The following is a 114,037-nucleotide window of genomic DNA, read 5'->3' as shown; positions in this document are numbered from 1 at the left end:
CGCTGCTCGCCGTCAGCGATCTCCAGGCGGAACCCAAGGGCCTGCTGCGCCTGACCTGCGCGGTGGCCTACGGCGAGCGGTTCGTGGTCCCGCTGGTCAACGATTTTTTGGAGCGCCACCCGCAGCTCCGCGTCGAGATCGAGCTGACCAACCGCCGGCTGGATCTGGTGCATGAGGGGGTGGACCTCGCGGTGCGGCTGGGGCGGCTGATGGATTCCAGCCTCGTCGCCACGCGGATCGCGCCGCGGGTCATGCATCTGTGCGCCGCCCCGTCCTATCTGGAGCGCCGCGGAACGCCGCGCCGGCTTGCCGACCTCGCCGAGCACGACTGCCTGACCGGCACGGCGGACGGCTGGACCTTCGACGCGGGGTCGCTGGAGGATGGCGGGCCCGAGTGGCTGTTCCGGCCGCAGGGGCGCTGGCGCTGCAACAGCGGCACGGCGGTGCTGGACGCCGCGCTGCGCGGCTTCGGTCTGTGCCAGCTGCCCGACTACTATGTGGTGGAGCATCTGACGGCGGGCCGGCTGGTCTCCCTATTGGAAGCCCACCGCCCGCCCAACACCGCCGTCTGGGCCGTCTACCCGCCGCAGCGCCACCTGTCGCCCAAGGTCCGGCTGCTGATCCAGCATCTGAAGGAAGGGCTGGCCCGGCGGCCGGAGTATCGTTGACCGCTCAGCAGTCGGTCGTTCAGCAAGCGGTCGGACGCGGCGTGCGCTCGACCTCCAAGCCGAAGAACGGGCGCAGGGCGGTGCCCAGGTAATTGCCGGCCAGCGCCGCGACGATCCACACCCAGCCGTGCAGGCTGCCCGAGGCGATGCCGCTGAAATAGGCGCCGATGTTGCAGCCATAGGCGAGGCGCGAGCCGTAGCCGAGCAGAAGCCCGCCGACCACCGCCGCCACCAGCGACCGCAGCGGCAGCTTCCACACCGGGGCGAACTTGCCGGCCAGACCGGCGGCGAGCAGCGCGCCCAGGATGATGCCGAAATCCATCACCGAGGTGACGTCGGCCAGCACGCTGTCCTGCAACGCCCTGGCCTGGGCCGGCGCCTGCCAGAAGGGCCAGGAGGCGACGTCCACGCCGAGCGCGGCCAGCCCCTTGCTGCCCCACAGCGCGAAGGCCGAGGTGATGCCCCACGGACGCCCGGCCAGCGCCAGCGTCGCGAAGTTCAGCACGGCCAGGGCGACCGCGCCCCAGACCAGCGGCCATGGACCGCGCAGGAAGCGCCGCAGCCCTTCGGTCCTGGCTGGAGCGCCTTCGATCAGGCGCCCGTGGCGCCGCTTCTCCAGCGCGAGGGTGCCGGCGTAGACCGCGGCGAAGATGGCGAGGTTGACCGCCAGCGCCACCGGCCAGCCCCAGGCCGCGACGACCGACACCGGGGCGGCGGTCCATTGCGCCTGCCACCAGGGCAGGTGATAGGCCCCCAGCACCGAGCCGACGATGAAGAAGGCGAGCGTCACGACCATCCGCGTGCTGCCGCCGCCCACCGTGAACAGCGTGCCCGAGGCGCAGCCGCCGCCGAGTTGCATGCCGATCCCGAACAGGAAGGCGCCGGCCACCACCGACAGGCCGACCGGCGACACCAGCCCCTTCACCGGCGTGCCGAACAGTGTGCCCGCCGCCAGCACCGGGAAGAACAGCGCGCAGGCCACGGCGAGCATGACCATCTGCGCCCGCAGCCCCGCCCCGCGCCGGTCCGCGATGAAGACGCGGAAGGCGGAGGTGAAGCCGAACAGCGCGTGGTAGAGCACGAGGCCCATGGCGCCGCCCACCAGATAAAGCGCCGCCTGCCGCCCCGACACGGCGTCGCCGATCCACAGGCCGCCGCCCACCAGGGCGAGCAGAGCCACGGCGACCACCCGCCAGTCGATCCCCGGCAGCAGCGTGGTCGAACCCGCCGCCCGGCCCAGAGTCGTGTCCGTCATTCCGACACTCCAAAACAACAAAAATAAAACGTTGATAAAGGCGATTGCCTGATTGAACGCAGTAGATAATGGGATGCTTTCCACAGGAAAGGCCGTTCTGCGCATCCCTGTCCTGCGCGGGACAATCCGTCAGCCATCGGGGAACAGGCGACGGGCCAGCCGACCGAGCGTCAGGCTCTGCACGATGATGGTGAAGGCGACCACAGCGTAGCAGGCGACCAGCAGCAGGTCGCGGTGCGGGTTGCCGGGCAGCGACAGCACCAGCGCCACCGCGATGCCGCCGCGCACCCCGCCCCAGGTCAGAATGGCGGTGGCCGCCGCCTTGCGCTGGCTGCGCAGATGGATGGCGACCACGGGCAGAACGCTCGCCAGCCGGGCCACCAGCGCCAGCAGAGGCGCCAGGAAGGCCGCGACCATCACCGGCGCCTGCCAGGACAGCACCAGCGCGGCCTCCAGCCCGACGAGCATGAACAGGATGGCGTTCAGGATCGCGTCGACCATCGCCCAGAAGGCCTTCATGATGAAGCCCGTCCGCTCCGACGAGACGTGGTGCTTGGCGGTGTTCCCGATCAGCAGCCCCGCCACCACGACCGCGATGGGGCCGGACAGGCCGAGCCGCTGGGCGAGGCTGTAGGTCGCCGCCGCCAGGGCCAGCGAGACCGACAGCTCCACCGCCGGGTCGTCCGCCCGGCTCTTCGCCCAGAAGGCGATCGAGCCGGTCGCCAGCCCCAGCAGGACGCCGCCGCCAGCCTCCTTCACGATGTCCCAGGCGACGCCCAGCACCGTCACATCGGTGTCGGTCCCGGTGGCCAGCCCGAGCAGGAGGGCGAACAGCACCACCCCCATGCCGTCGTTGAACAGGCTCTCCCCAGCGATGGCGGTGCGCAGCCCTTCCGGCAGCGGCGCCTTGCGCAGCACGGCCAGCACCGCCACCGGGTCGGTCGGTGCCAGCGCCGCCCCCAGCACCAGACACCAGATCAGCGGCACCGGCTGGCCCATGGCGTCGAAGACCAGCCACATGCCGGTGCCCATGACGGCGGTCGAGACCACGACGCCCAGCGTCGCCAGCAGCGCCACCGCCCAGCGCCGCCGCCACAGCGTTCCGCTGTCCTGCTCCACCGCCCCGGCGAACAGCAGGAAGGCCAGCACCCCTTCCAGCAGCGCTTCGGGCAGGTGGGCGCTGGTCACCAGACGCTCCTCCCAGGCGCGGATGTCGATGGCCGGCACCAGCGTCCCGACCACCGCCGTCGCGAAGGCGAAGCCGAAGGCCAACAGGAACACCCCCGCCGTCGCCGGCAGGCCGAGCAGCCCGCGGCTGGCGAAGCTGAACAGCGCCGCCAGGGTCAGCAGGAGGGACAGCAACTCGAAGGTGCCCATGAGAGTCCGTTGAACATCCGTCGGCAAAGGGACAAGCCATGCCAACAGGATGCCGGCCGCGATCCTCTCGCGCTCAGCCCTCCGGACCGTCCAGCCCCTCCAGAGTGGCCGGGGCGAAGGCGGCCCGCCAACCCTCCTTGTGTCGGATGTCGCCGAAGGCGGGCAGAACCCGCTCCGCCCCCGTCGCGGCCACCAGCGCCGTCAACTGGCGCAGCGTCGGATGGACGTTCCAGCGCAGGTACCGCGCGCGCCCCGCGTCGACCAGGGTCCGCGACGGCGTGCCCTCGGCAAGGTAGCCGGTGAAGACGATCTCCGGTCCACTTGACTCCGCCCCGCCCAGCCCGGCCCAGCGCTCCACCAGCTCCGCGGCGGTGCCGCTGGTGGCGTTGGGACCGGCGGCGAAGGTCACGTCGCGCGGATCGCCCGGCGCCTTGGCGCGGTCGAGCAGCCGGCGCAGGCGCTCCTCCGCGCCGGGACGCAGGGCGGTGTCGGCCTCCGCCAGCAGATGGGCGATGGCGGCGCGGTGGGCGTCGTCGATGGCCGGGACGACGCCATGGTCCAGCGCCCACAGGGCCATCTCCGGCCCGCGCCCGTCCGCCGCCACCGGGAACAGCGCGCCGCCCGCGTGCAGGAAGGGCTCCAGCGCGGCCAGCCGCTCCGCCTGCGGGGTGTCGTCCAGCCCGTAGGAGGCGTCGAGGATCACCCGCCGCGCCGGGGGCGGCGGGTCGAAGGGGAACAGGGCCGATTCGTCGGAATGGTCGCCCATGTAGAGAATCCCGCCGTCCTCCGTGCCCAGGTGGATCCACACGCCGCCCGGCGCGTGGCCGGACCGCCCGGTGGTCACCGGCACGCCCTGGATCTCCACCGTTCCGCGGACCGGCAGCGGCAGGGCCGAGACGGTCGGCGGCAGGAGGCGGGCGGCCAGCGGCGTGGCGTAGACCGGCGGGCTGCCGACCCGATGGCGCAGGCCCAGGGCGCCGGCATGGTCGCCGTGGGTGTGGGTGACCAGGATGGCGTCCACCCGCCCCGCCCCGCTCAGCGGCGGCAGGCGCCCGGCGTCTGGCCCTTCGCCGAGGTCGAGCAGCAGCCGCGCCCCGCCGACCATCGCCAGGAAGCAGGCCGGCCCCTTGTTGCCCAGACCCGACAGGGCGCGCAGCCGGACCTTCCGTCCACCCCCCGTCATCGCCCCCGTCATAGCAGCGTCACTTGACATCGCGCCCCCGTTCCGCACTGTGCCTATCCCTCGCCGCCTTCCTGAATAGCGCGACTTCCGGTGCCATGACCACTCAGACGCCCGCTCTCCTGATCGACGACGCCTCCCGCCATTATGCCGGGACGCCCGCGCCCGCGGTGGACGGCGTGACCATCGATGTGGCGGCGGGGGAGTTCCTCGCCCTGCTCGGCCCGTCGGGCTGCGGGAAAAGCACGCTGCTGCGCATGGTCGCCGGCTTCGAGCGGCTGGACGGCGGGCGCATCACGGTCGGCGGGCGCACCCTGTCCGGCCCCGCCACCCACGTCCCGCCGGAGGAGCGGCGGATCGGCCTCGTCTTCCAGTCCTACGCGCTGTGGCCGCACATGACGGTGGCCGGCAACGTCGCTTATCCTCTGGAGACCGCCCGCGTTCCCCGCGCGGAGCGGGAGCAGCGGGTGCGCGCCGCGCTCGACACGGTGGGGCTTTCGGGCTTCGACGCGCGCCACCCCGCCGAGCTGTCCGGCGGCCAGCGCCAGCGCGTGGCCCTGGCCCGCTGCCTCGTGATGAGCCCGGAGCTGGTGCTGCTGGACGAGCCGCTCGCCAACCTCGACGTCCATCTGCGCGCGGCGATGGAGGAGGAGTTCGCCGACTTCCACGCCAAGACCGGCGCCACCATGGTCTACGTCACCCACGATCAGGCCGAGGCCATGGCGCTGGCGACGCGCATCGCTGTGCTCGACCGCGGGCGGCTGGCCCAGGTGGCGGCACCCCGCACGCTCTACCGGGAACCGGCGACGCGCATGGTCGCCGGCTTCGTCGGCCAGGGCGCGGTGGTGGACGGCGTGGTGACGGGTCCGGTCGCGGACGGCCGGGCGCGGGTGCGCCTGTTCGGAGCGGAGGCGCTGGTCCGTTGCCGCGCCGACCAGCCGGAGGGGCCGGCGCTGGTCTGCCTGCGGCCCGAGGATCTGGAGCCGGCGGCGGACGGCCCCATCACCGCGACCGTGGTGCGCGCCGCCTACAAGGGCGGCTTCGTCCTGGTGGAGGCCGAACCGCAGGCCGCGCCGGGGGTGCGCCTGCTGCTGCGGGTGTCCGGCGACGCGCAGGTCGCGCCGGGGGAGGCGCTGCGCCTCGCTGTTCGCGACGGATGGGTGGTGCCGGAGGGGGCGTGAGGGAGTTCGGGAACCGGGCCCCCACCCAACCCTCCCCCGCTCCCGCAGGGGAGGGCTTTATCTCCTCCCCCTGCAAAGCGGGGGGAGGTCGGGAGGGGGGGCCGTCTCAGCAACGTCTCACCCCCGCCAGGGAATGATCCCCGCCGGCAGCCGCCGCCCCAGCCAGCCGACCGCCAGCAGCACCGCCACGACCACGGCAATCGTCACCACGCTGAGCGCGGCGGCCAGCGTCGGGCTGCCGCCCTCCTCCAGCGCGTAGACGACGACGCCCAGCGTCTCCCGTCCCTGCGACCACAGCAGGATCGACACGGTCAGCTCGTTGAAGGCGGTCAGGAACACCAGCACTCCGCCCGCCGCCGCCGCGGGCGCCACCAGCGGTGCCACGATGGTGCGCAGGCGGCGCAGCGGCCCGGCGCCGCAGGCGCGCGCCGCTTCCTCCATCGCCGGGTCCAGCGCGGCGCAGGCGGCCTGGGCCGGGCGCAGGGCCAGCGACAGGAAGCGCGCCAGATAGGCCGCCAGGATGATCCCCAGCGTGCCGTAGAGGCTGACACCCAGCAGCGGCAGCGGCTTCAGGAAGACCAGGATGCAGCCGATGGCCAGCACCACGCCGGGCACCGCGTGCGGCAGCTCGATCAGCACGCCGACGGCGCGGACCAGCCGCCCGCCCTTCCCAGGACCGGCCATGGCGTGGGCCAGCGGGATCGCCAGCAGGGTCAGCAGCAGCGCCGCCGCCGCCGACAGCACGAAGGAGTTGGTGAAGGCCCGGCCCACCTGATCGAGCCCCAGCACCGTCGCGTAATGGCCCAGCGTCGCCGTCTCCGGCCCCAGCGGCAGGCCGTAGACGCGGATCAGGCTGGTCGAGGCCAGCGCCGCCAGCGGCGCCGCTAGGATCAGCGCCACCACGGCCCAGCAGAGGATTTCCAGCGGGCGCCGCGCCCGGCCCAGCCGCAGAACCGCCGCGGGCGCCGAGCCGCCGATCACCCGCGCGTCCACCCGCGCCTGGAGCACCATCTGCGCGGCGATGCCGACGCAGGCGATGGCGCCGATCAGCACGGCCAGCACCGCGACCTCCGGCAGGACGGACGGGCCGAAGCCGGCCAGCCGCCGGTAGATCAGGGTCGGCAGCACCGGAATCCCCGCCGGAATGCCGAGCAGCGCCGGAACCCCGAAATTGCCCAGCGCGGCGACGAAGGACAGGGCCAGCCCGGCGGCCAGCCCCGGCAGGCTGAGCGGCAGGACGATGGTGCGCAGCACCCGCCCGCGCCGGGCGCCCGCCGCCTGCGCCGCCTCGACCAGATCGCGCGGCACGGCACGCAAGGCGGCGCGCAGGGCCAGGAAGACCAGCGGCGCGTGCTCGATCCCCATCACCAGGATCATCCCGGCGGAGGAATAGACCGGGTTCGGCGTGCCCGGCGCCGGGGCGAGGCCCAGCGGCTTCAGCAGCGGGCTTCCCGACCCGGCGAGGTGGATCCAGGACAAGGCCACGATCTGTGGCGGGATCATCAGCGGCAGAATCAGGCAGAAGGCCAGCGCCGTCTTGCCCCTCAGGTCGGTCATGCCGCAAAGCAGCGCGAAGGGCACGCCGAGCGCCGCCGCCACGACCGTGGCCCCCGCCGCGATGGCGACGCTGTTCCCGGTGGCGCGCCACGTCATCTTGGACGTCAGGACGCGGGTCATCGCCGTCAGGTCGCCCGCCGCCATCGGCCCGGCGACCTCCCACACCAGCCGCAGGATCGGCAGCAGGACGATCAGCCCGGCCAGCGCGAACAGCAGCGGCGCCCCGGAAACGGAAAAACGACCGGCGGCGTGGAAAGGCCGCCGGTCGCTGAAAGTGGCAAGACTCATTCTTAGCCGCCGAACAGGTCGGCGAAGTCCTTCTTGTTGGCCTCGTCGTCCTTCAGCGCCTTGGCCGGGTCATAGGGCATCAGCGAAATGAAGGAGGTGTCCGGGAAGCCGGCCGGCGGCGCCACCCCCGGCAGCGCCGGCAGGAAGCCCTGGCGGGAGGCCAGCTCCTGCCCCTCCTTGCTCAGAAGGAAGGCGATGAAGGCCTTGGCAGCGTCGGGATTCTTGCTGGTGTTCAGGATGGCGACCGGCTCGGTCACCGCGCTGACGCCCTCCTTGGGGAAGACGAAGGCGACGGGGGCGCCCTTGGCCTGCTCGCGGATCGGCAGGTAATCGACGATGACGCCGTACAGCTTCTCGCCGCTGGCCACCGACTTCAGGATGCCGCCGTTGCCCTTGGCCGCGGTGGCGCCGTTGGCCTGGAGCTTCTCGTAGAAGGCCATGCCAAGGTCCGGCTGCTCCTTCACGGCCGCCATGTGGATGGCGGCGGCGCCGGAATAGAGGGGGCTGGGCATCACGGTGGTGCCCTTGGCCTCCGGCTTCAGCAGGTCGAGCCAGGAGGAGGGTTTCATCGGCGCCGCCGTGTTGTAGGCGATGCCGGTGGTGATCAGCTTGGTGGCGAACCAAGTGCCGTCCGGATCGTGGGTGCCGGGGCGGTAGCCCTGGACCGGCGCGTCCTTGTAGGCCAGCAGCCGCTTTTCCGCCTTCAGCGACTCCATGGTCACGGCGTCGGCGATCAGCAGCAGGTCGGCCTGCGGGCTGCCCGCGGCGATCTCGGCGCGCAGCTTGTTCATCAGCTCGGTCGTGCCGCTGCGGACCCATTCGACCTCGACGCCGGGGTTCTTCGCCTTGAAGGCGTCCACCGTCTGCTTCGCGTCGGCTTCGAGCTGCGAGGTGTACACCACCAGCTTGCCGGCCGGCTTGCCGGTGGTGGTCTGGGCGGCGGCCTGGGCGGGCAAGGCCAGCAGAAGCGCGCCGGCGGCGGCGGCGATGGTCGTCCTGATGGCCGCGAACGCCGCGGCGAGGTGTGTGCGCTTGGCCTTCATGTCTCCCGTTTCCCTCTCTGGTCGTCTCCGCCGGTCCGGAGCCCCGTCTGGAATGCCCCGGTATGCGAACGAAGGCCCTTGTTTACGCCAGAACCATGACAGCTGCGTGACGGCGGCCGTTCCGGACGGTGCTCAGCGTCATACCCGATTGAGACGGCTCAGGGAAAGGGGACGGCCTGCGGATGAGGGGGCGGCGGCCTCCGTTTCCTCTTTGCCGAGGCCCAGCGCGTTGCGGGTGGCTTCCAGCCGGTCGGCCGAGCGCGCCACCGCGGTGGCGCTCGTGCGCAGGCAGTACAGGCTGCGCACCATGCTGTCCACCGCGGCACCGCGGAGCTGGGCGGCGCGGGCGGCGGGGACGTCCTCGTCGCCGGGCACGGCGCGCAGGGGCGCCGGTTTGGTCACCAGCAGGGTGGAGACTTCCAGCCGCATGGCGTTGTCGCGGACCGCATGGACGCGGTGGACCAGCTCGGCCAGCGAGATGTCGCGGCACAGGCCACGGCACCACAGGGCACCGGTTTCCGACCGCATGCAGAATCCGCAGCCCTTTTCCTGGTGCCACAAGCGCTTCGCGGTGTGTACCGGCATGCTCCACCTCATTGCCCGACTCCAGAAGAGCGCCGGAGGGGCGCGCGAAGCAAAGCGTCTTTGGCGATACCGCTCTGTGGGGAGGCATCAACGCCCCTCCTTCGAACGGAGTCGCGCGAAGGGCTTGGAAGACAAGCCGTTCGGCAGCACCCTTACGAACACACCCAAGCGACAGGAGCGCGGACGTGACCAGCGAAGCCCCCGACCGGCCCACCCTTCAGATCGAGTATTGCCGCCAGTGCCGCTGGATGCTGCGCGCCGCCTGGATGGCGCAGGAGCTTCTGACCACCTTCGAGGAGGAACTGGGCGGCGTCACGCTGATGCCCGGCACGGGGGGCATCTTCGAGGTGCGGCACGGCGCGGCGGTGGTCTGGTCGCGCAAGGAGGAGGGCCGCTTCCCCGACATCACCGAACTGAAGCAACGGGTGCGCGACCACATCGCCCCGGACAAACCCCTGGGCCACGCCGACCGCAAGCGGCCGGCGGACCCGTGAGAAGCGCTTAAAGCGGATTGCAATCCGCTTTGGACCGCGACGGCGGTCCCGGTCGCACATGCGGCCGAAGCCCGCCGGCAAGTGAGGCGATGTGTGTCTAAAGCGAACGGAAGTTCGCTTTAAAGCGGATTGCAATCCGCTTTGGACCGCGCCGGCGGTCCCGGTCGCACATGCGACCGGAGCCCGCCGGCGAATGAGGCGATATGAGTCTAAAGCGAACGGAAGTTCGCTTTAGCGGACGGCCTTCACGTCGGTGACGGCCACCGTCTGCTTGGGCGGCGCGGAACCGAAGCCCTGCTCCAGCAGTTCGGCGACCTCGCGGTCGCGGGAGGCGGCGGTGGTGCCGCCCAGCACGACGGCGACCAGACGCTGGCCGTTGCGGCTGGCGCTGCCGGCGAGGTTGAAGCCGCTGAGGTTGATGAAGCCCGTCTTGATGCCGTCGTAGCCTTCGACCCGGCCGAGCAGCCGGTTGTGGCCGGGGACCACCGTGCCGTTCCAGTCGAAGCGCGTGCGCGAGAAGTAGGCGTATTCCCGCGCCGGGCGGGACACGATGGCGCGCGACAGGCGGGCCATGTCGCGGGCGGTGGTGCGCTGCTCCTTGTGCGGCAGGCCGGAGGCGTTGCGGAAGGTGGTGCTGGTCATGCCCAGCGCCTGCGCCTTCGCGGTCATCATCTCGGCGAACTGCTCCTCGCTGCCGCCCAGCGCTTCGGCGAGCACGACGGCGACGTCGTTGGCCGACTTCACGGTCAGGGCGAGGATCGCGTCCTCCACCCGGATGGTCGAGCCGACGGCGAGGTTCAGGCGCGACGGCTTCTGGTTGGTGGCGTGGCGCGACACCGGCAGTTCCTGGTCCAGCCGCAGCGTGCCCCGCTCCAGCGCCTCGAAGGTCAGGAGCAGGGTCATCATCTTGGTCAGCGACGCCGGGTAGGTCAGCGTGTCGGCGTTCTCCGAATCGAGCACGCGGCCCGACTGCGCGTCCATCAGCACATAGGCGTGGACCGGGCGGAAGACGGCGGCACCCGCCACGGTGCCGGCGGCGGCCCCGGCGGCGACGCGTCCGGCGCGGCGCGCCTTGCCCGTGCGGTGCGCGGCGGCCTTGCGGACGGCGGCCTTGTGGGTGGCCGACTTGTGGACGGCGGCCTTGTGCACGGTCCGCACGGCGGCGGGCTTCGCCGCCGTCTTGGACGCTGCGGCCTTCTGGGGCGCAGCCTTGGCGGCCGTCTTGGCGGTGGGCTTGGGCGCCTGCTTGTGCACCGTCTCCTGGGCCGCCTTGGCGAGGGCGTCCGCAGGGTTGACGGCGACAGGCGTGGCGACGGCCAGGGACAGAAGCAGCGGCAGGACGAAACCGTACGGCGAACGCGGCATGATGGCGACCGGATGGAGAGATGGTCGCCTCCTGTACCCTGAAAGCGGTTAACAAAAAATGTGTCGAATCTCTGCCGCCTTGTGTGATTTTGCGGTCCCGGCGCGAGCGGCGCCATTTACCATTCGATCACACACGGCTTCGCCATTGCCTGTGTCGCAGCGGCAACTCTGCTGTGCACATTGTGGCACAGAAGCATCATCCGGCGCGATGTCACTTGTGCCTTGCCGCCGCGGGCGTCAGATGTCTTATGCCGAAAGGGCGCTGGTTCCCGCGTGTCGTCCGTGCGACCTCACGTATGGACAGAGCCTTTCGTTAGCCGTCTGTTCATCGCCGCGTGGGATGCTTCGATTATGCTGACGACCATTCGCACCTGCGCCCGGCCCGCCCTCGGAGCGAGGGTCGCCGCGTGCCTGCTGGCCGGGCTGCTCGCCCTGCCCGCGCAGGCCGCGCCGTCCACCGCTTCGGGCACCTCCACGGGCCGGGATGTCGTGGGAACCTGGATCGCGCGGATCGACCAGCGCGCCGCCGAACTGGAGGCCATGCCCCGCGTGCAGCAAACGCGCGTCGGTTATGGCTCCGTCCTGAAGAAGGGCGACGGCGGCATGGTCGATGTGGTGGCGCCCGGCCCCATGCGCCCGTCCGACGTGCCGGAGGGCACCGCCCCCGCCGCCGGAACGGTGCCGACGGTCGTCGTGACTCCCCCCGCCGAACCGATCCCGCAGGCCGACCCGTCGGCGACGCCCGGCAACGCGCTCGGCGGGACGGCGACGCCCGGAACGGTGGTGGAGGTGCTGCCCCCGCCCCCGGCCCTGACCATCCAGGTGCGGGCGCGCACCGCCGACCGCGTCGGCCGCCTGTCCACCCGGCTGATCGAGCTGGGCTTCCTGAACCAGGAGCAGTGGACGGAGACCTTTGACGACAACCTTGAGACCGCCGTCCGCGCCTTCCAGCTCTCCGAAGGGCTGATGCAGGACGGCAAGGTCGGCGAGGTCACGCGCCAGGCGCTCGACCGCACGCCCAAGGAGGCCGCCAAGCTGATGCGCGGCGCCACCGCGTCGATGCGCGCCTTCCAGGCGTCGGTTCCGGACACGGTGATCCTGGTCAACCTGCCCAGCCAGACCGTGTCCTACATCGAGCGCGGCAAGCTGAACTTCACCATGCGCGCCGTGGTCGGCCGCCCGTCGCGCCAGACCCCGCTGCTCCAGGACCGCGTCACCAGCGTGACGATCAACCCGACCTGGACCGTGCCGCCGACCGTTCTGGTCGAGGACAAGCTGCCGGTGCTGCGCAAGAAGGGGAACACCGGCATCAAGGACGCCGTCGTCTATCTGGACGGGGTCGAGGTGGTGCCGGAAAGCATCAACTGGTGGCAGGTCACGCCGGAGCGCATCCGCATCGTCCAGAAGCCCGGCGACGACAACGCCCTCGGCCGCTTCCGCTTCAACCTGACCAACGGCGACGGCATCTTCCTGCACGGCACCAACGACCCGCGGCTGTTCGAGCGCGACCTGCGCGCCGCCAGCTCCGGCTGCGTGCGGCTGGCCGACGCCCGGATGGTGGCGGAAACCCTGCTGCGCCCCGCCAAGCTCGACTCCGCGGCGATCGAGCGGCAGCTGGACAGCGGCAAGACCAAGACGATCTCCCTGCCCAACGCCGTGCCGGTCCGCTTCGTCTACTGGACCTCCACGGTGGAGGCGGACGGCACCGTGCGGGTGCATCCGGGCATCTACGACGACGTGCCGACCAGCTCCTCCGCTCCGTCGGCCAGCCAGGCGCCCGCCGCCGCCGGCACCGTCTCGGCCCCGCGCCGGGTGGAGCCGAAGCCCGTCCGTCCGACCCCGGCTGCCGCCCCGCAGCCGGCCCCGGCGCCCGCCCAGTCCTCCTCCACGACCACCCCGGCCCGCGCCGCCGACACGCGCAACGGGGCCGAGGCCGTCCGCACGGCGATGTGACGCCCCGCGCAGGAGTCAGGCTTTGCCGAACGTGGAAAAGGCGCCGCCTCGACGGCGCCTTTTTCGTGCCCATCTTTACTTATGGCGGCGCCCCGTCCCGCGCCGCGGCGGAGGTGCCCGATGAACCCCTTCCCGGCTTCGGCGCGGCTGTGCGCCCTGCTCCTGCCCGTGCTTCTGATGACTCCGGCCCCCGTGTCCGCCGGCGGCTGGCATGGAGGAAATTTCTTCGGCTTCAGCATTTCACTGCCGCTGGCTTTCGGCTTTCCGCCACCCCTCTATGCGCCGCCGCCGCCCGTGGTCTATGTGCCGGTCCCACAGCCGGTTCCGGCGGCGCCCTTGGCCACCCAAACCTCCCCCACCTATCTGGGCCCCGGGGGCCGCTCCTGCCGCGATTTCCAGATGCCCGGCCTGGTCGGCGGCCGCCCCGCAACGCTGGTCGGAACCGCCTGCCTGGACCCGGACGGCCAGTGGCGGGTGATCGGTTGAGGCGGGGGCCGATGCGGGCAACTCTATCCGCAATATCGGGATATCCCCAGAAGCTGTGGGTAACTCTGTGAGCGAATCCGGGAGCAACCTGTGAGCATGGCCGTGAATCCGCGGCCCCGACCAAATTGCCTAATTTTCAGGCACCCCTGAGGGCGCGGAAGTGCCCGGCTTTTGTGGGTTTTAACGGTTCCAAACGAGTCGGGAAAAACAAAAAAGCAACATTTGCAGAGTCAAGGACGCCGTTCAGCCGAATGTGCATAACTCGGGCTAATCCGGACCATTGGCCTCTCCCACCGTTTCGACCGGAACGCCGGGGACGCGCCAAACCTCACACGCACAGCCGTGCCAGCAGTTCGGCCAGCCGGCTCCGTTCATCCGCGGACAGGCGCCCGGTCAGTTCGGCCTCCGCCCGCGCGATGGCCGGCCCTGCCGTCTCGACCACCCGCCGCCCGCTGTCGGCCAGGCTGACGAGGTTGCGGCGGCGGTCCAGGCTGTCGGGGTTGCGCAGGAGATAACCGCGGGCGATCAGCCGCACCACCACCCCCTGCATGGTGGCGGGGTCCATCGCGATGCTGCGGCCCAGGTCGATCTGCGACATCGGCCCGTGCTGGTGAAGCGCGGCCAACGCCGCCCACTGCGGCGCCGTCAGGTTGAAGTTGGTCAACGCATCGCTCAGCATGGCCGTGGCGCGCTGGTGAACGCGCCGGATGCGACTGTGAATGGATTCGGCGGGCACGGTGCAAAGGGTGACGTCGCAGCCTTCCCTTCCGTCGGCGGAACCGTTGCCGGCCATTTCGGTCCGGAGAGCCATGAACGCGGCGGCCTCGTGTCAATGAAAGACACTTTGGCCTTTAACACCGATCTGTGTCGGTTGTGTTTCAGGAGCGGCTTACGACGTTACCGTTCTGAAACATGACGAATGCCGAGGTCACTCCGCCGCCTGATGAAGCGATGACGCGATCCCGTCGGGGGGCTCCCGCCGCTCCAGATCGATGAGTTCGACCATTCTGCGCTCCACGGCGACCAGATACTCGCGCGTTTCAAGTCCGCGGCACTCCCGGCTGTGCCGGCGCAGCAGGATGATGGCTCGGTAGGAGGGGCTGTGGCTCCACGGCATGGTCGGCTCGCGCGGAAAGACGGTGGCGGGGGCGCCCATTACAATCGAGAAATATTACCGGAATGCGAGCGACGCCATGAAAATGATTCGTTGTGACCGGGACCCTGGATTGCTCGGATCGGTTACGTCGGCCGCGCTTGCGATGCATGGTGCGGACGCTCGACGGCCGGCGGGAATGGCTTTGGGAGAAGCGGCGCCTGCGGTCACGACCGAAGCGTCGATGGTCGAGGCCGCCTTATCCGATCCGGCGGTGGCGCGCCGTGGTCGGCTGGCCGGTGAGAACCGCCCCGGCGCCGAAGCAAAATGGAGTTATCCGGGCCGTTAATCGTTGCATCTGCGCCCCTATGTGGCATGAACGCCCCGTGGAGTTTGAAGAACACCCACCGCAGACGGCCCGGTTCCGGCTGCCACCCGCGACGATTCGGCCTGTCCGGACGCGAGGGTGGCCGTCCTCCTTCATCAGATTTCCTTGGCGATGCCTCATTATCTGCGTCTGTTTCTTTTGATTGTGGCCGCCGTGGTGCCGCTCGCGGCGCTCCAGTTCATGACGCAGCATAGCCTGCGGCAGGATCGGGTGAGCGAGGTGCGCAACGACACCCTGCGCCTCCTCGACCTTCTGGACGCCGAGCAACAGCGCATCGCCGCGGAGGCGCGGCAGGTGCTGGCCACGATCGTCGAATCCGGCGTGCCGCAGGCCGGGTCGCCGTCCTGTCAGCAGACCATGGACCGGCTGCGCGCCCGCTACCCCGCCTATCTGTCGGTGGAGGTGGCCGACCGGCAGGGCCGCGTGTGGTGCGCGACCGACCCGGTCTCGCTGGGCATCGATCTCGGCGGCATCCGCACCTTCCAGAGCGCGCTGGCCACCGGCGCCCTGACGACCGGCGAGTACGGCCTGCGCGACCCCAACCTGCGCCCCATCCTGCCCTTCCGGCTGGCCTATCCGGCCCCGGACGGCACGCCGGGCGCCCCTCCGGGCGGCGTGGTCACGGTGCTTCTCGACGCCCGTTGGCTGGAGGAGAATCTGGGTCATCGCCCCTTGCCGCCGGGGATGGAGATGGTGATCGCCGACCGCCAGGGCCACGTGGTGGCGCGCCTGCCGGAGGCGCCCGATGCCATCGGGCAGCCCCTGCCCACCGCCATGCTCCAGGCCATGCGCGCGGCGCGGGGGGCACGGTCGGTGGCCGTCTTCGACTCCGGCGGAGCGGAGCGGATGGTGGCCTCCGCCCCCTTGGACACCGGCACCAGCGAATCGATGATCGCCATCGGGATCGACCGTGACGCGGCCCTGCGCCCGGTCCACGACGCCATGGCCTTTTCACTGGCGCTGTTCGGCGGGGTGCTTCTGCTCACCTGCCTGGGGGCGGCCTGGGGCATGCGGCAGTTCCTGCGCGTGCGGGAACGCATGCTGGAGACGGTGGTCGAAAAGGCGTCGGTCCTGGAGAGCACGACGGACGCCGTGGCCGAACTCGACCGGTCCTGGCGGGTGGTCTTCGTCAACGAACGGGCGCGGGCCCTGCTGCCCGATTCCGGAAGCGTCGTGGGCCGGAACGGACGTCAAGCCTTCGCGGAACTGATGGCCGGCGAGTCCGGGCGCACCCTTCAACAAGCCATGGAACATCGCGAGGCGGTGGAGTTCGAGACGCAAGGGCCGCGCAGCGGCGTCTGGTTCGCCGTCCGCGCCTTCCCATCGCGCAAGGGCCTTGCCCTCTATTTCCGGGACGCGACGGAGCGCCGGCGCCTGGAGGACGAGCGCACGCTCCTGACCCGGCAACTGGAGGCGGAGCGCCGTCTGCTGACGGCCATCCTGGATCATCTGCCCTCCGGGCTGCTGGTGGCCGAGGCGCCGTCCGGCCGGATCGTCAAGGTCAACGACACGGCGCTCCGCCTGCTCGGCGGTCCGCCGCCGCCCGTCGCCGGCTGCGGCTGCGACGGCGCGGGGGCCTGCAACGTCGGCGCCTGCTTCGGCGACGGACGCTGCCCGCTGTCCCGCGCCCTGCGGCACGGCGAGACGGTGGAGCAGGAGGACATGCCCTACACCCGGCCCGACGGCACCACCATGACCCTGGCGGTCAGCGCCATCCCGGTCCGCGGCGTCGATGGCCGGATGACCCTGGCGATCTGCACGCTGCGCGACGTCGGGGAGCGCAAGGCGATGGAACTGGCGCTCCAGCGCGCCAAGGACGAGGCCGACGAGGCCAACCGCGCCAAATCGAAGTTCCTCGCCGCGGCCAGCCATGACCTGCGCCAGCCGATGCAGTCCATGTTCCTGTTCACCGGCATCCTGCACCGGTTCATCCATGACGAGCAGGGGCAGCGCAGCCTGGAAATGCTGGAGCGCGGCCTGGACACGCTGAAGGGGCTGCTGGACAGCCTGCTGGACGTGTCGCGGCTGGACGCCGGGGCGGTCGATCCGCGCGTGGAGCCATTCCCCCTGAACAGCCTGCTGGACGAGATCGCCGCCTCCTATGCACCGATCCTGGAAAGCAAGAAACTGGCCTTCCGCATCGTGCAGGACCGGGCGGCAACGGTGCTCAGCGACCGTGTGCTGCTGGGCCGCATGGTGCGCAACCTGCTGGAGAACGCCGTCAAGTACACGGAGCGCGGTGCGGTGCAGATCGCCGTCCATGTGCAGGGGGGCCGGACAAAGGGCGATGGAGCACGGGGCGACAAAGCACGGGGCGATGGAGCACAGGGTGGCCAGGTGCGGATCGAGGTCAGCGACACCGGGATCGGCATCCCGCCCGACCAGCTGACCCGGATCTTCGCGGAGTTCCACCAGCTCAACAACCCGGAGCGCGACCGGGCGCGCGGTCTCGGTCTCGGCCTCGCCATCGTGCAGCGGCTGTCGGCGATCCTCGATCACCCCGTGGAGGTGAAATCACAGCCGGACCGCGGCTCCGTCTTCGCCATCACCGTTCCGCTGGCGGAGGCGGAGGCGCCGCCGGCGCCGGCGCCGCTGATCCCGTCCGCCTTCACCGGCGGGAGCGAGGCGCCGCGCGCCCTGCTGGTGGACGACGACGCCATCGTCCTGCTGGGGCTGCGCGACATGTTCCGCGAATGGGGCTACGAGGTCCTGATCGCCGGTTCCACCGACGAGGCCGTGACGAAGGTCCAGGCGGACGGGCGCATGCCCGATGTGATGCTGGTCGATTACCGCCTGCGCGAAGGACGTGTCGGAACGGAGGCGGTGAGGCGCGTCCGCGCCATGGCCGGCCGGGACGTTCCGGCCATGATCCTGACCGGGGAAGCCGGCCCGGAATGCGAGACGGACGCCGCGGCGCACGGGCTGGAGGTGGTCCGCAAACCGGTGACGCCGCGCCAGCTCCGGCGCGTTCTGGAGCGGGCCATGGCGAAACAGGCGAAGACCGCGGAAGCCATGACCGGCGCTGAGGACGAGCGTTTCCCTCTGTAGGGGGAGTGCCGCCCCCGGACCAGAAAGCGGCCCGCCGTCCTGACGAACGGCGGGCTCTTGAGGTGCAAAACAGGGAGGCACACGCCCTTGGGGCAAGATGAAGATAGCAACCGCGCCCTCCCCGCGCGAAAGGGTGAAGGGCGTAGCGTCCGGCGTGTCCGGAGTGCGCCGAAGGAGTGAGCGCCCACCCCGAAAAAATGGCGGCTTCGAAAGATTCCGCTTGAGCGCCGGCGGCGACGCGGCTATATCAGCGCTCCCGCGTCGCCCCAAGAGACGCGGGACAAAGAGCAGACGATGCGCTTGTGGCGGAATTGGTAGACGCGCTAGGTTCAGGTCCTAGTGGCTGAAAGGCCGTGGGGGTTCGAGTCCCTCCAAGCGCACCAACACTTCTTGTGTTGGTCTGATCATAAGTGGGGCCATAGCTCAGCTGGGAGAGCGCTACAATGGCATTGTAGAGGTCAGGAGTTCGATCCTCCTTGGCTCCACCATCATGAAGCCGGCAACCTCGACGGGTTGCCGGCTTTTCCTTTTTATCCCGACGCCAGGGCCGATCGCGACGCGACAGCCCGCAAATCCGCTCACCTCACGGGGGCTTGAGGCGGAAAGACTGCGGTCCGCGCAGGACCCGGCCATCGTCGGCGGGGTCGGTCATTTTCCAGGGGTCGGGCGGATGGAGTCGCGTTGGGCGGAACCCTCGGCCACCCCTCCGCCCGGGTTTCACGCCTGCCCGACGCTGTGGCCGGCACCCCGCCCGCGGCGACCGCGCACGACGGGCGGCTCGACCACCCCGGCATCCTCGCCGACGGCCGGGTCGCCGGCACCGTCGCTCTGGTCAGCGCAGCGTTCGGCCAGTTCCCGGATCGCCCCGCGAATCTCGGGATCGCGGATGTTCTGGAAGTAGCGGGCGAGCATCAGCGCCTCGCGGGAGCGCAGGGTGCCCTCCGACTCTTCCGTCTGCGGGCTGGCGATGCCGGCCTCCTGGGCGGCGTGACGCTCCTCCAGCCCCTCGAAGAAGACGGAAACCGGGACCCGGAAAAATTGCGCCAGCTTGAACAGCCGGCTGGCCGAAACCCGGTTGAATCCACGCTCGTACTTCTGAAGCTGCTGAAAGGTCAGCCCCAGAGCCGACGCGACATCGCTCTGACTCAGGCCGGCGAGCATGCGCAATTCGCGCAGGCGCTGGCCAACAAACACATCGACCTCGTTGAGGCCTTCCTTTTTCTCGCGTCCACGTCTTTTCACGGCATTCCCCCATCGACGACAGTGACAAAGCCCTATGTCGCGCGAAGCAACATTCGGTTTTGCGTTTGAAAGATTCCCACGTGCTTGTGCCACGATCTTTTTGGTATCGGACAAGCGACCATTGCAACTCAGCTATGTCGTCGGCGCCGCAAAGTCAACCACCGCTGCGATATTTACTACCTACGTCCCAACAGACCCTAGAATTAGAATGGGTATGTGCGCGCACATCATTCTTTCTTTAGAGGTAATTTTTAATTGCTTGCCGCACAAACGATCGCATCGTCGCGCTTTTACGGAGAGCCGCCGGCCCGCTCCTCGCTCACTGATCGGCAAAGGAGCGTTGCCGGCGCGCACCGGTAGGCACATTTTGCCGGGCACTGGGCAATTTCTGCCCACGAATTAACGCTCTCTTCATCAAGACAGCCCAGCATGCGCGCTTAAGGCAGGGACCGGCGCGGTTTTTGCAAATTCTTTTTCTGCGTCTGCGAAATCAAGAACTTCCCGGAAATCCACCGGGGCATCCGATCGGGGACTGGCGCGTGAACAACCTTCTGCAGACCTTGCGCAACCTGGGTCCCGCGCGCCTGGCCGCTATCGGCGGCGTCGGCCTGCTCCTGATCGGATTCTTCGTCTATCTGATGACGCGCCTCTCCTCCCCGGAGATGGAGCTTCTCTACGCCGAACTCCAGCCCACCGAGGCCGCGGCCATCGCCAAGAAGCTGGAGGAGGCGAAGGTCCCCTTCACGGTGGACAAGACCGGCACGAAGATCATGGTCGCCGCCGAACAGGTGGGGCCGACCCGCATGCGGATGGCCGCCGCCGGCCTGCCGTCGGGCGGCTCGATCGGCTACGAGCTGTTCGACAAGGGCGAAGGCTTCGGCGCCACCAGCTTCATGCAGAACATCAACCATCTGCGCGCCCTGGAAGGCGAGATGGCGCGCACGGTGCAGACGCTGAACGGGGTGCAGAGCGCCCGCGTCCATCTGGTGCTGCCCAAGCGCGAGCTGTTCGCGCGCCAGCAGAACCCGGCGACGGCCAGCATCTTCATAAAGCTGCGCCCCGGCGCCCAGCTGTCGCGCGAGAACATCCAGGCGATCCAGCACCTGATCGCCGCCTCCGTGCCGAACCTCGACCCCAGTCGCATCTCCATCGTCGACGACAAGGGCACCCTGCTCGCCCGCGGCACCGGCAACGACAGCGCGGACGCCATGCTGGCCTCGGCGGAGGAGAAGAAGGTCGCCTACGAGAGCCGCGTCGCCCGCATCATCGAGGATCTGCTGGGCCGCACCGTCGGCTACGGCAAGGTGCGGGCGGAGGTGTCGGCCGATCTCGACTTCGACCGCATCACCACGCAATCCGAAATCTTCGATCCGGAAAGCCAGGTCGTCCGCTCCACCCAGACGGTGACGGAGGCGAACGAGAGCCACGACCGCGACCCGCTGTCGCCGGTCACCGTGGACCAGAATCTGCCGACCGCGCAGTCGGGCAACAACGCCGGGCCGATCTCGCAGAACAAGCAGAACCGCAGCGAAGAGACGATCAACTACGAGATCAGCCGGACCACCAAGAACCACGTCCGCGAGTCCGGGCAGGTGCGCCGCCTGTCGGTCGCCGTGCTGGTCGACGGCACCTACAGCCTGCCCAGGGACGGCAACCCGGCGGCCTACCAGCCGCGGTCGGAGCAGGAGCTGGAGAGCATCAAGGCGCTCGTCCGCTCCGCCGTCGGCCTCGACGCCGTGCGCGGCGACACGCTGGAAGTCATCAACATGCGCTTCTGGTCGCCGGAAGACGACGTCCAGAAGCCGGAGGAGCTGTTCCTCGGCATGACCAAGGACGACCTGTTCCGCATCGCGGAGATGGTCGTGCTGGGCATCGTCGCCGTGCTGATCATCCTGCTGGTCATCCGTCCGCTGATCACCCGCGCCTTCGAGAAGGCCGACCAGCAGGAGGAGGACGACATGGACCGCCTGCTGGCCGACCAGAGCGGCATGCCCGCCGCCCTGGCCGCGCCGACCGGCGCGCTGGCCCAGGACCTCGCCCTGGAGGCCGCCCAGGCCGACGAGGAGCTGGAGCAGATGATCGACATCAACCGCGTCGAAGGCCGCGTCCGCGCCTCCTCGCTGCGCAAGGTGGGCGAGATCGTGGAGAAGCATCCGGAGGAAGCGGTGTCGATCCTGCGCAACTGGCTGTATCAGGAGAGCTGACGCCATGAGCTCGGTCCGCAAATTCCTGTTCGACGAGTCCTTCGACGTGGACGCGCCGCCGCGCCGCCAGCTCCAGGCCGACGACGACTATTTCGACAACATCCCCCTGCCGGAACCGGAGCCCGAACCGGAGCCGGAGCTGCCGCCCGAACCGCCGCCGCCGGTGTTCGGCGAGGCCGATCTCGCCGCCGCCCGCGCCGCCGGCTTCGCGGAGGGCGAGACCGCCGGCAAGTCGACGGGCTACGGCAAGGGTTTCGTCGACGGCAACAACGCCGGCCGCAAGGACGGCTACGAACAGGCCCGCGTCGAGATCGAGGCGACGGTGCAGGCGCGGATCGCCAACGCGCTGGAAACCGTCGGCAACGGCGTGCAGCATCTTCTGAACGAGCATTACGCCACCAGCGCCCAGCGGGCCGACCAGCCCGTGCACATCGCGCTGGCCATCGTCCGCAAGCTGATGCCGGAACTGGCGCGGCGCGGCGGGCTGATGGAGGTGGAAGGGCTGGTGCGCTCCTGCCTGACCGACCTGATCGACGAGCCGCGCCTGGTGGTGCGCGTCGCCGACGACATGGTGGACGCGGTGCGCGAGCATCTGGATCAGGTGATCGCCTCCCGCGGCTTCGGCGCCAAGCTGATGGTGGTGGGCGATTCCGGGCTCGCGCCGGGAAGCTGCCGGATCGAGTGGGCCGAGGGCGGGGTGGAGCGCGACACCGCCGGCCTGCTCGCCCAGATCGAACGGCGGATGGCCGGCCTGCTGGAAGCGCCGCCGGGGTGACATCCCCGCGGGTTGGACGGCGGACAGGGTTTTTTTAAGGTTCCAAGGGCTTCTGGAGACTTCGATGGCCAAGGACAGCTTCTCCCTCGACGAGTTGGACGGCGGCGGCCGCAGCGACATTGCGGAGTATGAGACCGGCCTGGGTCCAGCCAAGGATCTGGAAGCGGTCTATGACATCCCCGTCCAGATCTCCGCCGTGCTCGGCAAATCGACCATGCAGGTCAGCCAGCTGCTCAAGCTCGGGCGCGGCGCGGTGGTGGAGCTGGACCGCAAGGTCGGCGAGGCCATCGACATCTACGTGAACAACCGCTTGGTCGCCCGCGGCGAGGTCGTGGTCGTGGAAGACCGGCTGGGCATCACCATGACCGAAATCATCAAGTCGGACCGCGGATGAGCCTCACACGAGACAGCGCTGAACCGTCCCGCCGGGGTGGGCGTTCGGCCCGGCCGCGCGGCGGGGTGGACATGGCGACGCTGGTCGGTCTGGCCGCCGCCGCCGTGGTCATCTTCGTCGCCATGGCGTCGGGCGGCAGTCTGCGCGCCTTCGTCGACCCGCCGTCGCTCATCATCGTGCTGGGCGGCACGCTGGCGGTCACCACCGCCTCCTTCTCGCTGTCCGACGTGGCCATCGCGTGGCGCGACGCCGGGGCGGTGCTGATCCACCGCACCAGCGACCCGCGCGGCGTGGCCCGGCAGGTGCTCCTGCTCGCCGAGGCGGCGCGGCGCGCGCCGGAGACGCTGCGCAACGTCCTGCCGGAGCTGAAGCACGAGTCGTTCCTGCACCGCTCGGTCACGCTGGTGGCCGAGGGGCTGCCGCCCGACGACATCGAGCGGATGCTGATCGGCGAGGTCGAGGCGTCGGGCGCCGGCAAGGTCAAGAGCGCGGGCGTGCTGCGCCGCGCGTCGGAGGTGGCGCCGGCCATGGGGCTGATCGGCACGCTGGTCGGCCTCGTCCAGATGCTGGGCAGCCTGAACGACCCGTCGAGCATCGGCCCGGCCATGGCGCTGGCCCTGCTGACCACCTTCTACGGGGCGGTGCTCGGCAACGTCGCGCTGGCCCCGCTGGCCGCCAAGGTGGAGCGGACGGCGGAAGAGGACGCGCTCGTCAAGACTCTCTACACCATCGGCGCGGTATCCATCGCGCGACAGGAAAATCCGCGGCGTCTGGAGATGCTCCTGAACGCCGTTCTTCCGCCTGGAAAGCGGATTCAGTACTTCGATCGGGACTCCGACCGGGGTTCTCCGAGGGGAGCGTAAGATGCGTCTGCTGATCGTTGGAACGTTGGAAGGGTACATCACCGCCGCTGGCAAGATCGCCATGCAGCGCGGGGCGAAGGTGTCCCACACCGACAGCATCGAGGGCGCCCTGAACGCCCTGCGCGCGGCGGCGGGGGCGGACCTCGTGATGATCGACGTCAAACTCGACATCGCGACCTTCATCGAGAGCCTGAAGGCGGAACGGATCACCATTCCCGTGGTGGCCTGCGGCATCGGCACCGACGCGGCGGCGGCGGTGAAGGCGATCCGCGCCGGCGCCAAGGAATACATCCCCCTGCCCCCCGACGCGGAGCTGATCGCCGCCGTGCTTGAGGCGGTGGCGGAGGAAAGCCACGCCATCGTCTGCCAGGACCCGGCCATGCTGGCGACCCTGCGGCTGGCGGACCAGGTGGCGCCCAGCGACGCCTCCGTCCTGATCACCGGCGAGAGCGGCACCGGCAAGGAGCTGATGGCCCGCTACATCCACCGCAAGAGCCGGCGCTCCGACGCGCCCTTCGTCGCGGTGAACTGCGCGGCCATCCCGGAAAACCTTCTGGAATCGGAGCTGTTCGGCCATGAGAAGGGCGCCTTCACCGGCGCCGTCGCCCGCCGGCTCGGCCGCTTCGAGGAGGCCAACGGCGGCACCCTGCTGCTCGACGAGCTGTCGGAGATGCACCCGCGGCTCCAGGCCAAGCTGCTGCGCGCCATCCAGGAGAAGGAGATCGACCGCATCGGCTCGTCCCAGCCGGTGAAGGTCAACGTCCGCCTGATCGCCACCTCCAACCGCAACCTGGAAAACGAAGTCCGCGCCGGCAACTTCCGCGAGGACCTCTATTTCCGGCTGAACGTCTTCAGCGTCGCCATCCCGTCCCTGCGCGAACGGCCGGCCGATATCCCGATGATCGCCGACCATTTCCTGAAGAAATACGCGCAGGCCAACGGGCTGGGCGAGAAGCGGCTGTCGGACGACGCGCTCATGATGCTGCGCGCCCACCACTGGCGCGGCAACGTGCGCGAGCTGGAAAACACCATGCACCGCGCCGTCCTGCTCTCCAAATCGGAGACGGTCGGGCCGGACTCGATCATGCTGACCAGCCAGATGCTCGCCCCGGAAGGGTCGGCGCAGGCGTCGATCCCGACCAACTCGCCGGTCGCCAACCCCTTCGCCGGGCCGGGCGGCACGGTGCCGCAGGCGCCGCGCGGCTATGGGCAGCCGGCGCCCGGCTACCCGACCTCCTACGCGCCGCCTCCGGGTCACGCCGCGGGGGCCGCGGCCTACGGCAACGCCGGAGCGTCGTCCTATGGCAACGCCGGAGCGGCGGCGCCCGGCGCCCCCGCCGTCCAGGGTCTCGTCGGCCGCACGGTGGCGGAGGTCGAGCGCGACCTGATCATCGGCACGCTGTCGCACTGCCTGGGCAACCGCACCCACGCGGCGAACATCCTGGGCATCTCGATCCGGACGCTGCGCAACAAGCTGAAGCAGTACAGCGAGGAAGGCGTGCCGGTGCCGCCGCCGGGTGCCGAGGAACGGGCGGCCTACTGATCCGCTGATCGGGGGAAAGGCGGAGGAGCGGCGGCATGGCACTGACCGAACACAATCCGGGGGCGCGAGCGGGCGGCGGCGGCAACATGACCGCGCTGACCGACATGGTGGCCGTCGCCAAGGGGGCGCTGAAGCGCGGCGACATCGTGATGGCGGCCGGCATCATGCTGATCGTCGTCGGGCTGATCCTGCCGCTGCCACCGATGCTGCTCGACATGATGCTCGGGCTGAACGTCACCATCTCGGTCCTGATCCTGATGGTGGTGCTGTTCATCGAGAAGCCGCTGGAGCTGTCGGCCTACCCGACGATCCTGCTCATCACCACGCTGCTGCGCCTGTCTCTGAACATGGCCTCCACACGCCTGATCCTGACGCAGGGTCATGAAGGCACGGCGGCGGCGGGCCATGTGATCGAGGCCTTCGCCGGCTTCGTCATGGGCGGCGACTTCATCATCGGCGTGATCGTCTACGCGATCCTGACGATCGTGAACTTCAAGGTCATCACCGCCGGTTCGGGCCGCATCGCCGAAGTGGCGGCGCGCTTCACCCTGGACGCCATGCCCGGCAAGCAGATGGCCATCGACGCCGACCTGTCCGCCGGCATGATCGACGAGACCACCGCCCGCGCCAAGCGCAAGGAACTGGAGGACGAAAGCGCCTTCTTCGGCTCCATGGACGGTGCGTCGAAGTTCGTGAAGGGCGACGCCGTCGCCGGCCTGATGATCATGTTCATCAACATCATCGGCGGCGTGTCGCTGGCGGTCCTGCGCTACGACATGCCGATCATGCAGGCGCTGGACACCTTCACCAAGCTGACCATCGGCGACGGCCTCGTCTCGCAGATCCCGGCGCTGGTCATCTCCATCTCCGCCGGCTTCCTGGTGTCGAAGGCCGGCACCGGCGGGTCCACCGACAAGGCGGTGGTCGGCCAGCTCACCAACCACGTCAGCGCGCTCGGCCTGTCGGCGGGCGCCATCGGCCTGCTCGCCCTGATGCCGGGCATGCCGATGCTGCCCTTCCTGCCGGTGGTCGCCGCCGTCGGGGCCGCCGCCTGGTATTTGCCGAAGCTGCGCGCCAAGAAGGAGGCGGAGGAGGCGGAGGCCGCCGCCGCCGAGGCCGCGGGCATGGGCGGGCCGGGCGGCGGGGCCGCCCCGGTGGCCGACGAGCCGATCGCCACGGCGCTGGCCATCGACCTGATCCGGCTGGAGCTGGGCTACGGCCTGCTGTCGCTGATCAACCAGCCGCAGGCGGGCAGCCACCGGCTGACCGACCAGATCAAGGGGCTGCGCCGCCAGATCGCCGGCGAGGTCGGATTCGTCATGCCGGCGGTGCGCATCCAGGACAACCTGCAGCTTCCGCCCAACGCCTACATCATCCGCGTCAAGGAGATCGAGGCGGGGCGCGGCGACATCCGCCCGAACATGCTTCTGGTCATGGACCCGCGCGGCGAGGCGATGAGCCTGCCCGGCGAGCAGACGGTGGAGCCGACCTTCGGCCTGCCGGCCATCTGGATCGAGCCGGGCTATCGCGAGGAGGCGCTGTTCAAGGGCTACACGGTGGTCGATCCGTCCACGGTCATCACCACGCATCTGACCGAACTCATCAAGGACAACATGCCGGAGCTGCTGTCCTTCACCGAGACCCAGAAGCTGCTGGACGAGCTGGACAAGGAGCACCAGAAGCTGATCGCCGACGTGGTGCCGGCGCAGATCACTGTGGGCGGATTGCAACGGGTGTTGCAGAACCTGCTTGCAGAACGGGTTTCGGTACGCGATCTTGCCACCATTCTGGAGGGCGTGTCCGAGGCGGCAAGCCAAACCCGCAGCATCACGCAGATCACCGAGCATGTGCGCACGCGCCTGGCGCGGCAGATCTGCGACGCGAACATCAACGAGATGGGAGTCATCCCGCTCGTCACCCTGTCCCCCGAGTGGGAGCAGGCGTTCGCGGAATCGCTGGTGGGTGATGGCGACGACCGGCAACTGACGATGGCGCCGAGCCGGCTTCAGCAATTCATCACTTCGGTCCGCCAAACCTTCGAGCGACACGCCATGATGGGCGAGACCCCCGTCCTGTTGACCAGCCCCCTGATCCGTCCCTTCGTCCGCTCGATCGTCGAGCGGTTCCGGCCGGCCACCGTGGTGATGTCGCAGAACGAGATCCATCCCAAGGCGCGGATCAAGACCCTGGGGCAGATCTGATGCAGGCCATGACGAACCAGTGTGACGGGCGGGGAGCGAGCCGATGCGGCTGAAGTCGTTCCACGCCAAGTCCATGTCCGAAGCCATGCGCATGGTCCGCCAGACGCTGGGCGACGATGCCATCATCGTCGCCACGCGCGAGGAGGACGGCGGCGGCGTTCGCGTGACCGCGGCGGTGGAGGACGACGATCTGCTGATGGCGCAGGCGCGCACGGCCCAGCCGACGCGGACCGCCCGCCCCGTGGTGGTGGTCGAGGAGGAGCCGGAGATCGACGTGGGCGAGGTGGTGGCCGACGTGCTGCACCGCCACGGCGTGCCCGCGGCCCTGGCCGAGCAGCTGATCGACGCCGCCGCCGGGCTGGACACCGACGACCCCGCGCTGGCGCTGGGCGCAGCGCTCGACTCCATGTTCACCTTCAGCCCGCTGCAGGACCGGCGCGGCGGCAACAAGCCGCTGATCCTGGTCGGCCCGCCGGGCAGCGGCAAGACGCTGATCGTCGCCAAGCTGGCCGCCCAGGCGGTGTTCCGCAAACGCTCGGTCGGCGTGATCACCACCGACACGGTTCGCGCCGGCGGCATGGAACAGTTGGCCGCCTTCACGCGTCTGATGAAAATCAAACTGGCGACGGTGGAGGACCCCGACGCGCTCGCGGGCGCGTTCGAGGTCAGCCGCGGCGCCGACGTCGTCCTGGTGGACACCGCCGGACGCAACCCCTACAACCGGGAAGACATGGCCGACCTCAAGGCCCTGCTGTCCGCCGGGGTGGCCGAGCCGATACTCGTGCTCCCCGCCGGGCTGGACGCCATGGAAGCCGCCGACATCGCCCAATCCTTCAAGGCGCTGGGCGTGCGGCGGATGCTGATCACCCGGCTCGACATGGCGCGTCGGCTGGGCAGCCTGCTCGGCACCGCGCACCGTTCGCGCATGGCTTTCTGCAACGCCAGCGTTTCCTCCAAGGTGGCCGAGGGGCTGACACCGCTGAACCCGGTGGCCTTCGCCCGCCTGATGATGCCCGCCGAGGACAAGGCGGCGCGCAACCGGCCCAAGCCGGTGGCTCCTGCCAAGACCAAAGCCGTTCGTTCTTCGTCGAGGACCATCCCATGACCGATCCGGTGTTTCCGGCCGCCCTCAAGAACGTTCACCCGCTGCGCGGTGCCAACGTCATCGCCGTGGCCAGTGGAAAGGGCGGCGTCGGCAAGACGTGGTTCTCGATCACGCTCGCCCACGCGCTGACCAAGATGGGCAAGAACTCGCTGCTGTTCGACGGCGACCTCGGCCTCGCCAACGTCGACATCCAGCTCGGCTTCCAGCCGAAGAACGATCTCGGCGCGGTCATCAACGGCGACGTGACGCTCGGCCGCGCGGCCCAGCGCTACACCGAGGGCGGCTTCGACATCATCGCCGGCCGCTCCGGCTCCGGGACGCTCGCCCAGTTGCCGAGCCAGCGCCTGTCCGGCTTGCGCAACGACCTGATGGAGCTGGCCCGGCGCTACGACTGCGTGATCATGGATATGGGCGCCGGCGTCGACCGCACGGTGCGCACCCTGTCCGGCCCCGCCGGGACGACGCTGGTGGTGACGACGGACGAGCCGACCTCGCTGACCGACGCTTACGCCTTCATCAAGCTGACCCACGCCACCAACCCCACCGCCGACCTGCGCGTCGTGGTGAACATGGCGCAGAGCGTGAAGGACGGCGAGCGGACCTACGGCACCATACTGAAGGCCTGCCAGAACTTCCTGAAATACAAGCCCGCGCTGGCCGGCATCATCCGCCGCGACCTGAAGGTGCGCGACGCCATCCGCAACCAGTCGCCGCTGCTGACCCGCTCCCCCGCATCCGACGCCGCGCGGGACGTGCTGGCCATCGCCCAGCGGCTTCTCAACGGCCAGTAAGGCCGGGATGGGGGGCACCCTTCCACCCCCGGTCGCCGGAACACCCGCCGCCCCCGCGGCGGCGACCACCCCCGCGCCCGCCCCGGCGGTGGTCGCCGAGGGCACGGTCAAAGCCCTGCCGGAGCGCTTGCAGGACATCGCCCGCCCGGTCGTGCTGACCGGCACCGTCGTCGGCACCACGCCGGAGGGCCTGGCCCGCGTGCGCACCCAGGCCGGCGAACTGCTCGTGCAGACCCCGACGCCGCTGCCCGCCGACAAGCCGGTGACGCTCCAGATCACCCCGGCGCAGGTGCTTTTGGAGCAGGCGGCATCGACCGACCCCGCCGCGGCCTCCCCCACCCAAAGCCTCGCGGCGAAGGTTCTGGTGCTGACCCAGGGCACGCCGACCACGGCGCCAACCACACCACCGAACGCGCAGACGGTGGGAGGACCGGCGAAGACCATCCCCGGCCAGACCGGCGCGGCGCAACCCCAGGGCTCGGCGACACCGGTGGTGATCCTGCCCACCCCGGCGTCCGCCACGCCGACGACGGGGCCGGCGGGCCAGCCTCTTCCCCTGCTGCTGCCGGGCACCATCGTGCCGGCGCTGGTCATCGCCGCGGCGCCCAAGCCTCCGGCGCCGCCCGGTGCGGTCCCAGCCCTGCCCGGCCAGCCCACCAGCACCACACCGGCGGCACCCCTCTCTCCCGCCACGGACGGCGCCGCCAGCCCGGCTCCGACACCCGGGCCGTCGCCAACCGGCCAGCCCGGCGCCGCGCCCGCTCCTCCGCAGGCCCCGCCATCGCCGCCGGGCACCACGCCGGCCACCACGCCGCTTCCCGGCAAGCCGATGCTCGACGCCACGGTGGAACTCGGCGGCGACGCGGCGCATCCCGGCGGAGACCTCCCGGAGCCGGCCGCTCCCGCGAAACCGGCCCCCTCGAAAACAGCCGGAGAGCCGGTCCTGACCCAGGGCGGCACCGTCGCGCTGAAGATCCTGACCGTCACCCCTCCGCCCGACCAGCCGCAGGCCGCCCCGCCGGACGATGGATCTCCGCCACCGGACGGCCAGAACGCCGGCAACCCGTCCCGCAAGGACGGCGCCCCGCCCCACCCCGCGTCCCAGCTCCCGGCGGCGGCGCCATCGGCCCCGGCCCCGCCGCGCGGCACCGCGGTCCCGACCGCGTCGCCCACGACGCCGGGGGCGGAACCCGGCGGCACACCGGCAACGCCGCAGGCGCTCGACGGGCCGGTGCTGAAGGGCACGGTGGCCGGCAGCACGCCGCAGGGCCAGCCGATCCTCGCCACGCCGCAGGGCATGCTGGCGCTGAACGTCCAGGCGAGCCTGCCGCAGGGCAGCGCCGTCACCGCCGCCCTGACCGACCCCGCCAAGGCGCTCCAGACCGCGCCGCCGCCGCTCGCCGCCGAGCCGGGGCCGCTGAGCGAGCGGGACTGGCCCGCGATGCGCCAGCTCCTGACCGCCCTCGCCGGCGTGGACCGCTCCGCCGCGCAGGCGCTGATCGGCACGGTGATGCCGCAGCCGAACCGCAAGCTGGGCGCGGCGATGAGTTTCTTCCTGTCGGCGATCCGCGGCGGGGACGCCCGCGGCTGGCTGGGGGACGACGCCGCCTCCGCCCTGGAGAAATCCGGCCAGGGGAGCCTGCTGTCCCAGTTGGAGCGTGAATTCCGCAGCCTCCAGCAGCAGGCGGGCGACCCCCTGCCGGGCGATTGGCGTCCCTACACCTTGCCGATGATGGACGCCAACGGGCTGCTGCCGATCAAGCTGCACATCCATCCCATAAATTCGGAAGAGGACGGCAAGACGGGCCGCAAGGGCGGCGACAAGGGGAGCCGCTTCCTGCTCGACCTGGATCTCAGCCGCCTCGGTCCGATGCAGCTCGATGGGCTGGTGCAGCCCAACCGGTTCGACCTGATCCTGCGCAGCCACACCCCGCTGGCGCCGGAAATCCGTCTGGACCTGATCCAGATTTTCGCGGACAGCATCCGCGCCGTGGGCTACATCGGCGGCCTGTCCTTCCAATCCGGCGCCAAATGCTGGGTCAAGCTGACCCGGGCCGGGGCGGGCGGCAGCAGCTACACCGCCTGACGAGCCTGGCCATGCACCGCCGCGAATTTCTGAGCACCGCCGCCAACCCGGACGCCCGCCATGATTATCTGGTGGAGTTGCACGGGGAACCGGCGCCCGGCACCCGCCTGATCCTGCGCTACGTCCCCGACCGCGCGGTCGTGACGCCGGACGGCGTCGCCGCCTATCTCGGCGCCCTGTCCGACGCCGCGGCGGCCACCGGACCGGAAGCGCTGGCCATCGCCGTGCTCGACGATCTGAACAACGAGCTGATCCCCCGCTGGGTGGAGATCACGGTGGAGCGGGCCATGCCCGTCCCCCAGCGCGTGGTCATCGAGGACCGCCAGCCCGGTTGGGACAACCCGCATTTTTTCGCCCGGATGCGGCGCGTCTGATCCTCCGATCCCCGTCTCGCCCGTCGTCCGGCATGGCTGCACCGCGCCAAGTCACAGCTTTCGCCGCTTGATTTCCTCAACCCGCATGAGAATAAAGCGGGTCGGCCGGTGCGTGGATGAGTCCGTTGAAACGTACACGAATATTGAGGCGCGCCCAAACCCTCTGGGCGCGCGTTGGGCTTCGCGCACGCCTCGAAGCCTTCATTCTGCTCGCCCTTCTTCCGCTGGTGGGGCTTGTCCTCGTCCTTCTGTTTCAAGAGCGCAGCCAGGACATCGAACGGGCGCGCGAGGACACCCGCCTGCTGGCCGACCGCGGAGCGGCGCAGCAGGCGCAGATCGTCGAACAGGCCCGCAACGTCCTTCAGCTTCTCACCCTCGTCCCCGACGTCCGGGAGGCCAGTCCGGAACGTTGCTCGACCTTGCTGAAACGGGCGACCGAACTTTATCCCTGGGCCGCCGGCTTCGGTGTGTTCAATCCCGACGGCAACCTGCTGTGCAGCAGCAACAGCAACCGGCCGGCGAATCTCGCCGGACGCGACTATTTCCAAAAGGCTTTGGCGACGCGCGGCTTCACGGTCAGCAACTTCCTGATCGGCCAGAACAGCAAGAAGCCCCGCGTGGTCACCGCCCTGCCGATCCTCGATGACGACGGGTCGGTCAGCCGCATGCTGGTGGCGGGGGTGGACCTGAGCTGGCTTGCGGAACTGTCCGCGGAGATCGCCCATGAGTCCGGCGGAATCGTCTCGCTCTTCGATTCCCAGGGGACGATCCTCGCCCGCGTGCCGGACCCGCAGGGGCTCGTCGGGCAATCGATGGCCGATCATCCGATACTCCGCAGCATCCTGCGGGAGGAGATGGGCATCATCGAAGGCGACGGCCTGGACGGCGTTCCCCGGATCAGCGGCTTCTCGACCCTGGAGGAAACCGGCGCCAAGATCGTCGTCGCCGTTGCGCGCGACGACATCCTAGCCGCGGCCAACCGGAACCTGCTGCTGGGAACCGGCGTCATGGTCGGCGTGGTGCTCCTCATCGGCGGAGGGGTGTGGGTGCTGATGGAGGTGATGGTCCTGCGCGGCCTGCGGGACCTCAAGGCGTCGGCGGCAACCCTGTCGTCGGACCTCTTCGATCCTAACGCCCCCTGCATTCCCGCCCCGGTCCACCCGTCCGAATTCAGTCAGGTTGCCCAGGCGATGCGGACGATGGGACGGACGCTGAGCGCCATCGCCTTCGAGGATCGCCTGACCGGTCTCGCCAACCGTCGCTTCTTCGAGGCGCATGTGGAGCGCCTTCAGGAGCAGCCGGAGTCGAACCGCAACGCCGTGGCGATCCTCTACATCGACCTCGACGGGTTCAAGCCGATCAACGACCAGCATGGCCACCACACCGGTGATCTGGTGCTGAAGGAGATCGGCGAACGGCTGGCGCGTTGCGTGCGCCACGGGGATTTCGCCGCGCGCCTCGGTGGCGACGAGTTCACCGTGCTGCTCGCGCTGCCGGACGGCCATCAGAGACATTATGTCCTGGAGGTGGCCAGACGGATCATCGACAGCGTCTCCACCCCGATCATGGTCGACGGGCTGGACATCCAGATCGGCTGCAGCATCGGGGTTGCGCTGTGGCCGACGGACGCGGCGGACCTGACCTTGGCGCTTCAGCACGCCGACCGGGCGCTGTACGCCGCCAAACGCGCGGGCCGCGCGCGCGTGGTGTCCTATTCGGATCTTCCCGCCGACAACGCCATGGCAACCTGAGCGGGCCGGGCCGGTCGAAGCGGGACGTCAGGATTCGACGCTGCTCTCCTCCTGCTGGCGGCGGCGGAAGCCGACCAGCGCGGTCTCGTCCAGCATGTTGGCTTCCTTGCGCTTCAGCTTTTCCTTCTCGCGCTTCAGCCGCTCCTCTTCGGCCAGCTCGTAGCGCTTCAGTTCCTGGAAGGCTTCGGCCATCTCGTCGGTGGCGACGGCGATCTGGGCCTCCACCTGCCCCATCGACTGGGTCAGCCGCTTGCCGCGCTCCATCGCCGCCTGGATGTAGTTGCTGTAGGTGAAGGCGTATTCGACGTTGCCGCGGGCGGTGTCGCGCTCCGCCGCGATCTCCTCCTTCAGCCGCTCGATCTCGGCCTGGAGCCGGTCGGCGAGGTTCTGGAGTTCCGCCAGCGCCCGGCGCTTCTCGTCGAGCTTCCATTTCTGGAGCCGGATGATGGTCTTCAGACTGCTCATTCTTGCGGCGGCCACTGTTCAATGCCGAAGATGGCGGCAAGCTGGGCGTAGCTGTTGTCAAGGTCCGTCGCCTCGCGCTTGCCCTGCTTCAGGAATGCCTCCAAGGCCGGCTGGAAATGGATGGCCTCGTCCACCTGCGGGTCGGTGCCCTTGCGGTAGGCGCCGAGGCGGATCATCTCCGCCATGTTGTCGTAGGACGACATCAGCCGCCGCGCGTGGTTCACCAGCTCGTTCTCCATGGGGGAGTTGCAGCCGGGCATGGTGCGCGACACGCTGCGCAGGATGTTGATGGCCGGATAGCGCCCGCGCTCGCCGATCTGGCGCTCCAGGACGATGTGGCCGTCCAGGATGCCGCGCACGGCGTCGGCGATGGGCTCGTTGTGGTCGTCGCCTTCGACCAGCACGGTGAACAGGCCAGTGATGGAGCCCGACCCGCTGAGGCCCGGCCCGGCGCGTTCGAGCAGGCGCGGCAGCTCGGCGAAGACGGTCGGGGGATAGCCCTTGGTCGTCGGCGGCTCGCCGGCCGACAGGCCGATCTCGCGCTGGGCCATGGCGAAGCGCGTCACGCTGTCCATCATGCACAGCACGTTGCAGCCGGCGTCGCGGAAGGCCTCCGCCACGGCCAGCGTCATGTAGGCGGCCTGGCGGCGCATCAGCGGCGCCTCGTCGGAGGTGGCGCAGACCACGACGCTGCGCGCCAGCCCCTCCTCCCCCAGGTCTTCGGTGATGAATTCCTGAAGCTCGCGCCCGCGTTCGCCGATCAGCCCGATCACCGCGACCTCCGCGCCGGAGAAGCGGGCGAGCATCGACATCACCGACGACTTGCCGACGCCGGAGCCGGCGAAGATGCCCATGCGCTGGCCGCGGCAGCAGGTGAGGAAGGCGTTGATGGCGCGGATGCCCAGGTCCAGCTTCTCGCCCACGCGGGCGCGGGAATGGGCGGGCGGCGGGTTGTTGCGGATGGGAACGCCGTGCGTCCCCTTGGGCAGCGGCCCCTTGCCGTCCACCGGCTCGCCCAACGCGTTGATGACGCGGCCGAGCCACGCCTCCGTCGGGAAGACCATGGGCTGGCTGTCCGAGACCAGCGCGCGGCAGCCCAACCCGACCCCGTCGATGGAGCCGAAGGGCATCAGCAGCGCGCGGCCCTGGCGGAAGCCGACCACCTCGCAGGGGACCTGCCGGCCGTCGCGGGATTCGACGATGCAGCGCCCGCCCACCGACAATTCCTTCTCGATCCCCCCGACCTCGACCAGCAGGCCGAGCACGGCGGTGACCCGCCCGAAGCGGCTGCAGCCGGAGACGGACTCGATTTCCTGAAGGATGCGGGCGACGTCGGCGGGCACGGTCTTGCGGATCAGCGGACGGGATTGGGACGGGTGAGCCGGGCGCGGGCGGCGCAATTTGCGGTCGGCTCGGCGTGCGCCGCCATGCCGCCCCCGTCATGCTCGTCCAAAAACATTAACGTTAAATGAAGTGCTATGCCTCTGGCGTTAAGCTGAATCGTCTGTTAACTTGTGTAAACGGACGCGCCGATCTGTTAAGGGAATCGGTTAAGGAACCGCGGGAAAGCAACGCCGCATCGAAAGCCAAAAACGCGCCATCTAACATCGGGATATCGCCATGAGGGTTCTGCTGGTCGAAGACGACTCCTCCACGGCCAAAAGCATCGAACTGATGCTCCAGTCGGAAGGCTACATCGTCGACTCTACCGACCTCGGTGAGGATGGACTCGAAATCGGCAAGCTGTACGATTACGACATCATCATCCTCGATCTGATGCTGCCGGACATTGATGGCTACGAGGTGCTGCGCCGTCTGCGCGCCGCGCGCGTGACCACGCCGATCCTCATTCTTTCCGGCCTGTCGGAACTGGACCACAAGATCAAGGGTCTGGGCTTCGGCGCCGACGACTATCTGACCAAGCCCTTCGACAAGCGCGAGCTGATCGCCCGCATCCAGGCCATCGTCCGCCGCTCCAAGGGCCATTCCGACAGCATCATCCGCACCGGCCGCCTGACCGTGAACCTGGACACCCGCACGGTGGAGGTGGACAACCAGCCGCTCCACCTGACCGGCAAGGAATACGGCATCCTGGAGCTGCTGTCGCTGCGCAAGGGCACGACCCTGACCAAGGAGATGTTCCTGAACCATCTCTATGGCGGCATGGACGAGCCGGAACTGAAGATCATCGACGTCTTCGTCTGCAAGCTGCGCAAGAAGCTCGCCGCGGCCACCCAGGGCGACAACTACATCGAGACGGTGTGGGGCCGCGGCTATGTGCTGCGCGACCCGCACGAGGACGCGTCCCCGATCCCGCGCGTCCCGCACCCACAGGCACAGGCGGCCGGCTGACCGCCGACCGCCCGTCCCCCTCGCGTCTCATGCGGCCGGCGGCGGGTTCACGCCCACCGCCATCCGCGGTCATTCCTGCCAGAAGGCCTTTTCGGTTTCGCGACGGGCTTCCGTGCGGCTCAACCCGACATCGCGCAGCAGATGATCGTCCAGCGCCGCCAGGGAGCGGCGCTGCCGGTGGCGCTCGATCATCCCCAGAACCTCGCCGAACGCCCGCTCGGCAAAGCGTCGCGCGCCACCGAGAGACACCATGCCCCGGTCTGTGGAAACGGCGCCCAGCGCTCTCCTGCTCATGATCCGACACTCCGCTTGATGAATTCCGTCCCCTAGGAATGCACCCGGAAGCGGCTTGTCCGCAAAGGATGCTTTCTCTAACCTGCATGAGAGAATTTCATGCGGCCGGGCAACCATCCGGCGGATGCGGACCCATGCAGATACCCCCACTCAACGGCTTGCGCGCCTTCGAAGCGGCGGCGCGCCATCTCAGCTTCACCCGCGCGGCGGAGGAGCTGAACGTCACCCAAAGCGCGATCAGCCACCAGATCCGCACGCTGGAGGATCGGCTGGGCATCCGGCTGTTCCGCCGGCTGAATCAGGCGCTCGTTCTGACCGACGCCGGCCAACTCCTGCTGCCCAGCGTGCGCGACGCCTTCGCGCGGCTGGCCACCGGCCTGGAGCGGGTCATGGAGCATGAACGCTCCGGCGTGCTGACGATGAGCGTCTCGCCCTCCTTCGCCAGCCGCTGGCTGATGAGCCGCATCGGCCGCTTCCGCGCCCGCCACCCGGAGATCCATCTGCGCATCAGCGTCAGCCAGCACGAGATCGATTTCGAACGCGAAGCCGACATCGACATCGGGCTTCGCCATGGCCTTGGGGTCTGGGAGGGCTTGCGGGCCGACCGCTTCCTCGACGACGCGGTGTTTCCCGTCTGCAGCCCGGCCCTGCTGCACGGGCCGACGCCGCTGGGCCAGCCCGCCGACCTGCGCCATCATGTTCTGGTCGAGGAGACCGGCCACAGCTATTGGGCGACGTGGCTGGCCATGGCCGGACTCGGCGACCTGAAGCCGAGTTCCGAGATGGTCTTCGACGAGATCGGCATCGCCATCGAAGCCGCGGAGAACGGCCAGGGCATCGCCATGGCGCGCGGCACCCTGGTGCTGGAGGAGCTGGCGAGCGGGCGGCTGACCCGGCTGTTCGACCTCGCCCTGCCGGGAGACTTCGGTTACTACCTCGTCTGCCCGGAGGTGACCGCCGACCGGCCCAAGATCGCCGCCTTCCGCCGTTGGATCATGGAGGAAGGCGCCGCCGACCGTCTCACCGTCACGCCGGCTTAAATCGACACTGGCTTAAATCAACACAGGCTTGAATCACACGGCCGCCTTGAGCCCGCTCGGAACCTGGAAGCCGCCCAGGCTGTACAGGCCGCGCTGGCCGTCCACCGGCTTGAAGCGGTCGGTGATTCCCAGAACGGTTTCCGCGCCGCCGAGATAGAGCACGCCGTCCTGCGGCATCTGGCGGGCGATCGCCTCCAGCACCTTGGTCTTGGTCGGCTGGTCGAAATAGATCAGCACGTTGCGGCAGAACACGATGTCGAACTGCCCCAGCACGGACAGGTCGCCCAGCAGGTTGAACTCACGGAAGGAGGCCATCTGGCGCAGCTGCTGGCTGATCTGCCACTTGTCGCCCTGCTGCTTGAAATGCTTCACCAGCATCTGGATCGGCAGGCCGCGCTGCACCTCGAACTGGGTGTAGATGCCCGACTTGGAGCGCTCCACCATTTCCGCCGAGATGTCGGTGCCGACGATTTCGATCCGCCAGCCGGCCAACTTCGCCGCATCCTCGTTCAGCAGCATGGCCAGCGAGTAGGCTTCCTGCCCCGACGAGCAGGCCGCCGACCAGATGCGGATGGACCGCTTGGCGGACCGCGCCTCCAGCAGCCTCGGCAGGACGATCTGCTTGAACTGGTCGAAGGGCTTCTGGTCGCGGAAGAAGGACGACTCGTTGGTCGTCATCGCCTCCGTGATGTCGCGCAGCAGCGCCTCGTCCTTGCGCGTCCGCACGGTGGAGGCCAGTTCCTCCAGCCCCTTCATGTTCCACTTGCGCGCCACCGGCATCAGCCGGGATTCGAGCAGGTAGGCCTTGTCCCGGGTCAGAACCAGGCCGGAACGCTGCTTGAGCAGCGTGGAGAACATGTCGAAATCTTCGACTCTCATGCTGCCCTCGATGCGAACTTGCGGATGTAGGGACCGATTTCCTTGAGCGGCAGCACCGCCGAGCAGATGCCCGCCTGAGCGACGGCGCCCGGCATGCCCCACACGACGCTGGACGCCTCGTCCTGCGCGATCAGGGTGCCGCCGGCGTTCACCACCTCGGTGCAGCCCTTCAGCCCGTCCTGCCCCATGCCGGTCAGGATGCAGGCCAGGACCTTGCGCCCACCGAAGGCGCGGAGGATGGACCGCATCATCGGGTCCACCGCCGGACGGCAGAAATTCTCGGGCGGGTCCTTGGTCAGCGAGATCACGTTGGCGCCCGCGCGCTGGGTCACCAGCATGTGGAAATCGCCCGGCGCGATGTAGCAGCGCCCCGACACGATCGGCTCGCCGTCCTTCGCCTCCTGGGCGTTCAGCCCGCACTGGCGGGTGATGTGCTCGGCCAGGATGGTGGTGAAGGTTGCCGGCATGTGCTGGGTGATCAGGATCGGCTGGGTGACGCCGGTCTTCAGATGGGCCAGCACCTCGAACAGCGCCTGCGGGCCGCCCGTGGAGCTGCCGATGGCGATGACATCCGGCTTGACCTGACCGACGGAACCGACGGCAGGGGCCGGGCGGAGCGTGACGGGCGGCGGCTCGCGCTTCAGGAAGGCGGCGGGAACCGGGGTCAGCGGGCGCAGCTCGCCGCGGGTGCGGGATCCGGCGCGCCGGGCGGCGGCGCCCAGCGCCTTGACCTTCGACACCAGTTCGCGCTTGAAGGCGTCCGCCCCGCCGATCTCGCGGGTGGAGGTCGGCTTGGGGATGTAGTCGGCCGCCCCCGCGGACAGGCAGCGCATGGAGATGTCGGCCCCGCGCAGCGTCAGGGTCGAGGCCATGATGATCTTCACCTGCGGCGCCACCGCCAGCAGCTTCGGGATGGCGGTCAGCCCGTCCATCACCGGCATCTCGATGTCGAGGACGATGACGTCGAGCGAGTTGCGCTGCAGGGCGTTGACCGCCATCTGGCCGTCGCCGACCGACGCGACCACGCGGATTTCAGAATCGCCTTCCAGAGCGCGGGTCAGAAGGCCACGAATGACGGCGGAATCGTCGACCACCATCACCCGGACGGGATCGCCGCCGGCCGCACCGGTCGGATGCCCCGCCGGCGCGGGGGGAGGAGGTCTGCCGAAACGATCGGACATAACGCAATCAGCCTTTCAGGGTCGGAGCGGTGCGCGGTGCGGTGGTCCCGCCCGTCACAGCAGCCCGACCTGCTGGAACTTGGTCTGGATGATGTCGCTGTCGAACGGCTTCATGATGTACTCGTTCGCCCCGGCGGACAGCGCCTCCTGGATGTGGGCAAGGTCGTTCTCGGTGGTGCAGAAGACGACCTTGGGAAAATCCCCGCCGCTCATCTTGCGCAGACGGCGCAGGAACTCGATGCCGGTCATCACCGGCATGTTCCAATCGAGCAGGATGGCGTCCGGCATCTTCTGCGCGCAGGCATCCATGGCCTGCTTGCCGTCCTCCGCCTCGGTGCAGGCGAAGTGCAGCTCTTCCAGGATCTTCCGCGCGACCTTGCGGACCACGCGGCTGTCGTCGACGACCAGGCAAACTTTCATGGTGAACGGGCCTCAGGCTTCGCTTTGAACACCGACCGGGGTTTCGCCTCAGGCCGCTTCCATCGTGGTGAAGTTCAGCAGACGCGGCACGTCCAGGACCACCATGAGCTGACCGTTCAGGCGATAGATGCCCGTGGACACCTCGCGCCAGCGCGGGTCGAGGGTGGCCGGGTTGCGCTCGAAGTCATCGTTGGAGAGGCTCAGCACCTCCCCCACCGAATCGACCATCAGGCTGTAAAGCTCGCCGCGCAGGTCCACCACGATGGACATGCCCGGCTTGTCCTTCGGGCGCGACGTCAGGCCGAGCCGCAGACGCACGTCGATGGCGGTGACGATGCGCCCGCGCAGGTTCAGCGAACCGGCAACCTCCGGCGGGGCCAGCGGGATGCGGGTGATCCGCTGGTGACCCAGCACGTCCTGGACCTGAAGGACCGGGATGCCGAACAGCTGGTCGGCGATCGTCATGGTCACATAGTCCTGGCTGCCACCGGAGGTGATCTCGTCGCCCTTGGACTTCTTGGTGGTGGCGGGCAGCTTGGCGTTGCTCATGCGGCACCTTTCTGCTCGGACAGGGTCTGCTGCAGCGCGTACAGCAGCGCGTCACGGTCGAACTTGGCGACATAGTCGGTGAACCCGGCCTGACGGCCGCGGTCGAGGTCGCGCGGGGAGGCGTGGCTGGACAGGGCGACCATCGGCGTGCCGCTCCAGCGGGTGCCGCCCTGGCGGACCGCCTCGGCGAAGTCGAAGCCGCTCATCCCCGGCATCTCGATGTCGGAGACGATGACGTCGAAGTCCTCGCCCGCCTCGCACAGCGCCAGCGCCTCGTTGGCGTTCTCCACGGCGGTGACGTCGTAACCGGCGACCGACAGCAGCGGGGTCAGCAGATTGCGGAAGAAGGGGCTGTCGTCGACCAGCAGCACGCGCTGGAGCGTCCTCTCCTCCTCGTAGCCGTCGGTCGAGGACGAGCCGAACCAATCCTTGTAGGCCTGGGTCAGGAAGAAGCCCGCGTCGAGCACGTCCGTCGCCTTGCCGGCGATGATCGCCGAGCCCATCAGGCCCGGACGGTCGGCGGTGAGCTGCACCACCAGACGCTCCTCCACGATGTCGACGATCTCGTCGACGATCAGGCCCATCGACCGGTCGCCGTCGGCGAAGACCAGAACCGGCTGGCGGCCTTCCTGGCCGATCATGAAGCCCGGGTCGATCGGCACCAGCGGCATCAGCTTGCCGCGGTACTGGACCACCGGCATGCCGTTGGACGATTCGACGCTGGCGAGGTCGACATCCTCCAGACGGGCGACCAGCGACAGCGGCACCGCCTTCGGCGCGCCGGCCCCGGCGCGGAACAGCAGGAGGGCCATCTTGTCCTCCTGGCGGGTCGCCTGGACGGAGGTCGCCTCCTTCGACGCGGTCTCGCCCATGGCCATCTCGCCGGTCGCCGACGCGATGCCGTTGGGGTCGAGGATCATGATGACGGAGCCGTCGCCGAGGATGGTGTTGCCCGAGAACATCTCGATGTGGCGCAGGATCGGCGCCACCGGCTTCACCACGATTTCCTCGGTGTCGAACACGCGGTCGACCATGATGCCGAAGGTGTAGGTGCCGACCTGCGTGACCACGATGAAGGTCTCGTCGGTCTTCTTCTCGCCGCCCTCCTGGTCGTCCAGCCGCAGCAGCTCCTGCAGCGAGACCAGAGGCAGCAGGCGGTTGCGCAGGCGCAGGACCGGCGTGCCCTTCAGCCGCTCGATGGTGTGCTCGCTGTCGGCGGCGGCGCGCACCAGCTCGACCACGCTGATCTGCGGGATGGCGAAGCGCTCGCCGGCGCACTCCACGATCAGGGCGGACACGATGGCCAGCGTCAGCGGGATCTTGATGACGAAGGTCGAGCCCTTGCCCTGCTGGGACTTGATCTCGATCGTGCCGCCGATCTTCTCGATGTTGGTCTTGACCACGTCCATGCCGACGCCGCGGCCCGACACGTTGGTGACCTTCGCCGCGGTCGAGAAGCCCGGCTTCATGATGAACTGGATGATCTGCTGGTCGGACATCGCCGCCAGCTCGCCTTCCGAGGCCATCCCGTTCTGGATCGCCTTCTGCTTGATCCGGTCGATCGCCAGGCCCTTACCGTCGTCCTGGATCTCGATGATGATGTGGCCGCCCTCGTGATAGGCGTTCAGCGTGATGCGGCCGGTCTCCGACTTGCCCGCGCGCAGACGGTCGGCGGGCACCTCCAGGCCGTGGTCGGCGGAGTTGCGCACCATGTGCGTCAGCGGGTCCTTGATCAGCTCCAGCACCTGGCGGTCCAGCTCGGTGTCGGCGCCGAGCATCTGGAGGTCGATCTTCTTGCCCAGTTCGTGCGACAGGTCGCGCACCAGACGCGGCAGCTTGGCCCAGGCGTTGCCGATGGGCTGCATGCGCGTCTTCATGACGCCTTCCTGCAGCTCCGACGTCACGTGGTTCAGGCGCTGCAGCGGGGCGGCGAACTCGCTCTCCTTCTGCGACCGCAGGATCTGGAGGAGCTGGTTGCGGGTGAGCACCAGCTCCGAGACCATGGTCATCAGGTTTTCGAGCAGATCCACGTTCACGCGGATGGTCTGCGCGGCGACCGCCGATTCCTTGGTCGCGGCCTCGCCGCCCGCACCGGCGCCGGACGCGGCCTCCGCGGCGGGAGCGGGCATCTTGGCGGCGGCGGGGACCGGATCGGGGTCCGGCACGACCAGGTCGTGCGACGGGACGGGGTCTTCCGCCGGCTCCGCGGCGACCGGGGCCAGCGCGGTGCTGGTCGGGCCGGGGGTGGAATTCCAGATCGCCTCGAGCTCGTCCAGGGTGACGTTGCCCGAGGACACCGGCGCCTCGTCCGCCGCCGCGACCGCGGGGGCCGGCGGGGGCTCCGGGGCCGGAGCGGGCTTGGCCGGGGCGGCGGCGCCCAGCTTGCCTTCGGCGCACAGGTTCAGCCGCTCGATCAGCGGCAGGTCGTCGCCCGGCGGCTCCGCCTCCGTCGCCTCCAGCACCGCCAGCAGGCTCTTGATGGTGTCCAGCGCCTGAAGGATCAGCGAGACCGCCTCAGGGTTGATCGTCAGTTCCCCGTCGCGGAACTTGCCCAGCACGTTTTCCGAGGCGTGCGCGACCTTTTCCAGGCGCGGCAGGCCGAGGAAGCCGCAGGTGCCCTTGATGGTGTGCACCAGACGGAAGATGTTCGACAGAAGTTCCGGATTGTTGGGATTCTGCTCCAGACGGACCAGTTCCACGTCGAGAACCGACAGGTTCTCGTTGGTTTCCGTCAGGAATTCGGAGAGCAGATCATCCATGTCGCGATCCCCACGCCCGCAATTGTATCCGTTTCCGGCCGGGCCGTCCGGAGGGCGGCGTGCGCGACGCCGCCGGTACGGGCCTTTCCAGCTACGGTGGGAGCCTGTCAAACACTGATTAAGAGAACCTTACCTCCTTCGATACCACTCTTGGGCTCCGCCGTCATGCCGAGCCAGCCGGCCCAAGGTCACAGCCCGCAAAGCCGGTGCCGCCGCCGCGGCCTATGACCGCCGGGGACGCTCCAGGCAGCCATGGTGAAGCGCCGCGCGCCGGACCGGCCGCGGTTTGAAACACGTCGATGCGCGGGTTACGCCCCCGGTGGGGGCCGCGTCACCACTCCACAGTGAAGACCAGCCGGTCCGGTCCGGCCGGGGTGGCGGCGACGCGGTATCCGTCGTCCTCGGCGAAGCGCCCGGTCATGTAGGCGTGGATGCTGCGCGGGGTCAGGTCGGCGGCGGCGACCGTGCCGGCCAGCGCCGCCGCGGACTCGTCCTTGAGCGCACCGGGCCGTCCGGCGGCGGTGATGGTGAAGCGCCCCGCCTGCTCGTCCCCCTCCGCCGCGACGGTGATGGTGCCGCCGTGGGTCAGCGCCTCGTCGGCCAGGATGATGACGTTGAGCAGCACCTTCGCCGCCCCGCGCTTGAAGGCGAGCTGGTCGTTCGGCACCCCGGCCGGCCAGTCCAGCGTGGTGCGCCCGCCTTCCAGAAGCCCCTGGGCGGAGGAGCGGGTGTCGCCGAAGCCCTTCTGCTCCCGCCCGGCGAGGCCATAGGCCAGCCGGAAGACGCGCAGCCGCCGGTCGGCCTGACCGGAGGAATGCTCGATCAGCTTCACCGCCTCGCCCAGGAAGCCGCCGGCGGGCTCGTCCTCCATCTCCTCGATCAGTTCCAACCCGTTGCGGATCGCTCCCACCGGGCTCACGAGATCGTGGCAGATGCGGGAGGCGACAAGCTCGATCACGCGGATGTCAAGCGGCACGGGTGGTCTCCAGATCGTTGACGGCCGACCTTCGGCGAACCGGAGGACGACCATGGCCGCGGCCCAGGGAACGTCGTCCAGGAACTTCCCCCGGCCGGGCGGCATTCTGTTGCATGCCGGTGCCCCGTGGGGATGGCCGGCGGCGACGTTCGTTTGTATCATTCCAGGAGCGCGGATGCCGCCGCTTTTCCACGGTCATCCCGCGAAAGCGATAACCAGTTCCGGCGGATGCAGGAGGCGCGGCATGGACGATTCACTGGTTCCCGGCGCCTGGGTGCGCCACCCCGCCCGTCCCGACTGGGGGCTGGGGCAGGTGCAGTCGGCCGTCGGCGACCGCGTCACCGTGAATTTCGAGAATGCGGGAAAGCTGCTCATCAACACGTCGGTGGTTTCCCTGACCGTCACCGATCCGGACGACGCGCCGTGAGCGGCCGGCTGCCGCTGGCCGCCCTCCTCCTGCTGGCCGCCGGCGGCCCCGCGCTGGGCGACGACGCGCCCGACCCGGAGCGCGGCAAGACGCTGTTCCGCGCCTGCGCCTTCTGCCACACGCTGACGCCGGACGGCGGCAACCGCGCGGGGCCGACGCTGTGGGGCCTGTTCGGGCGGCCCGCCGGGGCGGTGGCGGGCTATCACTACTCCCCGGCGTTGAAGGGCAGCGGCATCGTCTGGGACGAGGCGGCGGTGGCCCGCCTGTTCGAGATCGGCCCCGACGTGATGACCCCCGGCAGCAAGATGCCGATGCAGACCATCACCAGCGCGTCCGACCGCCGCGATCTGGTCGAATACCTGAAGGAAGCCACGGCGCCGTGACTCCGGGTTTGCGGGCGGCCGCGATCACAGGCGGCGAACATGGCCCCGCGCGGCCTCCATCCCCATCTCTGTCAGTCGAGCCCCCTTTCCGAGTTCCGGCCTCCGATGATTCCCCGCGCCGTCCGCAAGCCCCTGGCCATCCTGGTCGCTCTTCTCGCCCTGGTGGTCGTGGTGCCGCTGCTGGGGGCGGGCGGGTTCCTGCTGTGGCTTCGCCAGCAGACCCCGTCCTACGAGGGCGCCGTCACCGTCCCGGGGATCGAGGGCCCGGTGGAGGTCCTGCGCGACCGCAACGCCATCCCGCACATCTTCGCCGCCACCGAGCGGGACGCCTATTTCGCGCTCGGCTACGTCCATGCCCAGGACCGGCTGTGGCAGATGGAGACGATGCGGCGCGGCGGCGCCGGGCGTCTGGCCGAGCTGGTCGGCACGCGCTTCGGCGACTGGGCGCTGCGGCTCGACCGCTCCATGCGCACGCTGGGCGTCTACCGCCGGGCCGAGGAGGCCTATGAGGAGCTGTCGCCGGAGGCCCGCGTGGCCTTCGACGCCTACGCCGCCGGGGTCAACGCCTGGATGGAGACGCGCCGCGAGGCGCTGCCCATCGAGTTCCAGCTCCTGCGCCACAGGCCGGAGCCCTGGCGCCCCGCCGACAGCCTCGTCTGGGGCAAGCTGATGGCGCTCCAGCTCTCCGGCGATTCGCGGGACGAGCTGTTCCGCGCCGGCGCCCTGAAGAGCCTGACGCCGGCGCAGATGCGCGACCTGTTCCCGGACTCCGATCCCACCGCCCCGGTCACCCTGGCGGCGGCGCTCGACGGCATGGATTTGCCGAAGGCGCTGGCCGCCCTGCCCGACCTCGGCTTCGACACCGCGTCCAACGAATGGGCGCTGACCGGGGCGCGCAGCGCGACCGGCAAGCCGATCATCGCCAACGACCCCCATCTCGGGCTGGAGGCGCCGGTCCTGTGGTATCTGGCGCGCATCGTGACCCCGGAACACCGCATCGCCGGAGCGACCATCCCCGGCGTGCCGCTTCACATCCTGGGGCACAACGGGCGCGTCGCCTGGGGCTTCACCACCACCCACAGCGACACCCAGGACCTGTTCATCGAGAAGCTCGACCCGCAGGACCCCGGACGCTACCTGACGCCGGACGGCAGCGAGGCCTTCGAGACGCGGCAGGAGACGATCCGCGTCGCCGGCCAGCCGGACGAGACGCTGACGGTGCGCGAGACTCGGCACGGCCCGGTGCTGACCACGCCGGACGCCGCCGAGGCGACGCCGGAGGGGCATGCGCTGGCGCTGGCGTTCCCCGGCCTGTCCGCCGCCGACACCACGGCGGAGGCGCTGTACCGCCTCAACCACGCCGCCGACGCCGCCGCGGTGCGCGAGGCGTTGTTCCTCCACGTGGCGCCGCAGCAGAACGTCGTCTACGCCGATACGGCGGGGACGCTGGGCTTCCTGTCGCCGGCGCTGGTCCCGGTGCGGCGCGGCGGCGACGGGCGCGTTCCGGTGCCGGGCTGGACCGGGGAATACGACTGGATCGGCTACATCCCCTTCGACGCGCTGCCCCAGGCCGAGAATCCGCCGTCGGGCCAGTTCGTCAACGCCAACAACGCGGTGGTCGGCCCCGGCTACCCCTACGCCCTGGCGACCGAATGGCCGGATCCCGCCCGCGCGGAGCGGATCGTGCAAATGCTCGGCGACGGCCCGCACACGGTGGAGGAGGTCGCCGCCCAGCAGATGGACGAGCTGTCCCTGCCGGCGCGCGACCTGCTGCCCCTAATGCTGGAGCCGCTGCGCAACGTGCCCGATCTCAATGGGCAGGCCCGCGCCGCGCTGGACCGTCTGGCCGGCTGGGACGGACGGATGGACCGCGACCGGGCCGAGCCGCTGATCTTCTCCTGGTGGGAGCGGGAGCTGGTGCGCAGCGTCTTCGCCGACGAGCTGGGGCCGCTGTTCCAGAGCTACTGGGACCTGCGCCCGCGCGCCCTGCACCGCGTGCTGACCCAGGCGCCGCAGTGGTGCGACGACCGGACGACGCCGGCCCGCGAGGACTGCACCGTCATGCTCGCCGGCTCCCTGAAAACGGCGCTGGCCGAGATCGAGCGGCGCCACGGAGCGGACATGAACAGCTGGCGCTGGGGGGCGGAGCACAAGGCCGCCCTGAATCACCGCCTTCTCGGCCGGGTGCCGCTGCTCGGCCAACTGTTCGACCTGTCGATCCCCACCGGCGGCGGCGCCTTCACCGTCAACCGCGGCACCACCCGCGTGCGCGACCCGCAGGACCCTTTCTCCCACGTCCATGGCCCGGGGCTGCGCGCGGTCTACGATCTGGCGGACCTCGGCAACTCCCGCTTCTCCATCGCCACCGGCCAGTCGGGCAACCCGCTGTCTCCCCACTGGGGGGATCTGGTGCAGGGCTGGCGCGACGGCGTGGGGCTGCGGCTGGCCGGCGACCGCGGCACGCTCGCCCGCGACGGCGCCACGCTGCTGACGCTTTCCCCCACCCGTCCAGGGAGTTCGCCATGACCGAGGCTACACCGTCTCCGCCCCCGACTCCGGCCCTGACCCTGGACGACGTTCGCGCCGCCGCCGCCCGGATCGGCAACCATCTCCCCGTCACCCCCACCGAAGCCTCCCCCCGCCTGTCGGAGATCACCGGCTGTTCGGTGGTCCTGAAATTGGAAAATCAGCACCTCACCGGCTCCTTCAAGGAACGCGGGGCGCTCAACAAGCTGCTGTCGCTGGGCGATGCCGAGCGGCGGGCCGGGGTGATCGCCATGTCGGCGGGCAACCACGCCCAGGCGGTGGCCTGCCACGCGACACGGCTGGGCATCCGCTCGGTCATCGTCATGCCGTCCTTCACCCCCTTCACCAAGGTGGAGCGCACGGAAAGCCTCGGCGCGCGGGTCGAACTGCACGGCGAGACTCTGAGCGACGCCGCGGCCTACGCCCAGGAGCTGGCGGCGCGCGAGGGGCTGACCTTCGTGCATCCCTACGACGACCCGCTGATCGCCGCCGGCCAGGGCACCGCCGCCCTGGAGCTGCTCGACGCCGCGCCGGACCTGGAGGTGCTGGTGGTGCCGGTGGGCGGCGGCGGGCTGATCGGCGGCATGGCGGTGGCGGCAAAGGCGCTGAAGCCGGACATCGCGGTGATCGGGGTGGAATGCGCCATGTTCCCGTCGATGCGCCAGGCACTGGCCGGGCAGCCCATCACTTGCGGCGGGGCCACCATCGCCGACGGCATCGCGGTCAAGGCCCCCGGCGCCGTCACCCTGCCGCTGGTCCGCCGGCATGTGGACGCGGTGGTGGAGGTGGGCGAGCAACGGCTGGAAGAGGCCGTCTACCGCCTCGCCACCGTGCAGAAGCTGGTCGCCGAGGGCGCCGGGGCGGCGGGGCTGGCCGCGGTGCTGGACGATCCGGAGCGGTTCCGCGGCAAGCGGGTGGGCATCGTCGTCTCCGGCGGCAACATCGACGCGCGCATCCTGGCGCAGGTCCTGACGCGCGGGCTGGTCTACGAGGGGCGCATGGTGCGGCTGCGCATCGGCATCACCGACGCCCCCGGCGCGCTCGCCCGGGTCGCCCGCCTGCTCGGCGAGGCCGAGGCCAACATCGTCGAGGTGCACCACCAGCGCCTGTTCCACGACGTGCCGGTCCGCATGGCCGAGATCGACGTGGTGCTGGAAACCCGCGGGCGCAGCCACGTGCAGCGCCTCGTCGCCCACATGGAGGAGGCGGGCTTTCCGACGGAGCTGATGACCGACATTTCCTGACCTGCGGTGGAATGACACACAAGGGTCATTCGCACATGCGCGCCTTATTCGCAGCATCCACATCCTGTGATAGATTGATCGGGCAACGAGAATAATCTTCGGGATACTCGCGTATGTCCATTGCCGCCTGGGGTCCTACGTCCTCCGCAACCGTCTACGGGTTGACCTCCGCCAACCGCCCCACCACCGACATCGACGGCGGCCCGCTGGGATGCGATCCCGCCCTGCTGCGAACCGGCATCGTCACAACTCCCCAGACGATCTCCGATACATCCCTCATCCCCATCCTGTCGGGAAGCAAGTGGGGCACCGCCCAGGCCGCGACGCCGGTCACACTCACCTACTCCTTCTACGAGAGCGGCGGTCCCGCCGTCGCCGCGGCGGGCGTGACCCCGGCACCGTTGGACATTGCCTTCCGCGACGCCATCCGCAGCGCCCTGGTCAGCATCGCCGATGTCGCCAACATCAGCTTCGTGGAAATCACCGAGTCGGCGACGGGCGGTGCGACCGGCGCTCCCGGCGCCTCGGGTGCTCTGGTCGGCCATCTGCGCTTCATTGATGACGCACGGCTGGACAGCGATCCCAACACCGCGTCCTACGCCATCGGGCCGTCCGCGACGGCCCTGTCCAGCGGTCTGGTGGCCTTCGATTCCGACCGTGTCATCGCCGCCAGCGGCGGCGGCTACGCGACGATCCTGCGTGAGATCGGGCGCGCCCTCGGGCTCACCTACAGCTTCGAGCCAAGCGACGCTCCCGCGCCCTACAGGGGGCCGACGTCGGAGAACGGCGTGTGGAGCACGGAATGGACGATGATGTCGGCCACAATGCCGGTCTCCCGCCTGCCCGCCGGCGCGGTGTTCAACCCGGTGGGGCCGATGTTGGCGGACATCCAGGTGCTGCAGTCCTGGTATGGGGCCAATCTGAACACGCGAACCGGGAATGACACCTACCGGATCGACGGGCCGCTTTTGACGAGGGCGCTATGGGACGCCGGGGGAACCGACACTCTCGACGCCTCCGCATCGACAACCGGGGTGAACTTCAACTTGGCCGTGAACACGGTCAACTACGGCTACAACGTCGCTTGGAACACCCTCTTTGAAAATGCCATCGGCAGCGTCGGCAACGACACCATCTTTGGAACGAACGAAGGGCCCAGGATTGGTCCCGACGGCGTGTGGTTCGACCACAACGGCAACAACCGCATCGATGGCGGCCCCGGCGACGACCACATCTCGGCGGGGTCCGGCGACGACACGCTGATCGGCGGCACGGGCCGCAACTGGCTCCATGGAGGCCTGGGCAACGACACCGCCGTCTACGACGCCGCGTCGACCGACGCTTATGCCTACACCGTGCAAGGCACCCTGATCCTGTCGATTCCCAAACTCGGAATCAGCGACACTCTGGTCGACATCGAACAGCTGTCCTTCACGGACCGCAGCTTCGCCGCCGCGGACGCCACCTCCATCCTCCTCCCGCCGAGCGCGAATCCGAATCCCCCATCGTCTCCCATCCCCCCGTCGCTGACTCCACCCCCGTCACCCGTTCCCGCCATCGATCCTGCACGCCGCCTCTACGTCACCCGCGGCGGTGCCAGCACCGAAGTGGCGATGGACAGCTACTCCGGGCCGGTGACCTGGCTTCGCAACATGCACATCGGCCAGAACGACAGCGAGGCGATGCAGGGGACGGAGCATGCCGACTTCATCAACACGCTGGGCGGCGACGACGCGGTGAATGGCGGCGGCGGGGACGACGTGCTGGACGGCGGTCTCGGCTCCAACTACCTGATCGGCGGAAGCGGCAGCGACACCTTCTTCGTGGACGGCCGCGACGGCGGCATCACTTGGTCGACCGTGACCGACCTGGAGCCGGGGGAATGGGTCACCGCCTGGGGCTGGAAGGAGGGCACGTCAAAACTGACCTGGGCCGAGATGGCCGGGGCCGAGGGCGCCAAGGGCGCCACCGCGCACATCGACCTCGACAACAACGGCAGCATCGACATGAGCATGACCATCGCCGGCAAGTCTTCCGGCGCGGTCCTGGTCACGCCCGGCGAGGTCAACGGTTCCAGCTACCTCGCCTTCACGCTGAAGTAACCGCTGCTGAGTGAAACGATCGCGGCGGCGCGGGCGTCCGGAAGGAACGGTCGCCCGCGCCGCCGCGCGGTCAATCAGGGCAGCTGCGCGTAGGAGCCGCGGAAGTAGAGCAGCGGCTTCCCGTCCTCGCTGCCGGACAGGCGACGGACGCGGCCCACGATGATGACGTGGTCGCCGCCGTCATAGACATGCTCCCGGTCGCACTCCAGGGTGGCGAGGCAGCCGGTGAGGATCGGCACGCCGCTGTCCCAGCGCTCCACCCCCACCCCGTCCCAGCGCTCCTGCAGGTCGCGGCGCGAGAAGCGGTTGGACAGCTCCGCCTGCCCTTCGGCCAGGATGTTCACCGCGAAGGACGGTGCGGTGGTGAAAGCCTCGAACGACATGGCCGCCCGGCCCAGACAGAACTGCACCAGCGGCGGGTCGAGCGACACCGACGAGAAGGAGTTCACGGTCACGCCGATCGGCTCGCCGTCCGGGGCGACGGTGGTGACCACGGCGATGCCGGTGGCGAAGCATCCGAGGGCGTTGCGGAAAGCCCGAGAATCGATGGTCATGGCGGCCTGTGTGGGCTCGTCGGTTATTGGGGCGAGGGTGCTGCGGCGAAACAGCGGGATTAACCCAGCCGGACCCTCGGTGCAAGCCGCATCTGCCGCGACACGGCCGGAAGCGGCCGGAAGCCGCCCTCCGCCACATTAAATGGATCTTAAGGATGATGGCCCACCCTTCGGGCGTCCGCGCGGACCGCGAATTCCCGACCGCAAGGCCCCATTCAGCAAGGCTTCATGTCAGCGAACCCGTCCGGCGGCGAACAGCCGATCATCATCAAGAAGAAGAAGGGTGGCCATGGCGGCCACCATGGCGGCGCCTGGAAAGTCGCCTACGCCGACTTCGTGACGGCGATGATGGCCTTCTTCCTGCTGCTGTGGCTGCTCAACGTCACCACGTCGGACCAGCGCAAGGGCATCGCGGACTATTTCTCGCCCACCTCCGTCAGCCGTGAAAGCTCAGGGTCCGGCGGCATGCTGGGCGGGCGCACCATCACCGCGCCGGGCGCCCAGATCTCCCCCTCCTCCCCGATGTCCGCCGACGTTCCGGTCTCCGGCCCGCCCGGCCATTCGACCCAGGAGGACGAGGAGGCCAACGATCCCACCGACGCCGCCCCGCCGCCGCCCGCCTCGACCGCCGAGCAGAAGTCCAACGAGTCGCGCCTCGACTATCAGAAGCGGCTGGAGGAGCAGGCCAAGCAGCTCGGCATCCCCGGCCAGAAGCCGGGCGAACGGCTGTCCGACTTCGCGGAGCGCGTGAAGGAGGGCGGCGAGAAGCTGCAGGACGCCCAGAAGGAGGCCCGCCAGTTCCAGCAGGCCGCCACCGAGATCCGTCAGGCCATCCAGTCCGTGCCGGAGCTGGAGCCGCTGGCCCAGAATCTGATGATCGACCAGACGCCCGAGGGCCTGCGCATCCAGATCGTCGACCAGGACCGCGTCTCGATGTTCCCCGGCGGGTCGGGCCAGATGTACCCGCAAACCCGCCAGCTCGTCATGCAGGTGGCCAAGGCGCTCGCCAAGCTGCCCAACAAGCTGTCGATCAGCGGCCACACCGACGGCATCCCCTTCACCTCCGGGGCCGGGCGCGACAACTGGGACCTGTCCACCGAACGCGCCAACGCCACGCGCCGCGCCCTGATCGCCGGTGGCATCCCGGAGGAGCGCGTGCAGGACGTGATCGGCCGCGCCGACCGCGATCTCCTCGTGCCCGACCAGCCGGGCAGCCCGCGCAACCGCCGCATCAGCATGGTGCTGCTGCGCGAAAGCAAGACCGCAACTCCGCCCGCCGCCACGAACTGATACCAAAGCCGATGCGGCACCGGTACCAAGGCGTTAGTTCCTTGCCTTTGAACGTACCTCTTCTTGTTTTGTCGATGCGCCGCACAACGCCGGGAATGTTTGCCCTGTTCAAAGGGCGAAATGATGGTTCATACTTCGCGTCAGACACCATTGCCACACGGCAGCGGTCAATCAAGGGCGTTAGCTGCGGGGGAGTCTGTGAGCGTACCCGAAGGCAAGGCGACTGACCTTTTGACGAACTACGATCCCGGCCTTTACTACGACGAATTGTTCGGAGGCCGTGATTATCCAGCCGAGCACTCGGCGCTGATCCGGCAGAGACTCGCCGGTCTGAACTTCGGGGACCTGTTGCGGCGGTCGCAGGACGCCGAACGAGAACTGTACAATCTGGGCATCACCTTCCTCGTTTATTCGAACAAGGACGCAGTGGACCGGATCCTTCCCTTCGACATCATTCCCCGGGTGATCTCGGCCAAGGAATGGGCGCATCTGGAGGCGGGAATCACCCAGCGCGTCACGGCGCTGAACCTGTTCCTCCACGACATCTACCACGACCAGAAGATCCTGAAGGACGGGGTGATCCCCGCCGACCTCGTGCTGGGCAACGGCTGCTTCCGGCCGCAGATGGTCGGGCTGGACGTGCCGTTCGACACCTACATCCACATCATGGGCACGGATCTGGTCCGTGACCGCGAGGGGACCTTCCGCGTGCTGGAGGACAACGGGCGCGTGCCGTCCGGCGTGTCCTACGTGGTGGAAAACCGCCACATGATGCAGCGCGTGTTCCCCGACCTGATGCAGGACATCGGCATCCGCCCGGTGGACAATTACGGGCACAAGCTGCTCGACGCGATGATGGAGATCGCGCCGCAGGACGTGGCCGACCCGCAGGTCGTGCTGCTGTCGCCCGGCTCCTACAACTCCGCCTATTTCGAGCACATCTTCCTGGCGCGCGAGATGGGCGTGCCGCTGGTCGAGGGCCGCGATCTGGTGGTGGAGAACGACCGCGTCTACATGAAGACCACCAACGGTCTGGCGCGTGTCGATTCGATCTACCGCCGCATCGACGACGCCTTCCTCGACCCCAAGGCCTTCAACCCGGACAGCATGCTGGGCGTGCCGGGCATCATGGAGGCCTACCGCAAGGGCAACGTGGCGCTGGCCAACGCCGTCGGCACCGGCGTGGCGGACGACAAGGCGATCTACTGCTACGTCCCGCGGATGATCAAATACTACCTGGACCAGGAGGCGATCATCCCCAACGTGGACACGCGCATCTGCCGCGAGGCCGACGCGCTGCAGTACACGCTGGACAACCTGGACAAGCTGGTGGTGAAGCCGGTCGGCGAGGCCGGCGGCTACGGCATCACCATCGGCCCGCGCGCCAGCAAGGAGGAGTTGGCGGATTGCCGGGCCAAGCTGCTGGCCGATCCGTCCAACTACATCAGCCAGCCGGTGGTCGACCTGTCGGTCTGCCCCACGGTGACCGACGACGGCATCGATCCCCGCCACGTCGATCTGCGCCCCTTCGCCATCACGGGCAAGAACACCTGGGTGCTGCCCGGCGGTCTGACCCGCGTGGCGCTGAAGAAGGGCACGCTGATCGTCAACTCGTCGCAGGGCGGCGGGTCCAAGGACACCTGGGTTCTCCAGGATGGGGTCCTCCAGGATGGGTCACAGGAAGGGAGCGCGTCGTGAATCTGCTGGCCCGTTACGCCGAATGCATTTTCTGGATGGCGCGCTACATGGAGCGCGCCGAGAATCTCGCCCGGATCCTGGACGTGCATGAGACCTTCGCGCGCGACACGCGGGGGATGACCAACTGGTTCTCCATCGTCCAGCTCAACGCCGACGAGAAGGACTTCTTCAGCCGCCACGACCGCCCCACGGCGGAGGCGGTCGTCCATTACTACATGTTCGACACCCAGCACACGAACTCGCTGGTCTCCATGCTGCGCATGGCGCGGGAGAACGCCCGCGTCCTGCGCCCCTGGATCTCCACCGAGATGTGGACGCAGATCAACGTGTTCCACAACAAGCTGGTGGAGATGAACGGCAAGGGCGTGGCGCTGCCCAACCTGTCCAAGGTCTGCACCTGGATCAAGGAGGAGTGCCAGACCCACACCGGCATCACCGAGGGCACCTTCTACCGCGACCAGGGCTGGTACTTCTACCAGCTCGGCAAATACATCGAGCGGGCGGACCAGACCACCCGCCTGCTCGACATCAAGTACCACACGCTGCTGCCCTCCCCCGTCGTGGTCGGCTCCACGCTGGACATGAGCCAGTGGACGACGGTGCTGCGCTCCGCCGCCGGGTACCACGCCTTCCGGCGCGTCTACCCGCGCGGCATGTCGCCCACCACGGTTGCCGGCTTCATGATGTTCAACGAGGGGTTCCCGCGCTCCGTTGTGATGTGTGTGCGACAGATCGACGGCCTCTTGACCCGCCTGAAGTCCCGTTACAACCTGCGCAACGGCAGTGAGGCGATGGAGAAGGTGGACGAATTGCTCGGCGCGCTTCTGGCCCGCCCGATCGAGGAGGTGATCCAGCTCGGCCTGCACGAGTATCTGGACGGCGTGCAGGCCCAGCTCTGCGGCATCACCAACGAGATCGGACGCGCCTTCTTCGGCCAGGACACCGTCCCCATGACCCAGAGCCAATCCCAGTAGCCTCTGTTGACCTAAGTTCCGTCCAGCAACCTCTCCAGCCGCAGACCCCCAACAACCGGCCCCCGGGCCGGTGATCCAGAAGTCAGCCAGCCCGATGTCGGTCATCCAGCCGCAACTCCGCCCGCTCCAGCAGTTCTTCCGGTCCGGGCCGATGCCCTGCCCCTATCTGCCGGGACGGGTGGAGCGCAAGCTGTTCACCCGGCTGTTGGGGCCCTATTCGGCGGAGGTCAACTCAACCCTGTCGCGCGCCGGCTTCCGGCGCAGCCACGACATCGTCTACCGGCCGGTCTGCCCGAACTGCCAGGCCTGCGTCCCGGTCCGCATCCCGGTCGCCGCCTTCGTCCCCACCCGGTCGCAGAAGCGCGTCCGCCGGGCCAACGGCGACCTGACCCTGGCCGAGGCGCCGGCCGCCGCCACGACGGAGCAGTACCGGCTGTTCTCGCTCTACCAGAACTCCCGCCACGGCGAGTCGGACATGGCGCGCATGGCGATGGCGGATTTCGCCGCCATGATCGACGAAGGGCGCGCCGACACCAGCCTGTTCGAAGCCCGCGACGCGGAGGGGCGGCTGGTCGGCTGCATGCTGACCGACCGGCTGACCGACGGCTATTCCGCGGTCTACAGCTTCTACGACCCCCGCCAGGACCGCCGCAGCCTGGGCAGCTTCATGATCCTCAGCCTGCTGGAGCGCGCCCAGGCGGACGGGTTGCCCTACGTCTATCTCGGCTATTGGATCGCCCAGAGCCGCAAGATGGCCTACAAGGCCAAGTTCCGCCCCCTGGAGGCTTTGGGCCGCGACGGCTGGTTCCGCCTGCCGAATGATCCGGAAGACTGACCGACCGTTCGCCGGATTGCCTGTGATCGGTGACTATTGGGGCAATCACGTATAAAGGCTTTCAAGCTCTTGCGCTGCCGGGGCCTCCTGCGGAATATTGCCGCAGCAAACACCCCATGGTGTTACCATAAAAGATTGAACCGGCGCCCAGCGCCACCGTTCACAGGGCAACAAAAGGAACGGACGGGGATACACCCGTTCCAAACCAACAGGGAGGCTCTCCGTTGAGGTTCCTGCTCCGAATCAGCGGGCTGATCGATGCTGTCAACAACGGCATCGGCAAGCTCGTCTATTGGCTGGTGCTGGTCGCCGTGATTGTCAGCGCCGGCAATGCGGTCATCCGCTACAGCCTCCATTACAGCTCCAACGCCTGGCTTGAGCTGCAATGGTACCTGTTCTCTGCGATTTTCCTGTTGTGCTCGGGCTACACGTTCCTGCGCAACGAGCACATCCGCATCGACATCGTGCTGGGCCGCTTCTCCCGGCGCGTCCAGTGCATGGTGGACATCTTCGGGATCCTCTTCTTCCTGTTCCCGATGGCCATCCTGATCATGTGGCTCTCCTGGCCGATGTTCTGGGACAGCTTCATCACCAAGGAGATGTCGAGCGACGCCGGCGGCCTGATCCGCTGGCCGGCCAAGATCCTGGTTCCTGCCGGTTTCTTCCTGCTGACCCTGCAGGCGGTGTCCGAGCTGATCAAGCGCATCGCCTTCCTGGCCGGACTCATCGATGAGCCCGGCGAGAAGATGCACAGCCACTCCTAAGAGACCGGGGACCACACACGATGGCCGCCTTCCTCATTGAGAACATGGCGCCGCTGATGTTCGCGGCGCTTGTTCTTTTCCTTTTGATGGGTTTCCCGGTCGCCTTCGCGCTCGCCGCGAACGGCCTTCTCTTCGGTCTGATCGGCATCGAGCTGGGTCTGCTGACCCCGGCGCTGTTCCAGGCGCTGCCGGAGCGCGTCTTCGGCATCATGCGCAACGACACGCTGCTGGCCATTCCCTTCTTCACCTTCATGGGCCTGATTCTCGAACGATCCGGCATGGCCGAAGACCTGCTCGACACCATCGGGCAGCTCTTCGGCCCGCTGCGCGGCGGTCTGGCCTATGCGGTGATCTTCGTCGGCGCGCTGCTCGCCGCCACGACCGGCGTGGTGGCCGCCTCGGTCATCTCGATGGGCCTGATCTCGCTGCCGATCATGCTGCGTTACGGCTATGACCGCCGCCTGGCGTCGGGCGTCATCGCGGCGTCGGGCACGCTGGCCCAGATCATCCCGCCGTCGCTCGTGCTGATCATCCTGGCCGACCAGCTCGGCCGTTCGGTCGGCGACATGTACGCCGGCGCCCTGGTCCCCGGCCTGGTGCTGACCGGCCTCTACGCCGGCTACATCCTGGTCACCACCATCGTCCGCCCCGACTTTGCCCCGGCCCTGCCGCCGGAGGCGCGGAGCCTGCGCGGCGCCAAGCTTCTGTTGCGCGTGCTGACGTCGCTGGTGCCGCCGCTGGTCCTGATCTTCCTGGTGCTGGGCACCATCTTCCTCGGCATTGCGACGCCGACGGAGGGCGGCGCCATGGGCGCCGCGGGCGCCATGATCCTGGCGCTCATGAAGCGGCAGCTGAGCTGGTCGCTGATGCGTCAGGCGATGGACACGACGGCGAAGCTGTCCTCCTTCGTCATCTTCATCCTGATCGGCTCGACGGTCTTCGGTCTGGTGTTCCGCGCCGTGAACGGCGACCTGTGGGTGGAGCATCTGCTGACCAGCCTGCCGGGCGGCGAACTGGGCTTCCTGATCGTCGTCAACATCATGGTCTTCCTGCTCGCCTTCTTCCTCGACTTCTTCGAGCTGGCCTTCATCATCGTGCCGCTGCTCGCCCCGGTCGCGGAGAAGCTGGGCATCGACCTGATCTGGTTCGGCGTCCTGCTGGGCGTCAACATGCAGACCTCCTTCATGCATCCGCCCTTCGGTTTCGCCCTGTTCTTCCTGCGCAGCGTCGCTCCACGGGAAGATTACAAGGACAAGATCACCGGGAAGATCATCAAGAAGATCACCACCGGCCAGATCTACTGGGGCGCCGTGCCGTTCGTCTGCATCCAGCTGATCATGGTGGCGCTGGTCATCATGTTCCCGGAGATGGTCTTCTCCGGCCTGGACCGCGGCGAGCCGATCGATCTGGACAATGTGAAGATCGAGATCCCGGCCTTCGACTCGGGCGAACCGCCGCCGCCGTTCGGCGCGCCGGAACAGCCCGCCGAGGACCCCAACGCCGACCTCATGAAGCAGTTGCAGGGCAAGTGACCGGTCCTTCCCTCCTCCCCCGCCCAGCGGGGGAGGAGCCTGGATCGGACAACAGCCGGATCATCGGCAACAAAAAAGCCCCGCTTCCGCGGGGCTTTTTCGTATCCGGCTTCTTGCTCCTTAGGACTTCTTCTTCGGCGTCGGAGCCGAGTAGACGAAGTTGTCGAAGGTGTTCTCGGCGACGCGGAACCACAGGTATTCCTCGTCGCGGAACTTCCGCCACTGCTCGTAGACCTTGCGGAACTTCTCGTTCTTCGCGGCCTCCTCCTCGTAGACGTCGAAGGTCGCCTGGTAGCAGGCCTGCAGGATGTCGCGCGGGTAGGGCTTCAGCACGGTGCCGGCGCCGACCAGACGCTTCAGCGCGTGCATGTTCACCACGTCGTACTTGCCGACCATGTCGGCGGTCGCGTCGGCGCAGGCCGCTTCGAGGACCGCCTGGTAATGTTTGGGAAGCTGCTCCCACTGCGGCAGGCTGACGAGGAAGGACACCTGCGGCCCGCCTTCCCACCAGCCGGGGTAGTAGTAGTATTTGGCGACCTTGTTGAAGCCGAGCTTCTCGTCGTCGTAGGGGCCGACCCACTCCGCCGCGTCGATCGTGCCCTTCTCCAGCGCCGGATAGATGTCGCCGCCGGCGATCTGCTGCGGCACCACGCCCAGCCGCTGCAGGATGGTGCCGGCGTAGCCGCCGATGCGGAACTTCAGGCCCTTCAGGTCCTCCACCGTCTTCAACTCGTTGCGGAACCAGCCGCCCATCTGGGTGCCGGTGTTGCCCGCCGCGAACTGGACGATGTTGTAGCCCTTGAAGAACTCGCGCATCAGCTCCATGCCGCCGCCGTGGGTCATCCAGGCGTTCTGCTGGCGGGCGTTCAGGCCGAAGGGCATCGCCGCGTCGAAGGCGAAGGTCGGGTCCTTGCCGACGTAATAGTAGGAGACGGTGTGGCCGCACTCCACGGTGCCGTCCTTCACGGCGTCCAGCACCTGCAGGCCGGGGACGATCTCGCCGCTGGCGAAGGTGCGGATCTGGAACTTGCCTTCGGTCATCTCGGCGACGCGCTTGGCCACCCTCTCGGCCCCGCCGTAGATGGTGTCCAGGCTCTTGGGAAAGCTCGACGCGCAGCGCCACTTGATCTCGGGGTTGCTCTGCGCGATGGCGGGCGCGGCCAGCGTGCTGGCGGCGACACCGACACCGGCGCTGGTGATGAAGGTACGGCGTTTCATGGCGGTCTCCTTGGGTCCTCTCGTCCCGGCGCGGGCGCACACCGCCGTTCCCGCCCCCACGAAGGGAGCGCGGCGTGCGAACCGAAAGGCTGTTGTTTTTGAGGAAGTTGTCTGGCAACGCCGGATCGACGTCACCGTGCGGGTCACGGACCGGGACTGCCGGGGCCGATGGGCCCCCGTACCATCGCTGTGCCTTCACACGGATCTGTGGTGACCATGCGCGTGCCTCCCTGTCGCCCGGTGTTCCTCCGGCCCCTGACGCCCCTTTCGGGGCACCACTTCGGTCGGCGGCACCAAGTTCGTTTTGGTACGATCACTATGCCGGAATCGCGGGTCAGAGTTCAAGTCCGAGCATGGCTGAACCCTACCAATTCGAGAACTTTCCGTCGGAAATTCCGCCAAAAGTGAAACGGGGGGCCGAAAGCCCCCCGTTTGCGTGCAACGTTAGGTAATAGAGGTTCAGGTGAACCGGTTGACCTTGGGGAAGCCGTTGGGCGGCATCTTGCCCACGCCGGCACGGTTGCCCAGCCAGCCGGTCAGGTTGGTGACGTTGAACTGCCGCTCGCCGTGCTTCCAGCTCAGCCCCTCGGCGATGGCGAAGACCTTGAGATCGGACAGGCTGCCGTCCTTGTACTTCTGGAGCTGCACGCCCTTGCCGCGGGCCATCACCGGCACCTGCTCCAGCGGGAAGACCAGAAGCAGGCGGTTGTTGCCGATGACGGCGACATGGTCGCCCTCCGCCGGGATGCAGATCTTGGCGTCCTTGTTGTCGTCGGGGTTGAGGATCTGCTTGCCGGACCGGGTCTGGGCGACGACCTCGTTCTCTTCGACTTGGAAGCCGCGCCCGTCCTCCGACGCCACCAGCAGGCGACGGTCGGGCTGATGCCTGAACAGGGTGATGATGTCCGCCTCGTTGCCGAGATCGATCATCAGCCGCACCGGCTCGCCGAAGCCGCGCCCGCGCGGCAGCTTGTCGGCGGACAGCGTGTAGAACTTGCCGTTGGTGCCGAAGACGAGGAGCTTGTCGGTGGTCTCGCAATGGACCCAGAAGCCCTCCTTGTCGCCTTCCTTGTATTTGACGTCGAGGCGCTCGGCATCGGTCAGATGGCCGCGCACCGCGCGGATCCAGCCCTTCTGCGAGCACAGCACGGTCAGCGGCTCGCGCTCCACCATGGCGTCGACGGGGATGTCGATGACGGCTGTGGCCTCGGCAACCTGGGTGCGGCGGTCCTCGCCGAAACGCTTGCGCGTCTCCTCCGTCTCCTTGCCGATGGTCTTCCAGCGCAGGCTCTCGTCCGCCAGCAGCTCGGTCAGGCCGGCCCTCTCGGCGGTCAGCGCGTCGTTCTCGCGCTGGATCTCCATCTCCTCCAGCTTGCGCAGGTTGCGCAGCCGCATGTTGAGGATGGCCTCGGCCTGCACCTCGGTCAGGGAGAAGGCGCGCATCAGCTCCTGCTTGGGCTCGTCCTCCTCACGGATGATGCGGATCACCTCGTCCAGGTTCAGATAGGCGATCAGATAGCCGCCCAGAACCTCCAGCCGATGGTCGATCTTGGCCAACCGGTGGCGGGAGCGGCGCTCCAGCACCTCCATCCGGTGGTCGAGGAAGGCGTCCAGCACCTCGAACAGGTTCATGACGCGCGGGACGTTGTCCTTGTCCAGCACGTTCATGTTCATGGCGAAGCGGATTTCCAGATCAGTCGTCTGGAACAGCGAGGCCATCAGGACCTCAGGGTCGACGTTGCGGCTCTTCGGCACCAGGACGAGGCGCACGTCCTCCGCCGACTCGTCGCGCACGTCCTCCAGAAGCAGCAGCTTCCGGTTGGTCAGAAGCTCGGCGATCTTCTCGACCAGCCGGGCCTTCTGCACCTGATAGGGCATCTCGGTGACGACGACCTGCCAAGTACCCTGCCCCAGCTTCTCCACCTCCCACCGGGCGCGCAGGCGGAAGGAGCCGCGGCCGGTGCGGTAGGCCTCGACCACGTTGGCCCGCGGCTCGACCAGCACGCCGCCGGTGGGGAAGTCGGGGCCGGAGATCAGGGTGACCAGATCCTCGATCTTCGTCGGGGCCGGCTTCTCCTTGCCGGCCAGCGCCGCCTTGACGCAGTCCTGCTTGTGCTTCAGCACCAGCCGCAGGGCGGAGCAGAGCTGGGCGGCGTTGTGCGGCGGAATGTTGGTCGCCATGCCGACGGCGATGCCGCTGGAGCCGTTGGCCAGCAGGTTGGGGAAGTTGGCGGGCAGGACCGCCGGCTCGTCCCCGTCGCCGTCGTAGGTCGGGCGGAAATCGACCGCGTCCTCGTCGATGCCCTCCAGCAGCGCCTTGGCGACGTCGGTCAGGCGCGCCTCGGTGTAGCGCATGGCCGCGGCGTTGTCGCCGTCGATGTTGCCGAAGTTGCCCTGCCCGTCCACCAGCGGGTAGCGCACCGCGAAGTCCTGCGCCAGACGGACCAGCGCGTCATAGACGGAGGTGTCGCCGTGCGGGTGGAACTTGCCGATCACGTCGCCGACCACGCGGGCCGACTTCTTCGGCGGCGTCGAGGGATCCAGCCGCAGTTGGCTCATGGCGTAGAGCAGCCGCCGGTGCACCGGCTTCAGCCCATCGCGCACGTCGGGCAGCGACCGCGCCATGATGGTGGACAGCGCGTAGCTCAGATACCGCTCGCTCAGCGCGTCGCGGAGCGGCTTCTCCTGGATGTCGAGGACGGGGTCTTGGGACGTCATGGCGTGTGGATACCAAATCTAGCGGCCGCGCGCCACCGTGTTCTCGTAACGTTCTCTTAATCGCAGCCTTGCCGGCGGCAGCGGGCCGTTGAGCAGATGGCGCTCCAGGAAATGGCCGGTCAGGCGCAGCCCCTCCACCACCGCCTGCGGCCCGCCGCCGCCCAGCCCGATCAGAAATCCGGGCAGAGGCAACAGCCGGTCGCGGTAGGGCTCCCCGGCCGAGGCCGACACCGCGCGCCCGGTGCGCGGGCTGACATAGGCGAGGTAGTCGTTCGCCCCGGTGACCGCGCAACGGTCGAGATCCAGCCCGAATCCAAGCTCGGCGAGCAGCCCGACCTCCCACCGCACGTAGGACTCGGCCCAGGCGTCGCCGCCCAGCAGGCCGAACAGCGCCAGAAGACCGTCGAACAGCGCCGGGTGCGGCTGGTGCTCCGGCAGGGCGGCCTCGGCCAGCGCGCAGGCGGCGGTCAGGGTCGCGAGTCGCAACGGATCATCGAGAAAAACGGCGGAATAGCCCTGCACCACCTCCAGCGTCAGAGTGCCGAGATGCTCGGGCAGGCGCCCGCGCCAGCGCGCCGACACCAGCGTGCCGGGTTCCAGCGCCGCCCGGGTCCGGCTGGACCGCCCGCCCATGACCATGCCGGCGTGCCGGCCATGGTCCCGCGTCAGCAGGGTGACGACCGCCGAGGTCTCGCCATGCGGCCGCGCCGACAGCACAACGCCCTGATCGGACCATTCCATGCTTGCGCTTCCTCACAGTGACGGGACGAGCCCGACTCGCCGATGGCACCCCGCTGCGCTTCCCCGCACCCGCAAAGCGGGTCCGATCGCCTTCACCACCAGCATGACGCAAATCCTTCGCAACGGGGCTTCATTTCTCATTCACCATTCCGGCACTATGTTGCGAGTTACGGAATGCGGGCGCACCGCGGCGGTGAGGGGGCTTTGAGCAGCACGATCGAGCGATATCTGCTGGCCGAGAAAGCTGGCTCCGAAGGCGTCTGGGACTGGGACCTTCGCAACGATACGATGTTCCTGTCTCCCCGCTTCAAGGAGTTTCTCGACCTGCCGCCGGGCGACGTCAATCGCCCGGAAGATTGGCTCGACCGCGTCCACCCCGACGACATCGACTGGCTCTACGCCTCCTTCGAAGGCCAGATGGTCGGCGTCTCGCTGCCTTTCCAGATCGAACACCGCGTCCGCCGCGCCGGAGCCGGCTTGTCGACCCCGGACGACGGCGATTCCGGCTGGCGCTGGCTGGTCTGCCGCGGCATGGCGGTGCCCGACGAATCGGGCGATCCGGTGCGCCTCGTCGGGTCGGTCGCCGACATCACCGACCGCAAGCACGCCGAACGCCAGCTCCGCAAGAGCGAGGAACGCTACGCGCTGGCCGCCGCGGCCAGCAATGACGGGTTGTGGGATTGGGACCTCGACGCCGGGACCGTCTATTACTCGCCGCGCTGGCTGTCGCTCCTCGGGCTGGAGGAAGGCAGCGTCGGCAGCAGCCCCGACGAATGGATGGAGCGCGTTCATCCCGACGACCGCCCGTCGCTGCGCGCGACGCTGGACGCGCTGGGCGGCGGCGACACCGTGTTCCAGATCGAATACCGCATGCGCCACGCCGACGGCGGCACCCGCTGGATGGCCTGCCGCGGCATCGCCGTGCCGGACGCGCAGGGCCGCCCGGTGCGGCTGGTCGGCAGCCAGGCCGACGTCACCGACCGCAAGACCGCCGAGCAACGCCTGCTGCAAAGCGAGGAGCGCTACGCGCTGGCCGCCGCCGGGGCCAACGATGGGCTGTGGGACTGGCGGCTGGACACGGACGAGGTCTATTACTCCCCGCGCTGGGCGGCGATGCTCGGCTTCGCCGGGGACAGCCTGTCCAACCGCATCGGCGAATGGCTCTGCCGTGTGCATCCCGACGACCTGGCGGGGCTGCGCACCGCCATCGACCTGCATCTGACCGGCGAGCGGGAGCATCTCCAGCACGTCTTCCGCATCCGCGCCGCCGACGGGGACGAGTTGTGGATGCTGGTCCGCGGCCTCGCGGTTCGCGATGGATCGGGCCGGGCGGTGCGGATCGCCGGCTCGATGACCGACATCACCGCCCAGAAGCGGGCGGAGCAGCAGCTCCTGTTCGACGCCTTCCACGACGGCATGACCGGGCTGCCCAACCGCACCCTGTTGCTGGACCGCATCGGGCAGGCGCTGGACCGCAACCGGCGGGCCGGCGGCAAGGCCTTCGCCGTCATCTTCATCGATCTCGACCGCTTCAAGTCGATCAACGACGCGCTGGGCTCCAGCGTCGGCGACCGGTTGCTGAAGACCATCGCGGAGCGGCTGGACGAGACCCGCCGCATGGGCGACACGCTGGCCCGCCTGTCCGCGGACGAGTTCGCCGTTCTGCTGGACGGCATCGACGATGTCGGCGACGCGCTGTCCGCGGCGGAGCGCATGGGCGAGGCCGTCGCGCGGCCGCTGGCGCTGGACGGCCATGAGCTGGTGCTGTCCGCCTCCATCGGCATCGCGCTCAGCGTCTCCGGCTACGACCGGGCGGAGGAAATGCTGCGCGACGCCAGCCTCGCCATGTACCGGGCCAAGTCGGGCGGGCGGGCGCGCATCGACGTGTTCGACAGCAACCTGCGCCGTCAGGCGATGGCCCAGATGCGCACGGAGACCGACCTGCGCACGGCGCTGGAGCAGAACCAGCTCGTCCTCTACTACCAGCCGATCGTCGCCCTGTCCTCGGGCCAGATTGCCGGGTTCGAGGCGCTGATGCGCTGGAAGCATCCCGAGCGCGGGCTGGTCCCGCCGGGCGAATTCATCCCGCTGGCCGAGGAATCGGGCCTGATCGTCCCGATGGGCCGTTGGGCGCTGCGCGAGGCGGCGCGCCAGCTCGGCCAGTGGCAGGCCCGCTTCCCCCGCCCCGCCCCGCTGTTCATGAGCGTGAACGTCTCCTCCCGCCAGTTCAGCGACGACGACCTGATCGGACTGGTCAGCGAGGTGCTGCAGGAAAGCGGTGTGCCGCCCTCCAGCCTGAAGCTGGAGATCACGGAAAGCCTGCTGATGAAGGACCCCGCCAAGTGCCGGGTGCTGATGCAGGGCATCCGCGACATGGACGTGCGCCTGTCCATCGACGATTTCGGAACCGGCTATTCGTCGCTGTCCTACCTGCACAAGTTCCCGGCGGACACCCTGAAGATCGACCGCAGCTTCGTCCAGGCCATCTCGTCGGGCGAGGGCAACGCCGCCATCGTGCAGGTGATCGCCACGCTGGCCGCCATCCTGGGCATGGAAGCGGTGGCCGAAGGCGTGGAGACCGAGATGGAATCGGAGTTCCTGCGCGACATCATGTGCAAGTACGCCCAGGGCTACCTCTACGCCCGCCCGGCCCCCGCCGATGCCATCGAGGCGCTGCTGCTCCGCGAGGCGGAGGAACCGCTGGCCCTTCCCAGCTTGGCGTAAGGCATCCCTTCTCCCAATCCGGCCCCACCCCCGGCCCTATCCAACGGACACTTTCCCCGGCACCGCCCTTTGTGCGAGTGTCCGCGCTCTTTCATTGGGACAGATCAGGATCTCGCGTTATGGCCGACCGCAACTGCGGAGAATGCACGCTGTGCTGCAAGCTGATGGGCGTGCCCGAACTGAAGAAGCCGTCGGCCAAATGGTGCGTGTCCTGCGACCAGGGCAAGGGCTGCACCGTCTACGAGGAGCGCCCGCAGTCCTGCCGGAACTTCCAATGCTTTTGGCTGATGGACGAGAATTTCCCCGACGAGTTCCGGCCGGACCGCATCCACGCCCTGGCCGCCTTCAACGACGTGAAGGACAGCTGCGTTCTCCACGTCGATCCGGCCAAGCCGCGCGCCATGTCCAGCCCGAAGGTCAACGCCCTGATCGACGCGCTTCTCAAGAGCTACGCCAAGGTGTTCGTGCTGTCCGGCAAGGAAAGCGCGCTGATCCAGCGCTGAGGCCGGTTACGCCCCTCCACCGCCGCCGCGGAAGTTGAGCAGGCTCGGCGCCTTGTCGATGATCTCCTCCAGGATCAGGGAGGCGGTCTCCAGGTCGCGCTCCAGGTCCGCGCCGAGTTTGCCGGCGTAGTTGGGGCGCTTCAGCTTCTCGTGGGCGTCGTGCAGGCTGCGCAACTCGGCCACGAAGATCTCGCGGGCGCCCATCGGCAGGATCGGGTTGGCCGACAGCACGAAGAAGAAGCGCATGCTGGCCCGCACCAGAAGGGCCAGCATCACCGTGTCCAGCCGCTCGAACTGGTCGCGCAGGTCGTCGGAGCGGGTGTCCACGAGGTTGCGCAGCCGCTGCTCGATCAGAATCACCAGCGCCTGGAACTCGCCCACCTTGTCGCGGAATTCGCGGTAGGCGCCGAAGCTGTGCTTGCTCGCCTCATGCTCGGCCAGTTGGGCGAGCTTCGACGCCTCCCGGCACTGGCGTTCCAGCGCGGACAGCAGTTCCTTGACCTCGGCGCGGGTGTATTGGCGCTTGCTCATGACGGCGGAGAGACCCTTCGACGCGACGGCCAGCCCTATAGCACGAAGACGGGCGCCGGTCACCGGGACGCTTCACCGCCGCGATGGGACGGCGCCGAAGCGTCAGTGATCCGCCGCCGCCGGCTTGCCGCCCGGACGCCGCACCAGCGGCATCAGCAGAAGCCCGGCGAAGAACACGCCGGCCATCAGCAGCAGGCAGTCGTTGAAGGTCAGCACCATCGCCTCGCGCTCGACCATGCGGGCCAGCGTCTTCATGGCGGCGGCCTGCGGGTCGGCGACCAGCCCGTCGAACTTGGCCGCCAGCCCGTCCAGCGTCTCCTGCACCAGCGGGCGGGCGAGGTTCAGGTTGTCGCCCAGCCGGTTCATGTGCAGGGCCGACCGCTCCAGCAGCACGGTGTTGATCGCCGCCAGACCGATGGCGCCGCCCAGGTTGCGCATCAGGTTGTAGAGGCCCGACGCGTTCTTGAGCTGCTCCGGCGGCAGGGTGCCGAGCGCGATGGTGTTCACCGGGATGAAGCACAGCATCAGCGACAGGCCGCGCACCGCCTGCGGCAGGAACAGCTCCCAGAAGCCGGACTGGTTGGTCAGGTGGGCGTTCAGCCAGACGCCGGTCCCGAACAGGCACAGCCCCATGGCCAGCATCACCCGCAGGTCGAGCTTCTTCGACAGCGCGCCGGCGATCGGCGCGGACAGGAACTGGAAGGCGCCGGTCACGAACATGATCGTGCCGATCTGCAGACTGTTCAGCCCGCGCACCCGCGCCAGGAACAGCGGCTGCAGATAGACCGCCCCGTAGAGCCCGATGCCGATGATGAAGCTGTAGAGCGAGCCGATGGCGAAGTTGCGGTCCAGGAAGGCGCGCAGCTCGACGATCGGGTTGCGGTAGGTCAGGACCCGCCAGAAGAAGCCGATGGCGGCCACCGCGGCGACCACGGCGAAGATCGCCACATACTCGTCCTCGAACCAGTCCTGGCGCGGGCCTTCCTCGACCACGAACTCCAGGCTGCCGAGGAAGGCGGCCATCAGCCCCAGGCCGATGAAGTCGAACCCCTTGCGCAGCGCCGGGTTGGGCTTGTCCACGTCGACCAGGGTCCAGACCAGCGAGGTCACGGCGATGCCCGGCAGCACGTTGGCCAGGAACAGCCAGTGCCAGGAGAAGCTCTGGGTCAGCCAGCCGCCCAGCGTCGGCCCCAGCGTCGGCGCCATGGTGGCGACCAGACCGATCATCACCGACACGCCGGCCCGCTTTTCCGGCGGGAACAGCGAGAAGCTGGTGGCGAAGACGGTCGGGATCATCGCGCCGCCGATGAAGCCCTGGAGCGCCCGCCATACGATCATCGATTCGATGCTGGAGGTGAAGGCGCAGGCGACGCTGGTCAGGGTGAAGCCGGCGGCGGCGATGGTGAACAGCACGCGGGTGGAGAGGATCCGCGCCAGCATGCCGGACAGCGGGATCATCACCACCTCGGCGATGAGGTAGGAGGTCTGCACCCACGAGATCTCGTCGGCGCTGGCCGCGAGGCCCGCCTGGATCTCCGACAGGGAGCTGGAGACGATCTGGATGTCCAGGATCGCCATGAACATGCCGACGACCATGGACAGGAAGCCCAGCCAGTCGCGGGTGGTCACCGGGCGCGGCCCGGCGCTTGCTGGGGAAGGAGCCGCCGCGCCCCGGCCCGCGGGGGGCGGGGGAGTTTGGAGCCGGGACGCGGCGGTCTCGCCGCCCGCGTCCGCCGGGGGATTGGCGTTGCGGGCAGAGGGCGTGTCGTCGTTGGTGATGGCGGTCATGGTCGCCCTCTCCAGGACGAAATCGGTTGGAAAGAAAACGGTTTCCGGTGGTCGGCGCGCTTACTTCGACGCGACCGTGCGGCCGGGGACCAGCGCGCCCATGACGGTGCCGGCGCTGTGCGGCTGCTCCTCGGCGCCGCGGGTGTCGACCTCGGCGACCACCGACAGGCCGGGGCGCAGCAGGCCGGACAGCACGCTGTCGCGCGGCAGGGCGATGCGCACGGGCACCCGCTGGACGATCTTGGTGAAGTTACCGGTCGCGTTCTCCGGCGGCAGCAGGCTGAACTGCGAGCCCGACGCCGGGGCGAAGCTCTCCACCCGGCCGAGCAGATGCTTGTCCGGATAGGCGTCCACCTCCACCGTCACCGGCTGGCCGGGACGCATGCGGGCGAGCTGCGTCTCCTTGAAGTTGGCGACCACATAGACGTCGGGCAGCGGCACCAGCGAAAGAAGCTGCACGCCCGGGCGCGCGTACTGGCCGACCTGGACGCCGCGGTTGCCGACCACCCCGTCCACCGGGGCGCGGATGACCGTGTTGTTCAGATCGTTGCGCGCGGTCTGCAGGGCGGCCTCCGCCTGGCGCAGCCGGGCGTCGGTCTCGCTGCGGCTGGCGTTCAGCACGCCGACCTGATCCTGCTCCGCGACCAGCGCGGCGCGGCTGCGGGCGGTCTCAGCCGCCGCCTTGCGCAGGTCGGCGTCGGCCGTCTCGAACTTCTGGCGGCTGGCCCAGCTGTCGCTGGCGAGCGCGCGGGTGCGGTCGAAATCCTGCTGGGCGCGGCGCTGCTCGGCCTCGGCGCTGGCGACCGAGGCGGCGGCCTGATCGATGATCGCCTTCTGGAGCTGCAGCTTGCTGTCGATGGTGCCGAGCGCCGCCTTCTGCGCGGCGACGTTGGCCTCGGCCTCCGCGACCTTGGCGCGGAAGTCCTGGTCGTCGAGGACCGCCAGGACGTCGCCCGCGGCCACCTGCTGGTTCTCCGCCACCCGGACGTCCCGCACATAGGCGGAGACCTTGGGGCTCACCACCGTGATGTCGCTGTGGACATAGGCGTTGTCGGTCGACTCGAAGAAGCGGCCCTCGGTCCACCACTCCCAGCCGGCATAGCCGCCACCAGCCAGCGCCGCCACCGCCACACCCGACAGAACGATCTTCCGCACGGCCTTGACCATCGCAATCCAGCCCACCCGTTTCGATTCGTTCCTGGCCTGGACCGGCTTGCCCGCCGCCCCACCGGAACTGAACCGTTCAGTTTAGTCTTGCGGAAAAATGATCGCGGGCCTACCTGTTGTCAAGAGTGAACTGAACGGTCTAGTTTTAACGTTTGGGATTGTGGTTGAATGCGGAACGCGTTACGGCAGCGGGGACTCGGCGCACGAAGTCCCGCAAGCACCGCCGGCACCGTGGTAGAACAGGACGCAGGGCCGGTTTCAGGACACCCGGCTGCAGGACACCCGGCTTCAGGACATGAGGAACGCATGAGCACGCTGGTCGCCCCCACCCCGGAGGCAGGATCGAAGCCCGCGCAGATCCTGGAGGCCGCCGGAAAGCTGTTCCTGGACCATGGCTACGGCGCCGTCAGCATGGACGCCATCGCCAAGACGGCCAACGTGTCAAAGGCGACCCTCTACGCCCATTTCGGCAGCAAGGACGAGCTGTTCCGCGTCATGGTCGCCCGCGAATGCAAGGGGCAGGCGATGGCCGCCGTCTGCGAGGAGGCCCGCGCGCTCGACATGGCCGACGGTCTGCGCCTGATCGCCCGCCATTTCGTCACGCTGATCCTGTCGCCGCAGGCGCTGGCCGGCTACCGCGTGGTCGTCGGCGAGGCCCACCGCTTCCCCGAGCTGGCGAGCGCCTTCTACGAGGCGGGCCCGGCCCGCACCATGGAGCACATCAGCGCCTTCATGACCGACCTCGACCGCCGCGGCCTGCTGCGCATCCCCGACCCGCAGCTCGCGGCGGAGCAGTTCGTCGGCCTCGTCAAGTCGCACACGCATCTGCGCTTCATGCTGTGCCTGTCCGAACGCCCGACCGAGGAGCAGCTGACCCGGATCGTCGACGGCGCCGTGTCCCTGATCATCCGGGGCTACGCGCCGTAACGGACCTGCGCGCGGCGCGCCCCTCAGCGGCCGCCGTCGAAGGTGATCATGACCTCCAGCACCCCGGCGGCGTCCGCCTGGACATCGCGGAAGGTGGCGATCTCACCGGGAAGGATCTGCGGCGGCACCGGCTCGACGGTCCAGTTCCGCAACGGCTGTCGGTCGGCGCCCAGAGCGGTGACCCGCAGAACCGGCACCGTGCGCAGCGTCTCGGAGACGTTGACGATCTGCCCCTCCACCAGCAGGGCCGCCTTGCCGTCCTCGGCCTTCTGCTCCGAGCGGACGTTCTGAAGCTGGAGGCCGGTGCCCGGCGGTTCCACCGGCAGGCCGACCGTCTCGTAGAACAGCGCGGCCGGAGGCCACAGCCGCACCACGGTGGCGCGGCCGAAGTAGCCGGCGGCGCCGATGGCCAGCAGAACCGCCAGGAAGCTCCCCCAGCCGATCAGGGCGCGGCGCCGCGCGCCCGGTTCCGCCGGGGTTTTGGCCGGAGTCTTCGTCTTGGAGGACGATGTCTTGGAGGATGGTGGCGGGACCGGGTGGAACTCGGTCACCGCGTCGGGAGGAAAGGCGGCTTCATCCTGCGGCGACTGCCACCACATGTGGCCGCATTGGGCGCAACGCACCTTCCGGCCCTGCGGACCGACCGCCGAATCGGCAAGGGTGTACCGTGTGTCGCAGGCCGGGCAGGTGATGATCATAGATGCCGATCGTTGTCACCGAATTTGCAGACTGTCCTTATAGGTAGTCGTGGGGTGTGAAGCAAGGAACGCACGGGCCGTGCGCGCGGCCGCCCCGGACCGCGTCCCAAACCGGATGATCGGCGGGACGGGACGGACGGTGGTGGACGCGCCGGCCCCTGCCGGTGCATTGTCCATCCGCGCACCCGGCGGGACGCCGCCGGGGCCTTCCGTTGCGCCTTTGGTGGGACCGTGATCCGTTTCGAGAATGTGGGACTGCGTTATGGCACCGGACCGGAGGTGCTGCGCGACATCAGCTTCACCCTGCCGCCCGGCTCGTTCCACTTCATGACGGGGGCGAGCGGGGCCGGCAAGTCGTCGCTGCTCAAACTGATGTATCTGGCGCTCCGCCCATCGCGCGGGCTGGTCACCCTGTTCGGCAAGGACATGGCGCGGGTCAAGCGCGCCGACCTGCCGGCGCTGCGCCGCCAGATCGGCGTGGTGTTCCAGGACTTCGCCCTGCTCGACCATCTCTCGGCGCTCGACAATGTCGCCCTGCCGCTGCGCATGGGCGGCGCGCGCGAGTCCGACGTGGTGGAGCACTGCACGGAGATCCTGCGCTGGGTGGGGCTGGGCAACCATCTGAACTCCCTGCCCTCCACCCTGTCGGGCGGGCAGCAGCAGCGCGTCGCCATCGCCCGCGCGGTCATCAACCGCCCGCGCCTGCTGCTGGCCGACGAGCCGACCGGCAACGTCGACGACGGCATCGGCATGCGCCTGCTCTACCTGTTCGAGGAGCTTCACAAACTGGGCACCACCGTGGTCATCGCCTCGCACAACGAGGCGCTGATCCGCCGTTTCGAGCACCCGCGCCTGATGCTGGAGAACGGGCGCCTGCACGTCCTGCCGGCGCACGCCTCGCGCTGGGCGTGACGCGGAGGGAAGGAGACACGCCATGGCCCTGCCGCCGCTGACCCGCCGCAACTCCGACTTGCCGCTGGCCAAGGACCCGACCTCGCGCTTCCTGATGTGGCTGACCGCGCTGATGGTCTATCTGGCGGCGCTGGCGCTGGCCGGGGCGCTGCTCGTCTCCGACATGACCCGGCGCTGGGACAGCGGCTTGGCCGGCGGGTTGACGGTGCAGATCATGCCCTTGCCCGACAGCGCCCACGCTCCCCCGCTGGAGGAGCGGACGGAGGCCGCGCTGACCGTCCTGCGCGCCACCCCCGGCATCGCGACCGCCAACGTCCTGTCCAGTGGCGACGTCGGCCGGCTTCTGGAGCCGTGGCTGGGCAAGGAGGCCGCCGATCCGCTGCTGCCGATGCCGCGGCTGATCGATGTGATGACCAGCGGGCCGGTGGACACGGCGGCGCTGTCGGCGCGCCTGACCTCCGCCGCCCCCGGCGCCACGCTGGACGACCACGCGGTGTGGCTGGCCGACCTGCGCCGCTTCGCCGGGGCGATGCATCTGGCGGCGCTGGGCATCGTGGCGCTGATCGGCGGGGCGGGCGTGATGGCGGTGGTCTTCGCCGTGCGCTCCGGCCTCGCCATCCACCGCCATGTGGTGGAGCTGCTGCACCTGATGGGCGCCACCGACCGCTATGTGGCGCGGCAGTTCGAATCGCACGTCATCGGCCTGACCCTGCGCGGCGGCATGACCGGGCTGCTGCTGGCCGCCGGCACGCTGGCCGGGATCGGCCACGCCGCTGCCGGGCTTCACGCCAGCCTGCTGCCCGACCTCGCCACCTCGCCCTGGTGGGCCGTCGCCGCGCTGGCCGCCGTGCCGCTGGCCGCCTGCCTGCTGGCCGCGCTGACCGCGCGCTGGACGGTGCTGCGCACGCTGGAGTCGATGCCGTGACCGCGCTTCCGCCCCACCCGTCCGGAGGCTGAAGGATGGCGCTTCCCTCGCGGCGCTCGCGGGTCCTGCGGGCTTTCCGACGGCTGCTGCTGCTGGCGATGCTGGGCGGGCTGGTGTGGGTCGGCGGGCTGTTCTGGTTCGCCGCGTCGATCCCCCGCACCCCGCCGCCGCCCGGCAGCGCCGAGGCGACCCGCAACACCGACGCCATCGTCGTGCTGACCGGCGGCAGCGGCCGGCTGAGCACCGGGCTGGAACTGCTGGCCGACGGGCGGGCGCACCGGCTGTTCGTGTCCGGCGTCTACGAGGGGCTGGAGGTGCAGGAGCTTCTGAAGCGCTCCCGCCAGTTCCCCGGCGAGATGGAATGCTGCATCACGCTCGGCTATTCGGCGGACAGCACGATCGGCAACGCCTACGAGACGGCCGACTGGCTGCGCGCCCAGGGCTACGGCTCGATGCGGCTGGTCACCGCCAATTACCACATGATGCGCAGCCTGCTGGAGTTCCGCATGGTGATCCCGGAGGTCGAGGTGGTGCCCCACCCCGTCGCCTCCCCCAACGTGCATCTCAACGACTGGTGGCTGTGGCCCGGCACGGCGAATCTGCTGATGACCGAATACAACAAGTACATTGTGACGCGGCTTCGCTACACGCTTGAGAAGCTGATCGAATCCTGACAAGTTCCCGGCCATGATCTTCCTGCGCTCGCTTGCCTTCAACGTCGCCTTCTATGTGTGGACGGCGGTCGTCTGCGTCGGCCTTCTGTGGATGCTGCTGCTGCCGCGGCGGGGCATGATCCGCGTCGTCATGTGGTATTTCAGCACCGTCTCGTGGCTGGAGCGCACGCTCGCCGGCATCCGCTACGAGGTGCGCGGGCGCGAGCATGTTCCCCAGAGCGGGTCCTTCCTGCTGGCCGCCAAGCACCAGTCGGCCTGGGAGACGATGAAGCTGCACTTCCTCGTCAACGACCCGGCGATCATCCTGAAGCGGGAGCTTCTGTGGATTCCCATCTGGGGCTGGTACGCCGCCAAGGCCAAGATGATCGCCGTGGACCGCGGGGCCAAGGGCCGCGCCGTCGCCTCGATGGTCCGCAACGCCCGCCCGGTGCGGGACGAGGGGCGGCCCATCGTGATCTTCCCGCAGGGCACGCGGGTCGCCGTCGGCGCCTACCGCCCCTACCGGATCGGCGTCGGCGTGCTCTACGACAACCTCGGCATCCCCATCGTGCCGATGGCGCTGAACGCCGGCCTCTACTGGGCGCGCAATAGCTTCATCAAGCGGCCCGGCACCATCATCGTGGAGTTCCTGCCCGCCATCCCGCCGGGCCTCGGCCGCGCCAAGGCCATGAAGGAGCTGGAGGAGCGGCTGGAGGCGGCCACCGACCGGCTGGTCGTCGCCGCGGGCGGCCCGGCCACCGTGCGGCCCAAGACGACGGACGCGGTCGCCGCCCCGGTCACGGAAACCGCCTCCTGATGCGCTGCGGCGGCGCCATCGCCATTCTCGCCGGTCTTGTCCTGGCGATGCCGATGGCGACGGACGCGCAAGCCCAGTCGCAGCCGAGCGCGGAGCGCTTCTCCAACACGGTGGTGGCCGAGGGCGTCACCATCACCCGCGAGGCCTGCGCCACGCTGGAGGCGCAGGAAACCGCCGCCTGGGTCGAGGTGGACGGGCGCGGGGAGTGCCTGCGCTACTACGCGGCGGGCCTGCGCCCCGCCCCCGGCCCCAACCCCATCGCCGCGGCCTGGATGCACGGCGACATCATGGGGTCCAAGCCGACCTCCGTCGGTCATCAGGAGGGGCTGGGCGTCGCCGCCATGATCGACCAGGAGCGGGCGCTGGCGGAGCGGTTCGGCATTCCCTTCCTGTTCCTCGCCCGGCCCGGCGCCTATGGCAGCTCCGGCCGCTTCTGGACGACGCGCCACACGCCGCGCGAGGCGGCGCTGATGAACGTCCTGCTCGACACGCTGAAGGCCCGCTACGGGGTGACGGACTGGGCGTTGGGTGGGCACAGCGCCGGCGGCACGCTGACCGCCGAGTTCCTCGCCCGCCGCAACGATCTGCGCTGCGCGGTCATCTCCTCCGGCGCGCCGGCCTACCGGGCCTATCTGGAGGCGCGCGGACTCCAGAGGGTGCTGGCGCGTCCGCAGGGCTGGTTCGACCCCGCCGACTCGCTCGACCGCATCCCGCGCGCTCCCAAACGCCGCGTCTTCGTCATCGGCGACCCGCGCGAGACCAACATCCCGTTCGACACCCAGCGCGGCTATTACGACGCCCTGACGGCGCGCGGGCACGCGGCGTGGCTGGTGCCGCTGGAGCGGGCGCCCGCCCCGCGCCGCCACAACCTCGTGGACTTCGGCGAGACCGCCCTCGGCCTGTGCGGGTCCGGCGCCGACACCGGGCGGATCCTGGCGACGCTCAAGGCCATGCCGGACCAGCGGGACCGCATCAGCAATTGACCGACGGAACGCAAGAGGAACGTCTGGCCCTCCCCCACGGTTGACCCCCGGAAGGGCGGCACCTACTCTTCGGACATGGCTGTCGGCGGGCCGGCGCCATGGACCGGCCGGCCGCGCGAAGGGAGGACGCATGACGGGGATCGCCGCCATTTCCCAGCGGATCTGGGACATGAAGTACCGCTTCAAGTCCGCTGCGGGCGACCCCATCGACCAGACCGTCGCCGACACCTGGCGCCGCGTCGCCACGGCGCTCGCCGCGCCGGAGGCCGATCCGGCGGTCTGGGCGCCACGCTTCGAACGGGCGCTGTCCCGTTTCGAGTTCCTGCCCGCCGGGCGCATCCTGGCCGGGGCCGGCACCGGGCGGGCGGTGACGCTGTTCAACTGCTTCGTCATGGGGCGGATCGAGGACGACCTCGGCGCCATCTTCGCCCATCTGCGCGAGGCGGCTCTGACCATGCAGCAGGGCGGCGGCATCGGCTACGACTTCTCCACCCTGCGGCCCAAGGGCGCCTTCGTGAAGGGCGTCGGCGCCGACGCCTCCGGCCCGCTGTCCTTCATGGACGTGTGGGACAGCATGTGCCGCACCATCATGTCGGCGGGCGCACGGCGCGGCGCGATGATGGCGACCCTGCGCTGCGACCATCCCGACATCGAGGACTTCATCGACGCCAAGCGCGAGCCCGGCCGGCTGCGCATGTTCAACCTGTCGGTCCTGGTCACCGACGCCTTCATGGACGCCGTTCGCGAGGACCGTCCCTGGCCGCTGGTCTTCGACGGGCAGGTCCACCGCGAGGTGCGGGCCCGCGGCCTGTGGGACCGCATCATGCAGGCCACCTACGCCTATGCGGAGCCGGGCGTCATCTTCATCGACCGGGTGAACGGCCAGAACAACCTGAGCTATTGCGAATCCATCTCCGCCACCAATCCCTGCGGGGAGCAACCGCTGCCCCCCTACGGCGCCTGCCTGCTCGGCTCGATCAACCTCGCCGCCCTGGTGATCGACCCGTTCGAGGAGACGGCCCGGCTCGACACCGACCGGCTGAAGGAGCTGACGGCGCTCGCCGTGCGGATGATGGACAATGTGGTGGACGCCTCGCGCTTCCCGCTGGAGCCGCAGGCGCAGGAGGCCCACGCCAAGCGGCGCATCGGGCTGGGCGTCACCGGGCTGGCCGACGCGCTGATCCTCTGCCGCGCCCGTTATGGCGGCGAAACGGCGGTGGCGCTGACCGACTCCTGGCTGAGGACGATCCGCAACGAGGCCTATCGCGCCTCCGCCCGGCTGGCCGCGGAGAAGGGCGCCTTCCCGCTCTACGACCGCGACGCCTATCTGGACGCCCCGATGGTGCGCGGGCTGGACGAGGACGTGCGCGCCCTGATCGCGGAGCACGGCATCCGCAACGCGCTCCTCACCTCCATTGCGCCGACCGGCACGATCTCGCTGTTCGCCGACAACGTGTCGTCGGGGATTGAGCCGGTCTTCTCCTACAGCTACGAGCGCACCGTCCTGATGCCCGATGGCACCCGCCGGACGGAGGAGGTCAGCGACCACGCCCACCGCCTGTTCCGCGCACGCTTCGGAAGCGATGCCCCCCTGCCCGATTACTTCGTGGACGCGCAGTCGCTGACCCCGGCGGAACATGTGGTGATGCAGGCGGCGGCCCAGCGCCATGTGGACAGCTCCATCTCCAAGACGATCAACTGCCCGGAGGATCTGCCCTTCGACGCCTTCAAGGACGTCTATTGGCAGGCCTACGAACTCGGCTGCAAGGGTTGCACCACCTACCGCCCGAACGCGGTCACCGGTTCCGTCCTGTCGGTGAAGAAGGAGGAGGGCGCGGCCCCGTCTTCAACCCAGGCCCCGACGCAGGCCCCGGCTCACCTTCCCGGCCCAGCCCCGGCGGCCATGGCGTCGTCCAAGCCGCCCGACCGTCCGGAGACCCTGCCGGGGGAAACCTACAAGGTGCGTTGGCCGGACAGCGACCACGCCATGTACATCACGATCAACGACATCGTGGAGAACGGGCGGCGCCGGCCGTTCGAGGTCTTCATCAACTCCAAGAACATGGAGCATTACGCCTGGACGGTGGCGCTGACGCGGATGATCTCCGCGGTGTTCCGCCGCGGCGGCGAGGTCGGCTTCGTGGTGGAGGAGTTGAAGGCGGTCTTCGATCCGCGCGGCGGCGCCTGGATGCAGGGCCGCTACGTCCCCTCCCTGCTGGCCGCCATCGGGGACGTGATCGAACGGCACCTCAAGGCCATCGACCTGCTGCCCGAGGGCGGGACGGCCGGGGGGACGCTGGCGGCGCCCCCAGCCGGCGGGACCCCACCCGGCGGGACGGAGACGGCCGGCCTCCAGCAATGCCCGAAATGCGGCCAGCCCGGCCTGATCCGGCAGGAAGGCTGCGACAGCTGCCTGAATTGCGGCTATTCCAAATGCGGCCCCTGAGGGCGGACCGGTGACGCCGCGGCCGGTCCACGCATGAACCAGGATTTCGAAGAGGAGCTTCCATGAACGACGCGACCCGGACCATGCTCAGCGACGGCGTGGCGCGTTGGGGCGCCTTCATCGAGGCGAACGCGTCCTGGGCGGAGGCGATCCTGTTCCTGTGCGCCTTCGCGGAGTCGCTGGCCTTCGTCGGGCTGGTCGTGCCGGGCGTCGTTCTGCTCACCGCGGGGGGCGCGCTGGTCGCCACCGGCGTCCTCGGCTTCTGGCAGGCCTACGCCGCCATCGCGCTGGGCGCCATCCTGGGCGACGCCTTCTCCTATTGGCTCGGCCGGCTGTTCGGCCATCATGTGCCGCATGTCTGGCCGTTCCGCCGGCGGCCGGAGTTCCTGGAACGGAGCAACCGCTTCTTCCTGCGCCATGGCGGCAAGAGCGTCTTCCTGGCGCGCTTCCTGGGTCCGCTGCGCCCGGTCGTTCCGCTCACCGCCGGGATGATGGCGATGCCCCACCACCGATTCCAGGTCGCCAATCTGGCGTCCGCGGTCATCTGGGCGCCGCTGATGATGGCGCCGGGCATCGCCATGGCCAAAGGGGTCGGCCTCGACGAGCTGCTCACCGGGGGCATGGCGAAGCCCGCGGTGTCCCGGAGCGTGGAGGACGGCCCTTGCGTGCCGGCGCCGCCGATAGCCGGCGAACCGTCGCGCTGCTGATGGGCGCCCCGAGGCCGGGGCCGATCACTCCCCGACGCGGAGGATCACCTTGCCCCGGCCATGGCCCGAATCGAGCCGCTCGTGCGCCTTGGCGACCTCCTCGAGCGGCAGGACGGAATCCACGATGACCTTGGCCTGCCCGCGCTCGAACAGCGGCGCCATCTCGCGCAGCCGCGCGCCTTCGCGCGTCAGGAAGGTGCCGAACAGCGTCTGGTTCTTGGTGTAGAGGGCGCTCAGGTCGCCGGTCGGGTCGAGAATCGTGGCGATCCGGCCGAAGGGCCGGGTGACCTGGGTGCTCAGCGGCACGTTGCCGCCCGCCGTGTCGAAGGCGGCGTCGACCCCGTGCCCGGCTGTCTCGCCGATGATCCGCTCCGCCGCGTCGGCGGCGCGGTAGTCGACCGCCACGTCAGCGCCGAGGTCGCGCAGGGCCGCGTGGTTGGCCGCGCTGGCGGTCGCGATCACGCGGGCGCCCGCCGCCTTGGCGAACTGGATGGCGAAGGAGCCGACGCCGCCGGCGCCGCCGTGGATCAGCACCGTCTCGCCCGGCCGCACCGCCAGACGCCGCACGATCGCCTCCCAGGCGGTGCCGCCCGCCAGCGGGATCCCGGCCGCCTCGATGTGGCTGAGAGTCTCCGGCTTGCGCGCGACGATGGCGGCGGACGCGACGGTGTATTCGGCGTAGCTACCCTTGGGATTGCCGAAAATTTCCGGCGTGTAGAACACCGCGTCGCCGACCGCGAAGCCGGTGACTCCCGGCCCCAGCGCCTCGATGACGCCGGAGACGTCATAGCCCAGCACCGCCGGAAACGGGATGTTCGCCCAGGCGCCGGCCTGCCGGATCTTGGCGTCGACCGGGTTGGTCCCGGAAGCGACGACGCGCACCAGAACCTCGCCGGGGCCGGCCTCCGGACGCTCGATGTCCCGGCGCTCGAACACATCCGGGCCGCCGAACCGTGTGATGACCATCGCGCGCATGGGGTCCTCCATCGTTTCGCGATGAGCCATGTGGATCGCGGCCGACCGGCATCAAGTGGACGCCCGGCCGTGCCGCCTCGCGCCGGTCAGACCCCGGGCGACCGTTCGATCCCCGGAACGCCCAGGATGGCCTCGGCCAGGAAGTCCACCAGCAGCCGGACCCGCGCGATGCCCGACCGCTCCGGCACGATCAGCAGGTTGAGCGGCACTGAGGGCGGCGCGTGGTCCGGCAGGAGAATCTCCAGGCGGCCGTCGGCGAGCAGGTCGTCCACCAGCCAGGCATGGGCCGGGCCGATGCCGCGGCCGGCGAGATAGGCTTCGCGGGCGGCGAGCCCGTGATCGACCCGCAGGCGTCCCCCCAGGGAAACGCTGTGCAGGGCGCCGTCCGGCCCTTCAAGCGTCAACCGGTCGCTGCCCGCGATGTTCGACATGCGGACGCCGTCGAACCCCGCGAGGTCGCCCGGCGTCGCCGGCCGGCCGTGCCGCGCCAGACAGGCCGGCGACCCGACGAGGACGCGCCGGCTCAACCCGAGCGCCCGCCGCTTCAACGTGCTGTCGGTGAGCGGGCCGAGGCGGATGGCGAGGTCGACGCCGTCGCGGACAAGGTCGATGCGCTCATCGGTCAGGCCGAGATCAATGGCGATCTCCGGATGGCGGTCCTGGAAGGCGAAGATCAGCCGGCTGATGTGCCGGACGCCGAGCGCCGCGGTGCAGGACACGCGCACCGTCCCGGCCGAGGCGCGGCCGGTGGCGCGCGCCTCGTCGCCGGCCTGTTCGACGAGGCGCAGGATCTGGACGGCGTTGGCGTAGTAGCGCTCGCCCTCCGCGGTCAGCGTGACGCGCCGCGTGGTGCGGCTGAACAGGGCGACGCCGAGCGCCTCCTCCAGCTCGCGGATGTGGCGGGTGACGCTGGATTGCCCGATCCCCATCTCGCGCGCCACCGCCGACAGGCTTCCCCGTTCGGCGACGCGGACGAAGGTCCGCATGCGGTCCAGCGTGACGTTCGATTGATCCATTTTACGGCAGAGTTCTAACCATTCACCTTGTCTACCGGATTAATCTCCACCCGCATAGCTTGAGGCGCAAGCGTTTCAAGCGAACAGGTGCCTGTGATGAACGTGCTGATTGTCTTTGCCCACCCCGACCCCCGCTCCCTCAACGCCGCCCTGCGCGATGCCGCCGTCGCGGAACTGGAGGCGCAGGGCCACGCGGTGCGGGTCTCCGACCTCTACGCCATGAACTGGAAAGCGGCGGTGGACCACGCCGACTTCCCCAGCCTCGGCGAGGGCGAGCGCCTGAAGGTGGCCGCCGCCTCCGGCGCCGCCTTCGCGGCCGACGCGCTGACCGACGACGTGAAGGCCGAGCAGGAGAAGCTGCTGTGGGCCGACGCGCTGATCCTGCAATTCCCGCTCTGGTGGTTCAGCATGCCGGCGATCCTCAAGGGCTGGGTCGACCGCGTCTACGCCTACGGCCTCGCCTACGGCGTCGGCGAGCACAGCGACCGCCGCTGGGGCGACCGCTACGGCGAGGGCCGCTTCGCCGGCAAGCGCGCCATGCTGGTGGTGACGACGGGCGGCTGGGCCGAGCATTACGCGCCGCGCGGCATCAACGGCCCGATCGACGACCTGCTGTTCCCGATCAACCACGGCATCCTGCATTATCCCGGCTACGACGTGCTGCCGCCCTTCGTCGCCTACCGGGTGGACCGCTTCGACGAGACCGGCTTCGCGCAGGCGGCGGAGCAAGTGCGGGAGCGGATGCGGACGCTGGAGACGACGCCGCCGATCCCCTTCCGCCGCCAGAACGGCGGTGACTATGCGATCCCCAGCCTCGAACTCCGCCCGGGACTGGAAGCCCCCGGCGCGTCCGGCTTCGCCCTGCACCGCACCGTCTGAGAACGCTTACAGCCGGATCAGGACGACGCCGAGGATCAGCGAGGCGGCGCCGGCCAGCCGGGTCGGGCTTATCGGCTGCTGCGGCAGGCCGAGCAGACCGACATGGTCGAAGGCGAGGGAGCCGAGCATCTGGCCGACCACGATCAGCGCCAGCACGGTCGCCGCCCCCAGGCGGGGCACCATCAGGATGGCCGTCCCGATGAACAGCGCGCCGAACAGCCCGCCGGTCCAAGTGACCCAGGATCCGGCCCCGCTCACCGCTTCGGCGAGGCGGGGTCCGGGTGCGAGGAGGGCGACCGCCAGCATCGCCAGCATCCCGACGACGTAGCTGACGAAGCCCGCCCACCAGGGCGAGCCGAGGTCGGCCCGCAGATTGGCGTTGAGGACCTGCTGCAACGCGACGCTGACTCCGGCGCCGACCACCAGGAGGTACGAGACGACGGACAGTGCGGTGGACATGCCATGCTCCCAAGATTGGCTGTGGGCGCGCCGCCGGACCCTTGTCCGTGCGGCGCTCTCGGGCGGATGGATAGCAGGCGGAGCGGCGGCGGTCTGGTACGGATGTGACCTACCCGGCCCGGTAGCGGCCCGGCGTGACGCCGAAAGCGCGGCGGAAGCAACGGCCGAGATGGCTCTGGTCGGTGAATCCGGTGTCCGCCGCGACCGCGGCGATGGGCTCCCCCGCGCGGAGCAGGAGGCGCGCGTCGTTCAGCCGCTCCTGAAGCGCGAAGGCGTGCGGCGGCACGCCGTGCTGCTTGCGGAACCGGCGGGAATAGCCCTCGCGGCTCATTCCGGCGCGGCGGGCCGCCGCACCGACGCTGTCCCACGCGTCGCCCCCCGTGAAGGCGGATGCGGGCTCCACCCCGGTCCCGCTGGAGCGGCAATGGTCCTCGGCGATCCGCGTTAGGTCGGTCCAGCCCAGCCCGCCCGTCCTTCGCCAGTGCCGGGCCAGCCCGGCGATCACGTCCGGCGCGGCGTACAGGCCGGGCGGCGTGTAGAGATTGATGCAAACGACCTCGTCCGCCCCGCACAACGAGCGGTGCGGCAGGCCCGCCGCAATGTGCATCCCATCACCGGGACCGGCCTCGCACACCTCCCCCTCGATGACGAAGCGCCGCCGCCCGGCGAGAACGAAGGTCAGCTGATCCTCGCGATGGAAATGCACCGGCAAGGCCACGTCGAGCCCGCGCACGGTCCCAAGCTCGACGATGCTGCTTCCGTTGGGGCGCCAATAGCCCCAAACCTGCGGACGCCCCATGACGGCAATCCTTCCCATCGACCTGTCTCCGGACGGCGATTTTCGCATGGCGCCGATCTGGACTCCATCGCACCGCACATCCTGTGGCATAAGAGCCCCCGCCACGCCATGGGAACAACGCCGCAGGAACGCAGCCGCACATGATCCGCTTCGACAACATCAGCAAGCAGAATGGTCACCGAATCCTCTTCCTCGAAGCATCGGCGGCGTTGAACCGGGGCGAAAAGATCGGGCTGGTCGGTCCCAACGGGGCGGGCAAGACGACGCTGTTCCGCATGATCACCGGCGAGGATTTGCCGGACACCGGTCAGGTGGCGATCGAGAAGCAGGCGACCATCGGCTACTTCAACCAGGACGTCGGCGAGATGTCCGGCCGCTCCGCCGTCGCCGAGGTGATGGACGGCGCCGGCCCGGTCAGCACCGTCGCCGCGGAGCTGGCCGAGCTGGAGGCCGCCATGGCCGACCCCGACCGCGCCGACGAGATGGACGCCATCATCGAGCGCTACGGCGAGGTCCAGGCCCGCTTCGACGAGCTGGGCGGCTACGAGCTGGAGGGCAAGGCGCGCGAGGTGCTCGCCGGCCTCAGCTTCAGCCAGGAAATGATGGACATGGACGTCGGGATGCTGTCCGGCGGCTGGAAGATGCGCGTGGCGCTGGCCCGCATCCTGCTGATGCGGCCCGAGGTCATGCTGCTCGACGAGCCGAGCAACCATCTGGACATCGAAAGCCTGATCTGGCTGGAAGGCTTCCTGAAGGGCTTCGAGGGCGCGCTGCTGATGACCTCGCACGATCGCGAGTTCATGAACCGCATCGTCAACAAGATCATCGAGATCGACAGCGGATCGCTGACCAGCTACTCCGGCGACTACGGTTTCTACGAGCGCCAGCGGGCGCTGCGCGAGAAGCAGCAGGAGGCGCAGTTCGAGCGCCAGCAGGCCATGCTGGCCAAGGAGCTGAAGTTCATCGAGCGCTTCAAGGCCCGCGCCTCCCACGCCAGCCAGGTCCAGAGCCGGGTGAAGAAGCTCGACAAGATCGAGCGATTCGAGCCGCCCAAGCGCCGCCAGATCGTGACCTTCGACTTCCCGCCGGCCCCGCGCTCCGGCGACGACGTCGCGGTGCTGAAGAACGTGCACAAGGGCTATGGCAGCCGGACCATCTACGAGGGGCTGGACCTGACGATCCGCCGCAAGGAGCGCTGGTGCGTCATGGGCGTCAACGGCGCCGGCAAGTCGACCCTGCTCAAGCTGGTGGCCGGCGCGACCGAGCCGGACAACGGCACCGTCACGGTCGGCGGCAGCGTGCGCATGGGCTATTTCTCCCAGCACGCCATGGACCTGTTGGACGGCGACAAGACGATCTTCGAATCGCTGGAGACCTCTTTCCCGCAGGCGAGCCAGGGGGCGCTGCGGGCGCTGGCCGGCTGCTTCGGCTTCTCAGGCGACGATGTGGAGAAGAAGTGCCGCGTGCTGTCCGGCGGCGAGAAGGCCCGGCTGGTCATGGCGATCATGCTGTTCAACCCGCCCAACTTCCTGGTGCTGGACGAGCCGACCAACCACCTCGACCTCGACACCAAGCAGATGCTGATTTCGGCGCTGGGCGCCTATGAGGGCACCATGCTGTTCGTCTCGCACGACCGCCATTTCCTCGCCGCCCTGTCGAACCGGGTGCTGGAGCTGACGCCGGAGGGCATCCACCAGTACGGCGGCGGCTACACCGAGTATGTGGCGAGCACCGGGCAGGAAGCGCCGGGCATCCACTGATAATAGCCCTCTCCCCCCGCTCACGCGCAAACGAAGTTTGCGCTGACGCGACAGGCGGACCCTTGGTCCGCCGAAAGCGGGGAGAGGGTTGGGTGAGGGGGCCTTTACGCCCGGCAGGGTGGAGAGAAACTCTTGGGACGCTTACGTAACGCGCCTTCGGCGCCCCCCTCATCCTAACCTTCTCCCCAGGGGGGAGAAGGAAACCCGATGGCAACAAGCGGCTTGCGCGGCCTGCCCCCTCCATGGAAACTCGTGCCCGTGTCGTTCGGGCTGGGTTGCGCAACCATGGAGATTTTGGAATGGCTGGGTACGACAACGCCGACGGCCCCGCGGGGCTGGTCATCCGCCTGATCGACACCGCGGTGAAGGCCCTGAACGAGATGTCCGACGCCGCGGGCGAGATCGCGCCGGACGTCGGCAATCTGACGGACACGCTGGTGGCCGCCCAGCGCATCGCCGACCGCGCGTCGCAGGATCTGCAACGCCTGTCCCAGAAAGTGGCCGCCCCGTAACGGCCGAAGCGGTGCGGCGCCCTGACACGCCGCACCGCGTCTTCATCAACGGCGCTGGCCGGCGGTGAAGGTGAAGTTGTCGAAGCTGTTCTCGGCGACGCGGAACCACAGGTATTCCTCGTCGCGGAACTTCTTCCACGGCTCGTAGATCTTGGCGAACTTCGGGTTGCTCTTGGCCGTCTCGTCGTACAGCTCGTAGGCCGCCTTGTAGCAGGCCTCCATCACGTCGCGCGGGAAGGGGCGGAGCTGGGCGCCGCCGGCCACCAGACGCTTCAGGGCGGCGGGGTTGTCGGCGTCGTACTTGGCGTTCATGATCGCCAGCGCCTCGAAGCAGGCCGCCTCCAGAGCCGCCTGATAGGGCTTCGGCAGCTCTTCCCACTTCTGCTGGTTGACCAGCAGCGACACGTTCAGGCCGCCTTCCCACCAGCCGGGGTAGTAGTAGTACTTGGCGACCTTGTTGAAGCCGAGCTTCTCGTCGTCGTAGGGGCCGATCCACTCGGCGGCGTCGATGGTGCCCTTTTCCAGCGACGGGTAGATGTCGCCGCCGGCGATCTGCTGCGGCACGACGCCCAGCTTGGTCAGCACCTGGCCGGCGAAGCCGCCGATGCGGAACTTCAGGCCGCTCAGGTCCTGGACCGTCTTGATCTCCTTGCGGAACCAGCCGCCCATCTGGGTGCCGGTGTTGCCCGCCGGGAAGTTGACGACGTTGTAGCCCTTGAAGAACTCGCGCAGCAGCTCCATGCCGCCGCCCTGGAGAATCCAGGCGTTCTGCTGGCGGGCGTTCAGACCGAACGGCACCGTCGCGTCGAAGGTGAAGGTCGGGTCCTTGCCGACATAGTAATAGCTGGCGGTGTGGCCGCACTCGACCGTGCCGTTCTGCACGGCGTCGAGAACCTGCAGGCCGGGAACGATCTCACCCGAGGCGAAGGGGCGGATCGTGAACTTGTTGTCGGTGATGGCGGCGACGCGGCGCGAAATCACGTCGGCGGCGCCGTAGATGGTGTCCAGGCTCTTCGGAAAGCTGGAGGCGAGGCGCCAATGCACCTCCGGCGTGCTCTGCGCGATGGCCGGAGCGGCCAGGGTGCTGGCCGCGACACCGACACCGGCGCTGGCAAGGAACGAACGGCGTTTCATACGGGAAGTCCCCTCCTGTTCTTTTGTTCAGGAACGAACCTATCAGCGTCTTTCGAACCCCCGCAAAAGGTTAGCCGTGCAATGGGCGAATAGCTTCCCCGACGAAATATGTCGTGACAAATGGTTTGCGGTTGAAACTGTTGATTACGGCACCGCCAACCGGTGGTCGCGGAATCGCCCGTAGGTGTAATGGGCGGCACAGCCCCCCTCCGCCGACACCATGCAGGACCCCATCGGGTTCTCCGGTGTGCAGACGGTGCCGAACAGCCGGCAGTCGCTGGGCCTCTTCACCCCGCGCAGGATGTCGCCGCACTCGCAGCCCTTGTGATCGGGCACCGCGCGGCCCGGCACGGCGAAGCGCCGCTCGGCGTCGAAGGCGGCGAACGCCTCCTTCAACCGCAGGCCGCTGTCGGGAAGCGCGCCGAGGCCCCGCCATTCGAAGCTGGACCGCACGTCGAAGGTGTCGGCGACGAGCCGCTGGGCCTTCCGGTTGCCCTCCGGGGTCACCGCGCGGGTGAACTGGTTCTCCACCACCGCCCGCCCCTCGTTCACCTGCCGGATCAGCATCAGGATGGCCTGGAGCACGTCCAGCGGCTCGAACCCGGCGATCACCACCGGCTTGCCGTAAGCCTCCGCCACGAATTCGTAGGGGCGGCTGCCGATGACCACGGAGACGTGGGCCGGCCCGACGATGCCGTCGAGCGGCAGCGTGCCCATCTCCCGCACCTCCGGGCTGTCCATGATGCCCCGGATGGCCGCCGGGGTCAGGACGTGGTTGCAGAAGACGCTGAAGTTCCTCAGGCCCTTGGCCTGCGCGGCATGGACGGCCACCGCGGTCGGCGGCGTGGTCGTCTCGAAGCCGATGGCGAGGAAGACGACCTCGCGGTCCGGGTTGTCCTCGGCGATGCGCAGGGCGTCCATGGTGGACAGGACCATGCGCACGTCCGCCCCCTCGGCCTTCGCCTTCAGCAGGCTGACCCGCCCCGAGCCCGGCACGCGCAGCACGTCGCCGTAGGTGCACAGGATCACGCCGGGCTGGCGGGCGATGGCGATGGCGTCGTCGATCCGCCCGACCGGCAGGACGCAGACCGGACAGCCCGGCCCGTGGATCATCCGCACGTTGTCCGGCAGCAGATCGGGGATGCCGTAGCGGGACACCGCGTGGGTGTGGCCGCCACAAAACTCCATCAGGTGATAGGTCCGCCCGGTCGCGGCCTCCCGCGCGATGGCGGCGGCGATGCCGCGGGCCAGCGCCGCGTCCCGGAATTCATCGACGTACTTCATCGCCCCAGCCCCCTCCGCCTGCCATAACGGCATTTGGACGGCGGCGGGGAGCGCTGGCGTTGATGCGGATCAAGAATGGGGCGCGGCGGGGCGGCCTCATGCCCTCCCCGCCGCGGAGCGCCCTTACTTCGAAGCGCCCATCATCGGCAGCGACAGCTCCGGCCCCCGCCCCGAATCCTCGATGGCGATGGCCGACGAGCCGGGGGAGCCCAGCGCCACGCTGACGGGACGCCCGTTGTTGTGGTTCTTCCACATCTCGTAGAGCGCCAGCGCCGCATAGATCTTCGCCTCGCGGCTGGTGTTGTAGAGCCATTCCTGGGTCGGGATGACGCGCAGCGCGCCATTGCCCGACTGCTCCACCTTCTCCGCGAAGCGGTAGCCGAGCTGGTTGTTGATCCCGGCCAGCAGCCCGTCGAAGCCCGAGGAGATCCGCCCGAACCCGGCGTCCGACGCCGCGGACGACGCGCCGCCGAGCGTGCTCGGCGTCTGCCGCTTCACGAGGTCGCCGAAGACCCAGCCCTCCTCGCCGGTGCGCATCGAGCGCACGCCGATCCAGTTGCCCTCCTGCTTCAGCTCGATCACCTCGTCGCCGCGGGTGACCGTGGAACGGACCGAGGCGTTGTCGGACGGGGCCGCGCGCAGGTTGACCTTCTCGCCGGTCACCGTGTGGATGTCGCCGGAGGCCGCCGCCGCGGGCAGCGCCAGCGCCGCCGCCACGCCGAGGCCGGCCAGGGTTCCGAGGAAAGTCTTCGTCATCCGAGACATGTGCATTCTCCCGCAGAACGCGCGCATCGCGCGCCGTTTCCCCTACAACAGGCAAAGGCGGGGTATGCTCCATGGACAGAGGATGGGCGGGCGGAACTACTCGAAAGACACACGCAGCGGGCTGTCGCCGGCGGGCCAGACGCCACGGTCGACGGCGCGCGCACCCTCGAAGACCAGCCAGCTCTGCCGGCCGTAATGGGGCAGCGGGCGCAGCAGCGCCTGGAGCGCCGCCGCGTCGTCCGCGGCCACCGCCAGCAGCGGGCGGCCCTGCGGGGTCCGCGCGGTCCACACCCGCGCCGTCCCGCGACCCTTGAGGCGGTCCGGCAGCGGCGGCAGGCCGAGCCGGGCCAGGATCCGGTCCACCTCGCCCGCCGTCCCGATCACGGCGAGCGGAGCGGCAGGGTCGGCGCGGTCCGCCGCAGCGATGCGTGGCTTGCCGTCGGCCAACCGCTCAGCCAGCGCGCGGGCGGCCTCCGCGGCCGGACCGTCGGCGGCGATGACCGTGGTGGCCGCGTGGTCCAGCGTCACGTCGCGCAGGGTCGGCGGCGCCTCCCCGGGTGCCAGACGGCGGAACAGGGCGAAGCCGGGATCGACCGCGAGCGCCCGCGGTGATGCGGCGGTCCGGATCGTCGCGGTCGTTTCGCGCCCGTCGAGGCGGATGGTGTGGCGTTCCTTCCCCGCCGCGGTCCGCACCTCCACCGGCACGGTCAGACCGTAGGCCGGCTCGCCCTGGCGCAGGGTCAGCGCCACGCCGTCGCCGTCAGCCTTCGCTCCCGCCAGTTCCAGCGTCGGCGCCCCCACGCGGGTCAACCACTGATCGAAGAAGGGTCCGAGGTCCCGCCCCGACGCCGCCGCGAAGGCGCGGCGCAGGTCGTCCCACCCCGCGTCCTGAAATTGCTTCTCCTCCCAGAAGCGGCGGATACCCGCGTCGAAGGCCTCCGCCCCGATCTCGGCGCGCAGCATGTGGAACAGCATCGCCGCCTTGCCATAACCGACGATCTGGGCGGCGTCATGGACCTTGGCGCGGAAATCGGTCAGGGCGGAATCGCGCTCCGCCGGCAGGGCGGCGTAGTCGCGCAGCCAGTCCAGCCGCATCGCTTGCGCCGCGTCCTCGCCGCGCGCCTCCGCCGCCGCGTAGTCGGCCATGAAAGTTGTCAGCCCCTCCGACCAATTGCCGGGCAAGACGCCGCCGTCGCCGACGCGCACCCCATTGCCCCACCAGTTGTGCAGGATCTCGTGGGGCAGCGACTGGGCGCGGATGAAGGGCAGCGGCATCACCTGACGCCCGATGTAGGTCAGGCCCGGAAAGCCCAGCCCGACCGGCAGCGGCGCCGAGAGGATGGCGAAACCGGCGAAGGGATAGGCGCCGATCCGCGCCGCCTGCGCGTCGATCGTCCGGGCGCTGAGGTCCAGATACTCCTCGGCCAGCGCGGCCTGCTCCGGATGGAAATAGGTGCGCAGGCGCACATCATTGTGCAGCCGCTCGGTCACCTGCCAGGGCCCAGCGAAGAGCGACGGCTCCTCGACGCTGCGGTCCTCCGCGAAGGCCGCGGCGTAGCCGGCGCCGTCGCGCGTCTCCTCGACCAGACGGCCCGTCGCCACCGCGACGAAGGGCGCCGGCACCCGGACCGACAGGCGCCAGGAGGGCGGGGACTCCGCGCTCTCGGGGGTGGGAATCCAGCCGGTGCCGGCGGGCAGATAGGCGCCCTCCTCCCCACCGCCACCACCGCGCGAGTCCGGCGTCAGGAGCGGCAGGGTCCCGGCGTAGCGCAGGCGAAGCTCGCCGCCGCCCTCCGGAACGGTTACCGGCAGGGCATTGCCGCGCACCGCGACCGGCTTGCCGTCGAGCCGGGCCTCGCCGACCGCCAGCCCCGGCGCCAGCAGCAGCCGGTGCGTGCCGGCGGGCAGGCGCAGCCGGTCCTCCACCTCCAGCCGCCGCGCGGCGGGGTCCAGCGTGACGGTCAGGTCATGGTGCAGGCCGGTGGCCCAGCCGGGCGCGGCGGCGAGGATGCCCAGAAGGGCAAGGAGGAGGGTGCGCATGGCCCAGACTATAAGGCCTGGGCCGCGCCGCGCCAGCGTTTGCCCCCACCCCGGCCCTCCCCCTCTTCGAGGGAGAGGGGGCCTTCCGCGAAGCGGCGGCAGTCCCCTCCCCTGCGATAGCGGGGGAGGGTTAGGGTGGGGGCAACACCGGAACCACCTCACCCCATCCGGGCGCGCACCGCGGTCAGCAGGCTGCACAACCCGCGGTCGTGGATGCCGATGGCCTCCAGATGGGCGACCGTGTTGGCGAGATAGTCCAGGTTCGGACCGCGCTCGCCGCGGCAGCAGGCGATGCGCTCGGCCATCGCGGTCTCGTCCATGCAGCCGCAATATTGCCGGTGGCGGCGGTCCACGACGAAGGTGCAGGCGGTGACCGGCGCCCCGCCGTCGCGCGGGCGCACCGGCAGCAGCTTGGGCCGGTAGACGCGGTTCAGCATCTCCCGGTCCCACAGGTAATCCAGCGTCTCCGGCACCCGATCCGCCGCCACGCGGAAGACGATGCCCCGGCAGGAGCCGCCGCGGTCGAGCCCGAGCACCAGACCCGGCCGCTCGGGCGTGCCACGGTAGCGGTGGGAGGACACGCAGAAGCGGCGGTGATAGCCGCCCAGCACCGCCGGATGTCGCTCCAGAAAGGGGAACTCCGGGTTCCACATCAGGGAGCCGTAGGCGAAGACCCAGAGGTCGGCGCCGGGTGTCACGACGATGTCGGCGGACCAGGAAGAGGCGGAAGATGCCGTGCGCTGCGCCGGTGCGGTGACCGGAAGCTCGGCAACAGGCGATTGCGTATCGAGCAGCATGACCCTTAAGTAATGCAGCGTGCGCCGACTGGTGGCGACACGGTGAATCCTAGCACGGCCCCTGGCCGCCCGCTATAAGGTGGGTGCCACAAAACGGAAATGCCACAGATGCGCGTTCGGAAGATCTTGGGCTTCGCCGTTCTCGCCCTGGCCCTGCTGGCCGGCGCCTATTCGGTGTGGTGGTGGCAGGCCGCGTCGGCGGTGGAGCGCGGCGTGCTCGCCTGGATGGACGAGCAGCGGGCGGCCGGCGCCGTGGTGGCCCATGGCGGGCTGAGCGTCGGCGGCTATCCCTTCACCATCCGCGCCGCGCTGGAGTCGCCGCACCTCGCGACCCGCGACGTGGAGTGGCGGGGCGCCCGGCTGGTGGCGGAGGCGCCGCCCTGGAACCACACGCGCATCGCCCTGTCGCTGCCCGGCGAGCAAAGGGTGACGGTGGTGCAGGCGAGCCAGCCGCCCGTCACGCTGGTCGCCCGTGACGGCGGCCAGGGGCACGTCGGCCTCACCCTGACCGGCCAGCCGGTCGAGGCGCGGCTCGCCTTCGCCAACCTCGTGGCGCAGCCCGACGCCCTGCCCGTTCCCATCGCCGCCCTGGACCTGACCGCCACCCAGCCGGCCGAGCCGCCGGCCAGCCACACCGACACCGGCCTGTCCGTCACGCTGGAAGCGCGCGGGGCCACCCTGCCCGACGGCGCGCCGGACTCGCTGGGCCGCGAGGTGCAGCGCCTCCTGCTGACCGCGCGCATCCTCGGCCAGCCGCCGAAGCCGGAACCGGTCAGCCTGTCGGCCTGGAGCCGCGACGGCGGCACGCTGCAGGTCGATGGGCTGAATGTGGATTGGGGGCCGCTGAAGCTGGCGATGAACGGCACGCTGGCGCTCGACGCCGCCTTGCAGCCGCAGGCCGCGCTGACCGCGGAGGTGCGCGGGTATCAGGCGGTTCTGGACGCGCTCCAGGGGATGTTCCGGCCCAAGGAGCTGGCGATGGCCCGCACCATGCTGGGCCTGCTGGCCCGCCCCACCGGGCCGAACGGCGAGCCGGTGCTGACCGCCCCGGTCACCGTGCAGAACCGCGGGCTGTTCCTGGGGCCGCTGAAGGTCGCGGCGCTGCCGGCGGTGGTCTGGTAGGGGCGAACTGTTGCCCCCACCCCGGCCCTCCCCCGCTGGCGCAGGGGAGGAGACCAATCTCCCTCCCCTGCGCCAGCGGGGGAGGGTTAGGGAGGGGGCAACGCGCCGCTGCGCGACACCCTCACGCCGCCTTCAGCATCCCCTGCATGTCCTCGTAGGACGGCAGATGGTCCAGCTTGCCGACCGCGGACACCGCCATCGGGCCGGCGAAGACGCGGTTGGCCGCCGCCGCCACATCCTCCGGCGTCACGGCGTCGATGCGCTCGAAGATCTGCTCGATGGTCCGCACCTCGCCGGTGCGCAGCAGGGTGCGGGCGAAGCGGTCGGCGCGGCGCATGGTCGATTCCAGCGACTTGCCCACCGAGAAGCGCATCTGCTCCTTGGACCGCTCCAGCTCCACCGCGGTCACGCCGTCGCGGGCCTTGCGAAGCTCCTCGAAGAAGACCGGCACCAGCTCCGCCACCTCCTCCGGCCCGGTCCCGGCGTAGAAGCTCAGCGCGCCGCCGTCCGAGTATTGGATGGGTGCCGCGTAGACCGAATAGACCAGCCCGCGCTTCTCGCGGATCTCCTGGAACAGGCGCGAGGTCATGCCGCCGCCCAGGATGTTGGCGAGATGGCGCAGCGCGTAGCTCGCCGAATCCTCGGTGCCGACGCCGGGAAAGGCCGCCATGAAATGCACCTGCTCGGCCTCGCGTTTGAGCAGCGCCGCCCCGCCCTTGTTGACGACCGTCTCGTGGAACGGGTCGTCCTTGGCGGTCAGATGACCGAACAGCGCCTCCGCCCGGCGCACCACGGTGCCGTGATCGACGTTGCCGGACACCACATAGACCATGCGGCGCGGGTCGTAATGGGACACATAGTCGAACAGATGCTCCCGCCCGAATCCCGCGACATTCTCCTTCGGGCCGAGGATCGGGCGGCCCAGCGCCTGCCCGTCGAAGGCGGTGCGGCGCAGCGCCTCGTAGACCACGTCCTCCGGCTCGTCGGCGTAGCGGCCGATCTCCTGGATGACCACGCCGCGCTCCTTCTCAACCTCCTCCTCCGGGAAGACGGAGTTGAGCACGATGTCGCCGATGATCTCGCAGGAGACGTCGACGTGCTTGGCCGCCATCTGCGTGTAATAGGCGGTGACGTCGTAATCCGTGTAGGCGTTGAACTCACCGCCGCGGTTCTCGATCTCCAGCGCGATGCCCAGCGCGTCGCGGCTTTCCGTTCCCTTGAAGATCATGTGCTCCAGGAAATGGGCGATGCCGTTCACCGCCGGCCGTTCGTTGCGCGCCCCGACGCCGACCCAGACGCCGCTGGTCACCGTGCCGAGATGCGGCAGGTGGTCCGTCAGCACGCGGAATCCGTTGGCGAGGGTGGTCAGTTGGATCGTCACACAGGGTCTCCTGATAGGGCACGGGATCGCCCGGAACATCGGGGGCGTTGCATTGACGTGGGGCGCCGTCCGCGCAGGAACAACGCTCCGCGGTTTGGGGTCAAGTCCGGAGTCGGTCGCGCCGTCAACCGCGCGGCGGGGCCAGGGCGGCGCTGAGGGCGCGGCGGTTGCGGTGGGCGCGCATCAGCAGCGGGGCCGGAACGTCGCCCGGCACCAGCAGACGCCCGCCCGGCAGCAGCCGTACGCCGTGCCGTTCCAGTTCGTTCAACAGCTCCGCCATCGATCGGCGCATGGCTTCCTCCAGCGAGCAGATTTGCACTGCTCGCATCATGGCGGAGAACTTGGATAGGATCGATGCGGATCATCCTATCTCACCGATAGGATGATCCTATCCATCGTTTCAATGCCGGCTTTTCAGGGCGGCCAGACGGTCGGTCAGGCTGCTCGGCGCCGGCTTCGCCCCCGTGGCGGCATCGAGCGCCGCCTTGATGTTGGGATCGTCCTCTTCCGGCTTGGACGGCTTCAGCAGGCGGGCCTTGGCGCTGGACGCCTCCGCCTGGGCAAGGTCGCGGGCCGCCGCGTCCTGCATCGCCTTCAACGCCGTGCCGAGGCTGGAGGTGGCACCGCTCAACCCCGCCGCCTGCCGGGCCGCCTCCGCCCGCTGCTCGGCCATGTCGCGCTGCTGGGCGGCACGGCCCATGTCCCGTTCGGCCCGCTGCAACGCGCTGCGGGCGGCCTTCAGCTTGCCGCCGGCCTCGGCGTAGGTCGTTTCCAGCATGGTCAGGAACTCGCGCGCGTCCACGGCGTCCTGCTCCTCCCGGTCGATGTCCGGAGCCATCTGCTCCAGCATCCCCACCAGCGTCTCCAGGCTCTTTTCGAGCTGGGCCTTGCGGCCGGCATCGGCTTCCGCCTCCAACTGGCGTTGCAGATGCTCGGCGGCGGCCATGCGCTGGCGGGAGAGTTGCAGGATGGCCTCGGCTTCCTTCTGCTCCTTCTCATAGGCGGCGCGCGCTTGCGCGACCTGGAGGCCGAGGCTGTCCAGATGCTCTTCCATCGTGCGCAGTTCGGCCTCAGTCGCGGCCTTCGGGTCCCAGCGGACGAGGGCCTCCACCGCCGACTGGACGGCCTGATCGGTCTTCACCCCGACGAGGTTGCGGATGAACGAGATCATGGTTGCGGTTCCTCTCTGGTTCGGCGGGCCTTCAGCCCGCCATGGCTCCGGCGTTCAGCAGCGCGATGGCGATCTGGAGTCCGGCCAGCGCCGTGCCCGCCGCGACGTTGCCGGATTCGATCATGGCGCGCAGGTCGCGAAACAGCCGGATGGCGATCAGGAAGGTAATCAATTGCAGCACCAGCGCAACGGTTCCCCAGATCAGGATGTCCACCAGGACGAGGCTGGTCGCCAGGGTCGCCGCCAGCGGGATCGCCAGCGCCACCATCGTGCCGCCCAGCACCACGCCGGCGGCCTGGTTGCCGCTCGCCAGCAGCTCGCGCTCGTGCAGCGGCGTGACCGCGACGTAGACGGCCACTCCGATCAGGAACAGGGCCAGGGTCGCTCCGAAATGCAGAAGCAGCAGCGGCAGGCCGGATTCGAGGCCCTGCAGGATTTGCGCGACGCTGGTGTCCATGGTGTCTTCCGTAGGGGCTGGCGGGATCGGATGAGGAAACTCAGGCGAGGGAGAGCGAGGCGGGGTTGACGTCGATGCCGGCGCGGACCTCCACCCACGCCTCGCCGCCGTCCTCCACCGCCGCGACCAGCACATATTCGGCGCGGGGCGCGGGGTCCGCGGCGCCGGTGGGGGCGGCGTAGAGCATGGCGGTCACGCGGCGGGTGCGGCTGCCGCGGTGGTCGGTCAGCGTCTCGTCGAAGGTGACGGGGGCGATGCGGGACGCGCCGGGCGACCACTGCCGCCCGTACAGCTTGCCGTCCTTGGTCTGGAACTGCGGGTAGCCGATCATCCCGTCGCCGGGGTCCAGCCAAAAGCCCCATTCGTCGTTGTCGGTGGGGTGCACCTCGTCCAGCACGGAGAACCAGCGGCATTCGTCCGGCGTGCCCCCGGCCCCCAGGTGAAGCTGGTAGAAGCCGTTCCCGCCCGGAAGATAGAGCCGGTGCAGCGTCACGCCGCCGCCCGTCAGCGTGCCGACAGCCTCGACGCTGACCATCGAGCCGGCGCCCTCCGGCGCCGTGGCCTTGATCGCGCCGCCGCCCAGCAGGAAAGGCGTGGGATCGGGCGTCAGCGTCATGCCCACGCGGAACAGCGACGGTTCGTAGGACGCGCCGGTGGCCTTGGCCTTGATGATGCCGGCAGCCGTGCCGGCGGCGGTGCCCCAGGGCGAACGGGTCATGGTGGAACCTCCGGATCGGGAGCCCGACGAGCGGCGGCGCAGGAGGGCCACCCCCGCCACCATCCCCCCGACGAGCACAATCAGAAGAAGCAAGGTGCCCATGCCACCCCCGCCTCCCCCTTCGGACTCGGCCTGGGGCGACGGCGTCTCCGGCGCGGCCTGCGCGACGTCGCGCGGGATGTCCGGCGGCAGATAGTTGGGGTCGCGCGGCCGGTCCTCCTGCGCGCGCAGGCGGGTGTCGAGATCGTCCAGGCGCCGGCGCAGGTCGGGATCGTCCTGCGCGCGCCGTTCCGCGTCCGCGCGCCATTCCGCGTAGCCGGGGTCGCCCTGGTGGTTGTGGAACCAGTCGGCGTAGCCGGGGCGCGACAGGTTGTCGAGCAGGAACCACAGGAACAACCCGTTCCACAGGCCGAAGCTGGGGCGGCTGCCATAGGCCCAGCCCGGCGGACGCCAGCCGCCGTACCAGCCGCCCGGCCCATAGCCGCCGGTGCGCCGCTGTCCCCAGCCCGATCCGGAACTCGACCCCCAGCCGCCGCCCTGCCATCCCCCTCCGCCCCAGCCGGACCCGGAAGCGGACCCGGACCCGGAACGGGGCGGCGGCGCGGCGACCGGCGGGGTGCGTTCCCGCTGCTGCTGTTGCTGCTGTTGCGCGCGGTAGCGGTCCAGCGCCTCGCCGCTCGACCGCCGCGACACGCCGAGATCGCCGCTGCCGGACTGCGCCCCGCCGGGCAAGCCATAGGACGGTCCGCTCTGGGGACGGCTGTAGCCGCCGCTGCCGGTGGACGGCGCGCGCGACGGGGCGGCGCGGGTGGAGAAGGACGGGGTGCGCACCGACGGCCGGCTGTATCCCCCGCTGGAGCTTCGCCCGCCTCCGGCCCGCGCCTCCGCCGCCTGCGGCCAGAGCAGCGCGGCGCTGGCGGCGGCCAGCCCGGCGGGCACCGCCGCGGGCAGCGGTTGCAGCGGCGCCAGCGCCAGAAGGACGCTCAGGAACCGGGCGATCATCCGGTATCGAAGGGACATGGGGCCTGAGGGCATGGGGCCTGCGCGGTGCCGTGGATGCACAGCCAGAACACCCTACATGCCCAATTGTTCGCCATCAACCTCTTCGCCGGCTCTTCGCCAGCGGGTTAGACATGGTGATGCGGCGGCCCGCGCAGAAACCCCGCCGGGGCGATCATTGCAAAGACCATGAGGAATTCAGGAAATCGCCACCCCTCCACAGGGCCGGCGGGAGCAAGTTGTAATACCACTTCTATGGCCGGCGCCTGAAAACGTGTCGCAGGCGGAGCGTTGACTTGACGACTCCCAAGGCGGCGACGTAAGACATCTCCGTTCCGCGGAAGTTCCTTCCGGAATGGTAGGACCGGCGGCGTGGCAAGACGCCGCAAGGGCAAAAAAGCCGGGTCCGCGAGCGCGCCCCCCGGGTCGGGGAATCGGACGACTGTTGAGCAACCTTGGATGAGAGGACCGCACCGTGCTTGAAGCTTACCGCCAGCATGTCGCTGAGCGTGCCGCGCTCGGAATTCCCCCGCTGCCGCTTTCGGCCAAGCAGACCGAGGAGCTGGTCGACCTTCTCCTGAACCCGCCGCAGGGCGAGGAAGCCTTCCTGGTCGATCTCATCACGCACCGCGTCCCGGCGGGCGTCGACGACGCCGCCAAGGTCAAGGCCGCCTTCCTGGCCTCGCTCGCCAAGGGCAACGAGACCTCGCCGCTGATCTCCAAGGTCAAGGCGACGGAGCTGCTGGGCACGATGCTCGGCGGCTTCAACATCAAGCCGCTGATCGACCTGCTGGGCGACGCCGAGTGCGGCGAGGCCGCCGCCGCCGGTCTGAAGACCACGCTGCTGATGTTCGATTACTTCCACGACGTCAAGGAACTGGCCGACAAGGGCAACGCCAACGCCAAGGCGGTGATCCAGTCCTGGGCCGACGCCGAGTGGTTCACCTCGCGTCCGGAGGTCCCGGCCAGCCTGACGCTGACCATCTTCAAGGTGTCGGGCGAGACCAACACCGACGACCTGTCGCCGGCCCCGGACGCCTGGTCGCGCCCGGACATCCCGCTGCACGCGCTGGCCATGCTGAAGAACCCACGCCCCGGCATCGTGCCGGAGGAAGCCGGCGTCCGCGGCCCGATCAAGCAGCTTGAGGATCTGAAGGCCAAGGGCAACCTCGTCGCCTATGTCGGCGACGTGGTCGGCACCGGCTCCTCGCGCAAGTCGGCCACCAACTCCGTGCTGTGGTGGACGGGCGAGGACATCCCCTACGTCCCGAACAAGCGCTTCGGCGGCGTCTGCCTGGGCTCCAAGATCGCCCCGATCTTCTACAACACCATGGAAGACGCCGGCGCCCTGCCGATCGAACTCGACGTCTCCCAGATGGAGACGGGCGACACGGTCGAGCTGCGCCCCTACGAGGGCAAGGCGCTGAAGAACGGCGCGGTGATCGCCGAGTTCACCGTCAAGTCCGACGTGATCTTCGACGAGGTGCGCGCCGGCGGCCGCATCCCGCTGATCATCGGCCGCGGCCTGACCGCCCGTGCCCGTGAGGCGCTGGGCCTCGCCCCGTCGACTCTGTTCCGCCTGCCCTCCTCCCCGGTCGACAGCGGCAAGGGCTTCACGCTCGCCCAGAAGATGGTCGGCCGCGCGGTCGGCCTGCCGGAAGGCCAGGGCGTGCGCCCGGGCACCTATTGCGAACCGAAGATGACCACGGTCGGCTCGCAGGACACCACCGGCCCGATGACCCGCGACGAGCTGAAGGATCTGGCCTGCCTCGGCTTCTCCGCCGATCTGGTCATGCAGTCCTTCTGCCACACCGCGGCCTATCCGAAGCTGGTGGACGTCAAGACCCACCGCGAGCTGCCGACCTTCATCTCGACCCGCGGCGGCGTCGCCCTGCGTCCGGGCGACGGCGTGATCCACTCCTGGCTGAACCGCCTGCTGATGCCCGACACCGTCGGCACCGGCGGCGACAGCCACACCCGCTTCCCCATCGGCATCAGCTTCCCCGCCGGCTCGGGCCTCGTCGCCTTCGCCGCGGCCACCGGCGTCATGCCGCTGGACATGCCGGAATCGGTGCTGGTCCGCTTCAAGGGCACGCTGCAGCCGGGCGTCACGCTGCGTGACCTCGTCAACGCGATCCCGCTCTACGCCATCCGCCAGGGCCTCCTGACGGTGGAGAAGAAGGGCAAGAAGAACATCTTCTCCGGCCGCATCCTGGAGATCGAGGGCCTGCCCGAGCTGAAGGTGGAGCAGGCGTTCGAGCTGTCCGACGCCTCGGCCGAGCGGTCCGCCGCCGCCTGCACCGTCCGGCTCAACAAGGAGCCGATCATCGAGTACATGCGCTCCAACATCACCCTGATGAAGTGGATGATCGCCAGCGGGTACGAGGACGCCCGGACGCTCGGCCGCCGCATCAAGGCGATGGAGGACTGGATCGCCAACCCGTCGCTGCTGGAGCCGGACGCCGACGCCGAGTACGCCGCCGTGATCGACATCGATCTGGCCGACATCAAGGAGCCGATCGTCGCCTGCCCGAACGACCCGGACGACGTGAAGCTGCTGTCGGAGGTTGCCGGCGACAAGATCGACGAGGTCTTCATCGGTTCCTGCATGACCAACATCGGCCACTTCCGCGCCGCCGGTAAGATCCTGGACGGGAAGACCGACATCCCGACCCGCCTGTGGATCGCCCCGCCGACCAAGATGGACGCCCAGATCCTAACCGAGGAAGGCTATTACGGCGTTCTCGGCAAGTCGGGTGCGCGCATGGAGATGCCCGGCTGTTCGCTGTGCATGGGCAACCAGGCGCAGATCCGCAAGGGTTCGACGGCCATCTCGACCTCGACCCGCAACTTCCCGAACCGCCTGGGCATCGACACCCGCGTCTATCTCGGCTCCGCCGAGCTGTCGGCCGTCGCCGCCCTGCTGGGCAAGCTGCCGACCCCGGCCGAGTATCTGGAGCAGGTGACCGTCGTCAACCAGAAGGCCGGCGACATCTACCGCTACATGAACTTCGACCAGATCAAGGAGTTCCAGGACGTGGCCGACACGGTCGCCGCCTGATCCTCCTGCATCTCTTCCCCTCCCCTCGCGCAAGCGGGGGGAGGCCAGGAGGGGGGCCGGGTGCGAGAGCTTCCGCGTTTATGAAAAGCCCCGCCGGGATCGCTCCGGCGGGGCTTTTCGTCTTTGTCATCGGGATTTGGAACGCAGGGATACAGAGCGCCTCAGGCCGAGCGCTCCGATCCATCAGCACCGGCCTTCGCCAAGTAGGCGCGCGGTGACGCCCCCAGCGTCCGCTTGAACATCGTCGTGAAGGCCGCCGGGTTGTCGTAGCCGAGGTCCAGCGCCACCGTCGTCACCGGAACCCCCGCGACCAGCCGCGGCAGGGCCGACACCAAGCACGCCTGCTGGCGCCATTCCACGAAGCTCAGCCCCGTCTCGCGCCGGAACAGCCGGGTGAAGTTGCGGCGGCTCATGCCCAGACCGTCGCTCCAGTCCTCGATCGTCGCCTGGATCGTCGGCTCTTGCAGGAACCGCCGGCAGCGCTCCGCCAGGGCGGCGTGGGTGGGAAAGGGCAGCGACAGCGGCTCCACCGGAAGTCGCCGCATCTCGTGCAGAAGCAGGGCCATCACCGCGCCGTCGTGGCTATCCGGGTCGTAATCCACCGGCACGTCGATCGCCCGCCCGATCAGGCTGCGGAAGAAGGGCGACAGCGCCAGAACCTCGCAGCGGTCCGGCATGGTGTCGGCCAGCGCGGGGGCCAGATAGAGGCTCTGCGTCATCACCATCCCGATCATCCGGACTTCGTGCGGGACGCCCGGCGGAATCCACAGCCCGCAATGGGGCGGCATCACCCAGCGCCCCTGGGCGGTGGACAGCAGCAGCGTCCCCGTCGCCCCGGACAGCAACTGGCCGCGCCGGTGCGTGTGGGCGGCCAGCACGGTGCCGTCCGCGTGATCCTGTCCCAAGGTGATCAGCGGGCGGGGCGACTCCTCGACCGTCTCGATGCGCAGGTTCCGGACCATGGCCCAGTCTCGTAAGAAATCGGCCTGACCGCGGTGGCAGGCCGTCGAGGCCCACCTTAGGCTGTTGCTCCACACCAAGCAACGCGCCGCCCGCCCGCCGAGCAAGCGCCAAAAAAGGCTTCCTTCCGTGACCGACACCACCCTGTCCCGGCCCAAGGCCGGGGAGACGGCGCTGCCCGTCCTGGGGACGATCAGCGTCTGCCATCTGCTGAACGACCTGATCCAGTCCCTGCTGCCCGCGATCTACCCGATCCTGAAGGGCGGATTCGACCTCAGCTTCGCGCAGATCGGCCTGCTCACCCTGACCTACCAGATCACCGCCTCGCTGCTTCAGCCGATCATCGGGCTCGCCACCGACCGGCGGCCGGCGCCCTACTCCCTGACCATCGGCATGGGGGCGTCGCTGGTCGGGCTGGTCACGCTGGCCTTCGCGCCGAACTACGCGGCGCTGCTGATCGGGGCGACCCTGCTGGGCTTCGGCTCCTCGGTCTTCCACCCCGAGGCGTCGCGGATCGCCCGTCTCGCCTCCGGCGGGGCTCACGGGCTGGCGCAGTCGCTGTTCCAGGTGGGCGGCAACGCCGGGTCGGCGCTGGGGCCGCTGCTCGCCGCCTACATCATCCTGCCGCGCGGGCAGGAGAGCCTGTCCTGGTTCGCGCTGGCCGCCCTGGGCGGCATGGCCCTGCTGACCGGCATCGGGCGCTGGTACGCCCGCAGCGACCACGCCCGCCCGGTCCGCCGCGGGGCCGCGGTCCATTACCCCGGCCTGTCCCGCGGGCAGGTGAACCAGGCGCTGGCCGTGCTGATGGTGCTGATCCTGTCCAAATACGTCTATCTGTCCAGCCTCACCAGCTTCTACACCTTCTTCCTGATGGAGCGTTTCGCCCTGGAGCCGGACGCGGCGCAGCTCTGCCTGTTCGTCTTCCTGGCGGCGGTGGCGATCGGCACGATCATCGGCGGCCCGATCGGCGACCGGATCGGGCGCAAGACGGTGATCTGGGTGTCGATCCTCGGCATTCTGCCCTTCACGCTGCTGCTGCCCCATGTCGGGCTGACCGCGACGGTCGTGCTCAGCGCGGTGATCGGGCTGGCCCTGGCCTCGGCCTTCCCCGCCATCATCGTCTACGCGCAGGAGCTGATGCCCGGCCGCGTCGGCATGGTGTCCGGCCTGTTCTTCGGTCTGGCCTTCGGGATCGGAGGCATGGCCGCCGCCGGGCTTGGCGTTCTGGCCGATTGGAAGGGCATCGGCTTCGTGTTCCAGGCCTGCTCGGTCGTGCCCCTGCTCGGCCTCGCCGCCGCGCTGCTGCCCAACGTTTCCCCGCACAAGGACTCTTAAATCGCCTGAAAGCCGCGCCGTCCTTGGCGGCGCGGCCTTCCCTTCACAGAATTCCCACAAACCGTTCATGGTCATCTTGCAAATGCGAATCATTCTTATTATCATTCGTTCCAGGCCGGACGTTCTCGCCTTTGCTTGCCGGCCCTGATCCGATTGGCCCACAGGATTGCCCAGAGAGAGACCATGAACGTCACGATCATCTATGGCTCCGACGGCGGCGCGACCAAGTCGGTCGCCTCGCGCATCGCGAAGAAGATTCAGGGAAAGACCGTCGACATCGCCCGCGCCTCCGCCGCGGATTTCGAGAATTGCGACCTGCTGATCCTCGGCGCGCCGACCTATGGCGTGGGCGATCTGCAATGCGACTGGGAAGCCAACTTCGGCACGCTGAAGGCCGCCAACCTGAACGGCAAGAAGGTCGCCCTGTTCGGCACCGGCGATCAGGTGACCTACCCGGAGTCCTTCGTGGACGCCATGGGCACGCTCTACGATCAGGTGGTGGCGCAGGGCGGGGTCGTCGTCGGCTTCACCGACACCACCGGCTACGAGCATTCGGGCTCCACCGCGGAACGCGACGGGCGGTTCGTCGGGCTGGCGCTCGACCAGGACAACCAGTCCTCCCAAACCGACAAACGGATCACCGCATGGATCAGCCAGCTGGCGTGATGCCCCATGATGGGTTGACCCATGATGGGTTGGCCATGCCCGTCCACCTGCTCGGGCACCATCTGTACGAGTACAGCAAGGGCGTCCGGCCCATGGTCATGATGACGCTCAGCACGCGGGACGCCGACGCGGTGACCCGCAAGCTGGCGGAGCGGTTCGTCGACTACCACGTCCAGACGGTGACGGAGGCCAAGGTCAACGTCTTCTTCGGCCACCCGGCCTGCGTCGCGATGGTGCGGAGCGTGGTGCGCAAGCCATTGAATCAGTTGACGCCGGAGGAGGATTTCATCCTCGGCACGCTGCTCGGCTACGACCGCGAGCAGCAGTGCCGGCGCTTCCTGGCCATGGCGCAAGCCGGAAGGGAGGGGGCCGGGCGGGACGGGGCGGTGTCCTGATCCATCCGTCGGGACACCGTCTCCACCATCCGGAAAAAGGCCGTTTCGTCCTCGACAGGCCGGACCGCCGTCGTCCAGACTGCCTCCCCAAATAGAATGGAAAACAACCAAAGGGAGGCAGGGATGGCGGCGGCTCCGTCCGGGATGATGTTCGAGAATCCCACGAACGGCCAGCGGGAGGCGGTGACCAACCGCGAGATCCTTTGGGCCTTTCTGCTCGGCCCCGTTTACTTCGCGAAAAAGGCCGAGTGGCTGCACGCCGCAATTCACGCGGCCCTGATCCTCATCTCCATCCCACTGTGGCCGGTCGGCGCCCTGATGACCCTGGGCGTCTGGGTCGGCTACGCCTGCGCGGCGCCAACGATCCTGGAATACCGGTACCAGAAGATGGGGTGGGAGAAGGTGGCGGGCTGACTCCACCTCACGGACGGCGCCCGCTTTCGTGGAGCGGGTGGCCCGGCAGAATCGCCAGAATCGCCGCGACGCAGGCGTCGACCTCACGCCCCGCCGTGTCGATGACGGCGTCCAAACCGTCCCAGGGCTCGTATTCCCGCCCCCTCACCGCCGCCCAGGAGGGCGGACGGTGCCCGGCGATGTCACTTTGACGGGTTTCGACCCGGTGCCGGTGCTCGACCGGGTCCGAGCACACAACCTCCACCTCGACCAGCCGCACCCCGGCCTGAAGCGCCGTGGCGCGCCACGCCTCGCGCGTGATCCGGACAGGGTTGACGCAATCCGCGATCACGGTGGCACCCAGCCGTAGATTATCGCCGGCCAGGGCGTAGGCGACCACATAGCCTTGCGGACCGACAGCCTCACCGTCGGCGCCGCCGGCCATGCGAATCGCCTGCTCGATCGTATCGATCCGCAGATGAAACGCGCCGAGCCGGCGCGCCAACACACGGGCGATGGTCGTTTTGCCGGTTCCAGGCAGCCCGCCGAAGACGATCAACATGCGCCACTCTTTTCAGGGCCGGAGCCTGCCTCGTTCCACACCCGTCACGCGGTCGTGCCGAACTCCTCCGGAGTCAGCACCAGCACGCCGTCCTCGTCGGCGAAGACGAGATCGCCGGGATTGATGCGGATGCCGGCCAGCGTCACCGGCAGATCCTTCTGCCCCTCGCCGTTGCGGACGGTCTTGCGCGGGATCGCCGCCAGCGCCTTGATGCCCAGGTCCAGCGTGGCGAGCACCGCGGCGTCGCGGACGCAGCCGTGGATGACCACGCCCTCCCAGCCGTTCTTCACCGCGTCCTTGGCGATCAGGTCGCCCATCAGGGCGGCGCGCAGGCCGCCGCCGCCATCGACCACCAGCACCTTGCCCCGCCCCGGCGTACCCAGCAGCTCCTTGACGCGGGAATTGTCCTCGAAGCACTTCACGGTCACCGCGGCGCCGCTGAATTGGCGACGCCCGCCGAAGTCGCGGAAGACGGGATCGGCGACGCGGGCGGTCTTCTCGAACCGGTCGTAGAGGTCGCAGGTGCTGTCGAAATCGGTCATGCGGTTTCGCTCCCCTTCTTTGGCTTTGACGGCAGGATACCCCCATTGCAGGGATGGTCAATCCTCCGGGGCGGCGATGGCCCCCGTGCTGGTGCGTTCCAGGATGGCGCTGCGGCGGAAGCGGTACAGCTCGGCGGGGCGCCCGCCGGTCTGGCTCTCATACTGGCCGGTCGGCTCCACCAGCCCGCCGGAGATCATCAGGCGCCGGAAATTCTGCTTGTGCAGCCGCTCGCCGGACAGCGCCTCCACCACCTGCTGAAGCTGGTGCAGGGTGAAGGTCGGGGGCAGCAGCTCGAACACGATGGGGCGGTATTTCAGCTTGCCGCGCAGCCGCTCCAGCGCCGTCGCCAGGATGCGGCGGCCGTCGCGGGCCATCGGGCGGCCCAGCGCGCGGGGCATCTCCAGCCGCACCGTCCGCTCCTCCACCCCCGCCCGGCGGGCCAGGTCATGGTCGCGGAACGCCTCCACCACCAGCCCGGCCTCGTAGAGCAGCTCGTAGCGCTCCAGCACCCGCTCGGAATCCCACTCACCGCCGTCCAGCGCGAAGGCCATGCGGGCGCGCTCGCCGCGGCGGGCACGGGCGGGCTCGTCCGGGGCGGCGGCGACCCAGCGGGCGAGCGCCGGACGGATCACCGAATCGAGCAGCGCCGGCGGCGACTCGCGCCAGTCCTCCCAGGGAAAGAACTCGTACAGGCCGCGCCATTCCGCCCCGTCGATGCGCAGCGGCGCCTCGCGCAGCAGGGCCAGATAGCCGACCACCAGCGAGCGCGGGCCGCCGAACAGCTCGTGCGGGTCGCGGTGGCGGTCGCCGAAGCTGTAGAGCTGCTCCACATAGCGCAGGGTCAGCCCGGCCGCGTCCTCCGCCACCGCGCGCAGGCCGTCCTGGAGGGTGCGGAAACGTTCGGGATCGAAGGGGGCGCCCGGCAACGCGTCGCGGTGGGGCGGCGGCTCGTCGCCGCGGCGGTGCGATTCGGGGATCTCGAAGCCGCTGCGCACGGTCACCACGCGCGGCTCGGCGCCGTTCGCCGAGGAGACGCCCACCGAAACGATGGCCGCGGTCAGGCCGACCTGTGTTCCCGGTCCGCTCTGTGTTTCCAAGCCGATCTGTCTTTCCCCCGCCACGCGCCACCCACCTCCCCGCTGCCGATCCGTCGGCGGCAGGATAAGCGGCCCGCCGCGGCAAATCACCGGTCTTTCCGCCGGGCATCCCCGTGAAATCTCGCCGCAAGCCGGCCCGGCATGACACTTTTGTGACTCCCCACGGGCGCCGGGGATGTTACACCAGCCGCGACGCTGAGGCTCGCGCGCGTCCGTGCGGGGGCCCCGGCAGTGCAGGCCGGCGTAAGTTGGAGAACCACGCATGCTGAATTTGTTCCGGGCCCTGATGCCGCGCGAAGAACGGTTTTTCGACCTGTTCGCCGACCATGCCCGGACCGTCGCAACGGGCGCGGACGCGCTGCGGGCGATGATGGCCAGCGGCCAGGACCTGGAGGAGCGGTTCCAGACCATCCGCCGGGTCGAAAGCGAGGCCGACGCCATTGAGAGGAACATCCAGCTCGCCGTCCACCGCACCTTCATCGTGCCTTTCGACCGTTCGGACATCCAGGAACTCGGCAAGCGGATGGACGACGTGCTCAACCTCATCGAGGAGACCGCGCGTCACCTCGTGGAGGCGGGCTTCATCGACTACACGCCGGAAATGCACGCGCAGGCCGACGCCATCGTGCGCTGCACCGCCCGGCTGAGCGCGGGCATCCCCCTGCTCCGCGACATCCCCAAACACGTCGAGCAACTCCACGCGATGACCGCCGAGGTCTCGCGGATCGAGAGCGAAGGCGACCGGCTCCTGCGCGAGGCCAAGCACCGGCTGCGCGACGAGAGCGGCGGGCTCGACGCCCCCATCACCCACCGCCACGCCCTTCAACGCGAGATCATCGAGCTGCTGGAACGCGTGCTCGACGCCTGCGAGGACGTGGCCGACACCATCGACGGCATCATCGTCGAACAGGTCTGATCCCATGGAAGCCGCTTCCCTCGCCCTGCCCATCCTCATCGGGCTGATCGGCGTCGCCCTCCTCTTCGATTTCCTCAACGGGCTGCACGACGCGGCCAACTCCATCGCAACGGTCGTCTCCACCCGCGTGCTGAAGCCGCGGACCGCCGTCGCGATGGCCGCCTTCTTCAACTTCATCGCCTTCCTGTTCTTCGGGCTGCATGTGGCGACCACCATCGGCACCGGCATCGTCGGGGCGGGTGTGGTCGATCCGCACGTCATCTTCGGCGCGCTGATGGGCGCCATCGTCTGGAACGTCTTCACCTGGTGGCTGGGCATTCCCTCCAGTTCCTCCCACGCGCTGATCGGCGGGCTCGTCGGGGCCGGCGTGGCGAAGGCCGGGCTGGACGCCGTGGTGGTGTCCGGGCTGGCGAAGACCGCCGCGGCCATCGTGGTCTCGCCGGTGGTCGGCTTCCTGCTCGCCAGCGTGATGATCGTCGCGGTGTCCTGGCTGTTCCGACGCAGCACGCCCTTCGCGGTCGACCGGCTGTTCCGCCACATCCAGATCGGCTCCGCCGCGCTCTACAGCCTGGGGCACGGCGGCAACGACGCGCAGAAGACCATGGGCATCATCGCCGTGCTGCTCTATTCGCAGGGCATGCTGGGGGAAACCTTCCACGTGCCCTTCTGGGTGGTCATCACCTGCCAGGCCGCGATGGGGCTGGGCACGCTGTTCGGCGGCTGGCGCATCGTCAAGACCATGGGGTCCAAGCTGACCGACCTGAAGCCGGTCCAGGGCTCCTGCGCGGAGACGGGCGGGGCCATCACCCTGTTCGTCGCGACGTGGCTCGGCGTGCCGGTCAGCACGACCCACACCATCACCGGGGCCATCATCGGCGTCGGCGCCGCCCGCCGCACCAGCGCGGTGCGCTGGGGTCTGGCGCAGGGCATCGTCATGGCCTGGGTCATCACCCTGCCGGCGACCGCCATCGTCGGCGCGCTCTTCTACGAGCTGTCGCTGGCGCTGTGGTGACGGACCCGGTGGAGCCGGCGGGCTGAAAGGCCCGCCACACCGGCTTCCGCCCCGACGACACAGAGCGCTGAACGCGAAAAGGGCGGCCCGCGAGGCCGCCCTTTTTCGTACCATCCGCACTGGACAATGGAGCGGGCGAAGGGATTCGAACCCTCGACCCCAACCTTGGCAAGGTTGTGCTCTACCCCTGAGCTACGCCCGCGCCGCTCCAGCGGAGGAGCGCCCGTATACGCCCCGGCGACGGCCAAGGCAAGCCCCTTTTTTCACGCGACGCCAATCCGGGCGCCGCAACACGGCGGGAATGCCGGGGAGGCTGGGCCGCCGCTTGCGGATTGCATGAGAAAGCATACCAACATATGTTAGGCTGCCTCGTTCAGAACAAAATTGCCAATGCGTTGTTTTGAATGTCTGCGCATTTGAATTTGTTTCCTCTAACATGCCGATGACGCTCCGCAGGGGGGCTTCGATGGCCGGAACGGACATGGATTTGGGCGGACCGCAACCGATGCCCATGGCGGCGCCTCGGGAGGTGGCGGGCCGGCCCGTGACCGCGCCCGACTCCGCGCCCGACCTTGCGCGCACCGCCGAACCATCGGATGGCGCAGCCGCCCGTCGCAACAGCGCGGAACGCAAGGTCGTCACCGTCCTGTTCGCCGACATCGTCGAATCCTCCAGCATGGTCTCGGGCCGCGACCCGGAGGAGGCCGACCAGACCCTCCTCACCATCCTCGAGGTCCTGACCGACGCGGTCGAGCGCTACGGCGGCACGGTGGCCCAGGTGCTGGGCGACGGCATCATGGCGGTGTTCGGCGCCCCCTCCGCGCTGGAGGATCACGCGTTGCGCGCCTGCCTCGCCGCTCAGGACATCGCCCGATCGGCCATCGATTCCGACGAGTTCAAGGTGCGGATCGGCATCAGTTCCGGCGAGGTCGTGGCCCAGATCATCGAGACGGGCGTCTGGACCGACTACCGCACGGTGGGCGAAACCGTGCATGTCGCCGCCAAGCTGCAGCAGCGGGCGCAGCCCAACAGCGTTCTGCTGAGCCGCGAGACGCTCGACCTCGTGCCCAAGGGCCTGACCGTCCGCCCGGCCGGAACGCTGCGCCTGTCCGCCACCGCGGAGCCGGTGACCGCCTTCTCCCTGGAGGCGGCGCGGGCGATGCGGCGCACGGCGATGGACCTGCTGTCCGCCGAGGGCACGCTGTTCGTCGGGCGCAAACCGGAATTGGCGGTGCTGACCGGCGCGCTGCGGCAGGCCGAGCGGGGCCGCGGCGCCTGCGCCGTCCTGATCGGCGAGGCCGGCATCGGCAAGTCCCGGCTGACCGGAGAGCTGATGCGCAGCCCGGAGGCCGCGGCTTTCACAACTACTATTTGGCCGCAGTTCCCGATCCGCCGCCTGGGCGACCCCGACGACCTGGAGGCGGCGGCCCGCTGCCTCGCCCTGTCGGTCTGCGGGGCGGCGGATGGCCCGGCCTTGGATGGCCCGACATTGGACGGCTTGGCGGTGGCGCGCCTGACCGCCGCCGCGACGCGCAACGGCGGCGAACTGGCCGGCGAGGCGATGCGGGAACTGCTCGGCCAGCCCTCCGTCCACCCGCTGTGGCAGGGGCTCGACCCGGCGCAGAAGGCCGACTTCAGCGTCGAAGGGCTGGTCGCGGCGATCCGCGAGCTGTCCGCGGAGCGCCCGCTGCTGATCCTTGTCGAGGACGCGCACTGGACGCGCGGGCTGACCAACCGGCTGCTGGACGCCCTGGCCGAAGGGGTGGAGGACGCCCGGGTCTTCGTTCTGGTCACCTCGCGGCCGGACACGCCGGGCGGCTGGACCGTGCCGGATTCCGCCCACGCCATCGCGCTCGAACCGCTGGAGCCGCTGCAGGCCGACGAGTTCCTGGACCATTGGCTGGGCCACAGCCCGTCGCTGGCCGACCTGAAGGCGCGAGTCGCGACGCAGAGCCAGGGCGTGCCGCTCTATCTTGAGGAATCGCTGCGCACCCTGGAGACCACCGGGGTCATCGTCGGCAGTCCGGGCCGCTACAGCCTGGGCAAGACCGACGCCCGGATGGCCCTGCCGGCCACGGTGCACGGCCTGCTGGCCTCACGGATCGACGCGCTTGAGCCCGGGCCGCGGCGGGTTCTGATGCACGCGGCGGTGATCGGCACCTCGGTCGACCTGGGCCTGCTGCGCGCGGTGTCGCCGATCCCCGCCGCCGACCTGCCGGCCGCCCTGGCCCGGCTGGAGCAGAGCGGCTTCTTCGCGCGCTCCCGCCTGCTGCCGAACCTCGAGCTGACCTTCCGCCACGCGCTGGTCCAGGAGGTCGCCTACGCCACCCTGACCAAGCGGGAGCGCCAGCCGCTGCACGGGCGGGTGCTGCACGCCCTGCGGCGGCGGTCCGACCGCAACCTGCCCAACCGGGCGGAGCTAATCGCCCATCACGCCTTCTACGCCGAGGATTGGCCGCTCGCCTGCGCCTACGGGCGCCGGGCCGGGCGCCGGGCCGAGATGCGCTGCAAGCATTTCGACGCCGGGCGCTTCTATGAACAGGCGCTGAAGGCGCTGGACCATCTGCCGGACACCCGCCGCAACACCCAGCGGCGGATCGACCTGTGGATCGGCATTCCCCTCGTCCTGCTGCCACAGGGGCGCCAGTTGGCCGGCGACCCGCTGGAGGAGGCGCGGGACATGGCGCTGGGCATCGACGACCGCATCCGCTACGCCCGCGCGACCTCGCTCAAGGCATCCTTCCAGTGGGTCTACGGCGTGCTCGACGGGGCGATCGCGCTCAGCCGCAGCGCGCTCGACCATCTGGGCAACCAGGGAACGAAGGAGCTGCGCATCCAGGGGCTGATGCGGCTGGGCGGCATGCTCGTGGACAAGGGCCATTTCCCGGAAGCCCAGGAGAAGCTGGAGCAGGCGCGCAGCCTGGCGCTGGCCCACGCCCCCCATGCGCGCTTCGGCCTGACCGCGGTGGCGGTCGCCATCACCGCCGCATACCAGGGACGCTGCCTCGCCGAGCTGGGGCGCGACGACGAGGCCGTCCAGGTGATGCTCCACGCGCTCGACATCGCGGAAGAGGTCGGGCACGCCTTCTCCGTGTCGTCGGTGAAGGTCCATCTGGCGTTGGTCCACATCATCGGCGACCGCTTCACCGAGGCTCTGCCCCTGCTGAAGGACGCCGTCACGATCACCGAGGCGACGCGCCTGCACATCTTCCAGCCGATCACGCTGGGCGCGCTGGGCTACGCCATCGCCCGCACCGGTGGCGCCGCGGAAGGCGCACGGCTGCTCAACGCCAGCCTGGAACAGGCGCACATCCTAAACCACTCGCTGCCCAGGCCGCGCATTCTGAACTGGATGTCCGACCTCGCCCTGGAGACGGCCCAGCACGACACCGCGATCGGTTGCGCCGCCAAGGCGCTGGGCATCGCGACGGACGCCGGGCAATTGTCCGAGCAGGGCTGGTCGCACTTCGCCCTGGCCCAGGCCTTCACCGCCGTCGGCCAGCATCGCGAGGCCATGGAGCATCTGGCGGCTGCCGAGACGATGAGCCGCCAGCTGTCCATGATCCCGCTCGCCGACCGTTGCCGGGCCTTCCGCCGCTGCCTCGCCGCGTCAGGCCCAGTGACCTGATCGGATGACCTGAACGGGTGACCTGATCCGGGCGCCGTGATCCTGCGGGCGCCGCCGTGGAGCGTCAGGCCACCAGCGTGGTGGCGCCCGCCGCGGTGCGGCGGAAATGGTTCAGCACATAGACCCGGACGCTGGTGGCGAAGGGGATGCCTTCGGTCCGGCTGTCGTGGATGTCGGCGCACAGCGCCTCCAGCGACTTGCCCTGGGACTTGGCGATGTCCTTCAGCCCGTCCCAGATCGTCGCCTCCAGCCGCAGGCTGGCGCGGCGCCCCCCGATCGTCAGCGAGCGCGTCACCACGGCGGGCGGAGCCGCGAGCGAGCTGAGGTCGGCCATCTCGTCGAGGCTGCGGGGAATGCGGCGGTCCAATTTCATCGGTACGCTCCTGTCTCGGCTGGCCGGTTCTCGGCTTGGCGATTTTTTCCCGGGTCACCGGAATTTTTCCGGGACTAAACATGCGTGTGTGCGCGTGTAGGCGATTTTTACCCGGCGCCGGGGCGTTCGGCATGTGAAGTTCTTCACAGTCCGGACGGGTCACAGCGGCCAAGGTTTCGACATACCGCAGTATTCGCGGTTCCTCGAAACCCACGCCCAGGAGCTGTTCCCATGACCGCCATCATCGACCAGACCGCCCTCATCCGTGGTGCCGACGGCCGTCTCTTCGCCGTGACCGCCCAGGGCGTGACCGAGGTCGCCGAGCAGGCCGCCGAGCTGACCGCCGCCGCCCGCATCGGCGACCGCCGCGCCTTCAACAGCGACGATCACGAGGCCGCCCGCCACGCGATCACCCCGGGCCTCTGACCGGCGGGGCGCACCCGCCAGGGCCCCATTCGGGCCTGATCTTCGGGCCGTGGCGACCGGCGTTTTCCCTGGCCGGCCTGCCACGGTCCCCGCCCGCTCCCTCGTCCTTCGCCGGTTCCCATCCGGCTCGCCACGGGCATTCCACGGCGGAGACCCTCTCCCATGCCCCTTGATTTCGTCCGCGGCATCGCGCGGGATCCGGCCATGTCCGACCAGCCGCTGAAGGTCCACACCACCGGAACCCACCGGATCGCCACGCCGGACCAGACGCTGGCCCGCGTCGCCCCCTTCCTTCCCGTCATGGGCATCACGCGGGTGGCGAACGTCACGGGGCTGGACCATGTCGGCATCCCGGTCGTGATGGTGACCCGGCCGAACGCGCGCTCCATCTCCGTCGCCCAGGGCAAGGGCGTGACGCTGGCCGCCGCCAAGGCGTCGGGCGTCATGGAGTCGATCGAGAGCTACCACGCCGAACGCATCACCCTGCCCCTGAAATACGCCAGCTACGACGAGCTGCGCTGGACCCACCGGGTGGTGGACGTGACCCGGCTGCCGCGGCTGTCGACCAGCGCCTTCACCCACCACACCCCGATGCTGTGGATCGAGGGCGACGACCTGCTGGGCGGCGGGCGGACGTGGGTGCCCTTCGAGACGGTGCATCTGAACTTCACGCTGCCGATGCCGCCGGGGTCCGGCTGCTTCCTCGCCGGGTCGAACGGGCTGGCCTCGGGCAACAGCCTCGCCGAGGCGACCGCGCACGCCATGACCGAACTGGTCGAGCGCGACGCCGCCACCCTGTGGCGCCTCGCCTCCCCGGAGGCCCAGGCCGCCACCCGCATCGATCCGGACAGCATCGCCGACCCGGTGTGCCGCTCGCTGCTCGACCGCTTCGGCGACGCGGGGGTCGCGGTCGGGCTGTGGGACATCACCAGCGACATCGGCCTGCCGGCCATCCTCTGCCGCATCGCGACGCGGGACGACGCGCCGCAGCACAGCATCCGCCCGGCCATGGGGATGGGCTGCCACGCCGCGCCGGAGATCGCGCTGTCCCGCGCCCTGACCGAGGCGGCGCAGAGCCGGCTGACCTTCATCGCCGGGGCGCGCGACGACATGCCCCGCTCCGAATACGAACGCCACCTCGACCCGGCGCAGCACGCGCGCTGGACGGCGCTGATCACCGAAGGCGCCGGGCGCCGCGACTTTGCCGCCACCCCCAGCCTTGCCGGACGCACCATCGAGGAGGATCTGGCAAGCCAGCTCGACCGGCTGCGCGCCGTCGGCATCGAGGAGGCCGTGGCCGTGGACCTGACCAAGCCGGAATTCGGCATTGCCGTGGTCCGCTTGGTCATTCCCGGCCTGGAAGGGCTGGATTCCTCCCCGGACTATCTGATGGGTGCGCGGGCGCGCGCC

General features: G+C 69.3%; 101 protein-coding genes and 3 tRNA genes (2 of these 104 running past the window's edge). 57 read left to right on the top strand and 47 right to left on the bottom strand.

Translation table 11 applies throughout. The features are described from left to right. On the top strand, positions 1-668 hold the 3' portion of the coding sequence (locus tag D3869_RS21700) for a LysR substrate-binding domain-containing protein (RefSeq protein ID WP_137141859.1). 235 nt of this gene lie to the left of the window's left edge; 668 of the gene's 903 nt are visible here — the last part of the coding sequence; the start codon falls outside the window, past its left edge; the stop codon is at positions 666-668. A 19-nt stretch (positions 669-687) separates the two neighbouring features. On the opposite strand, the gene D3869_RS21695 is transcribed toward D3869_RS21700, so the two are convergent. From D3869_RS21695 to D3869_RS21685, 3 genes are all read right to left on the bottom strand, one after another. After that, the gene (locus D3869_RS21695) at positions 688-1,923 is read right to left on the bottom strand and encodes a YeeE/YedE family protein (protein ID WP_137141858.1); all 1,236 of its coding nucleotides are present in this window, start codon (positions 1,921-1,923) and stop codon (positions 688-690) included. Between the two features lie 129 nt (positions 1,924-2,052). Next, a complete protein-coding gene (locus D3869_RS21690) occupies positions 2,053-3,300 on the bottom strand; it encodes a cation:proton antiporter (RefSeq protein WP_137141857.1) in 1,248 nt (415 codons plus the stop codon). Between the two features lie 73 nt (positions 3,301-3,373). Further along, entirely contained in the window at positions 3,374-4,513 is a 1,140-nt protein-coding gene (locus D3869_RS21685) for an MBL fold metallo-hydrolase (RefSeq protein ID WP_247895832.1), read from the bottom strand. 65 nt (positions 4,514-4,578) lie between these two features. On the opposite strand from D3869_RS21685, the gene D3869_RS21680 reads away from it, so the two are divergent. Beyond that, positions 4,579-5,661, top strand: coding sequence for an ABC transporter ATP-binding protein (locus D3869_RS21680; protein ID WP_137141856.1), 1,083 nt, complete (start codon positions 4,579-4,581; stop codon positions 5,659-5,661). Positions 5,662-5,778: 117 nt separating this feature from the next. Here D3869_RS21680 and D3869_RS34510 read toward each other — a convergent pair whose 3' ends face one another. The 3 genes from D3869_RS34510 to D3869_RS21665 form a co-directional block, all read right to left on the bottom strand. Next, entirely contained in the window at positions 5,779-7,506 is a 1,728-nt protein-coding gene (locus tag D3869_RS34510; RefSeq protein ID WP_137141855.1) for an ABC transporter permease, read from the bottom strand. Between the two features lie 2 nt (positions 7,507-7,508). Then, entirely contained in the window at positions 7,509-8,549 is a 1,041-nt protein-coding gene (locus D3869_RS21670; RefSeq protein WP_137141854.1) for an ABC transporter substrate-binding protein, read from the bottom strand. 138 nt (positions 8,550-8,687) lie between these two features. Beyond that, positions 8,688-9,134 (bottom strand): hypothetical protein, encoded by a 447-nt coding sequence (locus tag D3869_RS21665; RefSeq protein WP_137141853.1) that lies wholly within the window; start codon positions 9,132-9,134, stop codon positions 8,688-8,690. Between the two features lie 185 nt (positions 9,135-9,319). Here D3869_RS21665 and D3869_RS21660 point away from each other — a divergent pair, with 185 nt between their 5' ends. Then, positions 9,320-9,628, top strand: coding sequence for a SelT/SelW/SelH family protein (locus D3869_RS21660; protein ID WP_137141852.1), 309 nt, complete (start codon positions 9,320-9,322; stop codon positions 9,626-9,628). 231 nt (positions 9,629-9,859) lie between these two features. Here the strand turns inward: D3869_RS21660 and D3869_RS21655 are convergent, their stop codons facing one another. Further along, positions 9,860-10,993, bottom strand: coding sequence for a D-alanyl-D-alanine carboxypeptidase family protein (locus D3869_RS21655; protein WP_137141851.1), 1,134 nt, complete (start codon positions 10,991-10,993; stop codon positions 9,860-9,862). Between the two features lie 351 nt (positions 10,994-11,344). Here D3869_RS21655 and D3869_RS21650 point away from each other — a divergent pair, with 351 nt between their 5' ends. Then, positions 11,345-12,946 carry a L,D-transpeptidase family protein gene (locus D3869_RS21650; protein WP_137141850.1) on the top strand — a complete coding sequence of 534 codons (1,602 nt, stop codon included), beginning with the start codon at positions 11,345-11,347 and terminating at the stop codon, positions 12,944-12,946. A gap of 120 nt (positions 12,947-13,066) precedes the next feature. Beyond that, positions 13,067-13,432, top strand: a complete 366-nt coding sequence (locus D3869_RS21645) for a hypothetical protein (RefSeq protein ID WP_137141849.1) — start codon at positions 13,067-13,069, stop codon at positions 13,430-13,432. Positions 13,433-13,760: 328 nt separating this feature from the next. Here D3869_RS21645 and D3869_RS21640 read toward each other — a convergent pair whose 3' ends face one another. After that, positions 13,761-14,243, bottom strand: coding sequence for a MarR family winged helix-turn-helix transcriptional regulator (locus D3869_RS21640; RefSeq protein ID WP_137141848.1), 483 nt, complete (start codon positions 14,241-14,243; stop codon positions 13,761-13,763). 117 nt (positions 14,244-14,360) lie between these two features. Continuing rightward, complete coding sequence (locus tag D3869_RS21635; RefSeq protein WP_137141847.1) at positions 14,361-14,549, bottom strand: hypothetical protein; 189 nt, start codon at positions 14,547-14,549, stop codon at positions 14,361-14,363. Between D3869_RS21635 and D3869_RS21630 the strand changes: the two genes are divergently transcribed. The 4 genes from D3869_RS21630 to D3869_RS21615 all read left to right on the top strand — a co-directional run bounded on the left by D3869_RS21630 (position 14,548) and on the right by D3869_RS21615 (position 18,449). After that, entirely contained in the window at positions 14,548-14,874 is a 327-nt protein-coding gene (locus tag D3869_RS21630) for a hypothetical protein (RefSeq protein ID WP_137141846.1), read from the top strand. The genes D3869_RS21635 and D3869_RS21630 overlap by 2 nt on opposite strands. A gap of 219 nt (positions 14,875-15,093) precedes the next feature. Continuing rightward, positions 15,094-17,961 carry a hybrid sensor histidine kinase/response regulator gene (locus D3869_RS21625; RefSeq protein WP_247895831.1) on the top strand — a complete coding sequence of 956 codons (2,868 nt, stop codon included), beginning with the start codon at positions 15,094-15,096 and terminating at the stop codon, positions 17,959-17,961. 296 nt (positions 17,962-18,257) lie between these two features. After that, positions 18,258-18,344 (top strand) — tRNA-Leu (locus D3869_RS21620). Positions 18,345-18,373: 29 nt separating this feature from the next. Then, positions 18,374-18,449: transfer RNA gene (locus tag D3869_RS21615), tRNA-Ala, on the top strand. 229 nt (positions 18,450-18,678) lie between these two features. Here the strand turns inward: D3869_RS21615 and D3869_RS21610 are convergent. Beyond that, positions 18,679-19,155: a helix-turn-helix domain-containing protein gene (locus D3869_RS21610; protein WP_247895830.1), complete on the bottom strand. Its 477-nt coding sequence runs from the start codon at positions 19,153-19,155 to the stop codon at positions 18,679-18,681. Positions 19,156-19,742: 587 nt separating this feature from the next. On the opposite strand from D3869_RS21610, the gene fliF reads away from it, so the two are divergent. The 11 genes from fliF (at position 19,743) to D3869_RS21555 (ending at position 33,290) form a co-directional block, all read left to right on the top strand. Continuing rightward, the gene (fliF, locus tag D3869_RS21605; protein ID WP_137141843.1) at positions 19,743-21,407 is read left to right on the top strand and encodes a flagellar basal-body MS-ring/collar protein FliF; all 1,665 of its coding nucleotides are present in this window, start codon (positions 19,743-19,745) and stop codon (positions 21,405-21,407) included. Positions 21,408-21,411: 4 nt separating this feature from the next. Next, positions 21,412-22,182: a FliH/SctL family protein gene (locus D3869_RS21600; protein WP_137141842.1), complete on the top strand. Its 771-nt coding sequence runs from the start codon at positions 21,412-21,414 to the stop codon at positions 22,180-22,182. A 64-nt stretch (positions 22,183-22,246) separates the two neighbouring features. Next, complete coding sequence (fliN, locus tag D3869_RS21595; RefSeq protein WP_014198330.1) at positions 22,247-22,576, top strand: flagellar motor switch protein FliN; 330 nt, start codon at positions 22,247-22,249, stop codon at positions 22,574-22,576. Continuing rightward, positions 22,573-23,439, top strand: coding sequence for a motility protein A (locus tag D3869_RS21590; protein ID WP_137141841.1), 867 nt, complete (start codon positions 22,573-22,575; stop codon positions 23,437-23,439). Before fliN ends, D3869_RS21590 begins: the two co-directional genes overlap by 4 nt. 1 nt (position 23,440) lies before the next feature. Continuing rightward, a complete protein-coding gene (locus D3869_RS21585) occupies positions 23,441-24,982 on the top strand; it encodes a sigma-54-dependent transcriptional regulator (RefSeq protein ID WP_137141840.1) in 1,542 nt (513 codons plus the stop codon). 35 nt (positions 24,983-25,017) lie between these two features. Further along, complete coding sequence (flhA, locus tag D3869_RS21580; protein WP_137141839.1) at positions 25,018-27,183, top strand: flagellar biosynthesis protein FlhA; 2,166 nt, start codon at positions 25,018-25,020, stop codon at positions 27,181-27,183. Between the two features lie 43 nt (positions 27,184-27,226). Beyond that, entirely contained in the window at positions 27,227-28,288 is a 1,062-nt protein-coding gene (locus D3869_RS21575; RefSeq protein ID WP_137105471.1) for a GTPase, read from the top strand. Then, positions 28,285-29,079, top strand: coding sequence for a MinD/ParA family protein (locus D3869_RS21570; protein WP_137141838.1), 795 nt, complete (start codon positions 28,285-28,287; stop codon positions 29,077-29,079). Before D3869_RS21575 ends, D3869_RS21570 begins: the two co-directional genes overlap by 4 nt. A 7-nt stretch (positions 29,080-29,086) precedes the next feature. Continuing rightward, positions 29,087-31,165, top strand: a complete 2,079-nt coding sequence (locus tag D3869_RS21565) for a hypothetical protein (protein WP_175426546.1) — start codon at positions 29,087-29,089, stop codon at positions 31,163-31,165. A gap of 11 nt (positions 31,166-31,176) precedes the next feature. Continuing rightward, positions 31,177-31,539, top strand: a complete 363-nt coding sequence (locus tag D3869_RS21560) for a hypothetical protein (protein WP_137141837.1) — start codon at positions 31,177-31,179, stop codon at positions 31,537-31,539. A gap of 125 nt (positions 31,540-31,664) precedes the next feature. After that, on the top strand, positions 31,665-33,290 hold the full coding sequence (locus D3869_RS21555) for a sensor domain-containing diguanylate cyclase (protein ID WP_175426545.1): 1,626 nt from the start codon (positions 31,665-31,667) through the stop codon (positions 33,288-33,290). Positions 33,291-33,317: 27 nt separating this feature from the next. Here D3869_RS21555 and D3869_RS21550 read toward each other — a convergent pair whose 3' ends face one another. Together D3869_RS21550 and fliI are read right to left on the bottom strand one after the other, a co-directional pair. Then, positions 33,318-33,755: a flagellar FliJ family protein gene (locus D3869_RS21550; RefSeq protein WP_137141835.1), complete on the bottom strand. Its 438-nt coding sequence runs from the start codon at positions 33,753-33,755 to the stop codon at positions 33,318-33,320. Further along, complete coding sequence (gene fliI, locus D3869_RS21545) at positions 33,752-35,098, bottom strand: flagellar protein export ATPase FliI (RefSeq protein WP_014198319.1); 1,347 nt, start codon at positions 35,096-35,098, stop codon at positions 33,752-33,754. The genes D3869_RS21550 and fliI overlap by 4 nt, the downstream gene beginning before the upstream one ends. A 277-nt stretch (positions 35,099-35,375) precedes the next feature. Here fliI and ctrA point away from each other — a divergent pair, with 277 nt between their 5' ends. Further along, positions 35,376-36,107 carry a response regulator transcription factor CtrA gene (ctrA, locus tag D3869_RS21540; protein WP_109070287.1) on the top strand — a complete coding sequence of 244 codons (732 nt, stop codon included), beginning with the start codon at positions 35,376-35,378 and terminating at the stop codon, positions 36,105-36,107. 69 nt (positions 36,108-36,176) lie between these two features. Here ctrA and D3869_RS21535 read toward each other — a convergent pair whose 3' ends face one another. Continuing rightward, on the bottom strand, positions 36,177-36,401 hold the full coding sequence (locus D3869_RS21535; protein ID WP_247895829.1) for a DUF1127 domain-containing protein: 225 nt from the start codon (positions 36,399-36,401) through the stop codon (positions 36,177-36,179). A gap of 134 nt (positions 36,402-36,535) precedes the next feature. On the opposite strand from D3869_RS21535, the gene gcvA reads away from it, so the two are divergent. Then, positions 36,536-37,441 (top strand): transcriptional regulator GcvA, encoded by a 906-nt coding sequence (gene gcvA / locus D3869_RS21530; protein WP_137141834.1) that lies wholly within the window; start codon positions 36,536-36,538, stop codon positions 37,439-37,441. Positions 37,442-37,474: 33 nt separating this feature from the next. Here the strand turns inward: gcvA and D3869_RS21525 are convergent, their stop codons facing one another. The 6 genes from D3869_RS21525 to D3869_RS21500 form a co-directional block, all read right to left on the bottom strand. Continuing rightward, entirely contained in the window at positions 37,475-38,320 is an 846-nt protein-coding gene (locus D3869_RS21525; protein WP_137141833.1) for a CheR family methyltransferase, read from the bottom strand. Continuing rightward, the gene (locus D3869_RS21520) at positions 38,317-39,417 is read right to left on the bottom strand and encodes a protein-glutamate methylesterase/protein-glutamine glutaminase (protein ID WP_175426571.1); all 1,101 of its coding nucleotides are present in this window, start codon (positions 39,415-39,417) and stop codon (positions 38,317-38,319) included. The genes D3869_RS21525 and D3869_RS21520 overlap by 4 nt, the downstream gene beginning before the upstream one ends. 138 nt (positions 39,418-39,555) lie before the next feature. Continuing rightward, positions 39,556-39,921 carry a response regulator gene (locus D3869_RS21515; protein WP_137141831.1) on the bottom strand — a complete coding sequence of 122 codons (366 nt, stop codon included), beginning with the start codon at positions 39,919-39,921 and terminating at the stop codon, positions 39,556-39,558. Between the two features lie 48 nt (positions 39,922-39,969). After that, entirely contained in the window at positions 39,970-40,470 is a 501-nt protein-coding gene (locus tag D3869_RS21510) for a chemotaxis protein CheW (protein ID WP_014198311.1), read from the bottom strand. Next, a complete protein-coding gene (locus D3869_RS21505; RefSeq protein WP_137141830.1) occupies positions 40,467-43,229 on the bottom strand; it encodes a hybrid sensor histidine kinase/response regulator in 2,763 nt (920 codons plus the stop codon). Before D3869_RS21505 ends, D3869_RS21510 begins: the two co-directional genes overlap by 4 nt. 331 nt (positions 43,230-43,560) lie before the next feature. Next, the gene (locus D3869_RS21500; protein ID WP_109070294.1) at positions 43,561-44,205 is read right to left on the bottom strand and encodes a histidine phosphotransferase family protein; all 645 of its coding nucleotides are present in this window, start codon (positions 44,203-44,205) and stop codon (positions 43,561-43,563) included. 244 nt (positions 44,206-44,449) lie between these two features. On the opposite strand from D3869_RS21500, the gene D3869_RS21495 reads away from it, so the two are divergent. From D3869_RS21495 to D3869_RS21475, 5 genes are all read left to right on the top strand, one after another. Then, a complete protein-coding gene (locus D3869_RS21495) occupies positions 44,450-44,632 on the top strand; it encodes a DUF3553 domain-containing protein (RefSeq protein WP_137141829.1) in 183 nt (60 codons plus the stop codon). Continuing rightward, positions 44,629-45,015, top strand: coding sequence for a c-type cytochrome (locus tag D3869_RS21490; RefSeq protein ID WP_137141828.1), 387 nt, complete (start codon positions 44,629-44,631; stop codon positions 45,013-45,015). Before D3869_RS21495 ends, D3869_RS21490 begins: the two co-directional genes overlap by 4 nt. Before the next feature lie 105 nt (positions 45,016-45,120). Further along, positions 45,121-47,541, top strand: a complete 2,421-nt coding sequence (locus D3869_RS21485) for a penicillin acylase family protein (RefSeq protein ID WP_137141827.1) — start codon at positions 45,121-45,123, stop codon at positions 47,539-47,541. Next, positions 47,538-48,785, top strand: coding sequence for a threonine ammonia-lyase (locus D3869_RS21480; protein WP_137141826.1), 1,248 nt, complete (start codon positions 47,538-47,540; stop codon positions 48,783-48,785). Before D3869_RS21485 ends, D3869_RS21480 begins: the two co-directional genes overlap by 4 nt. A 113-nt stretch (positions 48,786-48,898) precedes the next feature. Next, positions 48,899-50,887, top strand: a complete 1,989-nt coding sequence (locus D3869_RS21475; protein ID WP_137141825.1) for a M10 family metallopeptidase C-terminal domain-containing protein — start codon at positions 48,899-48,901, stop codon at positions 50,885-50,887. Between the two features lie 74 nt (positions 50,888-50,961). Here the strand turns inward: D3869_RS21475 and D3869_RS21470 are convergent, their stop codons facing one another. Then, complete coding sequence (locus D3869_RS21470) at positions 50,962-51,441, bottom strand: flavin reductase family protein (RefSeq protein ID WP_137141824.1); 480 nt, start codon at positions 51,439-51,441, stop codon at positions 50,962-50,964. 228 nt (positions 51,442-51,669) lie between these two features. Here D3869_RS21470 and D3869_RS21465 point away from each other — a divergent pair, with 228 nt between their 5' ends. The 6 genes from D3869_RS21465 to D3869_RS21440 all read left to right on the top strand — a co-directional run bounded on the left by D3869_RS21465 (position 51,670) and on the right by D3869_RS21440 (position 58,534). Beyond that, positions 51,670-52,731 (top strand): flagellar motor protein MotB, encoded by a 1,062-nt coding sequence (locus tag D3869_RS21465; protein WP_137141823.1) that lies wholly within the window; start codon positions 51,670-51,672, stop codon positions 52,729-52,731. A gap of 198 nt (positions 52,732-52,929) precedes the next feature. Beyond that, on the top strand, positions 52,930-54,429 hold the full coding sequence (locus D3869_RS21460; RefSeq protein WP_247895828.1) for a circularly permuted type 2 ATP-grasp protein: 1,500 nt from the start codon (positions 52,930-52,932) through the stop codon (positions 54,427-54,429). Beyond that, entirely contained in the window at positions 54,426-55,403 is a 978-nt protein-coding gene (locus D3869_RS21455) for an alpha-E domain-containing protein (RefSeq protein WP_137141822.1), read from the top strand. The genes D3869_RS21460 and D3869_RS21455 overlap by 4 nt, the downstream gene beginning before the upstream one ends. 94 nt (positions 55,404-55,497) lie before the next feature. After that, positions 55,498-56,238 carry an arginyltransferase gene (locus D3869_RS21450; RefSeq protein ID WP_137141821.1) on the top strand — a complete coding sequence of 247 codons (741 nt, stop codon included), beginning with the start codon at positions 55,498-55,500 and terminating at the stop codon, positions 56,236-56,238. Positions 56,239-56,462: 224 nt separating this feature from the next. After that, the gene (locus tag D3869_RS21445) at positions 56,463-57,002 is read left to right on the top strand and encodes a TRAP transporter small permease subunit (RefSeq protein WP_137141820.1); all 540 of its coding nucleotides are present in this window, start codon (positions 56,463-56,465) and stop codon (positions 57,000-57,002) included. A gap of 20 nt (positions 57,003-57,022) precedes the next feature. Continuing rightward, positions 57,023-58,534: a TRAP transporter large permease gene (locus D3869_RS21440; protein WP_137141819.1), complete on the top strand. Its 1,512-nt coding sequence runs from the start codon at positions 57,023-57,025 to the stop codon at positions 58,532-58,534. Positions 58,535-58,654: 120 nt separating this feature from the next. Here D3869_RS21440 and D3869_RS21435 read toward each other — a convergent pair whose 3' ends face one another. The 3 genes from D3869_RS21435 to recO all read right to left on the bottom strand — a co-directional run bounded on the left by D3869_RS21435 (position 58,655) and on the right by recO (position 63,211). Then, positions 58,655-59,752, bottom strand: coding sequence for a TRAP transporter substrate-binding protein (locus tag D3869_RS21435; protein ID WP_137141818.1), 1,098 nt, complete (start codon positions 59,750-59,752; stop codon positions 58,655-58,657). A gap of 459 nt (positions 59,753-60,211) precedes the next feature. Beyond that, a complete protein-coding gene (gene parC, locus D3869_RS21430; protein ID WP_137141817.1) occupies positions 60,212-62,470 on the bottom strand; it encodes a DNA topoisomerase IV subunit A in 2,259 nt (752 codons plus the stop codon). 18 nt (positions 62,471-62,488) lie between these two features. Beyond that, positions 62,489-63,211: a DNA repair protein RecO gene (gene recO, locus D3869_RS21425; RefSeq protein ID WP_137141816.1), complete on the bottom strand. Its 723-nt coding sequence runs from the start codon at positions 63,209-63,211 to the stop codon at positions 62,489-62,491. A gap of 204 nt (positions 63,212-63,415) precedes the next feature. On the opposite strand from recO, the gene D3869_RS21420 reads away from it, so the two are divergent. Both D3869_RS21420 and D3869_RS21415 read left to right on the top strand, forming a co-directional pair. Further along, on the top strand, positions 63,416-65,935 hold the full coding sequence (locus tag D3869_RS21420; protein WP_137141815.1) for a sensor domain-containing protein: 2,520 nt from the start codon (positions 63,416-63,418) through the stop codon (positions 65,933-65,935). 119 nt (positions 65,936-66,054) lie between these two features. Next, positions 66,055-66,438, top strand: coding sequence for a hypothetical protein (locus tag D3869_RS21415; protein ID WP_014198290.1), 384 nt, complete (start codon positions 66,055-66,057; stop codon positions 66,436-66,438). Between the two features lie 6 nt (positions 66,439-66,444). On the opposite strand, the gene D3869_RS21410 is transcribed toward D3869_RS21415, so the two are convergent. The 3 genes from D3869_RS21410 to D3869_RS21400 form a co-directional block, all read right to left on the bottom strand. Beyond that, positions 66,445-66,969 carry a hypothetical protein gene (locus tag D3869_RS21410; protein WP_137105486.1) on the bottom strand — a complete coding sequence of 175 codons (525 nt, stop codon included), beginning with the start codon at positions 66,967-66,969 and terminating at the stop codon, positions 66,445-66,447. 102 nt (positions 66,970-67,071) lie between these two features. Beyond that, on the bottom strand, positions 67,072-68,757 hold the full coding sequence (locus tag D3869_RS21405; protein ID WP_137141814.1) for a DHA2 family efflux MFS transporter permease subunit: 1,686 nt from the start codon (positions 68,755-68,757) through the stop codon (positions 67,072-67,074). A gap of 60 nt (positions 68,758-68,817) precedes the next feature. Next, complete coding sequence (locus tag D3869_RS21400) at positions 68,818-69,912, bottom strand: HlyD family secretion protein (RefSeq protein ID WP_349017883.1); 1,095 nt, start codon at positions 69,910-69,912, stop codon at positions 68,818-68,820. Positions 69,913-70,230: 318 nt separating this feature from the next. Here D3869_RS21400 and D3869_RS21395 point away from each other — a divergent pair, with 318 nt between their 5' ends. Beyond that, positions 70,231-70,851 carry a TetR/AcrR family transcriptional regulator gene (locus D3869_RS21395; RefSeq protein ID WP_014198285.1) on the top strand — a complete coding sequence of 207 codons (621 nt, stop codon included), beginning with the start codon at positions 70,231-70,233 and terminating at the stop codon, positions 70,849-70,851. Positions 70,852-70,874: 23 nt separating this feature from the next. Here the strand turns inward: D3869_RS21395 and D3869_RS21390 are convergent, their stop codons facing one another. Further along, positions 70,875-71,549, bottom strand: a complete 675-nt coding sequence (locus D3869_RS21390) for a zinc-ribbon domain-containing protein (protein ID WP_137141813.1) — start codon at positions 71,547-71,549, stop codon at positions 70,875-70,877. Between the two features lie 231 nt (positions 71,550-71,780). Here D3869_RS21390 and ftsE point away from each other — a divergent pair, with 231 nt between their 5' ends. The 7 genes from ftsE (at position 71,781) to D3869_RS21355 (ending at position 78,992) form a co-directional block, all read left to right on the top strand. Next, positions 71,781-72,461 carry a cell division ATP-binding protein FtsE gene (ftsE, locus tag D3869_RS21385; RefSeq protein ID WP_109070314.1) on the top strand — a complete coding sequence of 227 codons (681 nt, stop codon included), beginning with the start codon at positions 71,781-71,783 and terminating at the stop codon, positions 72,459-72,461. Between the two features lie 22 nt (positions 72,462-72,483). Further along, positions 72,484-73,386, top strand: a complete 903-nt coding sequence (locus tag D3869_RS21380) for a cell division protein FtsX (protein WP_137141812.1) — start codon at positions 72,484-72,486, stop codon at positions 73,384-73,386. Between the two features lie 35 nt (positions 73,387-73,421). Beyond that, entirely contained in the window at positions 73,422-74,060 is a 639-nt protein-coding gene (locus D3869_RS21375; protein WP_137141811.1) for a YdcF family protein, read from the top strand. Positions 74,061-74,073: 13 nt separating this feature from the next. After that, positions 74,074-74,856, top strand: coding sequence for a lysophospholipid acyltransferase family protein (locus D3869_RS21370; RefSeq protein WP_137141810.1), 783 nt, complete (start codon positions 74,074-74,076; stop codon positions 74,854-74,856). After that, positions 74,856-75,839, top strand: coding sequence for an alpha/beta hydrolase family protein (locus D3869_RS21365; RefSeq protein WP_137141809.1), 984 nt, complete (start codon positions 74,856-74,858; stop codon positions 75,837-75,839). The genes D3869_RS21370 and D3869_RS21365 overlap by 1 nt, the downstream gene beginning before the upstream one ends. A gap of 130 nt (positions 75,840-75,969) precedes the next feature. Then, the gene (locus tag D3869_RS21360) at positions 75,970-78,285 is read left to right on the top strand and encodes an adenosylcobalamin-dependent ribonucleoside-diphosphate reductase (RefSeq protein ID WP_137141808.1); all 2,316 of its coding nucleotides are present in this window, start codon (positions 75,970-75,972) and stop codon (positions 78,283-78,285) included. Positions 78,286-78,347: 62 nt separating this feature from the next. Further along, positions 78,348-78,992 (top strand): DedA family protein, encoded by a 645-nt coding sequence (locus D3869_RS21355; protein WP_247895827.1) that lies wholly within the window; start codon positions 78,348-78,350, stop codon positions 78,990-78,992. A gap of 24 nt (positions 78,993-79,016) precedes the next feature. On the opposite strand, the gene D3869_RS21350 is transcribed toward D3869_RS21355, so the two are convergent. Further along, the gene (locus D3869_RS21350) at positions 79,017-79,967 is read right to left on the bottom strand and encodes a zinc-dependent alcohol dehydrogenase family protein (RefSeq protein ID WP_137141807.1); all 951 of its coding nucleotides are present in this window, start codon (positions 79,965-79,967) and stop codon (positions 79,017-79,019) included. An 86-nt stretch (positions 79,968-80,053) separates the two neighbouring features. Next, the gene (locus D3869_RS21345; protein WP_137141806.1) at positions 80,054-80,983 is read right to left on the bottom strand and encodes a LysR family transcriptional regulator; all 930 of its coding nucleotides are present in this window, start codon (positions 80,981-80,983) and stop codon (positions 80,054-80,056) included. 96 nt (positions 80,984-81,079) lie between these two features. On the opposite strand from D3869_RS21345, the gene D3869_RS21340 reads away from it, so the two are divergent. Then, entirely contained in the window at positions 81,080-81,862 is a 783-nt protein-coding gene (locus D3869_RS21340) for an NAD(P)H-dependent oxidoreductase (protein WP_137141805.1), read from the top strand. A gap of 6 nt (positions 81,863-81,868) precedes the next feature. Here D3869_RS21340 and D3869_RS21335 read toward each other — a convergent pair whose 3' ends face one another. Both D3869_RS21335 and D3869_RS21330 read right to left on the bottom strand, forming a co-directional pair. After that, positions 81,869-82,321, bottom strand: a complete 453-nt coding sequence (locus D3869_RS21335) for a DMT family transporter (protein ID WP_137141804.1) — start codon at positions 82,319-82,321, stop codon at positions 81,869-81,871. Positions 82,322-82,430: 109 nt separating this feature from the next. After that, positions 82,431-83,138, bottom strand: a complete 708-nt coding sequence (locus D3869_RS21330) for an AraC family transcriptional regulator (protein WP_247895826.1) — start codon at positions 83,136-83,138, stop codon at positions 82,431-82,433. Positions 83,139-83,260: 122 nt separating this feature from the next. On the opposite strand from D3869_RS21330, the gene D3869_RS21325 reads away from it, so the two are divergent. Then, positions 83,261-84,880, top strand: a complete 1,620-nt coding sequence (locus tag D3869_RS21325; protein ID WP_137141802.1) for an ABC-F family ATP-binding cassette domain-containing protein — start codon at positions 83,261-83,263, stop codon at positions 84,878-84,880. A gap of 299 nt (positions 84,881-85,179) precedes the next feature. Next, the gene (locus tag D3869_RS21320) at positions 85,180-85,392 is read left to right on the top strand and encodes a hypothetical protein (protein WP_137141801.1); all 213 of its coding nucleotides are present in this window, start codon (positions 85,180-85,182) and stop codon (positions 85,390-85,392) included. A gap of 45 nt (positions 85,393-85,437) precedes the next feature. On the opposite strand, the gene D3869_RS21315 is transcribed toward D3869_RS21320, so the two are convergent. From D3869_RS21315 to D3869_RS21295, 5 genes are all read right to left on the bottom strand, one after another. After that, positions 85,438-86,526, bottom strand: coding sequence for a TRAP transporter substrate-binding protein (locus tag D3869_RS21315; protein ID WP_137141800.1), 1,089 nt, complete (start codon positions 86,524-86,526; stop codon positions 85,438-85,440). A 144-nt stretch (positions 86,527-86,670) separates the two neighbouring features. Continuing rightward, positions 86,671-87,810 (bottom strand): hydrogenase formation protein HypD, encoded by a 1,140-nt coding sequence (gene hypD, locus D3869_RS21310; protein WP_137141799.1) that lies wholly within the window; start codon positions 87,808-87,810, stop codon positions 86,671-86,673. A gap of 123 nt (positions 87,811-87,933) precedes the next feature. Next, complete coding sequence (locus D3869_RS21305) at positions 87,934-88,575, bottom strand: SH3 domain-containing protein (protein WP_137141798.1); 642 nt, start codon at positions 88,573-88,575, stop codon at positions 87,934-87,936. 96 nt (positions 88,576-88,671) lie between these two features. After that, on the bottom strand, positions 88,672-90,615 hold the full coding sequence (locus D3869_RS21300) for a M1 family metallopeptidase (protein ID WP_137141797.1): 1,944 nt from the start codon (positions 90,613-90,615) through the stop codon (positions 88,672-88,674). A 158-nt stretch (positions 90,616-90,773) separates the two neighbouring features. Continuing rightward, positions 90,774-91,412 carry a gamma-glutamylcyclotransferase gene (locus tag D3869_RS21295; RefSeq protein WP_137141796.1) on the bottom strand — a complete coding sequence of 213 codons (639 nt, stop codon included), beginning with the start codon at positions 91,410-91,412 and terminating at the stop codon, positions 90,774-90,776. 108 nt (positions 91,413-91,520) lie between these two features. Between D3869_RS21295 and D3869_RS21290 the strand changes: the two genes are divergently transcribed. Continuing rightward, complete coding sequence (locus tag D3869_RS21290) at positions 91,521-92,534, top strand: DUF2125 domain-containing protein (RefSeq protein WP_137141795.1); 1,014 nt, start codon at positions 91,521-91,523, stop codon at positions 92,532-92,534. 121 nt (positions 92,535-92,655) lie between these two features. On the opposite strand, the gene D3869_RS21285 is transcribed toward D3869_RS21290, so the two are convergent. The 5 genes from D3869_RS21285 to D3869_RS21270 all read right to left on the bottom strand — a co-directional run bounded on the left by D3869_RS21285 (position 92,656) and on the right by D3869_RS21270 (position 97,263). Further along, positions 92,656-93,915, bottom strand: coding sequence for a M16 family metallopeptidase (locus D3869_RS21285; RefSeq protein WP_119510343.1), 1,260 nt, complete (start codon positions 93,913-93,915; stop codon positions 92,656-92,658). A gap of 124 nt (positions 93,916-94,039) precedes the next feature. Beyond that, positions 94,040-94,207: a hypothetical protein gene (locus D3869_RS33200; RefSeq protein ID WP_014197640.1), complete on the bottom strand. Its 168-nt coding sequence runs from the start codon at positions 94,205-94,207 to the stop codon at positions 94,040-94,042. 108 nt (positions 94,208-94,315) lie between these two features. After that, positions 94,316-95,086, bottom strand: coding sequence for a hypothetical protein (locus D3869_RS21280; protein WP_137141794.1), 771 nt, complete (start codon positions 95,084-95,086; stop codon positions 94,316-94,318). 31 nt (positions 95,087-95,117) lie between these two features. Continuing rightward, on the bottom strand, positions 95,118-95,543 hold the full coding sequence (locus D3869_RS21275) for a DUF350 domain-containing protein (protein ID WP_137141793.1): 426 nt from the start codon (positions 95,541-95,543) through the stop codon (positions 95,118-95,120). Positions 95,544-95,583: 40 nt separating this feature from the next. Further along, positions 95,584-97,263 (bottom strand): DUF2491 family protein, encoded by a 1,680-nt coding sequence (locus D3869_RS21270; protein ID WP_247895825.1) that lies wholly within the window; start codon positions 97,261-97,263, stop codon positions 95,584-95,586. A gap of 472 nt (positions 97,264-97,735) precedes the next feature. On the opposite strand from D3869_RS21270, the gene acnB reads away from it, so the two are divergent. Beyond that, positions 97,736-100,321 carry a bifunctional aconitate hydratase 2/2-methylisocitrate dehydratase gene (gene acnB, locus D3869_RS21265; RefSeq protein WP_137141792.1) on the top strand — a complete coding sequence of 862 codons (2,586 nt, stop codon included), beginning with the start codon at positions 97,736-97,738 and terminating at the stop codon, positions 100,319-100,321. Positions 100,322-100,482: 161 nt separating this feature from the next. Here acnB and D3869_RS21260 read toward each other — a convergent pair whose 3' ends face one another. Then, the gene (locus tag D3869_RS21260) at positions 100,483-101,283 is read right to left on the bottom strand and encodes an AraC family transcriptional regulator (protein ID WP_137141791.1); all 801 of its coding nucleotides are present in this window, start codon (positions 101,281-101,283) and stop codon (positions 100,483-100,485) included. Between the two features lie 127 nt (positions 101,284-101,410). Here D3869_RS21260 and D3869_RS21255 point away from each other — a divergent pair, with 127 nt between their 5' ends. The 4 genes from D3869_RS21255 to D3869_RS21240 all read left to right on the top strand — a co-directional run bounded on the left by D3869_RS21255 (position 101,411) and on the right by D3869_RS21240 (position 104,091). Then, the gene (locus D3869_RS21255; protein WP_137141790.1) at positions 101,411-102,616 is read left to right on the top strand and encodes an MFS transporter; all 1,206 of its coding nucleotides are present in this window, start codon (positions 101,411-101,413) and stop codon (positions 102,614-102,616) included. 183 nt (positions 102,617-102,799) lie between these two features. Next, on the top strand, positions 102,800-103,282 hold the full coding sequence (fldA, locus tag D3869_RS21250) for a flavodoxin FldA (protein ID WP_103041405.1): 483 nt from the start codon (positions 102,800-102,802) through the stop codon (positions 103,280-103,282). Between the two features lie 35 nt (positions 103,283-103,317). After that, positions 103,318-103,677: a DUF2023 family protein gene (locus D3869_RS21245; protein ID WP_137141789.1), complete on the top strand. Its 360-nt coding sequence runs from the start codon at positions 103,318-103,320 to the stop codon at positions 103,675-103,677. Between the two features lie 123 nt (positions 103,678-103,800). Next, positions 103,801-104,091, top strand: coding sequence for a hypothetical protein (locus D3869_RS21240; protein WP_040135076.1), 291 nt, complete (start codon positions 103,801-103,803; stop codon positions 104,089-104,091). Positions 104,092-104,098: 7 nt separating this feature from the next. Here the strand turns inward: D3869_RS21240 and D3869_RS21235 are convergent, their stop codons facing one another. Genes D3869_RS21235 through D3869_RS21225 form a run of 3 tightly spaced genes read right to left on the bottom strand, consistent with a single transcriptional unit; the run spans position 104,099 to position 106,296 of the window. Continuing rightward, positions 104,099-104,632 carry an AAA family ATPase gene (locus tag D3869_RS21235; protein WP_137141788.1) on the bottom strand — a complete coding sequence of 178 codons (534 nt, stop codon included), beginning with the start codon at positions 104,630-104,632 and terminating at the stop codon, positions 104,099-104,101. 44 nt (positions 104,633-104,676) lie between these two features. Beyond that, positions 104,677-105,174 (bottom strand): ribonuclease E activity regulator RraA, encoded by a 498-nt coding sequence (rraA, locus tag D3869_RS21230; RefSeq protein ID WP_137141787.1) that lies wholly within the window; start codon positions 105,172-105,174, stop codon positions 104,677-104,679. Between the two features lie 57 nt (positions 105,175-105,231). Beyond that, positions 105,232-106,296 (bottom strand): NUDIX hydrolase, encoded by a 1,065-nt coding sequence (locus D3869_RS21225; RefSeq protein ID WP_247895824.1) that lies wholly within the window; start codon positions 106,294-106,296, stop codon positions 105,232-105,234. A 238-nt stretch (positions 106,297-106,534) separates the two neighbouring features. On the opposite strand from D3869_RS21225, the gene D3869_RS21220 reads away from it, so the two are divergent. Next, a complete protein-coding gene (locus D3869_RS21220; RefSeq protein WP_137141786.1) occupies positions 106,535-107,188 on the top strand; it encodes a DUF47 domain-containing protein in 654 nt (217 codons plus the stop codon). A gap of 4 nt (positions 107,189-107,192) precedes the next feature. Continuing rightward, positions 107,193-108,200 (top strand): inorganic phosphate transporter, encoded by a 1,008-nt coding sequence (locus tag D3869_RS21215; protein WP_137141785.1) that lies wholly within the window; start codon positions 107,193-107,195, stop codon positions 108,198-108,200. Between the two features lie 127 nt (positions 108,201-108,327). On the opposite strand, the gene D3869_RS21210 is transcribed toward D3869_RS21215, so the two are convergent. Further along, a tRNA-Gly gene (locus D3869_RS21210) sits at positions 108,328-108,402 on the bottom strand. A 342-nt stretch (positions 108,403-108,744) separates the two neighbouring features. Between D3869_RS21210 and D3869_RS21205 the strand changes: the two genes are divergently transcribed. Next, on the top strand, positions 108,745-111,828 hold the full coding sequence (locus tag D3869_RS21205; RefSeq protein WP_175426544.1) for an ATP-binding protein: 3,084 nt from the start codon (positions 108,745-108,747) through the stop codon (positions 111,826-111,828). Between the two features lie 64 nt (positions 111,829-111,892). On the opposite strand, the gene D3869_RS21200 is transcribed toward D3869_RS21205, so the two are convergent. Next, complete coding sequence (locus D3869_RS21200) at positions 111,893-112,201, bottom strand: ribbon-helix-helix domain-containing protein (RefSeq protein ID WP_109469574.1); 309 nt, start codon at positions 112,199-112,201, stop codon at positions 111,893-111,895. A gap of 231 nt (positions 112,202-112,432) precedes the next feature. Here D3869_RS21200 and D3869_RS21195 point away from each other — a divergent pair, with 231 nt between their 5' ends. Further along, positions 112,433-112,627 (top strand): hypothetical protein, encoded by a 195-nt coding sequence (locus D3869_RS21195; protein ID WP_137141783.1) that lies wholly within the window; start codon positions 112,433-112,435, stop codon positions 112,625-112,627. 162 nt (positions 112,628-112,789) lie between these two features. After that, positions 112,790-114,037, top strand: partial view of a YcaO-like family protein gene (locus D3869_RS21190; protein WP_137141782.1) — the 5' portion only. 15 nt of this gene lie beyond the right edge of the window; 1,248 of the gene's 1,263 nt are visible here — the first part of the coding sequence; it begins with the start codon at positions 112,790-112,792; its stop codon lies off the right edge, out of view.

Origin of the sequence: Azospirillum brasilense (assembly GCF_005222205.1) — a bacterium.
In the GTDB taxonomy this organism is placed as follows: domain Bacteria; phylum Pseudomonadota; class Alphaproteobacteria; order Azospirillales; family Azospirillaceae; genus Azospirillum; species Azospirillum brasilense_G.
Note: the sequence above shows the minus strand (reverse complement) of the source record. Positions and strands in the feature narration are given on the sequence as shown.

Coding starts and splice junctions, on each gene's coding strand:
- D3869_RS21215 (WP_137141785.1), top strand. CDS start 107,193: ATGGAAGCCGCTTCCCTCGCCCTGCCCATCCTCATCGGGCTGATCGGC.
- D3869_RS21325 (WP_137141802.1), top strand. CDS start 83,261: ATGATCCGCTTCGACAACATCAGCAAGCAGAATGGTCACCGAATCCTC.
- D3869_RS21645 (WP_137141849.1), top strand. CDS start 13,067: ATGAACCCCTTCCCGGCTTCGGCGCGGCTGTGCGCCCTGCTCCTGCCC.
- gcvA (WP_137141834.1), top strand. CDS start 36,536: ATGCAGATACCCCCACTCAACGGCTTGCGCGCCTTCGAAGCGGCGGCG.
- D3869_RS21245 (WP_137141789.1), top strand. CDS start 103,318: ATGCCCGTCCACCTGCTCGGGCACCATCTGTACGAGTACAGCAAGGGC.
- D3869_RS21510 (WP_014198311.1), bottom strand. CDS start 40,470: ATGAGCAACGCCAAGCTGCCCGCCACCACCAAGAAGTCCAAGGGCGAC.
- D3869_RS34510 (WP_137141855.1), bottom strand. CDS start 7,506: ATGAGTCTTGCCACTTTCAGCGACCGGCGGCCTTTCCACGCCGCCGGT.
- D3869_RS21450 (WP_137141821.1), top strand. CDS start 55,498: ATGTCGGTCATCCAGCCGCAACTCCGCCCGCTCCAGCAGTTCTTCCGG.
- D3869_RS21335 (WP_137141804.1), bottom strand. CDS start 82,321: ATGTCCACCGCACTGTCCGTCGTCTCGTACCTCCTGGTGGTCGGCGCC.
- D3869_RS21535 (WP_247895829.1), bottom strand. CDS start 36,401: ATGAGCAGGAGAGCGCTGGGCGCCGTTTCCACAGACCGGGGCATGGTG.
- D3869_RS21350 (WP_137141807.1), bottom strand. CDS start 79,967: ATGCGCGCGATGGTCATCACACGGTTCGGCGGCCCGGATGTGTTCGAG.
- D3869_RS21565 (WP_175426546.1), top strand. CDS start 29,087: ATGGGGGGCACCCTTCCACCCCCGGTCGCCGGAACACCCGCCGCCCCC.
- D3869_RS21650 (WP_137141850.1), top strand. CDS start 11,345: ATGCTGACGACCATTCGCACCTGCGCCCGGCCCGCCCTCGGAGCGAGG.
- D3869_RS21320 (WP_137141801.1), top strand. CDS start 85,180: ATGGCTGGGTACGACAACGCCGACGGCCCCGCGGGGCTGGTCATCCGC.
- D3869_RS21315 (WP_137141800.1), bottom strand. CDS start 86,526: ATGAAACGCCGTTCGTTCCTTGCCAGCGCCGGTGTCGGTGTCGCGGCC.
- D3869_RS21375 (WP_137141811.1), top strand. CDS start 73,422: ATGGCGCTTCCCTCGCGGCGCTCGCGGGTCCTGCGGGCTTTCCGACGG.
- D3869_RS21355 (WP_247895827.1), top strand. CDS start 78,348: ATGAACGACGCGACCCGGACCATGCTCAGCGACGGCGTGGCGCGTTGG.
- D3869_RS21300 (WP_137141797.1), bottom strand. CDS start 90,615: ATGCGCACCCTCCTCCTTGCCCTTCTGGGCATCCTCGCCGCCGCGCCC.
- D3869_RS21220 (WP_137141786.1), top strand. CDS start 106,535: ATGCTGAATTTGTTCCGGGCCCTGATGCCGCGCGAAGAACGGTTTTTC.
- D3869_RS21200 (WP_109469574.1), bottom strand. CDS start 112,201: ATGAAATTGGACCGCCGCATTCCCCGCAGCCTCGACGAGATGGCCGAC.
- D3869_RS21280 (WP_137141794.1), bottom strand. CDS start 95,086: ATGATCTCGTTCATCCGCAACCTCGTCGGGGTGAAGACCGATCAGGCC.
- fldA (WP_103041405.1), top strand. CDS start 102,800: ATGAACGTCACGATCATCTATGGCTCCGACGGCGGCGCGACCAAGTCG.
- D3869_RS21685 (WP_247895832.1), bottom strand. CDS start 4,513: ATGTCAAGTGACGCTGCTATGACGGGGGCGATGACGGGGGGTGGACGG.
- D3869_RS21495 (WP_137141829.1), top strand. CDS start 44,450: ATGGACGATTCACTGGTTCCCGGCGCCTGGGTGCGCCACCCCGCCCGT.
- D3869_RS21360 (WP_137141808.1), top strand. CDS start 75,970: ATGACGGGGATCGCCGCCATTTCCCAGCGGATCTGGGACATGAAGTAC.
- D3869_RS21340 (WP_137141805.1), top strand. CDS start 81,080: ATGAACGTGCTGATTGTCTTTGCCCACCCCGACCCCCGCTCCCTCAAC.
- D3869_RS21505 (WP_137141830.1), bottom strand. CDS start 43,229: ATGGATGATCTGCTCTCCGAATTCCTGACGGAAACCAACGAGAACCTG.
- D3869_RS21275 (WP_137141793.1), bottom strand. CDS start 95,543: ATGGACACCAGCGTCGCGCAAATCCTGCAGGGCCTCGAATCCGGCCTG.
- D3869_RS21695 (WP_137141858.1), bottom strand. CDS start 1,923: ATGACGGACACGACTCTGGGCCGGGCGGCGGGTTCGACCACGCTGCTG.
- D3869_RS21195 (WP_137141783.1), top strand. CDS start 112,433: ATGACCGCCATCATCGACCAGACCGCCCTCATCCGTGGTGCCGACGGC.
- D3869_RS21640 (WP_137141848.1), bottom strand. CDS start 14,243: ATGGCTCTCCGGACCGAAATGGCCGGCAACGGTTCCGCCGACGGAAGG.
- rraA (WP_137141787.1), bottom strand. CDS start 105,174: ATGACCGATTTCGACAGCACCTGCGACCTCTACGACCGGTTCGAGAAG.
- D3869_RS21665 (WP_137141853.1), bottom strand. CDS start 9,134: ATGCCGGTACACACCGCGAAGCGCTTGTGGCACCAGGAAAAGGGCTGC.
- D3869_RS21575 (WP_137105471.1), top strand. CDS start 27,227: ATGCGGCTGAAGTCGTTCCACGCCAAGTCCATGTCCGAAGCCATGCGC.
- D3869_RS21330 (WP_247895826.1), bottom strand. CDS start 83,138: ATGGGAAGGATTGCCGTCATGGGGCGTCCGCAGGTTTGGGGCTATTGG.
- D3869_RS21520 (WP_175426571.1), bottom strand. CDS start 39,417: ATGGTGGTCGACGATTCCGCCGTCATTCGTGGCCTTCTGACCCGCGCT.
- D3869_RS21680 (WP_137141856.1), top strand. CDS start 4,579: ATGACCACTCAGACGCCCGCTCTCCTGATCGACGACGCCTCCCGCCAT.
- D3869_RS21405 (WP_137141814.1), bottom strand. CDS start 68,757: ATGACCGCCATCACCAACGACGACACGCCCTCTGCCCGCAACGCCAAT.
- D3869_RS21525 (WP_137141833.1), bottom strand. CDS start 38,320: ATGAGAGTCGAAGATTTCGACATGTTCTCCACGCTGCTCAAGCAGCGT.
- hypD (WP_137141799.1), bottom strand. CDS start 87,810: ATGAAGTACGTCGATGAATTCCGGGACGCGGCGCTGGCCCGCGGCATC.
- D3869_RS21415 (WP_014198290.1), top strand. CDS start 66,055: ATGGCCGACCGCAACTGCGGAGAATGCACGCTGTGCTGCAAGCTGATG.
- D3869_RS21515 (WP_137141831.1), bottom strand. CDS start 39,921: ATGAAAGTTTGCCTGGTCGTCGACGACAGCCGCGTGGTCCGCAAGGTC.
- D3869_RS21440 (WP_137141819.1), top strand. CDS start 57,023: ATGGCCGCCTTCCTCATTGAGAACATGGCGCCGCTGATGTTCGCGGCG.
- D3869_RS21395 (WP_014198285.1), top strand. CDS start 70,231: ATGAGCACGCTGGTCGCCCCCACCCCGGAGGCAGGATCGAAGCCCGCG.
- D3869_RS33200 (WP_014197640.1), bottom strand. CDS start 94,207: ATGCGCCGATCGATGGCGGAGCTGTTGAACGAACTGGAACGGCACGGC.
- D3869_RS21655 (WP_137141851.1), bottom strand. CDS start 10,993: ATGCCGCGTTCGCCGTACGGTTTCGTCCTGCCGCTGCTTCTGTCCCTG.
- D3869_RS21465 (WP_137141823.1), top strand. CDS start 51,670: ATGTCAGCGAACCCGTCCGGCGGCGAACAGCCGATCATCATCAAGAAG.
- D3869_RS21410 (WP_137105486.1), bottom strand. CDS start 66,969: ATGAGCAAGCGCCAATACACCCGCGCCGAGGTCAAGGAACTGCTGTCC.
- D3869_RS21625 (WP_247895831.1), top strand. CDS start 15,094: ATGACGCAGCATAGCCTGCGGCAGGATCGGGTGAGCGAGGTGCGCAAC.
- D3869_RS21600 (WP_137141842.1), top strand. CDS start 21,412: ATGAGCTCGGTCCGCAAATTCCTGTTCGACGAGTCCTTCGACGTGGAC.
- D3869_RS21240 (WP_040135076.1), top strand. CDS start 103,801: ATGGCGGCGGCTCCGTCCGGGATGATGTTCGAGAATCCCACGAACGGC.
- D3869_RS21345 (WP_137141806.1), bottom strand. CDS start 80,983: ATGGATCAATCGAACGTCACGCTGGACCGCATGCGGACCTTCGTCCGC.
- D3869_RS21560 (WP_137141837.1), top strand. CDS start 31,177: ATGCACCGCCGCGAATTTCTGAGCACCGCCGCCAACCCGGACGCCCGC.
- ctrA (WP_109070287.1), top strand. CDS start 35,376: ATGAGGGTTCTGCTGGTCGAAGACGACTCCTCCACGGCCAAAAGCATC.
- D3869_RS21485 (WP_137141827.1), top strand. CDS start 45,121: ATGATTCCCCGCGCCGTCCGCAAGCCCCTGGCCATCCTGGTCGCTCTT.
- D3869_RS21635 (WP_137141847.1), bottom strand. CDS start 14,549: ATGCCGTGGAGCCACAGCCCCTCCTACCGAGCCATCATCCTGCTGCGC.
- D3869_RS21480 (WP_137141826.1), top strand. CDS start 47,538: ATGACCGAGGCTACACCGTCTCCGCCCCCGACTCCGGCCCTGACCCTG.
- D3869_RS21670 (WP_137141854.1), bottom strand. CDS start 8,549: ATGAAGGCCAAGCGCACACACCTCGCCGCGGCGTTCGCGGCCATCAGG.
- D3869_RS21570 (WP_137141838.1), top strand. CDS start 28,285: ATGACCGATCCGGTGTTTCCGGCCGCCCTCAAGAACGTTCACCCGCTG.
- flhA (WP_137141839.1), top strand. CDS start 25,018: ATGGCACTGACCGAACACAATCCGGGGGCGCGAGCGGGCGGCGGCGGC.
- D3869_RS21305 (WP_137141798.1), bottom strand. CDS start 88,575: ATGTCTCGGATGACGAAGACTTTCCTCGGAACCCTGGCCGGCCTCGGC.
- D3869_RS21590 (WP_137141841.1), top strand. CDS start 22,573: ATGAGCCTCACACGAGACAGCGCTGAACCGTCCCGCCGGGGTGGGCGT.
- D3869_RS21380 (WP_137141812.1), top strand. CDS start 72,484: ATGGCCCTGCCGCCGCTGACCCGCCGCAACTCCGACTTGCCGCTGGCC.
- fliN (WP_014198330.1), top strand. CDS start 22,247: ATGGCCAAGGACAGCTTCTCCCTCGACGAGTTGGACGGCGGCGGCCGC.
- recO (WP_137141816.1), bottom strand. CDS start 63,211: ATGGAATGGTCCGATCAGGGCGTTGTGCTGTCGGCGCGGCCGCATGGC.
- D3869_RS21260 (WP_137141791.1), bottom strand. CDS start 101,283: ATGGTCCGGAACCTGCGCATCGAGACGGTCGAGGAGTCGCCCCGCCCG.
- D3869_RS21370 (WP_137141810.1), top strand. CDS start 74,074: ATGATCTTCCTGCGCTCGCTTGCCTTCAACGTCGCCTTCTATGTGTGG.
- parC (WP_137141817.1), bottom strand. CDS start 62,470: ATGACGTCCCAAGACCCCGTCCTCGACATCCAGGAGAAGCCGCTCCGC.
- D3869_RS21470 (WP_137141824.1), bottom strand. CDS start 51,441: ATGACCATCGATTCTCGGGCTTTCCGCAACGCCCTCGGATGCTTCGCC.
- D3869_RS21235 (WP_137141788.1), bottom strand. CDS start 104,632: ATGTTGATCGTCTTCGGCGGGCTGCCTGGAACCGGCAAAACGACCATC.
- D3869_RS21435 (WP_137141818.1), bottom strand. CDS start 59,752: ATGAAACGCCGTACCTTCATCACCAGCGCCGGTGTCGGTGTCGCCGCC.
- D3869_RS21690 (WP_137141857.1), bottom strand. CDS start 3,300: ATGGGCACCTTCGAGTTGCTGTCCCTCCTGCTGACCCTGGCGGCGCTG.
- D3869_RS21585 (WP_137141840.1), top strand. CDS start 23,441: ATGCGTCTGCTGATCGTTGGAACGTTGGAAGGGTACATCACCGCCGCT.
- D3869_RS21475 (WP_137141825.1), top strand. CDS start 48,899: ATGTCCATTGCCGCCTGGGGTCCTACGTCCTCCGCAACCGTCTACGGG.
- D3869_RS21295 (WP_137141796.1), bottom strand. CDS start 91,412: ATGCTGCTCGATACGCAATCGCCTGTTGCCGAGCTTCCGGTCACCGCA.
- D3869_RS21630 (WP_137141846.1), top strand. CDS start 14,548: ATGGTCGGCTCGCGCGGAAAGACGGTGGCGGGGGCGCCCATTACAATC.
- D3869_RS21270 (WP_247895825.1), bottom strand. CDS start 97,263: ATGATCGCCCGGTTCCTGAGCGTCCTTCTGGCGCTGGCGCCGCTGCAA.
- D3869_RS21365 (WP_137141809.1), top strand. CDS start 74,856: ATGCGCTGCGGCGGCGCCATCGCCATTCTCGCCGGTCTTGTCCTGGCG.
- D3869_RS21390 (WP_137141813.1), bottom strand. CDS start 71,549: ATGATCATCACCTGCCCGGCCTGCGACACACGGTACACCCTTGCCGAT.
- D3869_RS21550 (WP_137141835.1), bottom strand. CDS start 33,755: ATGAGCAGTCTGAAGACCATCATCCGGCTCCAGAAATGGAAGCTCGAC.
- D3869_RS21290 (WP_137141795.1), top strand. CDS start 91,521: ATGCGCGTTCGGAAGATCTTGGGCTTCGCCGTTCTCGCCCTGGCCCTG.